The 115,343-nt window shown below is 41.3% G+C and carries 92 protein-coding genes (2 of these 92 cut by a window edge); 63 read left to right on the forward strand and 29 right to left on the reverse strand.

Annotation, left to right across the window (positions count from 1 at the left end; all coding sequences use genetic code 11):
- Window positions 1-1,071 carry the start of a PAS domain-containing sensor histidine kinase gene (locus tag ACFSTG_RS11110; protein WP_380752583.1) on the reverse strand. Its footprint begins 1,308 nt before the window's first position, so the window shows 1,071 of its 2,379 coding nt (coding positions 1-1,071); it begins with the start codon at window positions 1,069-1,071; the stop codon falls past the left edge of the window.
- A 557-nt stretch (window positions 1,072-1,628) separates the two neighbouring features.
- Window positions 1,629-2,978 (reverse strand): DEAD/DEAH box helicase, encoded by a 1,350-nt coding sequence (locus ACFSTG_RS11115; RefSeq protein ID WP_380752586.1) that lies wholly within the window; start codon window positions 2,976-2,978, stop codon window positions 1,629-1,631.
- Between the two features lie 145 nt (window positions 2,979-3,123).
- On the opposite strand from ACFSTG_RS11115, the gene ACFSTG_RS11120 reads away from it, so the two are divergent.
- From ACFSTG_RS11120 to ACFSTG_RS11145, 6 genes are all read left to right on the forward strand, one after another.
- Complete coding sequence (locus tag ACFSTG_RS11120; RefSeq protein WP_380752589.1) at window positions 3,124-3,663, forward strand: NADPH-dependent FMN reductase; 540 nt, start codon at window positions 3,124-3,126, stop codon at window positions 3,661-3,663.
- Window positions 3,664-4,968 carry an aminodeoxychorismate synthase component I gene (gene pabB / locus ACFSTG_RS11125; protein ID WP_380752592.1) on the forward strand — a complete coding sequence of 435 codons (1,305 nt, stop codon included), beginning with the start codon at window positions 3,664-3,666 and terminating at the stop codon, window positions 4,966-4,968. It abuts the gene before it with no gap.
- A 79-nt stretch (window positions 4,969-5,047) separates the two neighbouring features.
- Window positions 5,048-6,358, forward strand: coding sequence for a tRNA lysidine(34) synthetase TilS (tilS, locus tag ACFSTG_RS11130; protein ID WP_380752595.1), 1,311 nt, complete (start codon window positions 5,048-5,050; stop codon window positions 6,356-6,358).
- Window positions 6,355-8,352 (forward strand): protein-disulfide reductase DsbD family protein, encoded by a 1,998-nt coding sequence (locus tag ACFSTG_RS11135; RefSeq protein WP_380752598.1) that lies wholly within the window; start codon window positions 6,355-6,357, stop codon window positions 8,350-8,352. Before tilS ends, ACFSTG_RS11135 begins: the two co-directional genes overlap by 4 nt.
- Before the next feature lie 73 nt (window positions 8,353-8,425).
- Window positions 8,426-10,276 (forward strand): CocE/NonD family hydrolase, encoded by a 1,851-nt coding sequence (locus ACFSTG_RS11140; RefSeq protein WP_380752601.1) that lies wholly within the window; start codon window positions 8,426-8,428, stop codon window positions 10,274-10,276.
- Window positions 10,277-10,412: 136 nt separating this feature from the next.
- Window positions 10,413-12,239, forward strand: a complete 1,827-nt coding sequence (locus ACFSTG_RS11145) for a DUF885 domain-containing protein (RefSeq protein ID WP_380752604.1) — start codon at window positions 10,413-10,415, stop codon at window positions 12,237-12,239.
- Window positions 12,240-12,388: 149 nt separating this feature from the next.
- On the opposite strand, the gene ACFSTG_RS11150 is transcribed toward ACFSTG_RS11145, so the two are convergent.
- Genes ACFSTG_RS11150 through ACFSTG_RS11165 form a run of 4 tightly spaced genes read right to left on the reverse strand, consistent with a single transcriptional unit; the run spans window position 12,389 to window position 19,581 of the window.
- Entirely contained in the window at window positions 12,389-13,828 is a 1,440-nt protein-coding gene (locus ACFSTG_RS11150; RefSeq protein WP_380752607.1) for an alpha-amylase, read from the reverse strand.
- A gap of 57 nt (window positions 13,829-13,885) precedes the next feature.
- Window positions 13,886-15,019, reverse strand: coding sequence for a SusF/SusE family outer membrane protein (locus tag ACFSTG_RS11155; protein ID WP_380752610.1), 1,134 nt, complete (start codon window positions 15,017-15,019; stop codon window positions 13,886-13,888).
- A gap of 15 nt (window positions 15,020-15,034) precedes the next feature.
- A complete protein-coding gene (locus ACFSTG_RS11160) occupies window positions 15,035-16,654 on the reverse strand; it encodes a RagB/SusD family nutrient uptake outer membrane protein (protein ID WP_380753754.1) in 1,620 nt (539 codons plus the stop codon).
- An 11-nt stretch (window positions 16,655-16,665) separates the two neighbouring features.
- A complete protein-coding gene (locus tag ACFSTG_RS11165) occupies window positions 16,666-19,581 on the reverse strand; it encodes a SusC/RagA family TonB-linked outer membrane protein (RefSeq protein WP_380752613.1) in 2,916 nt (971 codons plus the stop codon).
- Between the two features lie 212 nt (window positions 19,582-19,793).
- On the opposite strand from ACFSTG_RS11165, the gene ACFSTG_RS11170 reads away from it, so the two are divergent.
- The 17 genes from ACFSTG_RS11170 to ACFSTG_RS11250 all read left to right on the forward strand — a co-directional run bounded on the left by ACFSTG_RS11170 (window position 19,794) and on the right by ACFSTG_RS11250 (window position 42,354).
- Window positions 19,794-20,819, forward strand: a complete 1,026-nt coding sequence (locus ACFSTG_RS11170; RefSeq protein ID WP_380752616.1) for a LacI family DNA-binding transcriptional regulator — start codon at window positions 19,794-19,796, stop codon at window positions 20,817-20,819.
- 124 nt (window positions 20,820-20,943) lie between these two features.
- Window positions 20,944-22,461, forward strand: a complete 1,518-nt coding sequence (locus ACFSTG_RS11175; protein ID WP_380752619.1) for an MFS transporter — start codon at window positions 20,944-20,946, stop codon at window positions 22,459-22,461.
- On the forward strand, window positions 22,454-23,113 hold the full coding sequence (gene pgmB / locus ACFSTG_RS11180) for a beta-phosphoglucomutase (protein WP_380752622.1): 660 nt from the start codon (window positions 22,454-22,456) through the stop codon (window positions 23,111-23,113). The genes ACFSTG_RS11175 and pgmB overlap by 8 nt, the downstream gene beginning before the upstream one ends.
- A gap of 5 nt (window positions 23,114-23,118) precedes the next feature.
- Window positions 23,119-25,425, forward strand: a complete 2,307-nt coding sequence (locus ACFSTG_RS11185) for a glycoside hydrolase family 65 protein (RefSeq protein ID WP_380752625.1) — start codon at window positions 23,119-23,121, stop codon at window positions 25,423-25,425.
- A 59-nt stretch (window positions 25,426-25,484) separates the two neighbouring features.
- A complete protein-coding gene (locus ACFSTG_RS11190) occupies window positions 25,485-27,347 on the forward strand; it encodes a glycoside hydrolase family 13 protein (protein WP_380752628.1) in 1,863 nt (620 codons plus the stop codon).
- Window positions 27,348-27,351: 4 nt separating this feature from the next.
- The gene (locus tag ACFSTG_RS11195; protein WP_380752631.1) at window positions 27,352-29,739 is read left to right on the forward strand and encodes a glycoside hydrolase family 31 protein; all 2,388 of its coding nucleotides are present in this window, start codon (window positions 27,352-27,354) and stop codon (window positions 29,737-29,739) included.
- A gap of 10 nt (window positions 29,740-29,749) precedes the next feature.
- Window positions 29,750-31,186 (forward strand): alpha-amylase family glycosyl hydrolase, encoded by a 1,437-nt coding sequence (locus ACFSTG_RS11200; RefSeq protein ID WP_380752634.1) that lies wholly within the window; start codon window positions 29,750-29,752, stop codon window positions 31,184-31,186.
- Between the two features lie 124 nt (window positions 31,187-31,310).
- Window positions 31,311-32,297: a 6-phosphofructokinase gene (gene pfkA / locus ACFSTG_RS11205; RefSeq protein ID WP_380752637.1), complete on the forward strand. Its 987-nt coding sequence runs from the start codon at window positions 31,311-31,313 to the stop codon at window positions 32,295-32,297.
- A gap of 18 nt (window positions 32,298-32,315) precedes the next feature.
- Window positions 32,316-33,314 carry a type I glyceraldehyde-3-phosphate dehydrogenase gene (gene gap, locus ACFSTG_RS11210; RefSeq protein WP_380752640.1) on the forward strand — a complete coding sequence of 333 codons (999 nt, stop codon included), beginning with the start codon at window positions 32,316-32,318 and terminating at the stop codon, window positions 33,312-33,314.
- Between the two features lie 99 nt (window positions 33,315-33,413).
- On the forward strand, window positions 33,414-34,277 hold the full coding sequence (locus tag ACFSTG_RS11215) for an N-acetylglucosamine kinase (RefSeq protein ID WP_380752643.1): 864 nt from the start codon (window positions 33,414-33,416) through the stop codon (window positions 34,275-34,277).
- Between the two features lie 45 nt (window positions 34,278-34,322).
- Window positions 34,323-35,861: a YifB family Mg chelatase-like AAA ATPase gene (locus ACFSTG_RS11220; protein WP_380752646.1), complete on the forward strand. Its 1,539-nt coding sequence runs from the start codon at window positions 34,323-34,325 to the stop codon at window positions 35,859-35,861.
- A gap of 19 nt (window positions 35,862-35,880) precedes the next feature.
- A complete protein-coding gene (locus ACFSTG_RS11225) occupies window positions 35,881-37,035 on the forward strand; it encodes a DUF2891 domain-containing protein (RefSeq protein WP_380752649.1) in 1,155 nt (384 codons plus the stop codon).
- Entirely contained in the window at window positions 37,032-38,255 is a 1,224-nt protein-coding gene (locus tag ACFSTG_RS11230) for an Nramp family divalent metal transporter (RefSeq protein WP_380752652.1), read from the forward strand. The genes ACFSTG_RS11225 and ACFSTG_RS11230 overlap by 4 nt, the downstream gene beginning before the upstream one ends.
- Window positions 38,256-38,264: 9 nt before the next feature.
- Window positions 38,265-39,005 carry a 5-oxoprolinase subunit PxpA gene (gene pxpA / locus ACFSTG_RS11235; RefSeq protein WP_380752655.1) on the forward strand — a complete coding sequence of 247 codons (741 nt, stop codon included), beginning with the start codon at window positions 38,265-38,267 and terminating at the stop codon, window positions 39,003-39,005.
- Complete coding sequence (pxpB, locus tag ACFSTG_RS11240) at window positions 39,002-39,733, forward strand: 5-oxoprolinase subunit PxpB (RefSeq protein ID WP_380752658.1); 732 nt, start codon at window positions 39,002-39,004, stop codon at window positions 39,731-39,733. Before pxpA ends, pxpB begins: the two co-directional genes overlap by 4 nt.
- Window positions 39,723-40,580: a 5-oxoprolinase subunit C family protein gene (locus tag ACFSTG_RS11245; RefSeq protein WP_380752661.1), complete on the forward strand. Its 858-nt coding sequence runs from the start codon at window positions 39,723-39,725 to the stop codon at window positions 40,578-40,580. The genes pxpB and ACFSTG_RS11245 overlap by 11 nt, the downstream gene beginning before the upstream one ends.
- Before the next feature lie 238 nt (window positions 40,581-40,818).
- Window positions 40,819-42,354 (forward strand): GNAT family N-acetyltransferase, encoded by a 1,536-nt coding sequence (locus ACFSTG_RS11250; RefSeq protein ID WP_380752664.1) that lies wholly within the window; start codon window positions 40,819-40,821, stop codon window positions 42,352-42,354.
- On the opposite strand, the gene ACFSTG_RS11255 is transcribed toward ACFSTG_RS11250, so the two are convergent.
- The 7 genes from ACFSTG_RS11255 to panB all read right to left on the reverse strand — a co-directional run bounded on the left by ACFSTG_RS11255 (window position 42,341) and on the right by panB (window position 49,066).
- Entirely contained in the window at window positions 42,341-43,741 is a 1,401-nt protein-coding gene (locus ACFSTG_RS11255; protein ID WP_380752667.1) for an aldehyde dehydrogenase, read from the reverse strand. The two genes, ACFSTG_RS11250 and ACFSTG_RS11255, sit on opposite strands and share 14 nt — an antisense overlap.
- A 130-nt stretch (window positions 43,742-43,871) precedes the next feature.
- Window positions 43,872-45,632: a cache domain-containing protein gene (locus ACFSTG_RS11260; protein WP_380752669.1), complete on the reverse strand. Its 1,761-nt coding sequence runs from the start codon at window positions 45,630-45,632 to the stop codon at window positions 43,872-43,874.
- A gap of 255 nt (window positions 45,633-45,887) precedes the next feature.
- Window positions 45,888-46,586 carry an RluA family pseudouridine synthase gene (locus ACFSTG_RS11265; RefSeq protein WP_380752672.1) on the reverse strand — a complete coding sequence of 233 codons (699 nt, stop codon included), beginning with the start codon at window positions 46,584-46,586 and terminating at the stop codon, window positions 45,888-45,890.
- 10 nt (window positions 46,587-46,596) lie between these two features.
- On the reverse strand, window positions 46,597-47,022 hold the full coding sequence (locus tag ACFSTG_RS11270; protein WP_380752675.1) for a hypothetical protein: 426 nt from the start codon (window positions 47,020-47,022) through the stop codon (window positions 46,597-46,599).
- Window positions 47,019-47,804, reverse strand: coding sequence for a CPBP family intramembrane glutamic endopeptidase (locus ACFSTG_RS11275; RefSeq protein WP_380752678.1), 786 nt, complete (start codon window positions 47,802-47,804; stop codon window positions 47,019-47,021). The genes ACFSTG_RS11270 and ACFSTG_RS11275 overlap by 4 nt, the downstream gene beginning before the upstream one ends.
- A 5-nt stretch (window positions 47,805-47,809) precedes the next feature.
- Window positions 47,810-48,232: a hypothetical protein gene (locus ACFSTG_RS11280; protein WP_380752681.1), complete on the reverse strand. Its 423-nt coding sequence runs from the start codon at window positions 48,230-48,232 to the stop codon at window positions 47,810-47,812.
- 15 nt (window positions 48,233-48,247) lie between these two features.
- Complete coding sequence (gene panB / locus ACFSTG_RS11285) at window positions 48,248-49,066, reverse strand: 3-methyl-2-oxobutanoate hydroxymethyltransferase (RefSeq protein ID WP_380752684.1); 819 nt, start codon at window positions 49,064-49,066, stop codon at window positions 48,248-48,250.
- A gap of 65 nt (window positions 49,067-49,131) precedes the next feature.
- On the opposite strand from panB, the gene ACFSTG_RS11290 reads away from it, so the two are divergent.
- The gene (locus ACFSTG_RS11290; protein ID WP_380752686.1) at window positions 49,132-49,608 is read left to right on the forward strand and encodes a nuclear transport factor 2 family protein; all 477 of its coding nucleotides are present in this window, start codon (window positions 49,132-49,134) and stop codon (window positions 49,606-49,608) included.
- Window positions 49,609-49,953: 345 nt separating this feature from the next.
- Here the strand turns inward: ACFSTG_RS11290 and ACFSTG_RS11295 are convergent, their stop codons facing one another.
- Both ACFSTG_RS11295 and ACFSTG_RS11300 read right to left on the reverse strand, forming a co-directional pair.
- Window positions 49,954-50,958, reverse strand: a complete 1,005-nt coding sequence (locus tag ACFSTG_RS11295; protein ID WP_380752688.1) for an alcohol dehydrogenase — start codon at window positions 50,956-50,958, stop codon at window positions 49,954-49,956.
- Window positions 50,959-51,214: 256 nt separating this feature from the next.
- Window positions 51,215-52,639 (reverse strand): L-serine ammonia-lyase, encoded by a 1,425-nt coding sequence (locus tag ACFSTG_RS11300; protein WP_380752691.1) that lies wholly within the window; start codon window positions 52,637-52,639, stop codon window positions 51,215-51,217.
- A 206-nt stretch (window positions 52,640-52,845) separates the two neighbouring features.
- Between ACFSTG_RS11300 and dnaK the strand changes: the two genes are divergently transcribed.
- Entirely contained in the window at window positions 52,846-54,789 is a 1,944-nt protein-coding gene (gene dnaK, locus ACFSTG_RS11305; protein WP_380752694.1) for a molecular chaperone DnaK, read from the forward strand.
- Between the two features lie 1,206 nt (window positions 54,790-55,995).
- Here dnaK and ACFSTG_RS11310 read toward each other — a convergent pair.
- Window positions 55,996-56,637, reverse strand: coding sequence for an alpha/beta hydrolase (locus tag ACFSTG_RS11310; RefSeq protein WP_380752696.1), 642 nt, complete (start codon window positions 56,635-56,637; stop codon window positions 55,996-55,998).
- 45 nt (window positions 56,638-56,682) lie between these two features.
- Between ACFSTG_RS11310 and ACFSTG_RS11315 the strand changes: the two genes are divergently transcribed.
- The 5 genes from ACFSTG_RS11315 (at window position 56,683) to ACFSTG_RS11335 (ending at window position 61,388) form a co-directional block, all read left to right on the forward strand.
- A complete protein-coding gene (locus ACFSTG_RS11315; protein WP_380752699.1) occupies window positions 56,683-57,105 on the forward strand; it encodes a PaaI family thioesterase in 423 nt (140 codons plus the stop codon).
- Window positions 57,105-58,262 carry a chorismate-binding protein gene (locus ACFSTG_RS11320; RefSeq protein ID WP_380752701.1) on the forward strand — a complete coding sequence of 386 codons (1,158 nt, stop codon included), beginning with the start codon at window positions 57,105-57,107 and terminating at the stop codon, window positions 58,260-58,262. Before ACFSTG_RS11315 ends, ACFSTG_RS11320 begins: the two co-directional genes overlap by 1 nt.
- 60 nt (window positions 58,263-58,322) lie before the next feature.
- On the forward strand, window positions 58,323-60,056 hold the full coding sequence (gene menD, locus ACFSTG_RS11325; RefSeq protein ID WP_380752704.1) for a 2-succinyl-5-enolpyruvyl-6-hydroxy-3-cyclohexene-1-carboxylic-acid synthase: 1,734 nt from the start codon (window positions 58,323-58,325) through the stop codon (window positions 60,054-60,056).
- Between the two features lie 64 nt (window positions 60,057-60,120).
- On the forward strand, window positions 60,121-60,462 hold the full coding sequence (locus tag ACFSTG_RS11330; protein ID WP_380752707.1) for a DUF2853 family protein: 342 nt from the start codon (window positions 60,121-60,123) through the stop codon (window positions 60,460-60,462).
- A gap of 86 nt (window positions 60,463-60,548) precedes the next feature.
- The gene (locus ACFSTG_RS11335; RefSeq protein ID WP_380752710.1) at window positions 60,549-61,388 is read left to right on the forward strand and encodes a CvfB family protein; all 840 of its coding nucleotides are present in this window, start codon (window positions 60,549-60,551) and stop codon (window positions 61,386-61,388) included.
- Here the strand turns inward: ACFSTG_RS11335 and ACFSTG_RS11340 are convergent.
- Window positions 61,367-61,846 carry a hypothetical protein gene (locus ACFSTG_RS11340; RefSeq protein WP_380752713.1) on the reverse strand — a complete coding sequence of 160 codons (480 nt, stop codon included), beginning with the start codon at window positions 61,844-61,846 and terminating at the stop codon, window positions 61,367-61,369. The two genes, ACFSTG_RS11335 and ACFSTG_RS11340, sit on opposite strands and share 22 nt — an antisense overlap.
- A 134-nt stretch (window positions 61,847-61,980) precedes the next feature.
- Between ACFSTG_RS11340 and ACFSTG_RS11345 the strand changes: the two genes are divergently transcribed.
- The 4 genes from ACFSTG_RS11345 to ACFSTG_RS11360 all read left to right on the forward strand — a co-directional run bounded on the left by ACFSTG_RS11345 (window position 61,981) and on the right by ACFSTG_RS11360 (window position 65,469).
- A complete protein-coding gene (locus tag ACFSTG_RS11345; protein ID WP_380752716.1) occupies window positions 61,981-62,820 on the forward strand; it encodes a 1,4-dihydroxy-2-naphthoyl-CoA synthase in 840 nt (279 codons plus the stop codon).
- Complete coding sequence (locus tag ACFSTG_RS11350; protein WP_380752719.1) at window positions 62,808-63,338, forward strand: PH domain-containing protein; 531 nt, start codon at window positions 62,808-62,810, stop codon at window positions 63,336-63,338. The genes ACFSTG_RS11345 and ACFSTG_RS11350 overlap by 13 nt, the downstream gene beginning before the upstream one ends.
- Window positions 63,331-64,830: a PH domain-containing protein gene (locus tag ACFSTG_RS11355; protein ID WP_380752722.1), complete on the forward strand. Its 1,500-nt coding sequence runs from the start codon at window positions 63,331-63,333 to the stop codon at window positions 64,828-64,830. Before ACFSTG_RS11350 ends, ACFSTG_RS11355 begins: the two co-directional genes overlap by 8 nt.
- Before the next feature lie 84 nt (window positions 64,831-64,914).
- A complete protein-coding gene (locus tag ACFSTG_RS11360) occupies window positions 64,915-65,469 on the forward strand; it encodes a hypothetical protein (protein ID WP_380752725.1) in 555 nt (184 codons plus the stop codon).
- A 97-nt stretch (window positions 65,470-65,566) separates the two neighbouring features.
- Here ACFSTG_RS11360 and ACFSTG_RS11365 read toward each other — a convergent pair whose 3' ends face one another.
- The 4 genes from ACFSTG_RS11365 to uvrA all read right to left on the reverse strand — a co-directional run bounded on the left by ACFSTG_RS11365 (window position 65,567) and on the right by uvrA (window position 74,730).
- Window positions 65,567-67,981, reverse strand: coding sequence for an alpha-ketoacid dehydrogenase subunit alpha/beta (locus ACFSTG_RS11365; RefSeq protein WP_380752728.1), 2,415 nt, complete (start codon window positions 67,979-67,981; stop codon window positions 65,567-65,569).
- 189 nt (window positions 67,982-68,170) lie between these two features.
- Window positions 68,171-70,984, reverse strand: coding sequence for a metalloprotease (locus ACFSTG_RS11370; RefSeq protein WP_380752731.1), 2,814 nt, complete (start codon window positions 70,982-70,984; stop codon window positions 68,171-68,173).
- A gap of 204 nt (window positions 70,985-71,188) precedes the next feature.
- The gene (locus ACFSTG_RS11375) at window positions 71,189-71,878 is read right to left on the reverse strand and encodes an LOG family protein (RefSeq protein WP_380752734.1); all 690 of its coding nucleotides are present in this window, start codon (window positions 71,876-71,878) and stop codon (window positions 71,189-71,191) included.
- Window positions 71,879-71,898: 20 nt separating this feature from the next.
- A complete protein-coding gene (gene uvrA, locus ACFSTG_RS11380; RefSeq protein WP_380752737.1) occupies window positions 71,899-74,730 on the reverse strand; it encodes an excinuclease ABC subunit UvrA in 2,832 nt (943 codons plus the stop codon).
- A gap of 368 nt (window positions 74,731-75,098) precedes the next feature.
- Between uvrA and ACFSTG_RS11385 the strand changes: the two genes are divergently transcribed.
- From ACFSTG_RS11385 to ACFSTG_RS11395, 3 genes are all read left to right on the forward strand, one after another.
- Window positions 75,099-76,103 carry a response regulator transcription factor gene (locus ACFSTG_RS11385; protein WP_380752740.1) on the forward strand — a complete coding sequence of 335 codons (1,005 nt, stop codon included), beginning with the start codon at window positions 75,099-75,101 and terminating at the stop codon, window positions 76,101-76,103.
- A 190-nt stretch (window positions 76,104-76,293) separates the two neighbouring features.
- Window positions 76,294-77,991: a hypothetical protein gene (locus ACFSTG_RS11390; RefSeq protein WP_380752743.1), complete on the forward strand. Its 1,698-nt coding sequence runs from the start codon at window positions 76,294-76,296 to the stop codon at window positions 77,989-77,991.
- Window positions 77,992-78,776: 785 nt separating this feature from the next.
- Window positions 78,777-79,835 (forward strand): M12 family metallopeptidase, encoded by a 1,059-nt coding sequence (locus ACFSTG_RS11395; protein WP_380752746.1) that lies wholly within the window; start codon window positions 78,777-78,779, stop codon window positions 79,833-79,835.
- 55 nt (window positions 79,836-79,890) lie between these two features.
- On the opposite strand, the gene ggt is transcribed toward ACFSTG_RS11395, so the two are convergent.
- On the reverse strand, window positions 79,891-81,594 hold the full coding sequence (gene ggt / locus ACFSTG_RS11400) for a gamma-glutamyltransferase (protein ID WP_380752749.1): 1,704 nt from the start codon (window positions 81,592-81,594) through the stop codon (window positions 79,891-79,893).
- A gap of 14 nt (window positions 81,595-81,608) precedes the next feature.
- The gene (locus tag ACFSTG_RS11405) at window positions 81,609-82,196 is read right to left on the reverse strand and encodes an acyl carrier protein phosphodiesterase (RefSeq protein WP_380752752.1); all 588 of its coding nucleotides are present in this window, start codon (window positions 82,194-82,196) and stop codon (window positions 81,609-81,611) included.
- 153 nt (window positions 82,197-82,349) lie between these two features.
- On the opposite strand from ACFSTG_RS11405, the gene glmM reads away from it, so the two are divergent.
- Window positions 82,350-83,738 carry a phosphoglucosamine mutase gene (glmM, locus tag ACFSTG_RS11410; RefSeq protein ID WP_380752756.1) on the forward strand — a complete coding sequence of 463 codons (1,389 nt, stop codon included), beginning with the start codon at window positions 82,350-82,352 and terminating at the stop codon, window positions 83,736-83,738.
- On the opposite strand, the gene ACFSTG_RS11415 is transcribed toward glmM, so the two are convergent.
- Window positions 83,728-84,639, reverse strand: coding sequence for a lysophospholipid acyltransferase family protein (locus tag ACFSTG_RS11415; protein ID WP_380752759.1), 912 nt, complete (start codon window positions 84,637-84,639; stop codon window positions 83,728-83,730). The genes glmM and ACFSTG_RS11415 overlap by 11 nt on opposite strands.
- Before the next feature lie 53 nt (window positions 84,640-84,692).
- Between ACFSTG_RS11415 and ACFSTG_RS11420 the strand changes: the two genes are divergently transcribed.
- Entirely contained in the window at window positions 84,693-85,343 is a 651-nt protein-coding gene (locus ACFSTG_RS11420) for a rhomboid family intramembrane serine protease (protein ID WP_380752762.1), read from the forward strand.
- A 46-nt stretch (window positions 85,344-85,389) separates the two neighbouring features.
- Window positions 85,390-86,064, forward strand: a complete 675-nt coding sequence (locus tag ACFSTG_RS11425) for an SIMPL domain-containing protein (protein ID WP_380752765.1) — start codon at window positions 85,390-85,392, stop codon at window positions 86,062-86,064.
- A gap of 67 nt (window positions 86,065-86,131) precedes the next feature.
- Here the strand turns inward: ACFSTG_RS11425 and ACFSTG_RS11430 are convergent, their stop codons facing one another.
- Window positions 86,132-87,253, reverse strand: a complete 1,122-nt coding sequence (locus tag ACFSTG_RS11430) for a redoxin domain-containing protein (RefSeq protein WP_380752768.1) — start codon at window positions 87,251-87,253, stop codon at window positions 86,132-86,134.
- Window positions 87,254-87,373: 120 nt separating this feature from the next.
- Here ACFSTG_RS11430 and ACFSTG_RS11435 point away from each other — a divergent pair, with 120 nt between their 5' ends.
- Window positions 87,374-89,749 (forward strand): GAF domain-containing protein, encoded by a 2,376-nt coding sequence (locus tag ACFSTG_RS11435; protein WP_380752771.1) that lies wholly within the window; start codon window positions 87,374-87,376, stop codon window positions 89,747-89,749.
- Here the strand turns inward: ACFSTG_RS11435 and ACFSTG_RS11440 are convergent.
- Entirely contained in the window at window positions 89,741-90,925 is a 1,185-nt protein-coding gene (locus tag ACFSTG_RS11440) for a Pycsar system effector family protein (RefSeq protein WP_380752774.1), read from the reverse strand. The two genes, ACFSTG_RS11435 and ACFSTG_RS11440, sit on opposite strands and share 9 nt — an antisense overlap.
- 56 nt (window positions 90,926-90,981) lie before the next feature.
- Here ACFSTG_RS11440 and ACFSTG_RS11445 point away from each other — a divergent pair, with 56 nt between their 5' ends.
- A complete protein-coding gene (locus tag ACFSTG_RS11445; protein WP_380752777.1) occupies window positions 90,982-94,698 on the forward strand; it encodes a metallophosphoesterase in 3,717 nt (1,238 codons plus the stop codon).
- A gap of 81 nt (window positions 94,699-94,779) precedes the next feature.
- Here the strand turns inward: ACFSTG_RS11445 and ACFSTG_RS11450 are convergent, their stop codons facing one another.
- From ACFSTG_RS11450 to ACFSTG_RS11460, 3 genes are all read right to left on the reverse strand, one after another.
- Window positions 94,780-95,271, reverse strand: coding sequence for a Dps family protein (locus tag ACFSTG_RS11450; RefSeq protein ID WP_380752779.1), 492 nt, complete (start codon window positions 95,269-95,271; stop codon window positions 94,780-94,782).
- 80 nt (window positions 95,272-95,351) lie between these two features.
- The gene (locus ACFSTG_RS11455) at window positions 95,352-95,675 is read right to left on the reverse strand and encodes a phosphoribosylpyrophosphate synthetase (RefSeq protein WP_380752781.1); all 324 of its coding nucleotides are present in this window, start codon (window positions 95,673-95,675) and stop codon (window positions 95,352-95,354) included.
- Between the two features lie 81 nt (window positions 95,676-95,756).
- A complete protein-coding gene (locus tag ACFSTG_RS11460; protein WP_380752783.1) occupies window positions 95,757-95,906 on the reverse strand; it encodes a hypothetical protein in 150 nt (49 codons plus the stop codon).
- A gap of 124 nt (window positions 95,907-96,030) precedes the next feature.
- On the opposite strand from ACFSTG_RS11460, the gene ACFSTG_RS11465 reads away from it, so the two are divergent.
- The 21 genes from ACFSTG_RS11465 to ACFSTG_RS11565 form a co-directional block, all read left to right on the forward strand.
- Window positions 96,031-97,032 (forward strand): LacI family DNA-binding transcriptional regulator, encoded by a 1,002-nt coding sequence (locus ACFSTG_RS11465; protein ID WP_380752786.1) that lies wholly within the window; start codon window positions 96,031-96,033, stop codon window positions 97,030-97,032.
- Between the two features lie 93 nt (window positions 97,033-97,125).
- The gene (locus tag ACFSTG_RS11470; RefSeq protein ID WP_380752788.1) at window positions 97,126-98,160 is read left to right on the forward strand and encodes an SDR family oxidoreductase; all 1,035 of its coding nucleotides are present in this window, start codon (window positions 97,126-97,128) and stop codon (window positions 98,158-98,160) included.
- Window positions 98,161-98,282: 122 nt separating this feature from the next.
- Window positions 98,283-99,563, forward strand: a complete 1,281-nt coding sequence (locus ACFSTG_RS11475) for a nucleotide sugar dehydrogenase (protein ID WP_380752790.1) — start codon at window positions 98,283-98,285, stop codon at window positions 99,561-99,563.
- A gap of 142 nt (window positions 99,564-99,705) precedes the next feature.
- Window positions 99,706-100,053 carry a four helix bundle protein gene (locus ACFSTG_RS11480; protein WP_380752793.1) on the forward strand — a complete coding sequence of 116 codons (348 nt, stop codon included), beginning with the start codon at window positions 99,706-99,708 and terminating at the stop codon, window positions 100,051-100,053.
- Window positions 100,054-100,177: 124 nt separating this feature from the next.
- Window positions 100,178-101,572: a UDP-glucose 6-dehydrogenase gene (locus ACFSTG_RS11485; protein ID WP_380752796.1), complete on the forward strand. Its 1,395-nt coding sequence runs from the start codon at window positions 100,178-100,180 to the stop codon at window positions 101,570-101,572.
- Between the two features lie 127 nt (window positions 101,573-101,699).
- Complete coding sequence (cysQ, locus tag ACFSTG_RS11490; protein ID WP_380752798.1) at window positions 101,700-102,503, forward strand: 3'(2'),5'-bisphosphate nucleotidase CysQ; 804 nt, start codon at window positions 101,700-101,702, stop codon at window positions 102,501-102,503.
- Window positions 102,493-102,975, forward strand: a complete 483-nt coding sequence (locus ACFSTG_RS11495) for a DUF2061 domain-containing protein (RefSeq protein WP_380752800.1) — start codon at window positions 102,493-102,495, stop codon at window positions 102,973-102,975. The genes cysQ and ACFSTG_RS11495 overlap by 11 nt, the downstream gene beginning before the upstream one ends.
- A gap of 219 nt (window positions 102,976-103,194) precedes the next feature.
- Window positions 103,195-103,791, forward strand: coding sequence for an adenylyl-sulfate kinase (gene cysC / locus ACFSTG_RS11500; RefSeq protein ID WP_380752803.1), 597 nt, complete (start codon window positions 103,195-103,197; stop codon window positions 103,789-103,791).
- Window positions 103,788-104,693 carry a sulfate adenylyltransferase subunit CysD gene (cysD, locus tag ACFSTG_RS11505; RefSeq protein WP_380752806.1) on the forward strand — a complete coding sequence of 302 codons (906 nt, stop codon included), beginning with the start codon at window positions 103,788-103,790 and terminating at the stop codon, window positions 104,691-104,693. Before cysC ends, cysD begins: the two co-directional genes overlap by 4 nt.
- Before the next feature lie 45 nt (window positions 104,694-104,738).
- Window positions 104,739-105,131, forward strand: a complete 393-nt coding sequence (locus tag ACFSTG_RS11510; protein WP_380752808.1) for a GxxExxY protein — start codon at window positions 104,739-104,741, stop codon at window positions 105,129-105,131.
- 32 nt (window positions 105,132-105,163) lie between these two features.
- Window positions 105,164-106,420, forward strand: a complete 1,257-nt coding sequence (locus ACFSTG_RS11515) for a sulfate adenylyltransferase subunit 1 (protein WP_380752811.1) — start codon at window positions 105,164-105,166, stop codon at window positions 106,418-106,420.
- A 105-nt stretch (window positions 106,421-106,525) separates the two neighbouring features.
- Window positions 106,526-107,977: an MBOAT family O-acyltransferase gene (locus tag ACFSTG_RS11520; RefSeq protein ID WP_380752814.1), complete on the forward strand. Its 1,452-nt coding sequence runs from the start codon at window positions 106,526-106,528 to the stop codon at window positions 107,975-107,977.
- A gap of 176 nt (window positions 107,978-108,153) precedes the next feature.
- Window positions 108,154-108,909 (forward strand): hypothetical protein, encoded by a 756-nt coding sequence (locus ACFSTG_RS11525; protein ID WP_380752817.1) that lies wholly within the window; start codon window positions 108,154-108,156, stop codon window positions 108,907-108,909.
- A gap of 327 nt (window positions 108,910-109,236) precedes the next feature.
- Complete coding sequence (rfbA, locus tag ACFSTG_RS11530; RefSeq protein WP_380752819.1) at window positions 109,237-110,103, forward strand: glucose-1-phosphate thymidylyltransferase RfbA; 867 nt, start codon at window positions 109,237-109,239, stop codon at window positions 110,101-110,103.
- The gene (locus ACFSTG_RS11535) at window positions 110,104-111,543 is read left to right on the forward strand and encodes a lipopolysaccharide biosynthesis protein (RefSeq protein ID WP_380752822.1); all 1,440 of its coding nucleotides are present in this window, start codon (window positions 110,104-110,106) and stop codon (window positions 111,541-111,543) included.
- Window positions 111,540-112,616 carry a DegT/DnrJ/EryC1/StrS family aminotransferase gene (locus ACFSTG_RS11540; protein ID WP_380752825.1) on the forward strand — a complete coding sequence of 359 codons (1,077 nt, stop codon included), beginning with the start codon at window positions 111,540-111,542 and terminating at the stop codon, window positions 112,614-112,616. The genes ACFSTG_RS11535 and ACFSTG_RS11540 overlap by 4 nt, the downstream gene beginning before the upstream one ends.
- Window positions 112,613-113,320, forward strand: coding sequence for a WbqC family protein (locus tag ACFSTG_RS11545; protein ID WP_380752826.1), 708 nt, complete (start codon window positions 112,613-112,615; stop codon window positions 113,318-113,320). The genes ACFSTG_RS11540 and ACFSTG_RS11545 overlap by 4 nt, the downstream gene beginning before the upstream one ends.
- Before the next feature lie 21 nt (window positions 113,321-113,341).
- On the forward strand, window positions 113,342-114,016 hold the full coding sequence (locus ACFSTG_RS11550) for a hypothetical protein (protein ID WP_380752829.1): 675 nt from the start codon (window positions 113,342-113,344) through the stop codon (window positions 114,014-114,016).
- Window positions 114,013-114,492 carry a DapH/DapD/GlmU-related protein gene (locus ACFSTG_RS11555; RefSeq protein WP_380752832.1) on the forward strand — a complete coding sequence of 160 codons (480 nt, stop codon included), beginning with the start codon at window positions 114,013-114,015 and terminating at the stop codon, window positions 114,490-114,492. Before ACFSTG_RS11550 ends, ACFSTG_RS11555 begins: the two co-directional genes overlap by 4 nt.
- Window positions 114,493-114,560: 68 nt before the next feature.
- Entirely contained in the window at window positions 114,561-115,022 is a 462-nt protein-coding gene (locus ACFSTG_RS11560) for a GNAT family N-acetyltransferase (RefSeq protein WP_380752834.1), read from the forward strand.
- 27 nt (window positions 115,023-115,049) lie between these two features.
- Window positions 115,050-115,343: the 5' portion of a hypothetical protein gene (locus ACFSTG_RS11565; protein WP_380752837.1), read on the forward strand. It continues 852 nt past the right edge of the window; the window shows 294 of its 1,146 coding nt (coding positions 1-294); the start codon lies at window positions 115,050-115,052; its stop codon lies beyond the right edge, outside the window.

Here is a 115,343-nt window from a genome sequence, read left to right on the forward strand (position 1 = left end):
GCCAACCATCTGCTCCTCCTTGTAATATCTTTTTACCCTTTTATTCACCCGAACATAAGTGAAGTCTACAATATCCAGGTTATCCCCGAAATAAGGTTTTAAAAGAAAAATTCCCTGATTGACGGTGTCAAAGACCATTTGCAGAAGATCGCTATTCTCTTTCAGTTCTTTGGTGCGTTTTCTAACCTTGTACTCCAGGATCTCATTCATTTTTTTGAGATCTTCCTCAGCCTGTTTTCTCTGGGTTATGTCAGTACAAAGTATGGCTACTTTCCTGTTTTTGCTGGTGCCTATTGGGAAAGCGTATACATCAAGCCAGGTTTGAAGGTCATGAGCATATTCCTCAAAGCGTACTGCTTCTCCCGTGGCCAGTATGTTTGCATAGGTCGTAAACCAATGTGTCCCATGATTGGGAGAAAGCTCTTTCATGGTCTTTCCAAGGGGAGCAGGGATTCTCACATGTTTTATAAATGCGGGATTGATCTCCACAAATAACTGGTCGAAAGGGTTCTTTTGAAGATCAAAAATTATTTCAATGATGCAGAAGCCTTCATCAAGAGAATTGACAAGGACCCTGTACCGGTTTAAACTTTCTTCAAGGGATTTTTCAGTTTCGAGGTTTGCACCCGAACTTTTCCTGAAATTCTTCTGATAAGGATCCAGAGCCCTGGCCATGCTTAGGACGAATTTTTCGTCGCCTTTCACCATTCCTGAATAAAGCCGGTTCTTAAAAAGGAATTGTTTCCAGTATCCAAAAGGAGATTTGACCCTAACTGTGGTTTCATTTTCTTCGCCGGGAGAAAGGTCTTCGCAGCTTTTTAAAAAATGGAGGAAAAATGGATAATCTTCAGGATGAATAACATTTTTATAAAACTGTTCCCCGGAAAGGTTCTCGTCCAGTATTTGTTTAAAATACCTGTGCCCTTTATTATTAAGTCCTTTAAGTTCTACATTCTCCAGGGAACTTATAAAAAGTAAAAATTCCTGACTTTCATAGCCATTGCTGCCATTGAAGAGACTATGAGGTACCCCCAATAATTGTTCATCTAAGATGTAGTTACTTTTTTTCATGCCAAATGAGAAAGTAATTGCTCGGACAATTCTGTAAAATACAGAAGCTCAGGCCACAATAAACGAGGGGTCTTTGTTAAGTTAAATTTAATATAAAAATTTAAATTTCCAACCCCTTAACAATCAGTTTTTTACTATTATTTATTATTTTTCAGGGAACACCCTGATTTTACTGTTGGTTTGGCAACAAAATTTTTTTTATTTTTTGTGAAGGAGGTGAAGTTTTGGTGAAAAAAAGAAGATGGCAGTGATAATGGGAGAGGAAGACGGAATTTAAAATACAGGGATGAAAGAAGGAATTGTTTTCGCTTTTATATTGTATCTCCCGTATCCTTTGATATTACTACAAAAAAATGGCAAGTGATGTTCAGAGTTTAATCACTTATACTTCGATTTTCATAAAAGGTAGTTAACAATTTATTTAGTTTAAATAATGTTAAGTTTATTCTGGAGAAACATTCATTCGAAGCATGAAAGAAACTGGCCGCCCCCGGGGAATTTATCCCACCGGGTTATGATCTTAATTATACTTTAAGACGATAGAATATAGTTTTTACCTACTTTTTCTTTTTGCGGTTGTAGTTTTTGTCTCCCCTGGTTTGTGGTTTTTTATACTTTTTCTTGATCTCACGCCGGTATACCCCTCCTAAATTAACCTTTTGATTCTTTTCCTTTTTCTCATGAAAAGCAGGGCCAGGGGCATCTGCATCCCCCATTTTAGTTGGATTATTGATCTCATTGATCTTCGGTTGTTCCTCAGGAATCAATTCTGTAGAGATCTCTACTTCTGAAGGCAGGTCCAATCGTTCGATATTCATATTCATCAAACCCTCGATCTTTTCAAGGTCCTCTTCCTCCTTTGGTGTCGTGAACAGGATTGAATGGCCTTCCTTTTCTGCCCTTCCGGTACGGCCTATTCGATGCATGTAATTTTCGGGATATGCAGGAGTGTCAAAATTGATGACATGGCTTACCTGCTCAATGTCCAGCCCTCTGGCCATAACATCTGTGGCAACCAGGATACGGCAGAAACCTTCTCCAAATTGCCTGATGCTGCGTAAGCGATAATTTTGTGTCTTGTTGGAATGAATAATGGTACATTCTTCCGCAAAAGCAGGACTTAGCTGGTCAAAAAGCCTATCGGCCATTCGTTTATTTCCGGTGAAGATCAAAACCTTGTGAAATTCCTCCTTATTCCGAAGCAATTCTTTCAAAAGATTGACCTTCGTGTAGAAATTCGGAACTTTATAAAGAGTTTGGTGAATGTTTTCCAGGGGGGTACCGCTTGCTGCTACAGAAATGGTCTCCGGATTTCTGAAGTTTTCAAAGATGAGTTCCTCAACATCTGGGGTCATGGTAGCCGAGAACATTATATTCTGCCGGCTGGTAGGCAAGAGTTCCAGGATATTGTTCAGTTGAAACCTGAAACCAAGGTCCAGCATCACATCCACTTCGTCAATAACCAGTTTTTGAACAGATTTTAACTGTAAATCCCGGTTTATAGCCAGATCATAGAGTCTTCCCGGGGTTGCCACCAGAATATCCTGTCCTTGGGCAACCAATTGTTTTTGAGTATTAATGTTCGTACCTCCATAGATGCCCAGTACACGAACGTTCATATATTTGGTCACCTTTTCCAGTTCCTCAGCCACCTGCACAACCAGTTCCCTCGTAGGCACAAGGATCAGGATCCTTGGGTTCTTTTGAACCGAATATTTCAGCATTTTTAGAAGGGGTAAGAGGTAAGCCAGGGTTTTTCCGGTACCTGTCTGGGCAATTCCCACCATATCCCTTCCCGAGAAAATGACCGATGCCGTTTGCTCCTGTACAGGAGTTGGAGTGGTGATGCCTTGATCATCAAGGGCATTCAATAGGGGGGTAGTTAAGCTAAGATCCTTAAAAGTCACGTTTGTAATTTTTTGCAAAGGTAAGACAATGAGAAGCATTGTCTCAATAATGCCGTCATTTTATAAAATCACTCCTCCCGTTACTCGAAACCTGATGTTTTCCTTGAAGTATAATTCGTATTTTTGGCTCCAAACAATCCAATTTATGACCAAGATCCTTGCTTTTGCCGGTTCCAACAGTCCGGTTTCCATTAACCACGAGTTAATTCTCAATGTGGTAGGTAGGATCACTGAACACGAGATAGAAGTTCTAAAACTACGTGAGCTGGAGATCCCTATGTACAGCAATGCCAGAGAAAAAATAGGAATTCCTGAAAATATCAAATTGCTATACGAGAAGATCCTCGACCATCAAGCCCTAATAATTTCGGTGAACGAACATAATCGCAATGTTTCGGCATTTTTCAAAAACATTCTCGACTGGTTATCCAGGATAGACAGAAAGTTCATGGAAGGAAAAAAGATACTCTTAATGAGCACCTCTCCAGGGCAAAGGGGAGGGGCTGCTTCCCTTGAATATTGTAAACTGCAATTCCCCAGGTTTGGAGGAGAGATCGTAGAAAGCTTCAGCCTTCCTCAGTTCTATGAAAATTTTGATGCCGCAAAAGGAACCCTTTCCAATGAAGTTTTTGAGATGGGTGTTGTGGAGGTGGTCACTTCCTTTTCACAGCTAATCAAGGAATAGGTGCGGGGTCTTAAAAAAGTAAAAATTAAAGATGTACCGGGCATCAAAATGGCTTTGCTGGAGTGGTCGCAGCAATATGAGGAGGTTGCATGGCTTGATAGCAATGATCACCAACAGAAGTTTTCTACTTATGATGCCGTGCTTGCGGCAGATGCCTTTACAGCCATTCAGACAGATACCCATCGTGCTTTTGCCAGGTTGCAGGAGTATCAGGAAACCACCCGGGACTGGCTTTTTGGATACCTTTCCTATGACCTTAAAAATGACACCGAGGAGCTCACTTCAAAAAATTTTGACGGCCTCGGTTTTTCAGATCTTTTCTTCTTTCAGCCAAAAAAACTTTTCCTTCTGAAGGGTGACGAACTCGAAGTACGCTATCTAAATCTTGTCGACGACGAACTCCAACAAGACCTGGAGGAAATTTTCAACATGGTTTCTTCCGAAGATAAGTCTGAAAAGACTTCGATTCCGTCAGCAATAAGACTTAAGCCCCGTATAGAAAAGGAGGAATACCTGAAGAAGATTAAAGAAGTCCTTGAATATATTCAGCGTGGGGATATCTACGAAGCAAATTTTTGCCAGGAATTCTATGCAGAAAATGTCGAAATAGATCCCTTAAAAACATATGTGGCCCTGAATGCCATTTCCAATCCGCCATTTGCAGGATTTTTAAAGCACCAGGAGCATTTTCTGCTTTCAGCGTCACCTGAGAGATATCTTCAGAAGAAAGGAAATGAGATCATATCTCAGCCTATTAAAGGCACTGCCCGCAGATCAAAAGATGCCGAAGAAGATCTTGAACTGGCAGCGCAACTTGAAAATGATCCCAAAGAACGTTCAGAAAATGTGATGATCGTAGACCTGGTGAGGAATGATCTTTCCAAAACAGCAAAAAAAGGTACGGTAGAGGTGGAGGAACTTTGCAAGATCTACACCTTTGAACAGGTGCATCAAATGATCTCTACGGTACGGTCACAACTGGATGAGGGTATTTCTGCTGTCGAGGTATTGCGAACCACTTTTCCCATGGGCAGTATGACCGGAGCGCCAAAGATCTCTGCCATGAAAATCATCGAAGATCTTGAGGAAACAAAAAGAGGAGTTTACAGTGGTGCAGTAGGATATTTTACCCCAGATAATGATTTTGATTTCAATGTGGTGATACGAAGTATTCTTTATGCCCGCAACAATAAATATTTGTCCTTTTCTGTAGGAGGAGCCATTACATCGGGCTCTGTGCCAGAGAAGGAATACAATGAGTGTATGGTCAAAGCGAAGGCACTCCTGGAGGTGCTGGAAAAATAATTGAAAATAATTTCCCAGAAGTTCCTTATCCCCTTTCAGATAACCGTGTAAAACGGGCATTTTTGGTATATTTGAGCCTATGTTGCTAAGCTTTAAAAGACATCTTCAGGAGAATTTCCCTAAAATCGGCGAAGCTAAGATATTGGTCGCTGTTAGCGGTGGTGTAGATAGTGTTGTTCTGGCCCATTTGTGTAAGAAGTGTAACCTGAACATAGCTCTTGCTCACTGTAACTTTCATCTGCGCGGAAGTGAGAGTGACGGGGACGAAGCCTTTGTACTTGAACTGGCTGATGCACTGGAATGTGAAGTCTTTATTGAAGGTTTTGAAACTGAAGCCTATGCGGCAGGTAAAAAGATATCTATCCAAATGGCTGCCCGTGAGTTAAGATATCATTGGTTTGAGGAGCTAAGGGAAACACTTTCTTTTGACCACGTATTCACCGCTCACCATGCCAATGATAACCTGGAGACCGTTTTGATCAACTTTATAAGGGGAACCGGAATAGAAGGTTTGACAGGAATACCGGTAAGAAATGAATTCTTACTGAGGCCTTTACTGCCTTTTCCCAGAGAAGATATTGAAGCTTATGCCAGGACTTCACACCTCAAGTGGAGGGAAGACAGTAGTAATGCAAGCGGGAAATATCTGAGGAACAGGATAAGACAGGAGATCATTCCGAAACTGGAGGAGATGAACCCGAAGCTGCTGGATAGTTTTAAAAATACAATTGACCATCTGGAACAGAGCACGGTGCTTATTGAAGATTATATTTCCACCTTGTTTCCCAGGATTGCCAAAGAAGAGGATTTTGGGTACAGTTTTAATATCAAATTGCTAAAGACCATTCCGCATTTAAAAGCGGTGCTGTATGAACTATTCAGGTCCTTTGGCTTTACAGAATGGAATGACCTATATGATTTATTGGATGCCCAGCCGGGAAAGATCGTTTATTCAAAAACACACCGGCTCATAAAAGACCGGGAACAGTTATTACTTACGGTCCTTCCGCAGCCCGATGAGCGTGAGTATGAGATCCTTGCCGAAGAGGAGGTGGTGATGCTTCGAATGGGTACTTTTCATTTTAATGACGTTAATGAAATTTCCGATGAAGGGAAGAACACCATCTTTCTTGACAAACATAAGCTGCAATTTCCCCTCACCGTAAGAAAATGGGAAGTCGGCGATTATTTTTATCCCTTTGGAATGAAAGGAAAAAAGAAACTTAGCAAATATTTTAAGGATGAGAAGTTATCTTTGCCCGAGAAAGAAAATTGCTGGTTACTCTGCTCCCGTGACGAGATTGTTTGGGTGATAGGGCACCGGCCAGACTCGAGGTTTGGAGTGGACGAGGACACTTCTTCCATTTTACGATTAACATATACACCATGAGAATAATAGTATTACTCTTTTTATTTATCACCACCGGTTTTTCGTCTTATGCACAAATTTTCAATGAGGGGGAATCAGATATTGAAAGTCCCGTCACCTGGCATGCTTCCGTAGAGAAACAAAACGATTCGGTCTATCAATTGATCTTCACGGCCGAATTGGAGCCCGGCTGGCACCTTTATTCTCAGGAAGAGGTGGGGGAAGGAGGACCGTTGCCTACAGAATTCAGTTACAATTATGAGGAAGCCGGATATGAATTGATTGGGGAGACCACAGAACCCGATGGTACCGCTCTTTTTGATCCCGTTTTTGAAATGGATATCAAATATTTTGGAGATGAAGTTACCTTTACACAGGATATAAAAGTACAGCCGGGAACAGATCCTGCAGTGGAAGCGGAGGTCTTCTTCATGGTTTGTGATGAGGAAAAATGTCTTGCTCCGGAAATTGTACCTTTTAGTCTTTCCCTTTCTTCGGGAGAAGTAACAGCCGGGAATAAAGATATTTCTGTCTCTGAGGATGATATGGCTAAAACAGCTGCCCTTAATATCAATGCAAAGGGCGCCGGAGGGATGGACCTGCACCAGGAAGAAGAGAGTGGGTATATGACCCTGTTCTTTCTTGGATTCATTGGAGGATTGATCGCTTTGCTCACTCCCTGTGTTTTCCCAATGATCCCTTTAACTGTTTCATTCTTCACCAAAGGAGCAAGGACCAAAAGAAAAGGTCTAGTGAATGCCATTATGTATGGGGTGTTTATTTTCCTTATCTATCTTTTACTTTCCCTGCCGTTTCACTTACTGGATTCGGTGAATCCTGAGGTGTTGAATAATATTTCCACCAATGTCACCCTAAACATCGTTTTCTTTATCATTTTTATATTTTTCGCATTCTCTTTCTTCGGATATTATGAGATCACCCTTCCCAGTTCCTGGAGCAGCAAGATGGATGACAAGGCCTCCAGTTTTGGGGGAGTAATAGGCGTCTTCTTTATGGCACTTACCCTTGCCCTGGTTTCCTTTTCCTGTACCGGCCCTATACTTGGCTCGCTTTTAGGTAGTTCCCTTACTACAGATGGGGGCGCGATGCAGCTTTCTTTCGGGATGGGGGGCTTTGGCCTTGCGCTTGCCCTGCCGTTTGCGTTATTCGCCCTGTTCCCTAACTGGCTGAACTCACTTCCAAAAAGCGGGGGATGGCTTAATTCGGTTAAAGTGGTGCTAGGGTTTATAGAACTCGCCCTCGCGTTTAAATTCCTTTCAAATGCAGATCTGGTGCAGCACTGGGGGATCCTGAAACGGGAGATCTTTATTGGCATCTGGGTATTAATTGGAATTGGGCTAATGTTATATTTATTTGGAATTTTGAGGTTTCCACACGACGGACCAAAAACAAAGCTGGGAAAGACCAGGCTATTTTTTGGATTCGCAACTCTCGCTTTTGTGGTATACCTTATTCCCGGGTTATCAAATACCCGTTCTGCAAACCTGAAACTATTGAGCGGTTTTCCTCCTCCTTTATTCTATAGTATCTATGAAAAGGATACGGAAGGTCCTTTAGGACTGGAAGCCTACAAGGTCTTTGAAGAAGGAGTAGCGGCTGCCAAGGCTGCCAATAAACCAATCCTCCTCGATTTCACCGGTTGGGCCTGCGTTAATTGCCGGAAGATGGAAGAACAGGTATGGAGCGATCCTGAAGTGTTTGATCTTATGAGAAATGAGTTCATTTTGATCTCTCTCTATGTTGATGACCGCAAAGAGTTGCCCGAAGAGGAGAAATTCAATTATATAAGACCAAACGGTGGGGTAAAGGAAATACGTACCATTGGTGATAAATGGGCTACCTTCCAGACCCTTAACTTCCGGAATAACTCCCAACCATTTTATGTCCTGATGGATACAGATATGAATCTGCTTAATAAACCTGTAGGCTATACCCCAAATTCCGAAGAATTTGCTGCCTGGCTTGCAGAAGGTGTAGAGAATTATGGTGAATAGGTCTTAAGGGACTTTTTATTTTGCTTTAGGGGGGAATTCATATCTTTAGGGACTTGAATAAAAAATCCTCTAAATGAAAAGTTTACCTAAATCAATTTTTCTGCTGCTCTTTATTTTCATCAGCACTAATTTACTGGCACAAACCGATGCTGAATTTGATGTCAAAGCCCATTACACCAAACAGGAAGTAAATATTCCCATGCGGGATGGGATTTTACTGCATACCACCATTTATTCACCGAAGGACACTTCAAAAGAATACCCGATTCTTATGTCCCGTACCCCGTACAGCTCCAGACCTTATGGAGAAGATAAATTCCGGTCACAGGTTGGTCCCAATGAATTTCTTATGAAAGAAGGGAACATTATCGTGTACCAGGATGTAAGGGGACGCTGGATGAGTGAAGGCGTGTATGACAACATGCGACCTTATATTCCTGAAAAAACGGGTAACGAGATCGATGAAGCCAGTGATACCTATGATACGGTTGAGTGGCTTGTAAACAATGTAACCAACAACAACGGCCGTGTAGGTATCTGGGGGATTTCCTATCCCGGATTTTACTCCACCTACTCCCTGCTGGATGCTCATCCTGCCGTTAAGGCCGTTTCTCCCCAGGCTTCTATTGGAGATTTCTTTTTTGATGATTTCCACCATAATGGGGCTTACTTTCTAAGTTACTGGAGGGCTACCGCTGTTTTCGGATATGAAAAAGATACTCCTTCAGATACCACCTGGTATTCTTTTCCAGAATTAAAAACGGAAGATCAGTACCAATTCTTCCTGGACGTTGGGCCGCTTAGCAACCTGGATAAATATTATGGGGAAGACAATGTATTCTGGCAGCAGTTGAAGGAGCACCCCAACTACGACGAATTTTGGCAGAAACGTGGTATCGTACAGCATTTAAAAGACATTAAACCTGCCGTAATGATTGTGGGTGGCTTATTTGATGCTGAGGATCTTTATGGCCCCTTCAATATTTACCAGGCAATTGAAAAGACCAGTGATAACTATAATATCCTGGTAATGGGACCGTGGAGTCATGGGGATTGGGCCCGTCAAAAAGAAAGGCAGGCCATAGGGAATGTTTATTTTGGAGATAATATTTCCCTTAATTACCAGAAGAATGTTGAAACAAAGTTCTTTAATCACTTTTTAAAGGGTAGCGGCGATGCGTCTCTTGCCTTACCGGAAGCTTATATGTATGATACCGGGCGACGTGAATGGAAATCTTATGAAGCATGGCCCCCTAAAGAGGCAGTGAAAAGATCGATGTTTTTGGGGAACAATCAGCAGCTTGATGACAAACCGGGAGAAGGGTCTGAAGAATTCATCAGCGATCCTAAAAAACCGGTTCCTTATTCTGAAGATATCAAGATGGTATTTACCCCACGAAAATATATGACTGATGATCAAAGATTTGCGGCGCGCAGGCCTGATGTATTGGTGTATGAGACTTCTGAGTTGACAGAAGACCTTACCCTGACAGGAGATGTGCTCGCAAAGCTGCAGGTGGCTACAACAGGTACTGCGGCAGACTGGATTGTGAAGGTGATCGATGTTTACCCTCACCATGCCGAAGATTATGAGGAAACCCAGGACTATCTGAAAATGGGTAACTACCATATGAAGGTAAGGAGTGAGGTTATTCGGGGCAGGTTCAGGAACAGCTTCTCTAAGCCCGAACCTTTTGAACCGAACAAAAAAACCGAAGTGAGTTTTAAGCTTCAGGATATACACCATACCTTTAAAAAGGGGCATAAATTACAGATCCAGGTGCAGAGTACCTGGTTTCCGTTGATTGATCTTAATCCGCAGACCTATGTAGAAAATATTTTTGAAGCCAAAGAAGAAGATTTTCAGAAGCAAACCCATACCGTGTTCCATGATTCAGAAATAATTTTTACGGTTCTGGAATAACTACGTTTAATTAGATATTCAATAACGCACAATGAGAAGGCTGGTGTTTAGGTCAAACAATATTTCTACTTATTGTGTGTTTTTTTTACATTGTGTGAGGCTGGGAAAACAGCCCGAAGACTTAAAACTGATCCATATGAACTTACGCGCCCCACTTTTTAGTTTGGTAATGCTTATAACCCTTGGCTTTACAAGTTGCAAGAAAAAAGAGGAGACCATCACTCCCGACAAAATAAGAAATGAAACAGCACGGCTAGATAGCTTTTTTGCACGGGAATTCGAAAAGGATCTTGCAGAATCGCCAATGCTGCAAACAAGACTGGGCATTAAAACTAACTATGGGGAATGGGATAATTTTTCACACCTCAAGTATGCCGAAGACCTGGAAAAATCGAAAAGAAGGCTCGCATTTTTAAAAGATTCTATAGACCGGGATGCTCTCAGCGGGGAAGCCCAGTTGAGTTACAGGCTTTACAGGCAAAAAATGGAGGAGGAGATAGAAGATTATCCTTTCAGGCTTTACGATTATCCTGTGAACCAAATGAATGGTGTTCATGCGAATCTACCTGCCTTTTTGATCAACATGCACAAGATAGACTCAGTAGCAGATGCCAAAGCCTATATTTCCCGACTAAAAAAATTCCCAAAAGTATTCGAAGATGTAAAAAAGGGGATGGAATTAAGGGAAATGAACGGTATTATGCCGCCAAGCTTTGTTTATGCCCATACCATAGATGCTTCCAAAAACCTCTTGAAAGGAAAACCTTTTGAAAGCTCAAGTGAAGCAGGGGTATTACTTGCAGATTTTAAGGAAAAGGTAGAGAAATTAGGGCTTCCTGAAAAACAGGAATCAGATCTAATCCTGGAGGCACAGGAAGCTATGACAGATTCTGTGCAGCCGGCTTATGAGAATTTGATCGCTGCTCTTGAAGATCAGCATCAACGGGCGACACAGGAACATGGGGTGTGGAAGTTTCCAAAAGGGAAGGAATTTTACAATACTGCTTTGAAAAGAGCAACTTCTACCGATCTTAAGGCAGATGAAATACATGAAATAGGGCTGCAGGAAGTGGCCAGGATCCACAAAGAGATGGAAGAGATCATGGAGAAGGTGGATTTTGAAGGCAGTCTGCAGGATTTCTTCAGATTCATGAGAGAAGACGAGCAGTTCTACTATGAAAACACAGAAGACGGTAAAAACCGGTATCTCAATGAAGCTACTGCCATAATAAACACTATGAAAGGCCGGCTGGATGATCTTTTCAATACCAAACCGGAAGCAGAAATTGTGGTAAAAGCCGTTGAACCGTTCAGGGAAAAAAGCGCAGGAAAAGCCTTTTATCAGCAGCCTGCCCTTGACGGATCAAGACCGGGAACTTATTACGCCAACCTGTATGATATGAAAGCCATGCCCACCTACCAGATGGAGGCCCTCGCGTATCACGAAGGAATTCCCGGTCACCATATGCAACTGGCCATAGCACAGGAACTTGAAAACCTGCCAATGTTCCGGAAAATAGGGATTGAAGCGGCTTATGTGGAAGGTTGGGGTTTGTATAGCGAAAAGATCCCCAAGGAAATTGGATTTTATGAAGATCCTTACTCAGATTTTGGGAGACTGGCTATGGAACTGTGGAGATCAATAAGGTTGGTGGTTGACACCGGTATACATTCTAAAGAATGGACTCGTGAACAGGGTATAGAATATTATAAGACCAATTCTCCCAATGCTGAAAGTGATGCAATAAAAATGGTGGAAAGACATATAGTAATGCCCGGCCAGGCTACCGCCTATAAAATTGGGATGAACAAGATCCTGGAATTACGTGAACTGGCAAAAGAAGAACTGGGGGAGAATTTTGATATAAAAGAATTCCACGACGTTGTCCTTACTCACGGTGCCGTACCGCTGAATATTTTGGAGGAGATGATACAGGAATGGATAGCATCGAAAAAGGAATGAAAGTAAAGAAGGCTTAGCTTCTACGTTTTATTAGAGGAAAGAGGGCAGAGGACTGACAGATATTAAATGGAGATAACATCGATAGAATATAAAAAGCCGGTCAAAATCAGATTTTTGACCGGCCTTTATATTTTTAATTTCCGATGAGCTTATTCCATGATCGAATAAATGGCATATCCGTTGGCGGGGGCTCTTAAGGAGACCGTTCCGTCTTCACTTGTGGTGATCATGAAATCAATATTGTTGCTGTAATCCATTACCGGGGTTGAATCCCAATTGGTTTGGATGTTACTCCTGGCCTTCATATTGATCGAGGTATTAATGTAAAGGATAAGACCGGGATTGCTTCCGCTGCCATTCCTTTTCATTATGTACTCGTCATTATCTACATAAAGCACTTCCACATCTCCCGTGGCAATGCTGTTATGGATAAGGATCAATTGGTTCAACTCTTCCTGGAAAGCCTCATTTTCATAATCTGAATAAAATATTGTGGGATACCCCGGGTGGGTGAGGATAAAAGCATAGGCTTTCATCTTATTCGCCGGTAAAATGGTATTATCCTCATGATTATTGTGCTCGGTATCGTGATTGGCCGTAAAGGTTACTGCTTTTTCGGGATACGTTTGCCATACCTGGTGTCTGGTGAGATAGGTGAGGTCATCAAATCTATCAAAGGCTTCTTCCATTTTGTAAAAAGCTGCAAAATCGAAAACTGCTACGCCGGTATCTTCAATATAATCTTCAAGTACGTTGGGATCTCCATGCCACAATTCGGCCACTCCAAATCCGCCTACTTCATCCATCCACGCTTTTACAACCCAGTCCTCGAAACCAAGTACGTAATCAAATCTCCAGCCGTCAAAACCTACCTCATTTTTGTAAAAATTTGCTACGGAATAATCTGCCGCCCATAACCAGTTTTGAACATATTCCTGGTTGTGGTCCAGGTTGGTTTCTGCATAAAAGAGGCTTCCGTGGTCATAATCACTTGTGCTGTTGGGATAAAAATTTTCGTAGGTACGGTTGAATTTACTTGAAGCATTTCCATGTTCTTTATCAAATAAGGTCCAGGTTTCATAACCCCTGTAAGGATTTAATTGTTTTCCTCCCCCTGAATTGTGGTTCAGAACAATATCTGCAATTACTTCAATGTCATTTGCATGAGCTGCAGAGATCAAATTATCGAGTTCTTCCCTCGATCCAAACCGTGTTTCTGTGGTTTGTTGATTATAAAATTCTCCCAGGTCAAAATAATCGGATGGGTCGTAACCCATGGAGTAACCGCCTGATGCCCCTTTAGAAGCCGGAGGAAGCCAGATGCGGTCTATACCGGCATCTGCCCAGTCATCCACTTTTTCTGAAAGCAGGTCCCACCAGCCATGTCTGGGCTCTACATCCCAATAGAATGCCTGCATCATCACTCCGCTACCATTATCATAGCTGTTAAGATCAATTGCCTGCACTTCTGCCGGTGGCAGATCTACCTTTTCATCCCCATCTCCCGGCGTAGGTTCATCATCAGCTGAACAGCCTGCCACGAACAGCCATGCGAAGAGAAATGGGAAAAATAAAATCTTGTTTTTCATATCATAGTATTTTAATCAAAAAAGGCTGCCGTGAAGCAGCCTTTTTTGGTGATCAATCTAATTCTTCGTTAATGAGTAACTGTAATGTCTTTGATGACTAAGATCAAGTGTGATAGTATAGTTGCCATCTTCCGGTACTATAATATTGTCACCACCAAATTCCATGGTGCCATCGGCATCGGTATCTCCAAGATTAATTTCCCAGTCATCATTAGCCCTGAATTTAATCTCTTTTCCTCCTATAAGATCCAGATTAACGGTCCAAAGCATCGAATCTGCATCGTAGGTCATATCAGTATCTGCATCCCATAAAGTAGGGGTAGCGTCTCCGATTAGCCCCCAATTTGTTTCAGTCAGCTCATAAGTTAATTTTTCAGTATCAGCTTTCACTAAGAAATAACCTCCGGTTCCATCAGGGGTACCGGCATTTACTTCGTCTTCTTGTTTTAAAGTCTTAGTATAATCACCATTTTCGCTTCCTGCATCTCCAAAATCTCCATCCCAGCCAGTATTTGTCGGTAAAAATTTGAATTCCGGAGCATCTGCGTTAATGTAGACAAAACCTTCATAATCTGTTTTTCCTAAAGCAGAAGCTGCCAATGCTGCTCCATCTTCAGGGGTCCAATCATTACCATATCCTCCGGCTGCCTGGAAGTTACCTACCACAAAAATTTTAGGAAGTTCGACTTCTTCATTGGTGTCTTCTACAAGTTCCAGGGTGATGGAAACAGGATCTGAAAACTGCTCCACATTGGTGGCGCTGGTTTCACCTGCATATGCACGAACCCTGAAAAATACCTCTCCTAAATTGGAGGCTTCAGTTTCAGGATCTGTATCGAGACCAGCATCGTTGGCAAGGGATAGCAACTCTGCAATAGTAACGGGGTAGTTAGTTTCAGCGATATCACTACCCAATATGGTCAGTTCGTCATTTTCAAAAGATTCGTCGATTGAAGCCTGTAATTCATATCTTACAGTAGTTTGAACATCCATGTCTACTTCATTCCATACAAATCTTTCTCCCAGGTTATTTGCGTTCGTGGGCTTAAGGATGTAGGAGGAAAGGAAGGTATTCGTAAACGATATTCCTTCAGGATCTGGCTTTGCTACAAATGTGAAATCATCATCTGTTGAACAGGCATTAAATATAAGAGCCAGAATGGCAATAACTAAAATTGATAATTTTTTCATTTCTATGTTGTTTTATTAGTAACCGGTATTTTGGGTTAGATTAGGATTTATAGAGATAATATTACTTGGTAAAGGGAATAAATCCCTGAATGGTTCTACTGCAGTACCATTTTTGGATCCCCCTTTGAATGGCCATAAGTAACTAGCTGTAGTAAATTCGTCATATCTTATCAGGTCTGTTCTTCTTTGGCCTTCCCAATACAATTCTCTCGATCTTTCGTCTTTCACGAATTCAAAGTTAAAATCAGAGGCAGTAATGTTACCTGATGTATCTCCAAAGGCTCTTTCTCTTAATTCATTAATGTAACCTACAGCTGTTGCAACATCTCCACCTTTCTCTCTGGCAACCACTTCAGCATAATTTAAATATATTTCTGCCAAACGTATTAAAGGAAGATCTGTATCTACAAAATTCCCTCCTTCATCGCTTCCGGGATTCCCCTCATGGTCAACATTTTTAAATTTAGTGACTGCATATCCGTCAGTAAAGGTGTTGGCAATGGTATTGATCTCAAGTTCCTGTCCGTCAGTATAGAACATTGCGCGACCATCGGCCCATTCCACAGGATCTCCATCAGCGTCTGTAGCGGTTACAGCATAATCAAATTTATGAACCAAAGCTTTGGTGGTTCTAAGTCCACCCCAGCCTCCGTTAACTCCAAATTCTGAAGCCGGCATTGATCCTCCTATGGCAGCATGTACCAGGAAGGTAGTCCCACCATAAGTTCTGGACTGGTTACCGTCAAAATTTATTGCAAAGATGAATTCATTTTGTGCCCCGTTACTGTCATTGTCAGCCAGGAACAATTCATCATATGCAGATCCATTTTCATTAGCGTCATTGGTGTTGATAGAATAAGTTGAGTTTATAACCATTTTTGAGTAATCCAAAGATTCTTTGTACATGTCTGTATCAATCCACGATTCTGCATTGAGGTACAACTTTGAAAGCAGGGCCCATGCAGCTACTCTGTCAACTCTTCCATATTCATTGGCTCGGCTTTCCATTAAATCATCCTGAATTTCCAGGAGTTCGGCTTCGACAAAATCAAAGATCTCTTTTCTGGATGCCTGTTCAGGAAGAGAAGTTGAAACTTCTTTGGTAAGAGGCACATTTCCATAAAGATCCAATAAGTTATAATAAGCAAAGGCTCTTAAAAAACGTGCTTCAGCAATATAATTTTCTGCTTCTGTGCCTTCCAGGTTACCGGCTTTATCGATAAACGAGTTAGTAAAGGAAACTTCCTGAGCTAACCTGTAGTACATACCTGTAGTAAAGTCATTACTGGCGCCCCAGTTCATTGCATGAAGGTTTGGAAGACCCGGGTCTCCCCATCCAACCACAGCATGATCTGTAGTCAACTCATTAAGACTGAACAACATTCTTGTATATTGTGAAGTACCCTCATCAATTCCGGAAATATCGGCATCCCCGGCCGGTCCTTCCTGTCCTGTCAAAGAGAAACTCGCATACAGCTTTGCCAGGGCTCCTTTTGCTTCTTCAGGGGTGGAAAATACGTTCGTTTCTGTAAAGCTATCCGGATCGATAGGGTCCTGATCAAGATCTGCGTGACATGCAGTCAATGCAAGGACCGGTAAGATCAAGACTAGCTTTTTTAAAGTTTTTATTTTCATCATATTTTTTTTTAAAAGTTTAGGTTTACGCCAACAGCGAATGATCTTGGTCTTGGGTAAAAATTGTTGTCAATTCCACCATCAATTTCAGGATCTAAACCGTCATAATCTGTAATGGTAGCCACATTTTGTGCAGAACCATAAATTCTTAGAGTAGATTGCCCAACAAACTCAGGTAAGGTATAACCTAAAGTAATGTTATCCAGTTTAAAGAAAGATGCCTCCTGAACGTAGTAATCGCTCTGGAGATTTGTCTCAGTGAGTGATTGGAAACGGGTGTTGTAGTAATCTGAGTGTAAGTTGGTCAAAATACTGTTTTCCGTGGCTCTAAGTTCATAGGTTTTACTGGATGCCATGTTGTTGTAGGCATAGTTTCCAATATTGGCTCTGGTTACTATAGCAAGATCCCAGCTTTTATAATTCAGGTTTGTGTTCAATCCCATCATGATATCTGCATAGGGATCATTGTAAAGGTACCTGTCTTCATCATTGATAAGGTTGTCACCATTTCGGTCTACATATGCTCCTTCTATTGGGTTTCCTGCTTCATTGTAAACCTGCTTGTAAACCCAGTAACTGAATGGGGTATATCCTTCTTTGTGAAGCTGGATATTGTTCCCGGTACCACCATTTATTCCTCCCACCTCTACCTGGTCAGGTAAATTGGTGATCTCGTTTTCATTATAGGATATGTTGTATCCAATACTCCATGTCAAGTCTTTACTTTTGACGGGAACGATATTAATATCAAATTCAATTCCTTTATTTTCCATATCTCCAATATTTTTATCAATTCCGTTAGAGAAATTGGTAAATGGATCTACAGTCACAAAGCTTATCAGGTCTTCAGTTTTCTTGAGGTAGGCGTTCAACGATCCCGATATCCTGTTATTCAAGATACTGTAATCGAGACCAATATTGACAGTTTTTCCTACTTCCCAACGCAAATCTTCATTAAATTCTTCAGGACGATAGGTTTGAAAGTATCCTGATCCAAACTGATAGGTTGCATTGGAACGGCTCCCTGTATACTTGGTAAGGAAGTTATAATCTCCCAGGCCGTTTACGTTTCCAATTTCACCATAACCCACCCTTAACTTTAATTCATCAAATGTTGCCGAATCCTTAAAAAATTCTTCGTTGTGCAGGTTCCAGGCAGCTGCCACAGAAGGGAAATAACCCCACCTGTCATCAGGATTCAATTTTGAAGAAGCATCGGCACGCAGGGTTGCGGTAAATAAATATTTATCATCATGATTAAAATTCACTCTTCCGAAGTATGAAAGAAGTACACTTCTCCATTTGTCAATAAACTCATAGTCATTACCATCTTCTCTTGCTTCGCTATCATAATTGTAGTTCTCATTCTCGAATTTCTGATAAGAATAACCGGCAACAGCATTGATAGAGTTATTACCGAGATCCTTTTCGTAAGTTAAGTAGGCATCAAATAACTCGTTACTGGCATCATTGGTATATCTTGTGTTTGCGCCATTCCAATCAAGATCTGAAGAAGGCATTTCAATAGATGTCCGCGTTCGGCCATGGCTATTGGTTTTGTCAAGTCCTAAATTTACTGTTGCTGTAAGTTCAGGAAGGAAGGGTAGTTCATAATCTACTTTTGCATTACCAATAAAACGTCGAACCTCTGCCGTGTCATCCTTTAAATTTATTAAAGCTACAGGGTTAGTTGGAGAAAGATTGTTCTTTACTCCGTCTGAATTTAACCAGGTAAAATATCCCCCGAAAGGAGAATTTTCATCATAAATAGATTGGGTAGGATCAAAATCTACAGAAGCACCAATTGCATCCCTGTTGGCAAAGGAGTTTTCAGTATACATTCCTCTACCGTTAAGTTCTACCTTAAGTTGACCGTCTAAAAAGCTTGGACGTAAGTTTAGGGAAGCAGTAGTTCTTGTGAAATTATCTCCTTTTAGAATTCCATCCTGATCAGTATAACCAACAGATGCCCGTACCGGCATAAAGGTGCCAATATTTCCGGTAGTACTGAAGTTGTGCTCTGTACCAAAGGCGGTTGCATATATTTCATCCTGCCAATCTGTATTGCTGGTACCTAATCTGTTAACAGCTGCATCATTCCCAATGTTGTTGATTAGGTCCCTGAACTGATCTGCATCGAGCATATCCACAAAATCAGTTGGTTCATAAACCGTTGTGGCAGCAGAATAATTGAATTTGAAAGCAAGACCTTTACCCTTTTTCGTAGTGATCATGATAACACCGTTAGCTGCTCTTGATCCATAAATTGCTGTAGAAGAGGCGTCTTTTAAAACGGTCATGCTCTCAATATCATTTGGGTTTATGAAATCCAGAACATTTCTTGATCCACCAACGTTATTGTTGTCAATAGGTACTCCATCGACAACTATAAGAGGTGAACTATTTAAAGATAAGGAACCTTGTCCTCTTATCACTATATTCTGACCTTCCCCGGGGGCTCCACCACCCGAAGTGACATTTACTCCCGCGATCTTCCCTGTGATCAACTGACTGGCAGTAACCACAGATCCTTTATTGAAATCTTCGGTTGAGACTTGAGTTACCGCACCGGTTGCGTCCTTTTTACGAATAGCCCCATAACCAACTACTACAATTTCGTCTAAAACTGCGGCATCGGGAGCCATTTCAATATTTACTCTATCCTGGCCTGTGTAGTTTACTTCCTGAGTGGCAAAGCCAATATAGGAGAAAACGATCACGTCGTCCATGTTGAGTCCGGTTATAGTATAATTTCCGTCAAAATCTGTTGTAGTACCGTTTGTAGTACCTTTTACTATCACGTTTGCGCCCGGTATGGGCATTCCGGTATCCCTTTCGGTAATAGTTCCGCTAAGGGTAGATTGGGCAAAAAAGCTCATTGGCATCAGGAATAACAGAAGCAATGTGCTTTTAATTAATGTTCTCATAAAATTGCGTTGTTTTGTTTTACAATATTTAACCTTATATTTTCACTCTCCGGGTTTAAAAGTAGGTATTTTCTGAGGGACCAAATCATGATTCCTGTCATATCGCGGGACGAAAACGATTTCGTGTTGAAAACTTTCTTTTAAAAAAATTTTAAGAATTAATTATCATAATTTAGCCGGGGACAAAAAAAATCAAGCTCTCCAAAATTCAAATGAGACCAAAACTTACTTTAAAACAGATTGCAAGAGAATTGGATGTTTCGGTTTCCACCGTTTCCAAGGCCTTGAGAGACAGTGTAGAAATAAGCCAGGAGACCAGGCAAAAGATCAAGGCTTTTGCAAAGCTTTATAATTATAAACCTAATAACATAGCTTTAAGCCTTAAGAACCGGAAGTCAAAGACTATAGGGATAATTCTTCCTGAAATAGTTCATGACTTTTTTGCCACGGTGATTGGTGGTATTGAAGAAGTGGCAAATAAACGGGGTTATAATGCTATTATATGTTTGTCCAATAACTCCTTTGACAGGGAAGTGATGAACATGGAGATGCTGGCCAATGGCAGTACCGATGGTTTTATACTTTCTGTTGCAAAAGAAACCCAACAGAAGGAGGATTACCACCACCTAAAAGAAGTGATCAACCAGGGTATGCCTGTAGTGCTCTTTGACAGGATAGTTGAGGAGATAAATTGTGATAAAGTGATCATTGATGACGCCGCAGGTGCCAAAAAAGCCGTGCAGCATCTTCTGGATACCGGTTGCAGGAAAATCGCATTGCTCACCACCGTAGATTACATTAGTGTAGGGAAATTGCGTACCCAGGGGTATAGGGAGGCGCTGGAACAAAATGGGGTTGCCGTGCAGGAAGAGCTGATACTAAAGATCGAAGATGTTGACCACAGTGAAGAAGAAATTATCGATTTCATCACCTCAAGTGACATAGATGCAGTATTCGCGGTAAACGAACAGTTTGGTGCGAGCGCCGTAAAAGCAATTTTAGGTAAAGGTCTGAAAGTACCCGAAGATGTTTCAGTTATAGGCTTTTCAGATGGAGAACTGTCAAAACGATTTATTCCCGCTTTAACCTCCATCAATCAACATGGGGCTGAAATAGGGGCAAGAGCCGCAGAATTACTTATCGACAGGCTGGAACAGCCTCTTGAAAAGGAAGAAACCTATCAAACCCAGATCGTGGAGACCAGTCTGGTCAAAAGAGATTCTACCAGGAAAAAATAAATTCCTCTGCCATCATTTATATTTTTATATCTTTGGCCCTGATTTATATCAAGACTTATATTTTCACTCCCCTTTTTTAAGTTTTGATAAGTCTTACAGCTTATCGTAATCTAATACTACGATAATGCAAAAACGCACATTGAGTTTTTGGGAGATCTGGAACATGAGTTTTGGATTTCTGGGTATACAATTCGGTTTTGCCCTGCAAAACGCCAATACCTCCCGTATTTTTGAAACCTTAGGGGCTGATGTTGATCAGATCCCAATTCTATGGATTGCCGCACCGGTAACGGGACTCGTCGTGCAACCAATTATTGGTTATTTCAGTGATCGTACCTGGAACAGGCTGGGCAGGCGTCGACCTTATTTTCTGGTAGGGGCCATTCTTTCTTCCATTGCTTTGTTCATCATGCCCAATTCGCCCACCTTATGGATAGCGGCGGGAACCTTATGGATCATGGATGCTTCCATAAATATTTCTATGGAACCCTTCAGAGCGTTTGTGGGAGATAATTTACCGGCAAAACAAAGAACGATGGGGTTTGCCATGCAAAGTTTCTTTATTGGAATTGGCGCTGTGGTAGGCTCACTTCTTCCATATGTTTTCTCCAATTGGTTTAATATAAGTAATACGGCCCCTGAAGGGGTGATCCCAGATTCTGTAAAATGGTCCTTCTATGTTGGTGGAATCGTATTTTTCCTCGCTGTTCTATGGACCGTATTAAAATCGAAAGAGTACTCCCCCGACGAACTTGCGGCATTTGAAAAGAGAGATAAAGAATTAGCCCGACCTGTTAAGGAAACTAGAGAAGACAGGGAAAAAAATATAAGAACACAGCTTAATTCGGGAATTGGGATGTTGGTGGTTGGTACCGTCGCAACCTGGTATATCTTCGAAAATGATCTTACCAAAGAACTATACATTCTTTTTGTAGGTCTCATGATCGCGGGTTTCCTGTTCATCTTCACCTCCGGTCTTCGGAAAAGGAACGTTAAGAACGGGTTCACCATTATCATAACAGATATGCTGAACATGCCAGATACCATGAAACAACTCGCCTGGGTGCAGTTCTTTTCCTGGTTCGCCTTGTTCTCTATGTGGATCTATACTACTGCCGCCGTAACGGGACATGTCTTTGGCTCAAGTGATCCAACCTCAGAAGGATACAATGATGCGGCAGACTGGGTACCTGTAATGTTTACCGTGTATAACGGTGTGGCTGCCGCAGTCGCATTCCTGCTGCCTGTGATGGCGCAAAAGACGAGTAATAAAGTAACCCACTTGCTGGCATTGTGTATAGGAGGGATCAGCCTGATCTCCATTTATTTTCTTTCCAGCAAAGCAGGCCTTCTTTTATCAATGGTAGGAGTAGGGGTGGCATGGGCCAGTATACTTTCGTTGCCTTACGCAATGCTGTCAGGTTCCCTTCCTTCTGCTAAAATGGGATATTACATGGGAGTGTTTAATTTTTTCATCGTGATCCCCCAGATCGTTGCGGCCACGATTTTAGGATTTTTAGTAAAAGATATCTTCTGGAATGAACCGGTATATGCCCTCCTTATTGGTGGGTTTTCAATGATATTTTCCGGACTTCTAACCTTAAGGGTAAAAACAAATAAAAGATTGAATATTGATGAATGAGTATAGAGGGATCATCTTCGACCTTGATGGGGTGATCGTAGATACAGCAAAATTCCATTATCTGGCATGGCGAAAATTAGCTAATGACCTGGGTTTTGATATTAGCCTTGAACAAAATGAACAGTTGAAAGGTGTGAGCAGGGTTCATTCTTTGGAACAGATCCTTGGCTGGGGGGATAAAACGGTTTCAAAACCGGATTTTGAAGCCCTGATGGTTACCAAAAATGAGGATTATCTGGCCCGTATTTCGGGTATGTCTGAAGAAGACCTGCTGCCGGGGGTGAAAAAGGTGCTGGATTTTTTAACCGAAAATGGCATACCCTTCTCCTTAGGTTCGGCCAGTAAGAACGCACGGCCCATCCTGAAAAGTTTGAATATTTATGATCGTTTTGCAGCCATTGTGGATGGAAATGACGTTCAGAAAGCTAAGCCCGATCCTGAGGTTTTCCTGATCGCTTCGGAAAAATTATCGATAAAACCGGAGAAATGTATTGTTTTTGAGGATTCTGTAGCCGGGATCGAAGCTGCGAGGCGGGCAAAAATGTTAAGTGTAGGAATTGGAGAGCAGGAGGTATTGAAGGATGCAGATCATATTTTTGCTGACTTTACACAAATTGAAATAGATTTCATAAAAAAAATTGTTACAAAATAAAGAAAATGAATCAGGATTATATAAAACCAGATAACTGGTCGATCCTCGAAGAAGGATTTGATGTGGAGCGAGTAGAATCGTCTGAAAGCCTGTTTAGCCTGGGTAACGGTGCTATGGGGCAGAGGGCAAATTTTGAGGAACAGTATTCCGGGGCCACTTTCCAGGGAAGTTATATCGCAGGAGTTTACTATCCTGATAAGACCAAAGTGGGCTGGTGGAAGAACGGTTATCCCGAATATTTTGCCAAAGTACTTAATGCTCCCAACTGGATTGGGATCAATATACTTATCAATGGAGAGATGCTGGATCTTTACCGCTGTAAGGAAGTCAGAAATTTCCGCAGGGAGCTTAATATGAAGGAAGGCTGGTATGAACGCAGTTTCACGGCAGTCCTTCAAAATGATCTGGAAGTGGAAGTGAAGATCACCCGTTTTCTTTCTATTCACAGAAATGAATTGGGAGCCATCAATTTTGAGGTGGAAGTTCTCAATTCTGATGCTACGGTTGTATTTGAACCCTATATTGACAGCGGGATCACCAATGAAGATGCCAACTGGGAGGAGAAATTCTGGCAAACACTGGATGTTAAGACCGAAGAGCATAGGGCCTATATTACTTCCAAAACCCTGAAAACCGAATTTCATGCCACTGCTTTTATGCAGTCTCAGCTGCTGAAAAACGGAAAGGTACTTTCCGAAGAAGCTACAGAAGTGATCTTTGAGGAAAAGATATCCTTCAGGTACACTGTTGAGGCCAAAAAAGGTGAAAAGGTAAGTCTTCAGAAGTTTGGTGGTTATGTGACCAATATGAACCACAAAAAGGAAGATCTCGTTCCCGCCGCTAAAGCTGTTTTGGAAAGTGCTCTAAAGGCAGGTTTTGTAACTCTCAAAAAGGAGCAAAAAGAGGCCTGGGAAAAGATCTGGGAAATGGCAGATATTACCATAGAAGGAGATGTAAAGGCCCAGCAGGGAATAAGGTTCAATATTTTTCAGCTTAACCAAACCTATTTAGGGGAAGATGCGAGATTGAATATTGGCCCTAAAGGTTTTACAGGGGAAAAATACGGCGGCAGTACCTATTGGGATACCGAAGCCTATTGTATTCCGTTTTATATGGCGACAAAAGACCATCATGTTGCGCGAAACCTTTTGACCTACCGGTATAACCATCTTGGCAAAGCCATAGAAAACGCCGAAAAATTAGGATTTTCGAATGGGGCCGCGCTATATCCCATGGTGACCATGAACGGGGAGGAAAGCCATAACGAGTGGGAGATCACTTTTGAGGAGATCCACCGGAACGGGGCCATGGTCATTGCTATTAAAAGGTATGTTGAATACACCGGAGATTACAGTTATGTTCCCGAAAAAGGTCTGGAAGTGATGATCGCTATTGCCAGGTTCTGGCAGCAGCGGGCAAACTACAGTAGCCAGAAGGATAAATATGTGATCCTGGGGGTTACCGGTCCTAATGAATATGAGAACAATGTGAACAACAACTGGTATACCAACTATTTGGCAAAATGGTGCCTGGAGTACGCCATTTCAAATATTGAAAAAGTAAAAATTGATTATCCCGGGGACTATGACAGGGTCATGGATAAAACCGGCTTAAAGGTTGATGAGATCGCGAAGTGGCAGGAAGTTGCAGATAAAATGTATTTTCCTTATTCCGAGGAATATAAGGTGTTCCTGCAGCAGGATAATTTCCTGGACAAGGAGATCATTCCGGTTTCCGAATTGCCTAAAGCTCAGAGACCAATTAATCAAAAATGGAGTTGGGACCGCATTTTACGCTCCTGTTATATCAAACAGGCAGACGTTCTACAGGGATTCTACTTCTTTGAAGATCATTTTCCAAAAGAGGAACTGGAGAAACATTACGATTTTTATGAACCGTTAACGGTTCATGAGTCTTCCCTGTCGCCATGTGTCCACAGTATACAGGCAGCTGCATTGGGAAGAATGGACCAGGCATACCAGTTCTACCTGCGCACTTCAAGACTTGATCTTGACGATTACAACCATGAAGTAAAGGAAGGTTGCCATATTACCAGTATGGCCGGTACCTGGATGAGCGTTGTTGAAGGTTTCGGCGGAATGAGGGTCGTTGAAGGAAAACTTTCGTTCAATCCAAAGATTCCTAATGGCTGGAACAGCTTTTCCTTTAAAGTGAACTTTAGAAACCAGATATTAAAGGTAAGTGTAGCTCCCGGAAAAACAGGTTTTGTCCTGGAAGGGAATGATTTTCTTGAGATCCTGGTGAATGAGAAATCCATTGTGGTCGAGCCGAATAATCTCGTAAGTGTATAGAAACAGTGAAAAGCTTCCAGGGTGACCGGGAAGCTTTTTTATTATAATCCATACCTGTTATGAAAAAAACATTGTTACTCTTATTATTGTTTTGTACTGTATCCTCCTATTCCCAGATAGAGCGGGTAGAGCCACCTAACTGGTGGACCGGATTTGAAGATCCCCGGGTGCAGCTACTGGTTTACGGTGAGAACATTGGCAACTCTACTCCCACAATAAAATATGAGGGAATTCGGCTGGTGAAGGTTCATAAGGCTGATAGTCCCAATTATTTGTTCCTGGATCTTTTAATTTCAGAAGTAGCAGGGCCTGGAACCTTTGAGATTGTTTTTGAATATGACCACGGAAAGGCCGAAACATTTAAGTACGAACTTAAGCCCAGGGAAAAATCGGGAGAGGAATTCGAAGGATTCGACAATACTGATGTGATCTACCTGATAACCCCCGACCGTTTTGCGAACGGAGATCCTTCAAATGATATCGATAACTCCCTTAATGAGACCACCATTGACCGGCAGGATGATTACGCAAGGCATGGAGGCGATATCCGGGGGATCATTAAACATCTTGATTACATAGAAGATATGGGTTTCACGGCGATCTGGTCTTCCCCATTATTGATCAATGATATGAAATCTGGCTCCTATCATGGCTATGCGATGACCGACTTTTATAAAGTAGATCCCCGCTTCGGAACACTTCAAGAATACAGGGAACTGGCAGATAAAGCGGAGGAGAAAGGTATTAAGATCATAATGGACCAGGTAGCAAATCATTCCGGCATAGAGCATTGGTGGATGGATGACCTGCCATTTAGTGACTGGATCAATTTCCAGGAGCGGTTTGAAAAAGGGAAAGAATTGATCTTTTCGAACCACCGTAGAACTGCCAATCAGGATCTTTATGCTTCCGAAGCTGACAAAAAGGGACTGGCCGATGGATGGTTCGTAGATTCCATGCCCGATCTTAACCAGAGAAATCCATTTATGGCGAGGTACCTCATCCAAAATAGTATTTGGTGGATAGAAACACTGGAGTTAGGTGGGATACGCCAGGACACCTACCCTTATCCCAATAAAGAATTTATGAGTGATTGGGCCGGGTCTATCATGACCGAATATCCAAACTTCAACATCGTAGGCGAGGAGTGGAGCTATAACCCTTTGTTGATACGATACTGGCAGGAAGGCGTCGAGAACAGGGATGGATACGATTCTAACCTGAGGTCTACCATGGATTTTGCAATGCAGGGAAAAATTGTGGAAGCCCTTAAGGAAGAAGAAAAATGGGATACCGGCCTGGTGAAGATCTATGAAGGCCTCGCCAATGATTTTGCGTATGCGACGCCTGAAGATCTTATGATATTCCCCGACAACCACGATATGAGCAGGATCTTCACCCAACTGGGAGAGGATGTGACCAAAACCAAAATGGCTCTAGCCTATTTATTAATGCTTCCGCGAACCCCACAGATCTATTACGGAACAGAGATCCTCATGAACGACACTGCCAGGCCAGGCGATCACGGCCTCATTAGAACCGATTTTCCAGGGGGTTGGAAAAATGATAAGATCAATGCTTTTACCGGAAATGGTCTTTCAAAAGAGCAGAAAAACATGCAGGATTATTTGAAGAAGATCCTTAATTACCGGAAAACCAGCGAAGCTGTTCACAATGGTCAAACCGTTCATTTTGCTCCTGAAGAGGGAATTTATCTACTTGCCAGGACATTTGGAAATGAAAAAGTGGTGGTCATCCTGAACAAGAATGAAGAACCTATGAAGCTGGACCTTGAAAGATTCAGGGAATTGGAAATTACGGGAGCTAATTTACAAGAAGTGACCACCGGGGAAAAGGTCATGTGGAACGAAGAATTGGAACTGCCTCAAGAGGGAGCATATATATTCACTACTAAATTCTAAAGTCTTGAAAAAGGGAATTTCCGGGTATTTCTTAGTAGTTTTCCTTTGTCTGTCCTTTTCGGTTTTCCCGCAGAATCCCGACAGGCTCTTTGTCGCTTCGGAAAGTAAGCCGGGCTCGGTTGAGATAAGGGTGAACGACGGGAAATATGTTTTAAAGTATTATACCCCAGAGATCATAGAAACTTCCTTTATTCCGGAAGGGGAAGAATATGATGAAACTTCTCATGCTGTAGTCCTTGATCCTCAGGAGGTGCCGTTCGAATATCAAGAGAATCCCGAAGCAATAACCCTGGACTCTGATGGCATAGATGTGGTGGTTTCAAAGACCCCTTTTCAGGTCACCTATTATTATAAGGGAGAAAAGATCATTTCTGAGAACAGAGGCTATTCCGAAGAAAATGACCTTCAAAAAATTGATTTCAACCTTAACGAAACCGAAGTCCTTTATGGCGGCGGTGCCCGCGCCCTGGGCATGAACCGCAGGGGGAACAGGCTTCAACTATATAACCGGGCCCATTACGGCTATGGTTCCAAAAGTGAACTCCTTAATTACACCTTGCCGGTAGTGCTTTCTTCAGAGAAATATGCTTTGCATTTTGACAATGCCCCAATAGGTTTTCTGGATCTTGACAGCAATTTCGAGAATACGCTTACCTATGAAACCATCAGCGGGAGGAAGACATACCAGCTCGTGGTGGGGAAGACCTGGGAAAATCTGGTGTTCAATTATACCCTTTTGACCGGCAGGCAACCCATGCCTCCAAGATGGGCGCTGGGAAATTTCTCCAGCCGGTTTGGTTATCATTCACAGGAAGAGGTTTTGAACACTGTTCAAAAATTTCAGGAGGAAGAAATTCCGGTAGACGCGGTGATCCTGGATCTTTTCTGGTTTGGAAAGGAGATCATGGGGACTATGGGCAACCTTGCTTTTGACAGGGATTCTTTTCCGGAGCCTGATAAAATGATTTACGATCTTAGAAAAAAAGGGGTGAAGACCGTTTTGGTCACAGAACCCTTTATCCTAACCACTTCAAACCGATGGGAGGAGGCGGTTGCTGAAGATATTCTTGCAAAAGACAGCCTTCAGAAACCTTTTACCTACGATTTTTACTTCGGAAATACCGGCTTGATCGATATTTTTGATCCTAAGGCAAGGGAATGGTTCTGGAATATCTATGAGGAGCTTTCAGAAATGGGTGTAGCAGGATGGTGGGGAGACCTCGGAGAACCCGAAGTGCATCCCGAAGAACTTCTGCATTTCACAGGAACTGCAAATGAAGTTCATAATATCTACGGTCATTATTGGGCCAAAACCATCTTTGAGGGTTACAAAGAAAAATTTCCGGAACAGCGTCCTTTTATTCTAATGCGTGCCGGGGCGGCCGGTTCCCAACGTTATGGACTTATTCCCTGGTCAGGGGATGTGAGCAGAAGCTGGGGCGGATTAAAGGCTCAGCCGGAGATCTCTTTACAAATGGGTTTACAGGGGCTGGCTTACATGCATTCAGACCTGGGAGGTTTCGCTGGTGATAATTTGAATGATGATCTGTATGTTCGCTGGCTTCAATACGGGGTTTTCCAACCCATCTATCGTCCACATGCCCAGGAAGCTGTACCTTCTGAACCGGTTTTTAGAGCGGCTCACGTAAAAGAACTGGCGAAAAAAGCCATCGAATTGCGATACAGGCTTTTGCCGTACAATTATACAATGGCATTCAGGAATTCTGTAGAAGGACAGCCTTTAATGAGGCCATTGTTCTTTGAAGAGCCCGAAAATTTTAAATTGTATTCTGTTTCCAACGAATATCTCTGGGGTGATTCCTTCCTGGTCTCCCCTGTTGTAAAACCGAATACTTCTGAAAAAGAGATCTATTTTCCGGGCAGCTCAAATTGGTTTGATTTCTATGACGGGAAGAAATACACGGGAGGGAGCACAGCTGTAGTTCAGTTAAAAGATGGATCGATCCCCACTTTTGTAAGGGGAGGGGCTTTCGTGCCTATGTCAAAACCCCTTCAGACTACTGAAGAATTTTCTGCGGAAAATGTAGAGATCCATTATTTTTATGATGAGGAAGCAGGGGAAACAAAAGGACTTTTGTATCATGATGACGGTAAAACCCCCGAAGCCTATGAAAAAGGTGATTACGAGCTGCTAAATTTCCGCGGAAAAAATGAAAACGGGGCACTGACCATAATAATTACCAAAGAATTAGGCTCAATGAGAAAAGTTTCAGATTTCTCTGCGATAGATCTTTTCATACATAATCCCGGTTCCAAACCTGCAAGTATAGAAATAAACGGGAGGGTCATGAAGACAGGCTCAACTCAAACCGAATTGATAATTAAGGTGCCGTTGCATCAAAAAACAACTACTATATCAATTAATAATTAATACAAAACTCATGAAGAAAATATCGATTTTATTACTGGGAATTATAAGCCTTGCTTCCTGTAAGAATGAACCTAAACCCGATTTGCAGGAGCAAACTGCAGTTGAAGAAAACCTGGAGGTTTCCAATGAAGCGCTGGAATCGGCTGTTATCTACGAAGCCAACATCAGGCAGTACTCACCAGAAGGTACTTTTGATGCTTTTACGGAAGATATTCCAAAGCTAAAGGAGTTGGGGGTTAAAGTGATTTGGCTGATGCCTGTTTACCCAATTTCAGAGACCAAAAGAAAAGCAACAGGAGATCTTAGCGTGGAAGATATTGAAGATCCCGAAGAGAGAAAGAAATATCTTGGAAGTTATTACGCGATCTCAGATTATACCGGAATCAATCCAAACTTCGGCACCCGGGAAGATTTTGATGAACTTATAAAAACCGCCCACGAGAATGGGATGTATGTGCTCCTTGACTGGGTGGCGAACCATACAGGATGGGATCATAAATGGCTAACAGAAAAACCGGAATTCTACACCCAGAACGAACATGGAGAACCGGTAGATCCTTTGAATCCCGATACCGGGGAATCCTGGGGCTGGACAGATGTAGCTGATCTTAATTATGATAATAAGGAGCTTTGGGATGAGATGACCAATGCAATGAAATACTGGATCGAGGAGCATGATGTAGATGGGTTCAGGGCAGATGTAGCAGGAGAGGTGCCAACAGAATTTTGGGAACAGGCCCTCCCAAAACTTGAAGAAAACAAAGAGATCTTTATGTTGGCAGAATCTGAAAAGAAAGATCTTTTCCATGAAGCTTTTGATATGGGTTACAACTGGGAGGGACACCACCTTAAAAATGAACTTGCTAAAGGGAATATCACGGTTGAAGAGTGGGACGCCTATATGCAAAAGATCGATACCACCTATCAACAGGATGATTACCTGATGAATTTTGTGACTAACCATGATGAAAATTCATGGAACGGAACGATTCGGGAAAGAATGGGCGAGGCAGCAGAAGCTATGACGGCACTCACCTATACCCTTCCCGGGATGCCATTGATCTACAGCGGACAGGAATATGATATGGATAAAAGATTATTGTTCTTTGAAAAAGACACCATTCCAAAAGAAAAAGGAAAAATGTGGCCTGTCCTTAAGAAACTGGGTAAGTTAAAAAATACCAATAAAGCCCTTCACGGTGGTAAGGAAGCCGGGGATTACCTACGGCTAAAAACCTCTGCCGATAAGCAGGTACTGGCTTTTGAGCGTTCAAAAAATAGCAGTAAAGTAGTTTACATCGCAAATATGAGTAAGGAACCGGTGGAGTTCACTTTGGAACTTGATACAGCTCTGAAAAATTATCTTGGCAAAGAAGGTTTTGAAGTGCAGGAGAATAACACATATAGCTTTCAACCGTGGGAATATGTAATTTTAATAAATAACTAAAATTTCTCAAAAATAATTGCAAAAATGCTCCTAAAAAGGAGCATTTTTATTTTTTATTAACCGAAAACGTTTGAGTTTAATTGCAAATTAGGTTATATTCTTTAATTAAAATAGCTTTACATTAATGTTAGAAAAGATCAAAAAAATAGGGGTATTAACTTCGGGAGGAGATGCCCCGGGAATGAATGCAGCGATTAGGGCTGTAGCCAGGAGTTGTGCCTATTTCAACCTGGATTGTATAGGAATTTACAGAGGTTATCAAGGCCTAATCGAAAATGATTTCGAATTACTTTCGGCCAGGTCGGTTAGAAATGTCATCAATAGGGGAGGTACCTTCCTGAAATCTGCCCGCTCTGCAGAATTCCGCACTAAAGAAGGAAGGGAGAAAGCCCATAAGAATCTCGTTAACGCAGGTATAGATGCATTGGTAGTAATTGGCGGTGATGGTACATTTACCGGTGCCATGCTGCTCCGGGATGAACATAACTTTCCTGTTGTGGGGATCCCGGCGACCATTGACAACGATATTAACGGTACAGATTATACCATTGGGTATGACACCGCTCTTAATACGGTGGTCGATGCCATTGATAAGATAAGGGATACGGCCAGTTCCCATAACCGTCTTTTCCTGGTGGAAGTCATGGGCCGTGATGCCGGTGATATTGCTCTTAACAGTGGAGTAGGTGCCGGTGCAGAAGAGATCCTTATTCCGGAAGAAGACAAAGGGGTCGAGCAAATGCTATATTCCCTTGAAAAAAGTCGGAAATCGGGAAAAACCTCAAGTATAATAGTGGTAGCAGAAGGTGAGAAAAGTGGTAAGAACATTTTTGAACTTGCTGAATTCATAGGTGAGAACCTTGAAGGCTATGATATACGGGTATCTGTGTTGGGGCACATTCAACGAGGAGGCGCCCCAAGCTGTTATGACAGGGTACTTGCCAGCCGTCTTGGGGTTGGTGCAATAGAGGCATTGTTACGTGGTGAAAGTAACGTAATGATAGGTATAACGAATAAAATAGTGACTTCAGTAGAATTTGAAGTGGCTATAAAAGGTCAAAAACCCCTTGATAAAGAATTGAGAAGGGTTTTAAATATTACCACAGTATAATTTGAAAAACAATAGATTATGAGTACTAAAATAGGAATAAATGGATTTGGACGCATTGGAAGGATTGCTTTACGTATTGCGTTAGAGAGAAATGATGTTGAAGTTGTAGCGGTTAATGACCTGCTGGAAGTAGAACACCTGGCTTACCTTTTCAAATATGATTCTGTTCACGGAAAATTTAACGGAGAAGTAGAAGTGAAAGATGGCCACCTGGTTATAAATGGAAAGACTATTCGCGTAACTGCAGAAAGAAATCCGGCAGATCTAAAGTGGAATGATGTAGGTGCAGAGATGATTTTGGAATGTACCGGTTTCTTTACAGCTAAAGACAAGGCTGCAGACCATATTAAAGCCGGGGCTAAAAAAGTGCTTATTTCTGCACCATCCAAGGATGCTCCAATGTTTGTAATGGGGGTAAACCATAAAGATATTAAAGCAGAAGATAAGATCATTTCGAATGCATCCTGTACTACCAACTGTCTTGCTCCACTGGCGAAAGTGGTAAATGACGAATTTGGGATCGTAGAAGGATTAATGACCACTATCCACGCAACAACAGCTACTCAATTGACTGTAGACGGACCTTCAAAAAAGGATTTTAGAGGAGGAAGAAGTGCTTTACTAAACATTATACCTGCCTCTACAGGAGCTGCTAAAGCTGTGGGGAAAGTAATTCCCGAATTAGATGGAAAGCTTACAGGAATGGCTTTTAGAGTTCCTACTGCCGATGTTTCTGTGGTTGACCTTACTGTGAGAACCGAAAAATCTGTTTCTTATGATCAAATCAAGGCAGCCTTTAAAAAAGCTTCCGAAGGGGATTACAAAGGTATTATCTCTTATACTGAAGATGATGTGGTTTCCCAGGATTATGTATCAACTACCCATATTTGTAATTTTGACGCAGGTGCCGGGATTGCTCTGAATGATAATTTCTTTAAGTTAGTAGCCTGGTATGATAATGAATATGGTTTTTCTTCCAAACTAATAGAGTTGGCGGCATACACGGCAAAACTATAATTTTATAGATAAATAATTGATTGAAAAGGCTGTTTTATGAACATATTTTAAAAAGTATGGCATTTAAAACAGCCTTTTTTACTTAAAAGAAATTAAAAGATGATATTAATTGCCGATGGTGGCTCTACCAAATGCGACTGGATCTTATTGGATTCTAAAGGTGAGCAATTACTAAAAACGCGTACCAAAGGATTGAATCCAGCAGTTTTTAAGACTGAAGTCCTCCTTGAACGTCTTGATGAAAACGAAGATCTTCAAAAGGTGCGTTCACAGGTGGAAAGGGTGCATTTTTATGGTGCAGGTTGTGGTACCCCTAAACCTACAGCCATGTTACAGAAACTTCTGTCAGGCTGGTTTTCAAATGCCACAGAAGTACTGGTTCAGGAAGACATGGTTGCCGCCGTATATGCGGTGACAGATAAACCGGGGATAGTTTGTATTCTCGGCACCGGTTCAAATTCCTGCTATTATGACGGGAAAACCATTAGAACTGCAGTTGATTCCCTTGGATATATCCTCATGGATGAAGCCAGTGGTAATTACTTCGGAAAAAGACTTATCAGGGATTATTACTATAAGAAAATGCCTAAATCCCTGGCCGATAAATTTGAAAAGGAGTATGATCTTTCTTCAGATACTATTAAAGAGAACATATACAAGAAGGATAGTCCAAATACTTACCTTGCCCAGTTCGCAGAGTTTATTTTTAAAAATGAGCGTAACGGGTATTTCTACCAGTTGATAGCTGAAGGAATGCAAAACTTTATTGAACACCGGGTTTTGTGCTTTAAGGAAGCTCAAAATGTGCCAATACACTTCGTGGGGTCTATTGCTTATTTTTCTCAGGACATCATAAAAGATGCATTACAACCCTATCGTCTTGAGGCCGGAAATTTTGTGCAACGTCCTATAGATGGTATACTTGATTACTACCGCAAAAATGTGTTAAAGACACAGCAGTAAAATTCTTTATCCAAAATTTTACTACATTTAAAAAAACATTTTTAAATGCTGGTAAAGGTCTTCGGAAGTGCTGTATTTGGCGTAGAAGCCACTACTATTACGGTAGAGGTGAATGTTGATTCAGGTATTGGCTACCACCTGGTTGGCCTTCCGGATATCGCGGTAAAAGAAAGCAGTTTCCGGATTGCGGCCGCTTTGAAAAATGTTGGCCGCAGCTTTCCGGGGAAAAAGATTACCGTGAATATGGCACCTGCCGATCTTCGCAAAGAAGGTTCGGCTTATGATCTTACCTTCGCTATGGGAATTCTTATAGCTTCGGGACAGATCCAGGCAGAAAATATCGGGGATTATATAATCATGGGGGAACTCTCCCTTGACGGGAGCTTACAGCCCATAAAAGGAGCCCTTCCTATTGCCATTAAAGCAAAACAGGAAGGTTTCAAAGGATTTATACTCCCAAAACAAAATGTCAAAGAAGCGGCTATAGTTAGCGGTCTTGATGTCTACGGAATTGAGAACATTGAAGAGATAATCGGGTTTTTTGATGAAGGGGAGGAGCTGGAGAAAACAGTCATAGATACCCGGCAGGAGTTCTATTCTGAACTTGAAAATCCTGAACATGATTTTGCAGATGTCAAGGGCCAGGAATCTATTAAACGCTGCATGGAGATCGCTGCAGCCGGAGGACATAATATAATTCTTATAGGCCCTCCGGGAGCGGGAAAGACCATGTTGGCTAAACGATTGCCCAGTATCCTTCCGCCCATGACCTTGCATGAAGCGCTTGAAACCACCAAGATCCATTCGGTGGTGGGAAGGGTGAAAGAAAATGTTGGCCTTATGGCGCACCGGCCCTTTAGAAGTCCGCACCATACTATTTCAGACGTCGCCCTGGTTGGCGGCGGGGCTTATCCGCAACCCGGGGAAATATCACTGTCACATAACGGGGTACTGTTTCTGGATGAACTTCCTGAATTCAAAAGAAGCGTACTTGAGGTGATGCGTCAGCCCCTGGAAGACCGGGAGGTCACCATTTCACGAGCAAAATTTACCGTTACCTATCCCTCCAGCTTTATGTTGGTGGCAAGCATGAACCCAAGTCCCAGCGGATTTTTCAATGATCCTTCGTCTCCATCTACCTCCTCGCAGTTTGAAATGCAACGGTACATGAGCAAAATTAGCGGACCGTTACTGGACAGGATCGATATACATATAGAAGTTACTCCAGTGCCTTTTGAGAAACTCAGCGAAGAACGAAAGGGAGAGAGCAGTGTGGAAATAAGAAAAAGAGTGACAGCCGCAAGGGAGAGACAGACCCGGAGATTCAATGATAATGATAATGTTCATTATAATGCCCAGATGAGTGTACGTCAAATTCGTGAACATTGTGCTCTTGATGAAAGTTCCAAACAGCTATTAAAGACCGCTATGGAAAAACTTAATTTGTCTGCCCGGGCCTATGACCGCATTTTAAAAGTTTCACGTACTATTGCAGATCTTGAGGAATCAGAGAATATTAATGGAGCCCACATCAGTGAAGCCATTCAATACAGAAGCCTGGACCGGGAAGGATGGCTGGGCTAGAATATAAAAACCTACTTAAATGAAAAAAATAGTGATCGTTCTTGCCGCGATGGCATTGGTCAATTGTAAAGGGAATGATGAAGACTCTAATGACCTAAGGGAAGTACAACAGGATACTACCCTTGGTGATAAGGCTTCTGCTCTCCTGGAGGAGAATAAGCCTGTACAGTTAACGTTGGATCAGGCAAATACCCTGGCTCAACTTCCTTTGGATTGTATCAACGTGGAATATCCCAATAAACTAAATCAAACTTTGGCTAATGCCGATGAAATTGGTGAACCTAAAGAATTGCATCCGGCCTTTTACGGCTGCTTTGACTGGCATTCTTCTGTGCACGGCCACTGGGCTCTTGTAAGTTTGCTTAAACAATTCCCCGATCTTAAAAAGGCTGAGGAGATAAGGAATAAGCTTAAGGCATCTCTTTCCCCGGAAAATATACAGGGTGAAGTGTCCTATTTCAGCAATGAACAGGAGGATTCCTATGAACGCACCTACGGATGGGCCTGGCTCCTCAAACTGGCAGAGGAGCTCCATACCTGGGATGATCCTCTGGCAAGGGAGCTGGAAGGTAATTTGCAGCCTCTTACTGCTTTGATCACAGTTAAGTTCAAAGAGTTTCTTCCCAAACTGGTCTATCCTATCAGGGTTGGGGAGCATAACAACACTGCTTTTGCTCTTGCTTTAGCCCATGATTATGCAGAAGCTACCGAAAGTGAAGAGTTGAAATTATTGATAGAGAAAAGAGCCAGGGATTATTATATAAACGATGATGATTGTCCTTTAAGCTGGGAACCAGGCGGATTTGATTTTCTCTCGCCTTGTTTTTCGGAAATTGATATCATGAGACGAATACTGCCTGAAAATGCCTTCCGTCTCTGGATGGAGGATTTTATGCCACAGTTGAAAAACAAAGATTTCACAATGGAAGTTGCCGAAGTCTCAGACAGGACAGATGGTAAGCTGGTGCACCTGGATGGTCTCAACTTCAGCAGGGCATGGGTCCTGCACGGTCTGGCCCGGCAATATCCCAAACGATACGGGCATTTAAAAGCCGTTGCGGACAGTCATCTTTCCTATTCCTTTCCCAACCTGGTGGGAGATACCTATGAAGGTGGCCACTGGTTGGGAACCTTTGCTTTGTATGCTTTACAGGCAGGATTCGGGAAGAAGTGAGAAACTGGCTAAAGAATACCGGTCCGGGGATCCTGGTTTCGGCAGCTTTCATAGGACCAGGTACTGTCACTGTTTGCACCCTGGCGGGAGTTAATTTTGGGTTCACCCTTCTTTGGGCTCTTTTGCTTTCTATTGTAGCTTGCATTGTACTGCAGGAAATGGCTGCCCGGCTGGGTATCATTACCCAAAAAGGTCTTAGTGAAGCCATACGGGACGAAATAAAGAATCCTCTCTTCAAATATCTTGCGATTGTCCTTATTTTTGCTGCCATAGTTATTGGGAATGCCGCCTACGAAGCCGGGAATATAACCGGGGCGGTCCTGGGAATTTCAGCAATTATCCCGCCCTATGTAATAGAGGGTGGTTTCTTTTCTCTCGATCTTTGGAGTTTGTTTATTGGGCTGGTAGCGTTTGGGTTACTCGCAACAGGGAATTATAAAGTGCTGGAAAGGGTTTTTATCGGCCTTGTTCTTATAATGAGTATTTCTTTTGTGGTCACTGCGATTCTTACCCGTCCCGATATTTCTCAACTTTTAAAAGGACTTTTCCTCCCTCAAAGTGGATCTGCCGGTATATTGACGATCATGGCTCTTATAGGTACCACAGTGGTACCATATAACCTGTTCCTGCATGCATCCCTGGTAGGGGAAAAGTGGAAAGGAAAGGAATATTTGGGAGTAGCCAGAAAAGAGCTGGTCTGGGCCATTCTTTTAGGAGGCGTGGTGTCAATGAGTATCATTATTACTGCTGCTGCCTCTGGAGTGACCAATGTTACTACCGCGGCAGATCTTGCGGTTGGACTTAAACCTTTATTCGGGGAGTTTGCTACCTGGTTTATAGCCATTGGTCTTTTTGCAGCCGGGATTACCTCTTCCATTACCGCCCCTCTGGCTGCGGCTTATGTTGTCAAGGGTTGTTTAGGTTGGAAAAAAGGCTTAAATTCAATAAAGTTCAAAATGGTTTGGGCTACGATCCTGTTCCTGGGAATGTTCTTTTCCTCCCTCGGGTTTCGGCCTGTACAGCTCATCCAGTTCGCGCAGGTTGCGAATGGCATATTGTTGCCGGTGGTGGCGATCTTTTTATTCTGGATCGTGAACCGGGTCACGGTGATGGGGGAATACAAGAATTCAGGCCTTCAGAATATCATTGGGATCCTGATAATTGGGATCACCATATTTCTGGGAGCCAAATCTATTTTCAGCGTTCTGGGAGGTTTATAAAAAATTATTATGAGAAAGATCCATATCAACTGTGACCTTGGAGAAGGCGGGGAATTTGACCGTCAGTTAATGCCGCTTATCTCTGCCTGTAATATCGCCTGTGGGGGCCATGCAGGCACCCTGGAGAGCATGCATATGACTGCAGTCCTTGCTATGGAACACGGAGTGCAGATTGGAGCACATCCCTCTTATCCCGATAAAGAGAACTTCGGAAGGGAAACTCTTGAAATCGAACCCGATAAACTACAGCGTTCCCTGGTAGCGCAAATCCTTAGCCTGAAGCAGATCACTGAAGCTGAAGGAGCAAAGCTTGTCCACGTCAAACCTCACGGGGCTTTGTACAACGATGCCCAAAAGAATGAAACCATTGCAGAGGCAATAGTAAATTCAATTCTTGAATTTGAAGAACCATTTGCTCTATATGCTCCCGAAAATTCAATACTAACCGGGATTGCAAAAGGAAGAATCAAGGTGGTTTATGAAGCCTTTGCGGACCGGAATTATAACCCTGACGGGAGTCTTGTTGAAAGGAAAAATCCGCATGCTTTGATCACCAAAAAAGAACAGGTGCTTGAGCATCTTTTATCCATGGTTTCTGAGCAAAAGATCACCTGTTTGAACGGGAAGAAAATTGATTGTAATGCGACTACTTTTTGCCTCCACAGCGACACTCCAAATGCAGTTGAAATTCTCACTTATCTTCACCGGGAATTGCCTAAACATGGTATAGAGATTAACCAAAATTTATGAAGGATTTTCCAGAGATAAAATTAATGGGGGAGAAGGCGATCCTTATAGAATTCGAGGAGGTGATCAATGAAGATTTACTGGAAAAGATCCTTGGTTACAAAAAATTCCTGCAGGAAAAATTATTTAAAGAAAAGGTTGAGGTAATCAACACATATAATTCATTAGCAGTTGTTTACAATTCACCTATAGAAGATGTCTATGGAGAGGTTTCAAGGGTGAAAAAGCTTTTGGAAGTGGCTAATATAGCTAATAATATTGAAAAGAGTTTATTCCATATTCCCGTGTGTTATGAATCTGATTTTGCACCAGATTTCCAATATGTTTCCGCTCAAAAAAACCTTTCCGGAAAACAGATTATTGAACTTCATTCTGCTCCCGTTTATACTGTTTTTTTTATAGGGTTCTTACCCGGATTCCTGTACCTTGGGGGACTTGATAAAAACCTCCATATTTCCCGAAAAGAGCAACCTCGTTTAGAGGTTCAAAAAGGCTCTGTGGGAATAGGTGAAAATCAGACCGGGATCTATCCGCAATCAAGCCCTGGAGGATGGCAAATAATAGGAAATTCCCCGGTGCCTCTTTTTGATAAAAACCGGTTACCGCCCTGTGAGATTTCAGCAGGAGATAAGATCAAGTTCTATCCGGTTTCCGGGCAGGAACATATGCAGATCACTGAAGAAGTAGCTGCAGAAACTTTCCGTTTCAAAAAAGAGATCTATGAAGGCTGAAGCAGTAATATTGCAACCCGGATTGTTTTCGACAATCCAGGATTCGGGAAGGAGAGGGTTAATGCAGTATGGAGTTCCTTTGAGCGGCCCTATGGATACCTATGCAGCGGGAATGGCAAATCTACTATTACAGAACCCACCCGGGACAGCTATATTGGAGATAACTTTGCTGGGGCCTAAATTAAGATTTACAGGAGCAACAAGTATAGTGATTACCGGAGCACAACTTTCGCCACATTTGAACGGAGAGCCTTTAGAAAACAACAAAGCTTACCATCTCTCGGGAGGTGAGCTCCTTTCTTTCGGGAAAAGATTGACCGGCTGTAGAGCTTATTTGGCTGTAAAAGGCGGCTTCAGAACTGAAAAGGTACTGGACAGTAGAAGTTGGTATTCGGTATGCACCCGGTACGAAAAACTCATTAAAGGAATCGGTCTTGAGTACCGGTCCTCTATGGAAACTCTACCGGAACACCATTCCGGTGTTAGGTTTGACAATTATCTATCGGCTGAAATAGTGGAAACCTTCAAAGGTCCCGAATACGATTGCCTTTCAGAAGCAGAAAAAAAGAACCTTCATGAAAGGGTTTTTTCCGTAGACAGAAACAACAACAGGATGGGAATACAGTTACAGGAATCCATTGAAAATTCCCTCAAACCCATTTTGACGGGCCCGGTTCTTCCGGGGACAGTACAGCTGCCGCCCTCCGGGAAACCTATTGTTCTTATGCGAGACTGTCAAACCACGGGAGGGTACCCGAGAATTCTGCAATTAAGTGAAAAAGGGATCAATAAACTGACACAGAAAATTGCGGGAGATCGTTTTCGGTTTAAAATTCTTGACAGGTAAACAAACAGAAGGTGCCATCTTTCTGAAGACTCAACTTCCCCTACATTATCAAGTCTTAGAAATTTGACACCCGTTAACAAAATTTATCCTCTCTAATTTACGAAATATCAAGAGTTTATAACTGTTAATTTTGATTAATTAATCTTTAAAGTTTATAAAGGTTATGTAGTATTTGTCAGAACAGTTTTATATTTTAAAGAGACCTGATAAAGCGATAACTTTGTAAAAAAAATTGCAAGTGATAGATTCTGCTAAAATTGAGTTGCGCAACCTGAGCGTGGAAGATTATAAGGAGCTCAAGATCTCTATGCTCGAGAGTTATGGAAGTCTTGCTGAAGCATACTGGAGTGAAAAGGAGATCAAGAACCTTATAAAAAAATTCCCCGATGGGCAATTCTGTATCATCATTGATGAGAAGATCGCCGGTTGTGCCCTTTCCATAATTGTTGATTATAATAAGTTTGATGACAATCACACTTATGAACAGATCACGGGAGGGGAGAATTTCTCCACCCATAACAAGAATGGGGATGTTCTGTATGGGATAGATGTTTTTATTCATCCCGAATACAGGGGGATGAGACTTGGAAGGCGACTTTATGAGGCGCGAAAAGAACTTTGTGAGCAATTGAACCTGAAGTCCATCATCTTTGGTGGCAGAATACCCAGTTACGCAAAATTTGCCGCAGAGTTAACTCCAAAACAGTATATTGAAAAGGTCAAGATCAAAGAGATCCATGACCCGGTATTGTCTTTTCAGCTTTCCAACGATTTTCACGTAAAGAAAGTGATCAAAGGATACCTGGCAGGAGATTATGAAAGCAAGGAGTTTGCCACTTTAATGGAATGGAACAACATTTACTATTCCAAGCCCGATAAGCTTATTCATACCCAGAAAACGGTGGTGAGGCTTGGCCTGGTACAGTGGCAAATGCGTCTTTTTAAGGATTTTGAAGCGCTGGTTTCCCAGATCGAATTCTTCGTGGATGCCGTAAGTGATTACCAAAGTGATTTCATCCTGTTCCCTGAGCTGTTCAACGCACCGTTAATGGCCGATTACAACCATCTTAATGAGGCGGAAGCCATTCGTTCCCTGGCCTCCTATACAGATAAGTTGCTGGAAACCTTTGTTGATTTCGCCATCACCTATAATATCAATATCATTACCGGAAGTATGCCCCAGATCATTGGTGAACACATGTACAACGTGGGATACCTTTGTAGAAGGGATGGTAGTTATGAGCGGTATGAGAAATTGCACATAACCCCGGCGGAAGCTTCTGCCTGGGGGATGAAAGGCGGAACCAAACTGCAGACCATGGATACTGACTGCGGAAAGATTGGTGTCCTTATCTGTTATGATGTGGAATTTCCTGAGGCATCGCGAATACTGGCAGATGAAGGAATGAACATTCTTTTTGTGCCTTTCATGACCGATACCCAAAATGGATATTCCAGGGTACGCCTTTGTGCCCAGAGTCGTGCGGTAGAAAACGAGTGTTATGTGGCCATCGCTGGTTCTGTGGGGAATTTGCCAAAGGTGAACAATATGGACATCCAGTATGCTCAAAGTGCTGTTTTTACACCTTCAGATTTCTCGTTTCCGGTTAATGGTATTAAAGCCGAAGCCACGCCAAATACCGAAAGTACGTTGCTGGTAGACGTTGATCTTGATCTTTTAAAGGAATTACATGCCTTTGGAAGTGTTCGTAACCTTACCGATCGGAGAAAAGACCTGTATTCTCTTAAAAAGAAGAATCCTAAAAATACTTAAGCAGCTTTTTTGCCAGCTTCAGTTTATTGCCATAAGGTGCATACCTCAGAGGTACGTCCAACCATGTCGCACGCTTGCTGATACTTTTTTTATGCGAGAAAGTGTCAAAGGAAAATTTTCCGTGGTAGGCACCGTAACCACTGTTGCCCACCCCTCCAAAAGGCAGGTTCTTGTTCGCAATATGCACGAGCACATCATTCACAGCGCCCCCTCCAAAACTGAATTTTTGGATGATGTTTTCTGAAAAATCCTTTTCTTCGGAAAAGACATAGAGGGAAAGGGGTTTTGGATAATTTAGTATGATCTTTTCCACTTCTTCTTCTGAACTAAAAGAGATCACCGGAAGAATAGGTCCAAAGATCTCATCCTGCATTATTTCTGAATTCAATGAGGGTTCATCTATCAAAGTGGGCGAGATATACAGACTGTCAATATCTGTTGCGCCTCCTGCCAAACAGTTTTGGTCATTTAAAAGCTCCTTTAACCGTTCAAAATTCTTTTGATTGATGATCCGGGCAAAATCAGGAGAACTTTTAGGATGATCTCCAAAAGCAGCAATTATTTCCTTTTTTACGGCCTTCAGAAATTTAGCTTTCACTGAGGCATCGATCAGAAGATAATCTGGAGCGATACAGGTTTGTCCGGCATTTACAAATTTGCCCCACACGATCCTCTTTGCTGCCAGTTCCAGTTTGGCAGAACGGTGAATGATACATGGACTTTTACCCCCAAGCTCCAGAGTTGCTGGGGTCAGGTGAGGGGCAATAGATTTTGCGACGATCCTTCCCACAGGTACACTTCCGGTGAAGAAAACATAATCCCATTTCTCTTCCAGTAATTTTTCAGAAGCAGAAGCATCTCCCTGTACCACGCTCACCCATTCCGGAGGAAATATTTCAGCAAAGATCTCTTCAACAATTTGAGAAGTGTAGGGGGAATATTCACTGGGTTTCAAAACCACGGTATTTCCCGCTGCAATAGCACCTATAGCAGGGGAAACTTTTAATTGGAAGGGGTAATTCCATGGCGCGAGTACCAGGCAGGTGCCATAGGGCTCAGAATAAATAAAATCTGATGAAGGGAAATTGAGCAAGCTACTTTTCACCTTTTTTGGCTTCGCCCAGTTCTTCAGGTGCTTAATGATATACTTTAATTCACTGAGGATAAAGGAAGTTTCGGTAACGACGGTTTCAAATTCCGGTTTTTGGAAATCATTGTAAAGAGCTTCAGAAATTTCTTTTTCTCTTTTTTCAATGACTGTTTGCAGCCTCTTTAGTTTTTCAAGTCTTTCATGAATATCCCGGGTGCCTCCGGCTTCAAAAAAGGCTCTTTGTTTTTTGATTACATTGGGGATATTCTCTTCGGAAGGGATAAAAGTATGGGCCATTGATCCTATTTAGACCTTGTCAATTTACGACATTGCCATTACAAATTAAAAAAGCAGTCCATTGAGGAGTAAAAATTATTTTTCCTCTCCCTCCGGAAGGTTTTTTCTTACTGCAGCTTCCAGAACCTGCCTATTCCTGCTCTACTTCGTAGTAACCAGAACCCACGATAAAAGTTTCTCCGTTGGCTTCAGCTTTTTTCACAAAGGTCATTTTTTGCGCAGGAGTATTAGTTCCGGGTAGAAACCAGGACATCTCCAGCCATCCGCTGCCTTTCTCCATGGCAAGATCAATCTCTTTTTTAACGACGGGGTTTCCATCCAGATCTTTCATGTCGATCAGATTTCTGCCTTCAAGGGACGGCAGTGCCGGATTCACTAATTCGGTACCGTCAGGACTAGCGACGAATATATACGTATCCATAAAATAGAAGGGCCCTTTTTTATCTCTTAGTACATCAAAAGCCTCCCGTCCCTGTTTTTCGATCAAGGCAGCTGCCTGCTCTACCATATCCTCGATGAAGAATTCATCCATTTTCATATTATAGATCCCGCTGCCCACCAGGTGATCCTTGCCGGAAGGAAAGGTCACCTTCTTTATATAACTCGATTTCCAGGCAGGAAAAATATCTCCGGGTTCCGGGTACATGTAATGCACCCAGCCTTCACCTGCCGCAGAGGAAGCTGTCTCAAGGAACATCTTACCATATGGCCGGCCCAGGGCATCCAGGGTGCCGTTAACTATATCACCTTCTATGGAGGGATCTGCAGCATGAAAAACCCTTTTTCCGTCAAGATCCCATACGAACAGATATTTGTCTCCGTTAAACCATTGGGAATCTTTTATCCTGAAATCGGAGAAAGCTTCTTCCCCCTCTTCTTCCAGTTTGACCGCAGCATCGGTTACAAAGTTCTTGAGATCAAACGGCGTGATCTCTTCTCTTTTCAATTTTTTCTTTGGTGCATCGGCCAGATAAACACCTGCCCCCACCAGCACCCAGCTGTCCCCTAAATGGGCTTTTTTTACATAAGTAGATTTCTGGGTTGAAAGATTGTCCCCGGGTTTTGGCCACATATACTCTACCCAGCCGGCGGAATCTTTTTCAACGGCTTTGAACATTTCCTGCACCAGAAACTTTCCTTCAGTATCCTTTAGGTCCATAAGATTTCTCCCCTCCAGGTTTCTGAAGGCAGGATTTACCAGTTCTACCCCGGTAGTGTCTAAAACGAAAATATAGGTATCCTTGACCAGGAAGGGGCCTGCAGGATCATAGAATTTTTCGAAAGCCGCTTTTCCTTCAGATTCAATCATTTCTACTGCATTATCCACCATATGGGATACGAATTCCTTTTCCATACGGTCATTGTACATTCCGCTGCCAATGATATATTCTTTCCCTTCAGGAGACTTAACCAACTGCACATAACTGCTTTTCCAGCGGGGAAGAAGTCCATCCGGGACCGGCCATTGATAATGGAACCAGCCTTCCTGTTTTTCGGGTAGGGCCGTAGCGGTTGCCAGGAGACCCCGTATAATGGGTTTTCCGTTGACGTCCTCCAGATCCAGCTGGTTCTTATTTTCCATTTCGGGATCTGCATGCACAAGCATGTTCCCCTCTTTATCTAAAACAAAAATATAGGTTTCTCCCTTGCGCCACCGACTTTGGGGCTTCCGGAATTCTTCAAAAGCTGCTACCCCGTTTTCACGGATCATTTGAGCCGCATCCTTGACAAGCTCAATTAAATATTGGGTTGAATCCTGTCCTGCCATTGCAGTGTCTGTTGCGCGATACATTTCTGAATGGTCATTTAAAACAGGGTTGATTTCGTTTGAAAAACCTCTTTGACATAAAAAGGTCCCAAGCGTAAGAACTAAAATGATACTTGTTCTCATTTTCAAAAGTTTTAGAATGTTGTTGTGGGGGATATCAGTAAGGGGAAATATTAAATACAGTATATGTGATCATGAGAAATATCAGAAACCAGAAAACAGCTCCATACAGTGAAAGCTGAGTTTCTTTGTTTCCCGATCCTTATATGTTGTACTTCAATTAAATATACAAAATATCATGCTGATAATTTATCATTAAGGTCATGATATTTATCAGTCAGAAAAGGAGCTTTGAGGAAAGTGGTATGAGAACAGGAATTAAATGCTGGCATCCCATAACGGATCCTTAGGAGGAGGAGCGGTGATATCCACCTTTTCCTTTTTTACGGGATGTATGAATGAAAGCCTTCTTGAATGCAGGTGAATGCTTCCATCTTTGTTGCTTCGGTCAAATCCATATTTCAGATCTCCCTTAATAGGGCAGCCAATAGCAGATAACTGACTCCTAATCTGGTGATGGCGACCTGTGTGCAGATCGATCTCCAGGAGGTAGTAATTATTGAGTTGTTTTAGTATCTGGTAGTCCAGAATGGCTTTTTTGGAATCGGGTACTTCTTTGATGTGAGCGTAGGATTTATTCTGCTTTTGATTGCGTTTCATATAATGCACCAGGGTGTCCTGCTGCTTTGGTGGTGCATTTTTGACGATCGCCCAGTAGGTTTTCCTTGCGTCTTTCTCTTTGAATAACTTATTAAGGCGGGGAAGGGCCTTGGAGGTCTTTGCAAATACCACGATGCCGCTTGTAGGTCGATCGAGTCTGTGTACCACCCCCAGATATACCTTTCCGGGTTTGTTGTATTTGATCTTTATATATTCCTTTACCACTTCGCTGAGAGGCATATCTCCGGTTTTGTCACCCTGCACGATATCACCGGGCCGCTTATTGACAATTATGAGGTGATTGTCCTCGTGGAGCACCTGTAAATTTTGTGGGGTTGAAATTATCTTATCTTCCAAAAACGGGATTTTAAATAGTCTTTATAATTTCCTTTTTAAAAGGATTTTTTATGGGTTCCAGTTCCAGGGAGGCCAGGGCATCCTTGAGAACCGGTAAATCTTCCCTTGCTATTAAATCAGTCCTGATCACGAGCTTTTCATGAAGTGTCAAAAAAGTGATTTCGTCTGCAATCTTTTTAATCCGTGTGAACTTTGTAAGATCAATTTCCTTCTTGTTGCCGGGGATGTTACAAGTGAGAATTTGATCTTCAAGCTCTAAATATTGAAACTTCACCTTATAAAAATAAAAACCATAATAGAAAACTCCTAAAGCTGTGAAACCATATTTTAAAAAAATACCGGAGTCAAAAATAATTCCTGCAACTCCACATATCAGGTAAACCGATCCCATCAAAAGATCTTTCCTTAAATGCTTTTTTGAATATCTAATCGTCATTTTGCATAAGTGATCAAGCTTCGGGTGTTAGGAATAAACTTTAAAGCAAATAAAGTGATAAAAATTCCGAAGACAAATAAGCTCCAGTATAAAATTCCGAAGTCCAGCCAGTTTAACCATTCCGAATACAATTCAGCCTTATAATAAATGAGTTGATTAGAGACATTGTACAGGAAGTGAAGTAAAATGGAATAGCCAATATTTTTAGTTCTGTAGAAAATCACTGCGCTAATAAGTCCCATGATGAAGGCGGGAATCAGGTTAAGGGGTGTCTCCCAGTGAATGAGTGAAAACAAGACAGATGAGACCAGTAAAGCTGTTAAAAACCCTTTTTTGATCAATAATTTTTGAAACAAGAATTTTCTGAAAAACAATTCTTCTAAAACTGGAGCTATGAGGAAGGCAGTGATGGTTCCGTAAATTTCACTCGTGGAAAAACCTTCATAAATGAATTTAGCCGGAGTGTTATTAAATAATCTGTTAAGGTCAAGAAATGGACGATTGATAAATTCTGTTCCCAGGAGAATAAGCAAGAGAAAAAGAATTATAAACAGATCGGGCTTTTTGACGGTAACATTAAATTTCTTGCTCCGTGATTTCCAGAAGAAATAGAAGATGGTAAGATATGTAGTCACCCGCGCTATTATAAGAGTCCACCCTAAGATATGATCCAGATCTTCCGGGCCGTTCCTTGTATCGAAGATTAAATAAGAAAGGAACTGAAGAACTATCTCGAAAAGCAGCAATAGGAAAGTGAGTAAAACAGCTTTAGCTATTCCCATACCTTTCAGGAATTGGTCTGCGACCAGCCAAGAAATGGATTTTCTTTCTGATGGAGCTTCAGGGAACCTAGAACGGGATAAAGATCTTTGATAGAATCTTCATCAATGATACCGGTGTTAATACTAAGGTTTTCTTCGGAAGTGAAAATTTTGATCTTTCCTGGAAAGGATTTAATCTGAACAACCTCTTCTAGTTTTAACGACTTTTTTCTGAGGGAATGCTTTGTGAGGAATCCGTTTTCAATTTTAAGGTATTGATTATGCCTTTCAAAAAAGAAGTTCCCTACCATAAGGATTCCTAATAGCAGCTGAAAATAACCGAAATAGCTGGCTGATCCTTCAAGCCATTTTACGGTACCCCATAAGGTAAAAAGGCTTCCTAATAAAAGGTTTGAAAAAAGGCGGGTTTTAGAATACCTGATTTTCATGTTCTAAGAAAACTTCTAATACTGTTCCTCGTCTGATGGGAAATTTCTGCTCTTCACATCATCCCGGTATTGTTCAAAGGCTTTGGTCATTTCAGTATGCAGATCGGCATATCTTCTCAAAAACCGCGGATTGAACTCATGGGTCATTCCAATCATATCATGAACTACCAGTACCTGCCCGTCGACCCCGTTTCCGGCACCAATCCCTATAACCGGAATAGTTAGGCTTTCCGCAACCTCTTTAGCGAGTTTCGCAGGGACCTTTTCAAGCACCAAAGCAAAACACCCGGCTTTTTCCAGCATCAGGGCATCAGTCTTCAGTTTTTCTGCTTCGGCTTCTTCCTTGGCTCGAACAGTATATGTTCCGAATTTATAGATGGACTGTGGCGTTAATCCCAGGTGACCCATAACAGGTATTCCTGCGTTTAAAATGCGTTTCACTGAATCTTTGATCTCCTTACCACCTTCCAGTTTCACTGCATGGCCGCCGCTTTCTTTCATGATCCTGATGGCAGAGCGTAAAGCTTCCTTAGGGTCACTCTGATAACTACCGAAGGGAAGATCCACCACCACCAAAGCTCGTTCAACAGCCCTTATCACACTTGCTGCGTGATAGATCATTTGATCAAGGGTAATAGGAAGCGTTGTCTCATGTCCCGCCATAACATTACTGGCAGAGTCACCAACCAGGATCACATCAATACCTGCTCCATCAACAATTTTAGCCATGGAATAATCGTAAGAGGTGAGCATGGAAATTTTTTCTCCCTGGGCTTTCATCTCTACCAGGGATTTGGTAGTGACCCGTTTGTACTGTTTTTTAGCAACTGACATGTAGGTGGATTTTAAATTCCTGTAAAAGTAGTAAATTCGGCTTCTACATCCCAAACTATACAAAAATGATAAAATTTATTCCCACAATGATCCTTTTGTGTTTGACAATATCGGTTTCGGCCCAGGAAATTTCCGAAGATGAAAAAGTGAAGAAAACAATTGAGACTTTCTTCCAGGGTTTTCACGCAAGAGATTCTGTTGTAATGAAATCTGTATTCCATGAAGATCCCATTGTGCAAACCATTGGCAGGACCAAAGAGGGAGAGGTGAAATTGGTTAATGAAGAGCTTGGAAAAGTATTAAAAGGCATAGTGGCTATTCCGCTGGAGACTGAATTCAAAGAAGTTTTACACAATTATGAAATTAAAATTGACGGAGAAATGGCCCATGCCTGGACCCCATATTCATTTTATATGAATGGTAATTTTAGTCATTGTGGGGTGAATAGCTTTCAGTTGCTAAAGGTGAAGGAAGAATGGAAGATCATTTTTCTAATTGATACGAGGAGGAAGGAAGGTTGTGAGGGGAGGAAAATGAAATAAATTTCAGGCACTAAATTCCAAATTCCAATCATTCTATAGAGAAGAGGGTGACGAGAGATCGGCTGCCCGTTGCCAGTTGCCAGTTGGCAGTTGCGGGTTGGGGGATTTTTCTCCAAAGCCGCTGCGCTAGTGTAGCGCTGGATCACCCCCTCAGACTATCGTCTGCCACCCCTGCCTGTTGGCAGGCAGGCCTCCTTGAAAAAAGGAGGGGAGCTGGACCTTTCGCTGCGCAACTCTCCACAAGTGGAGACAGTCTGGTACTTCGTTTCTCTGCTCGTTCACCTGCCTTCGGCAGGGCGGGGAGGTTAAAAACTCACTACTCAATACTCACTACTCAAATCTCTATTACGGCTTGAGCACCACCCTGAACCTGGCTTTGTTGTTGATCATTCGGTCATAGGCCTCGTTGACTTTATCAAGTGGATATTCTTCAATCATAGGAACGGTACCGGTGAGGGCACTGAAATCCAAGGTGTCCTCCGAATCTTTAGCAGTACCACTGGGCCATCCAGCCAGGGATTTTCTCCCCATAAGCAGCTGCATGGGTGAAACTTTCACCTCTTCTCCAGTAGCGGCGACTATAAGGAGCTTTCCGTCTATGCCTAGACCGTCCACCACTGCTGTAATGGCTTTACCCACCGGAGCAGTGGCCAGTATCAATTTTGCGCCTCCCAGCTTTTGAAGAGCTTTTGCAGGGTCTTCTTTTTCAGTATTTATAAAATGTTTGGCTCCGAGTTCTTTTGCCAGCTCCTTTTTGTTATCGCTATGAGAAATGGCAACAGTAAGCATACCCATTTTGGCGGAATATTGTATTGCCAAATGACCCAGACCGCCAATTCCCTGCACGGCCACAATATCGCCTGGCTTTATTCCTGAATTGCGCAGCGCGTTAAAGACGGTAATCCCGGCGCAGAGGAGAGGAGCGGCTTCGGCCGAAGAAAGTTCTTTAGGAACAGAGGCAACAGCCTCCTGTGGTGCTGTCATAAATTCGGCGTAACCTCCGTCATATGAAATACCACTCACTTTTGCATTTTTACAATTTATAAAATCTCCTTTTCTGCAGGGATCACACTCAAAACAATGTCCGCCATGCCAGCCGACACCCACGCGCTGTCCCTTTTTCCAGATGTTTACTCTTTCTCCTACTTCTTCCACAGTACCAACCACTTCATGGCCCGGCACTCTTGGATACTGAATGCCCGGAAAGGTACCGTCCTTTACAAATGCGTCACTATGGCAAATTCCACAGGCTTCTACTTTTATTAGAACTTCCTTTGGTCCGGGCTTAGGCTTGTCTAATTCCACAATCTTAAAATCACCTCCTTTTTCCTGTACTTGTGCTGCTTTCATAACTTCTTCTGATTTTTGAGTTTTGAAGTTATTGAAAATAAGAGGTTTATATCTATAAAATGTAGTTAAAAGGGGGTAGGAAAGGGAGTACCGGACCACCCCTGTCTGCCGGCAGGCAGGCCTCCTTGAAAAAAGGATGGGGAGCTGATTGAGACATTTCGCTTCGCGAAACCCTCCAAGTGTGGAGGAGTTTCGGTAAATTGTTTCGCTTCGAGATTAAAATCTCAATACTCAAATCTAATATCTCAATACTAACCTAGCAGTCACTCAAACTCACCCTCACCGCCAATCCACCTTCAGAAGTTTCCTTGTATTTAGAGTTCATGTCTTTCGCTGTTTCCCACATGGTTTCGATAACCTTATCCAGTGGAACTTTGGCATGAATGGAATCGGCATCCATGGCCATTTCAGCAGCGTTAATGGCTTTTATGGCACCCATTGAATTACGTTCGATGCAAGGAATTTGTACCAAACCTGCAATAGGATCGCAAGTAAGACCTAAGTGATGTTCCATGGCGATTTCAGCGGCCATCATAACCTGTTCAGGACTTCCGCCCATAACCTCCGTCAATGCTCCGGCAGCCATTGAGGAAGATACCCCTATCTCTGCCTGGCATCCTCCCATTGCAGCAGATATAGTAGCACCTTTTTTGAACAAGCTGCCAATTTCTCCTGCTACCAGTAAGAATTGCTTTATTTTTTCGAATCCGGCGTCGTGATTCTCGATCGTAAGATAATACATAAGAACGGCGGGGATCACTCCCGCGCTTCCATTGGTGGGGGCTGTAACAACTCGACCTAAAGAAGCATTAACTTCATTTACTCCAAGCGCGAAGCAGCTCACCCATTTCAAGATCGAACGAAATTTTACCTCGGTCTTACGAATGACCTCTATCCATTCTTCAGGAGTATTGTATTCCAGGTCCCCGATCAGTTTTTTATGGGAGTCGGGAGCTCTGCGACGAACGTTCAAACCTCCGGGTAAGATCCCTTCAGTATGACAGCCTAAATACATGGATTCCAGCATTACATCCCAAATGGCCTTAAGACCGGCGTCAATTTCTTCTTCGGTGCGAAGGGATTTTTCGTTCTCGTAAACGATTTCAGAGATCTTCTTATTCTCCTGTTTACAAAAACCAGCGAGATCTGTTCCTTTTATTATTGGAAAAGGAAATTCCTTGAATTTCTGAAGTTGTTTTTTGGCATTCTTTCGTTCTTCTTTCACTACAAATCCGCCGCCTATGGAGTAAAAGGTTGAAGAAATGGTTTTTCCGTTATGTAAACGGGCCATGAATTTCATTCCGTTGGGATGGAACGGCAGGAATTTTTTATTAAACACGATATCGTTATCGAAATCAAAATCAATGCTGCGCTCCCCATTAAGGTTAAGACGGTTAAAGGTCTTGATGTTATTGATTTCCGGATCAATATTCTCAACCGGTATGGTGACAGGATCATACCCCAGAAGGCCGAGTAATGAGGCGAGATCAGTAGCATGGCCAATCCCGGTGAGGGAAAGAGAACCGTATAAATGTATAGTGACCCCTTCTACCAAATCGAATTTCCCGGCTTCTTTGAGTTCTTTGATCCATCTTTCACCGGCCCGCCAGGGACCAAGAGTGTGGGAACTGGACGGTCCAACCCCTATTTTAAGCATATCAAATACACTGATACTTTCCATCCTGTCAATTTAGCGTGCAAATGTAATAATCCCTTGTCACAATATAGAAATTTAAGATAAGGCAATTTTGTCGGTTGTTTCTTCGGAATGATTCGTTGGAATAGCCAAAAATGACATCCTGTCATATAATTTCCGGTGGCATAATGATTGACTTTAAGTGGATGATTAAAATTTTGAAAACAATAATAAACAACAACCTATAGATTATGAGTAAAATAATTGGAATCGACTTAGGTACTACCAACTCTTGTGTTGCCGTAATGGAAGGTAACGAGCCAACGGTAATTCCTAACGCCGAAGGAAAAAGAACTACTCCTTCTGTTATCGCTTTTGTTGAAGGAGGCGAAATAAAAGTAGGAGATCCTGCAAAACGACAGGCTGTAACCAACCCAACGAAAACTATTTCCTCTATTAAGAGGTTTATGGGAAACAAATATTCCGAAGTTTCCAAAGAAGCGGGAAGAGTTCCTTATAAAGTAGTAAAAGGGGATAATGACACACCACGTGTTGAGATAGACGGACGTAAATATACTCCGCAGGAACTTTCAGCGATGGTGCTTCAAAAAATGAAGAAAACTGCCGAAGATTATCTTGGACAGGATGTAACCGAAGCAGTAATTACCGTACCTGCATATTTTAATGACTCTCAGCGCCAGGCTACAAAAGAAGCCGGAGAGATTGCAGGTCTTAAAGTTAGAAGGATCATTAACGAACCTACTGCAGCAGCACTGGCTTACGGACTTGATAAAAAGTCTCAGGACCAGAAGATCGCTGTTTATGACCTGGGTGGTGGTACTTTCGATATTTCTATCCTTGAATTAGGGGATGGAGTTTTTGAAGTGCTTTCTACAAATGGTGATACTCACCTTGGAGGTGACGATTTTGATGAGGTGATCATCGACTGGCTTGCAGATTCATTTAAAAAAGCTGAAGATATTGACCTTAGAAAAGATCCTATGGCACTTCAGCGTTTGAAGGAAGCTGCAGAGAAAGCCAAGATAGAGCTTTCCTCTTCTACCCAGACTGAAATCAACCTTCCATACGTTACTGCTACTGCAAGCGGACCAAAACACCTTGTAGAGACTTTGACAAGATCTAAATTCGAACAACTTGCCGATACTTTGGTAAAGCGTTCTATGGATCCCGTACAAAAAGCGCTTAGCGATGCAGGTCTTTCAAAAAGTGATATTGATGAGGTAATTCTTGTTGGTGGATCAACCCGTATCCCTAAGATCCAGGAAGAAGTTGAGAAGTTCTTCGGAAAGAAACCGTCCAAAGGGGTGAATCCTGATGAAGTTGTGGCGATTGGTGCTGCGATCCAGGGTGGTGTTTTGACCGGTGACGTAAAAGATGTATTGCTTCTTGACGTAACCCCACTATCTCTTGGTATCGAAACTATGGGAGGTGTAATGACCAAATTGATTGAGTCTAACACAACCATTCCTACCAAGAAATCACAGGTATTCTCTACTGCGGCCGACAATCAGCCATCTGTTGAGATCCACGTGTTACAGGGGGAACGCCCAATGGCAAATGATAACAAAACCATTGGTAGATTCCACCTTGACGGAATTCCACCGGCGCAAAGAGGAACACCTCAAATTGAAGTGACTTTTGACATCGATGCCAACGGTATCATCAAAGTAAGCGCGACAGATAAAGCTACCGGTAAATCCCAGGATATTAGAATCGAGGCTTCTTCAGGTCTTACTGAAGAAGAGATCCAAAAGATGAAGCAGGAAGCTGAAGCGAATGCTGAAACCGATAAAAAAGCCAAAGAAAAAGTAGATAAGCTGAATGAAGCTGATGCTATGATCTTCCAGACTGAAAAGCAGCTGAAAGAATTTGGTGATAAACTTTCTGATGATAAGAAGAAGCCAATCGAAGACGCTTTGGAAGAACTTAAAAAAGCTTACGAGACCAAAGAAGTAGATACCATTCAGCCTGCATTAGATAAGATTAATGAGGCCTGGAAAGTAGCTTCTGAAGAAATGTACAAAGCACAAGCCGATGCAGGCGGACAACCAGGTGGCCCACAGGGCGGACCGGGAGCCGGACCTCAGGGAGGAGCAACCGGTGGTGAACAAGCCGGAGGTGACTCCAAGCAAGGTGACGATGTAGAAGACGTTGACTTCGAAGAGGTGAAATAAACCCTCCTAACCTCCACTTAAGAAGGGGAGGGACTTTGGAACAAATATGAAAGCGCAGCCAATTTGGCTGCGCTTTTTTTATACCCTTGACTTTAAAAACAAACCACAACAAAAACTGAGGCAATTGTCTGGTCGGGCACTTCGACTTTGCTCAGTACGGGCTCTTTCGAGACCTCCTTCTTTACTTCAATTCTGCTTCAAAAAGACCTCTCGACTACCTGCCGGCCGGATAGGCGGGCGCTCGAGGAGACATGGTCGTTTTCTATATAAAGTCGTCAAGCTGAACTTGTTTCAGCTTAACTGATCCTGAAACGAGTTCAGGATGACGGGATTTTCCTCATTAGAAATTAATTGCACTGGCAATCGCTGTTAGTTATATTCAATTGAATAGTCCCCTCCTTCGGAGAAGTGGCCAAAGGACGGGGTGGGGATGGAACTACGGCACGGATTGCAAATCCGCACCGACTTTATCAGATTATTTAAATTGTTGAAAAGGACCCCAAGACTTCGCTCGAGGAGACATGGTCGTTTTCTATATAAAGTCGTCAAGCTGAACTTGTTTCAGCTTCCCAAAGATCCTGAGACGAGTTCAGGATGACGGGATTTTCCTCATTAGAAATTAATTGCACTGGCAATCGCTGTCAGTTATATTCAATTGAATAGTCCCCTCCTTCGGAGAAGTGGCCAAAGGTCGGGGTGGGGATGGACCATCGGCACGGATTGCAAATCCGCGCCAACTTTATCAGATTATTTAAATTGTTGAAAAGGACCTCAAGACTTCGCTCGAGGAGACATGGTCGTTTTCTATATATAGTCGTCAAGCTGAACTTGTTTCAGCTTCTCAAAGATCCTGAAACGAGTTCAGGATGACGGGATTTTCCTCATAGAAATTAATTGCACTGGCAATCGCTGTTAGTTATATTCAATTGAATAGTCCCCTCCTTCGGAGAAGTGGCCAAAGGACGGGGTGGGGATGGAACTACGGCACGGATTGCAAATCCGCACCGACTTTATCAGATTATTTAAATTGTTGAAAAGGACCTCAAGACTTCGCTCGAGAAGACATGGTCGTTTTCTATATAAAGTCGTCAAGCTGAACTTGTTTCAGCTTCTCAAAGATCCTGAAGCGAGTTCAGGATGACGGAGGTTGAAATAGTCATTTTGGCTCCTGGCTCCTGATTCTTGAAGCGTAGCTGTCTAAAAAAGCTATTCCTCCGCAAACTTCAGGATGACCCCCATATTCACCTCGTGCCCACCGTCAAATGGAATAAACTTTAAATTCGTCGGAAATAATTCCCAGATCCTTTTTTCTTCTGACTCAAGAAACTCCTTATTGACAAAAGGATCTTCGGTTCCATAGACGAAGGAGATCTCTGTACCTTGCAAAAAGGTAAAATCTTCAGGCTTCAATTCATTCGGTAAACGACCGGAATTGAGGATGAGCTTTGAACAAGGGATCTTGCGTCTGGCAATCCAGCGGGTGACAATAGAAACACCCTGGGAGTAGCCGAAAAGGATCAGGTTTTTGGCATTTTTGAGCCCCTCTTTTTCATAGATCTCATCGAGATATGCCAGTACATTCTGAATATCCTGTTCAGTATTTTCGCGGGTAGCCCAGGAGGCGCCAACGTGTTCATATTTTCCGTTGAGGTAATATTTTGATGGTGCCTGTGGCGCAATGATATAATTCTTCTCCTGATTGAGGTGCCGGAAGTATTTTAAGAAATACCGGCTCAGATAGCCAATGCCGTGGAAGACCACCCAAACGTTTTCTGTTTTATCTGTACGCTCGTTGAGTGTGCTATAAGAATTGACCGATTTGTAAGAAACCTGCTTTTCGTTCATCATTATCCGGTGGTTTTGTACTTTTACAAAGAAACCAATCTATTTACCATGACCAAAGAGGAAACTCATGCGCTTTTGAAAAAGATATGCAAAAATACCCTAATGGAAACTCTTGATATAGAGATTTCTGAAGTAGGGGATGATTTCCTGATCGCGAGAATGCCGGTCACTTCTAAAGTTCATCAACCTGACGGTGTGCTTCATGGAGGCGCGACCGTCGCCCTGGCGGAGACTGTAGGTAGCATGGCCAGCTTCGTTTTTTTGAACACTGAAGATTATTACGTTCGCGGCATCGAGATCTCGGCCAATCATTTAAAAAGTATTTCTGAAGGTTACGTTTTTGCCAAAGCGACCTACCTTCACAAGGGCAGGACTACGCAACTTTGGAATATTCGTATTACAGATGAAGCTGAAAACCTCATTTCGGTGGTTAAACTCACCACGATCACCCTTCCTAAAAAGAAGAAATAATGACCGAAGACTTATTTTTTGAAAGGCTTCGGAAGCATTACGAACAGAACTTACCTTTTATTGCCTACCGGAAACCTGAAGCAACCGGTGTACAGGCTTTTTTGCAGCAGAATGCGGATCTTTATACTACCGAAGATTTCACGGAAAGCGGATTCATTTTCGCTCCTTTTGATGACCGTAAGAAGACGATCCTTATTCCCGAAAATGCTTCGGAAAAGCTCATTTTTGAGCAGGTATTTTCCGAAGAAGCTTCCACTTCTGTTGACTCTCCAAAAGAGGAAATTTCCGAAGAAAAAAAGTCGGCTCATATTCAACTGGTAAGTAAAGCAGTTTTGGCTTTAAAAACAGGGGAAATGGACAAGGTAGTGCTGTCGCGAAAGGAAGACGTTAAGCTGAAGGAGAAAGCTCCCCTAAAGTTGTTCAGGGAGCTGCTGAAAACTTATCCCACCGCGTTTGTGTATTGCTGGTTTCACCCGAAAGTCGGTTGCTGGTTGGGTGCCACCCCTGAAACCCTTTTTAAAGTAGAAGGCACCCGATTTAAAACCATGGCCCTGGCCGGTACACAGAAATATACCGGAACAATGGAAGTGACCTGGGGGGGAAAAGAGAAACAGGAACAACAATTCGTAACCGATTCCATTGTCGAAAACCTGAAACAATCCGGTGTGGAAAATTTGAAAATCTCTGCTCCTTATACGGTAAGGGCAGGAAATCTTTTGCACCTGCGCACAGATATAACGGGTATAATGCACAGTAAAGCCGTCCGATCGGACGGCTCTACAGAGGGCATATCCGGCATAATCTCTGTCCTCCACCCAACTCCCGCGGTATGCGGCCTTCCGAAGGAAAAGGCCAAAGAATTCATACTTTCTGAAGAAGGCTATGACCGGGAATTCTATACCGGATTTTTAGGGGAACTCAACTTGCAGAAGAATACACAGCGCTCCCGGAACAGAAGAAATGTGGAAAACCTGGCTTACAGAGCCGTAAAAAAGGAAACCGCTCTTTTTGTTAACCTGAGATGCATGAAAATTGAAGCAGAAAAAGCAGAACTTTTTATTGGCGGAGGGATCACCAAAGATTCTGTTCCTGAAGATGAATGGCAGGAGACGGTGAATAAGGCAGAAACCATGAAAAAAGTGCTTCTGAAATTGTAATTTTGATTAATAAAACCTCATAGGTTTCTAAAAGCTGTGAGGTTTCAAAAAACATCATTTTTGAAATACCCAAAAATACCAGTTGCAAGATCTATAGTCGCCCTTTGTGAAGCTAAAGGCATTCATCACGTAGTGATCTCGCCGGGATCCCGGAATGCTCCTCTCACTAACGGATTTGCGTTTAATCCTAATATTCAAACCTACAGCGTAGTTGATGAACGCTGTGCGGCATTTGTGGCACTGGGAATGGCCCAGCAAATCGGGAAACCGGTTGCAGTGGTGTGTACTTCCGGCTCAGCTCTTTTAAACTATTACCCTGCGGTAGCCGAAGCCTTTTACAGCGATATCCCGTTGGTGGTTATATCTGCCGACAGGCCTATTGAACGTATTGACATAGGTGATGGGCAAACCATTCGCCAAAAGAACGTTTTTGAGAACCATATTTTATATTCGGCCAACCTTCATTCTGAGGTTGTGCTTGAAAACGAATCCACCGAGAAAAAACTTCAGCAGAAACAATTCGAATCGCGCAAACATAATGAAAGGGAGATCAACCTGGCGCTGAACAAGGCAATTGAAGGTAAGGGGCCGGTGCATATCAACGTTCCATTTTACGAACCTCTATATGAGGTAGTGGAGGACGTAGAAGTGAATCCTATCCAGATCCTGCCCGAGCTCAGGGAGAAAACCTATTCTGAAGCTCAGTTGCTGGCCTATGCCGATCTGTGGAACAAGGCCAAACGAAAAATGGTGATCGTAGGTGTGGCGCAGCCAAATGCTGTGGAGCAGAGATTCCTGGATGAACTGGCAGATGATGCTTCTGTTATTATTTTTACGGAAACTACCTCAAACGTACACCATCCTAAATTCTTTACACGGATAGACACGATCATAGGGCCTATTGAAAAGGAAGCAGATCCCGAAGAATTGTTCGGTGCCCTACGCCCCGATATTTTACTCACTTTTGGGGGAATGATCGTGTCCAAAAAGATCAAGGCGTTTCTACGCACCCATAATCCAAAACACCACTGGCATGTAGATCCTAAAAAAGCATATAATACCTTCTTTTGCCTGAACAAACATTTTGAAACTTCGGTGAATTCTTTCTTTACGAATTTCCTTCCGCTAACCGGGCAGGTCGAAAGTGACTATGCTTCCTTTTGGCAGGAAGTGAGGAGCAGAAGGCAGGTACGTCATGAAGATTACATGAACAGGATCCCGTATTCAGACCTTAAGGTGATGAAGGCTATTGTACCCAATATGCCCGAAAATCATATTTTGCACCTTGCCAATAGTTCTACCATAAGGTATGCCCAGCTTTTCAAATGGAAAGAGAGCCTGAAGATCTATTGCAACCGGGGCACCAGCGGAATTGATGGCAGTATCTCCACTTCGGTTGGAGCGGCAATGGTTTCAGAAGAACCCGTTTTAATGATCACCGGTGACCTGAGCTTTTTCTACGACAGTAATGCCCTGTGGAATAATTACATTCCGAAGAATTTCAGGATCATTATCCTCAATAATCACGGGGGCGGTATTTTCAGGATACTTCCGGGGGATAAGAATTCGGAAACCTTCGACACTTATTTTGAGACCGTACATAACCTGCAGGCCAAACCCATTTGTGATCTGCATGGATTCGATTATGCTTCGGCAAGCACTTCCGAAGAAATAGAAGGTGGATTAAAACACTTTTTTGAGCCTTCCGAAAGACCAAAGGTGCTGGAGATCTTTACACCGCGAAAAGTGAACGATGAAGTATTGTTGGAATATTTCAGCTTTATCAAATCTTAGGATTTCTTTTAATCTTTCCTGCTACTAATTTTTTATCTTCTGGGAGAACCTAAAATTTAAAGAAATGAGTAAAACAGAAGAGAAAGTAGAGAAGTACGTTCAGGACATCAAAGATAAAATGGGCGAGGATCCAGATGTGGATCTTTTGAGAAAAGTCACCTTGGCCTGTGGTCCCAGCATTTTTCAGAGTGATGCGGAAACGATCTCAAGTTCTTCACCTGAGGAACTCGAAACAGTTAAGCAAAATTTCATGATCAAAAAGCTGGGTCTTAAGGATGATAAAAATCTGGATGCCGGCCTTGAATTGGTTATCGAAAAATATGGGACTTCAAACCGAAATAAATACAGGGCAGTAGTTTACTATCTTCTCACTAAGTTTTATAAAAAGGAAGCGATCTTCAATTAGAGTTCCCAGAAAAGGCAACCTTACCGATTTTATTATGCATAACGAGCTGTTAAAAATAAAGTATCTTTGCCAACTAAATTTAGAGTATGCTTACGATTGGTGAATACCATGTTTTAAAGATCGACAGAGACACAGAACCTGGATTGTTTCTAAAGGATGATGAGGGAAATGAAGTCTTGCTTCCCAACAAATATAAACCCACCTCTTTTGAGATAGGCGATGAGATCGAGGTTTTCGTGTACCTGGATCACGAGGAAAGGCCGGTTGCCACAACGCTTAAACCTTTCATCAAGCTCGATGAATTTGGATATCTTAAATGTGTGGAGGTATCTGATATAGGAGCCTTTTTAGACTGGGGTCTTGAAAAACACCTTTTCGTACCCTTTAAGGAACAGGTTACAAAAATGCGAAAAGGGGACAAATATTTAGTTTTTTGTTACCTCGACGAACTTACCGGCAGACTTGTAGCTTCAAGCAAAACAAATGCTTTTCTTGATAATTCCCAGTTGACGGTTGAACCGTTCGAGGAAGTTAACCTCATTGTAAGTAACCCAACCGAACTGGGCTGGAATGTGATCATTAATGAAATTCACCAGGGGCTGCTTTACAAGGATGATGTATTCCAAAAATTACATACAGGGGACAAATTGACCGGTTTCATTAAAAAGACCAGACCTGACGGAAAAATCGATGTTACCCTGCAAAGACCCGGTTACCGAAGTATTGAACCCAACGCCCAGGAAATTCTGACCCACCTGGAACTTAAAGGAGGCTATATAGGGCTCACAGATAAATCTTCTCCAGATGAGATACAGAACCAGCTGCAAATGAGCAAAAAGAGCTTTAAAAGGGCTATAGGTAATCTTTACAAGCAACGAATGGTAGATATTAAAGATGACGGCATTTACCTCAGGAAAGGGGAGTAGGAATAAGGGGAAATATAGCTCCTCCCGGTATAAGGTGAATAATTGCCAGTAAATAATCCGGCCCGCATCTCTTTGTAGGCCGGAATTTTTGTTTTTCCGGTATAGATGTCGTAGTTGGAGCCTCTGTCATGAACCCTGACCTGGTTGGTGATCTGAATAAAACCTGCTTCGGTCTTACCCAGGTAAGGCATGGGAGATTCGAGTTCAATATAAGAACTTTCCTGCTCATACCTTGTTCGCTCCATCATAGCGACCAGGTTCACTTCCCTTTTTACCTCCTTTTTAAATATAACTTCAGTAAGGGTGAAATTTCCTTCAGGAATCTGAGGTGCGAGGTATGAAAGACTCGGCCTAACCTCAAGAGTTCCAATATAGAAACCTTCCCCTGTAGCGAGTTCCTGGGAAAACCCTGCAAGGGAAAATAAAAGAAAAGTAATAATAAGAAAGGCTCTTTTCATGAAGCTAAATTTACGGACTTTAAAATCAAAAATCGTACAAAAAAATCAGAGCGGAAAAGAATCCCTAAAAAATCAGGTATTTTGAAGGGAATGAAATCTTTTAAAAGGCCTATTTTTACGTAAAATTATGTCACATGAATAAACCTGATTATAAAACTGCTAAAGAATACGAAGATATCACGTATAAAAAATGCAATGGGGTGGCGAGGATCGCTTTCAACCGTCCAGATGTTCGCAATGCCTTCAGGCCAAAAACCACCAAAGAACTTTATGATGCCTTTTATGATGCGCAGGAAGATACCTCTATTGGCGTCGTATTACTTTCTGCGGAAGGACCCTCTTCCAAAGACGGGGTATATTCCTTTTGCAGTGGTGGAGATCAAAAAGCACGTGGCCATCAAGGCTATGTAGGAGATGACGGGATGCACCGTCTAAATATTTTGGAAGTACAGCGCCTGATACGTTTTATGCCAAAAGCGGTCATCGCGGTTGTACCGGGATGGGCAGTAGGAGGAGGGCACAGCCTCCATGTGGTTTGTGATCTTACCTTAGCCAGTAAAGAGCACGCCATCTTCAAACAAACCGATGCCGATGTAACGAGTTTTGACGGTGGGTACGGTTCCGCTTATCTGGCCAAAATGGTGGGCCAGAAAAAGGCACGGGAGATCTTCTTTTTAGGAAGAAATTATTCTGCGCAGGAAGCCTTTGAAATGGGAATGGTCAACGCGGTCATCCCACATGACGAGCTGGAAGATACTGCTTATGAATGGGCACAGGAGATCCTTGCTAAATCGCCTACTTCCATCAAGATGCTGAAATTTGCCATGAACCTGACTGATGACGGAATGGTAGGACAGCAGGTTTTTGCGGGAGAAGCGACAAGACTGGCTTACATGACCGATGAAGCCAAAGAAGGCCGAAATGCCTTTTTGGAGAAAAGAAAACCAAATTTTGAAAAGAAGTGGATCCCGTAAGCCCCGAGAAATTTTCAAATCTTCAGGTAGAAGTAGCTTCCCTTCCCCGGTATGAGGAAGCAGAGCTGTCTTCCCTGGATAGAAAATATTTACTCAAACTTCATATTAGAACTACCATCTCCCTGCTTTTCTTTACGGCAGGACTTGTAGCGGGATATTTTTTTCTTCAGAATAACCTGAATTATTTTGTTGGAGGTTTCGTTCTGCTCCTGGTTCTTTTTGGGTGGTCCTATTATGTCAATTTTCAATTGATGAAAAGGAACGGATATGCTCTCAGGCAGCTGGATATTATCTTCAGGAGCGGGTATTTGTTTGAAAAGACAACCGTAGTGCCTTTTAACAGGGTACAGCACGTTTCGGTGGAAAGATCTTTCACAGATAAATTACTAAAGCTTTCTACGCTTAAGATTTATACAGCGGGAGGTGCCGGCAGTGACATAAGCATTCCGGGCTTATTACCCCAAACAGCGACTTCTTTAAAAGAAGAGATCTCAGTGAGAATTGCCGATCATGTCTGACTTTGATTTCTCTCAACCCCAGCGGCAATCCAAGACAGGCCTGGTGCTGATCTTTGCCGCCACAGTGTACAATTTTTTCAGGGCTGGTTGGGTCGTCATCCTTGCCATACTTGCAGGACGTAATTCTCCTAAGCTCACGTCTCTTTTAATTCTGGGAGGGATCTTGCTGTTGTTGCTGGGCCTTGGATACAGTATAATCTATTACCTGAGGTTCAGGTTTCATATAGATGAAAAGAACAGGGAGTTTGTGGTGGAAAAGGGCGTGTTATCTTCAGATGTGGTGGTTATTCCCTTTAACAAGATTCAGCAGGTCAAGTTTAAACGAAATATACTTCAGAGAATCTTAAACGTGTCCAGTGTGGTTGTGGAAACCGCCGGTAGCCAGGGAAAGGAAGTAGAGATCAAGGCACTTTCACAGGAAGCCGCAGATGTCCTTGCAGACCGCTTAATGAGCTTGTCCCAAAAAGTAAAAAGAACAGAAGAAGACGGTATTGAAACAGAAGAAGCCGGGGAGAGTTTTTTAGGTACTCCCGAGTGGCAGCATAAGGTTAGCCTTTTTACCCTTGTAAAATTGGGACTAACCTCCAATTACCTTCGCGGAGTTGCTCTTATTATTGCTTTTTATTTTACGCTTCGGCAGGAGTTCAGGCTGGAAGATACCTTACCCGCCGGTGTACCGAAGGAACAATTGCTGGGCACAGGTTCCCTGATCTTCATTCTGTTTTTGCTCTTTATAGGTATGGTGATCACTGTAGGAGAGACCGTAATAAAATATTACGATCTTAATTTAAAAAAGTTCAGTGACTCATTACAGGTAGAAATGGGGTTGCGGAACAACGTTAAAGTTAATATTAAAGCTAACCGTATCCAGGTGATGGAGGTTGTGACCAATCCGCTTCAGAAGAAGCTGGATCTGTATAAACTCAAATTGTCATTAGCCAGCAGTGAGAATGAATTGGGAAAAAGCCACATCAGGATCCCGGGGATCCCTCCCGATATTGTAGCGGAAATAAAGAAGTATTTTTTCAAGACCCAGGTTACCGAGAAATTATATTTCCTCCCTAACCAATTGTATCTGGCCCGAAGAATATCCCGTGGTATGATCCCGGCAGTTGTGGGAATTGGCCTGGTTTTTTTCTTCAGGGAATATGTTTCCCTGGCTTATGCAGGAATACTCCTAAGTGTGTATTTGGTATTAATGACCGTGTATAATTACTTTTACTATAAAAGTTTAAGGTTATCTGTTTCTGATGACTTTCTGGTCAAACATTCCGGTTTATGGATAAAGAAGGAACAATACCTGGAAATTTACCGGTTACAATCAGTCTCAGTACGGCAACCTTTATGGTACAAGAACAGGGGAGTAGTAAACCTTACTTTTCATTCTGCGGGCGGAGATCTTAATTTTTACGTGGTTAAGACCGAAGAGGTTCGTCCCTTACTTAATTTTGTCTTGTACAAAATAGAATCCACTACCGACCCATGGATGTAAAAAATTGATTTTCAGAATGTTAATTGGGAATTTGATGATAGTCTGTTTTGTATCTTTGAAGGAAGATACTTAACCTCATTTCCCATGAAATTTTTGCACGATATATTCCTCTTCACAGTTGTTCCGGTCATACTATTTTCCTGTAGTTTGGAAACATTTAATGATAATTTAGAAGAGAAAGGGGAGAATGGATATACTTTTTCAGAAAGCAGGAAACAATGGAAAAAGCTTAAGGGGAAAAATGGAAACTCTTATGAGTATGTTATGCTGGAACAGTCATTTACCGGCTTTGGAAGTGAAACAACCATTACGGTCAAAAAGGGGAAAGTGATCTCCCGCGTCTTTCACACCTTCATCATTTCTGATGAGGATGGGACAAAAACGCTGACTTTTGTTTATTCTGAAGACAGGGAAAGTTTGGGCACTCATGAAGAAGGAGCCTTGCCGGTAACCATTGATGAGTTGTATAAGACCTGTCTTTCCCAATATCTCATTGCAGATCCTGAAACAAATACGGTATATTTTGATACGAATGAGGAGGGCGTGATCTCCCTGTGTGGTTACGTGCCTGTTGGATGCCAGGATGATTGCTTTACGGGAATTACCATAAGTTCCTTTAACTGGATCTCCCGAAAGTAGGTTTCGGGGAAAAACAGATTATATTTGATTACAAAATAAAACGGCTGCACATTTGTGCAACCGTTTAGGTATTTATATTATTTCTGATTATCTGAATTTACCTCAGCTTCGGAAATTTCTTAGGAGCTGATTCATGCATGATCTCATAGACCTTTTCAAAGATATCCTCTATAGAAGGCTTTGAGAAATAATCTCCATCTGTTCCGTAGGCAGGACGATGGTCCCGGGACGCAAGAGTATGGGGTTTACTGTCCAGATATCTCCAGGCATTTTGCTTTTCAAGAACATTTTGAAGTATATAAGCCGAAGCACCTCCCTGCACATCTTCATCGATCACCAGAAGGCGATTGGTCTTTTCCACACTCTTTACAATATCCTGGTTTAGATCTAAGGGGAGTAAGGATTGTACATCTATAACCTCGGCATCTATTCCGACTTCCTGAAGTTCCTTTGCAGCCTGCTCTACCAATCGAAGGGTAGAACCATAAGACACCAGCGTAATATCACTTCCTTCTTTAAGGGTTTCAACTACACCGATAGGGGTTTTGAATTCCCCCAGGTTATTAGGAAGCTTCTCCTTAAGTCGATAGCCGTTAAGTGATTCTATAATGAGGGCCGGTTCATCACTTTCCAACAGCGTATTGTAAAAACCTGCGGCTTTTGTCATATTCCGTGGAACAAGAATATGGATTCCGCGCAACAGGTGAACGATGCCTCCCATTGGCGAACCACTGTGCCATATACCTTCCAGCCTGTGTCCCCGGGTCCTTATGATAAGGGGTGCTTTTTGTTTTCCGGCAGTACGGTATTGCAGGGTGGCAAGATCATCACTCATGATCTGAAGGGCATACAGCAGGTAATCCAGGTACTGTATCTCTGCAATGGGACGCAGGCCTCTCATGGCCATTCCTATACCCTGGCCCAGGATGGTTGCTTCCCTGATCCCGGTATCGGAAACCCGAAGCTCACCATATTTTTTCTGCAGGCCTTCCAGCCCCTGGTTCACATCTCCTATTTCACCGGTATCCTCACCAAAAATAAGGGTTTCGGGATATTTTTCAAAGATCTTGTCAAAGTTTTCCCTTAACACCAATCTGCCGTCAACATCTTCAGCATTATCATCATACTCAGGTTCTATAGCTTCAATATTCAGGGCATTATATTTTGATTCACTATAGAGGTGACTGCTGTATTGGGGTTGGGTTTCTGTAGTAAAGGTGTTGATCCAGTTGATCAATTCATTTTTCGCCTCAGAGTCCTCTCCTATGAGATATCTCAACGCCTTTCTGGCAGTAGTAAGAAGGTCCTTTTTTAAAGGTTCCCTATTTTTTGAGAGCTCCCTGGCAAGTTGGTGAATAAAAGTTTTATTGGCGCTTGAGGCGGCAGCTTTCTCAAGCAGCGGCAAGACCTGTGAGTGTTTTTGCTTTACCGGGGAAACATGGGCTTCCCAGGCTGCCTTTTTACCGTCACGAACCTGCTTTTTAATGTCTTTTTCAATGTCATGTAGTTCCTCTTCTGAAGCAATATTACCCGAGATTAGCCATTCACGCATCTTTACGTTACAATCGTGTTCTCTTTCCCACTGTAGGCGATCTTCATCCTTATACCGCTCGTGGGAGCCGGAGGTTGAATGCCCCTGGGGCTGGGTTAACTGTTGCACGTGGATCAAGACCGGGGTATGATCTTTACGGGCAATTTTACTCGCCTTTTCATAAGTTTCTATGAGGGCAGGGTAATCCCACCCGTTAACTGTGAAGATCTCATACCCGTTATTTTTATCGTCATCTTTCTGAAAGCCTTTCAGGACTTCAGAGATGTTCTCTTTGGTCGTTTGGTGACGTGCATGTACCGAGATCCCGTAATCATCATCCCACACACTCATTACCATGGGTACCTGCAATACTCCCGCCGCATTAATGGTCTCCCAGAACAAACCTTCACTGGTACTTGCATTTCCAATGGTTCCCCATGCTATTTCATTCCCGTTTTTGGAAAATTTCTCACCGTCTATACCTTCAACATTTCTGTAGATCTTCGATGCCTGGGCAAGTCCCAATAACCTGGGCATTTGGCCTGCTGTGGGGGAGATGTCTGCACTTGAATTCTTCTGGGTGGTAAGATTCTTCCAGGTTCCGTTTTCCTGCAAGCTGTGGGTCGCAAAGTGACCACCCATTTGTCTACCTGCAGAACTAGGTTCCTGATCGATATCTGTAGTAGCGTATAAGCCTGCAAAGAATTGTTGGATATTTAAAGCTCCTATGGCCATCATGAAAGTCTGGTCACGGTAGTATCCCGATCTGAAATCCCCGTTTTTGAACACTTTTGCCCATGCCAGCTGCGGCACTTCTTTTCCATCCCCAAAGATCCCGAACTTTGCCTTACCGGTCAAAACTTCCCTTCTTCCCAGAAGGCTGCACTCCCGGCTGGTGACCGCAAGTTTGTAATCTTCAATTACCCGGGCCTTAAAATCTTCAAAAGAAATGGCACTTTTTGAGGAGGTTTCACTTTGCATAAAAACAGTTTTTTTAATCTGCACAAATGTAAAGAAAAGTGAGGTTATTTACAATTCAAAATTTTGCTGATAAATTATATTTTTCGGAAAGAAAGTCACTTTTTTATGAAAATTCTATATTGGAATCTTAAAACCCTGATTTTCTTTAAAAAAGCAGTAAAAATAAACGGAAGGTTCGAAGGGAATTTCTTAAAACCATTCTCTTGAAAAGATTCCCACCAAAGTGCGAATATCCAGGGTAGCTATAAAGCGTATCTTTTGATCATAATTTCCTCCTGAAAATTCCCAGCCTTCACTGGAATAGACGGGTAGGAACAGTTCGAAATAATCATTAATAATACTTAACCTGATCCCGGAATCATACAGGAATTTGGCATCAGCATATTTATTCTTTACAAGCCCGGCATCCCCATAGGCAAAGATCCATTTCCAGATAGTAATACTTCCGTTAACGGTGGAGATCCACTGGTTAGCAAATTCCGGTTGTAACATTGATTTAAAACCACCTTCGGCCATAATTATCTGCTGACTGAAAATTCCGCTGGTTTCACTTCTTCCGTAGTAATTATAGTCGTAGAGGTAATCTGTAGGGCGATCTAAGGCAAAACTGAAATAATCTGAGTCTGGCATATCATTATAAAGGAAAGCTCCGCCAAAGAACCTTATATTGAGTTGGCGGTCATTTTCAAGTAATTTGCGGTACTCCAATGTAAAGGACGATTTACTGAACTGTTCAGAAACCTGAAAGTCAACATTACCTGCCACATGCTCTACTAATCCGGGATTACTGTAAGAATAATTGATGTTAAAAACGCTGTAATCTGGTACTTCTAAAGGATTCAAAGGATTCTGGTCCCTGAAGACGTTCACATTCCTTACACTAATATATTCTTTACGACTGTTGCGCATTATCCCGTTTCTGAAGGACATGATAAGGTAGGGAGTGAACCTTTCATAAAACAGGTTATAGCCATAGGAGAACCTGCTGCCCGTAGCGCCGTAGCGAAGGGAATACAAGTCTTCATCCTGGAAGAATATTTCGTGGGTAAAGCCCGCACCTCCTACTATGGTTTGGCTGTTTAATCCGTAAAGAGGTGCAAATTTGAATTCAAAATTCTTTTTAAGCAAGGTGCCGTTATAGAGTTTTGTTCCAAGGGAGAGTCCGTCATAAAGGTTGTATTGAACTTCGGGCATAAAAAAGAGTTGGGTATATCTTGGGTTCTCCACATCCTTGAATAGTTTGAACTGTAATGGTTTGTTCATTAAGCCGCCCACAGTACGGTAATTGTTTCGTTGATTAAGCTCTGGTACTTCACCTTCAAAATTCACTACTACTGTCTTCACTCTTTCTGCAGGGATCTTTACCGTTGCCGTACGGTTTACATTCTCCACCCAGGTCTTGTAAATGATCTTGTTATCGTTGATTCCATAAACTGGAACCGGCATACCATTTTCTGTTTTATTTCGAAGGGTTACCCTCAGGGAATCCCCATCTTTTTTTACCCTTTTAATTTTGAAATCGATCTTTTCATTGGTCTCTACATAATCCTTGAAAAACCAGGTGATGTCCTTCCCTGCATTTTTTCGTAGAAGGGCTTTAAAATCCTCTCCGGTTACAGATCTTAATTTGTAGGTTTCGTAAAATTGTTTTATAGTAACAGGTATTGTCTCATCTTCCAGGAAATGTTCCAGATACTTAAAACCTACCCCGGCTTTATAAGGATTCGCAAGATTCTTGTTGAATTTAATGAGCGAATCCTGCGGTGTCGAAAGTGCCTGATCAAGGTTCCTGCGGGCCATATACAGGTAGAGCAGTGGGTATTGATCATTAAATTCCAGATCTGCAGCATGGAACCAGCGTATACCTATTTTTTCACTGAGGCTTCCCAACACTTTAAGATCAGGATAATTCTCGTTGATGTATTCCATCATCAGATAAATTTGGATCCCGTCATAGATCCATTTTTCTTCCCGACGGTTCAACATTAGAGTGTTTTCCAGGTAATTCTCTGTGAGGGTCTTGAACTGTTTAAGATCGTAGTTAAAACCTTCGGGAAACGGCCTCAGGAACCTGGGTAACTGGTTTAAGCCATAAATAGGATTGGCAGCATATTCTTCCCGGGTAGAAAGGATCTTTTTATGTGGATAAGAACCCAGATTCTCTTCCAAAAATTTTATAATCCTTTTAACGACCATTGATTTTATCACCGGGCTAAGACCATCGTCATCCATATTGGTAAATACATGAAGACTATCTGTCTCAATGTCTTCAAAAACGAAATTATCTGTAAGATACAGTTCGGTTTCCAGGCGCTCACTACCCTTGAGGAAGACGGTTTTTGTGCCGTTGAGAATTTCGGTATTTTCTACCTCATAAGAGGTAATGGGGGCAAAACGGGTGGGCACTGTAAGTTCTATATCAAGTTCCAGCTTGGGAATGTACTGGTCATTCATATTCTTGTGACTGTAAACCTGCCATCCATTATTATAAACCCCGGGAGTCAAAAACCAGTATCTTAACTGATAACTTCCGCGGTTGGAATAACCGAATCTGGTGAAATCCTCACTGGGTATTTTGACGCTGTAATTTAAGTTAAGAATATATTTTTCCCCCGGGAGCACTGGTATAATTGGAGTGATCTTTATAAGATCTGGATGATTTAAAGGCCTTTCCCATTGCAGCTCCTTAAAATTTTGGTCTGAAATGGAATTTACCTCGGTAGAGCCTCTCTTCTCTTCCCGCGCAAAGTGAAAATCACGGTCATAATCTTCATAAAAGCGACGGGCCAGGGGGGTTCTTTTATCAGAAAAAGCATTCACCCAGTCATTCAAATAGATCTCCTGCAGGGTGTCCTGGCTTAAATTACGGTACTCCAGGGTCTGCTGTATGTAAATGGACTTTACAGAGTCATTCAGCACAGCTTTAAAAGAGGTAGCGTGCTGGCCATAAGAATTCCCGTAAAGGACCATAAAGAATATTCCGAAAAGGAGCTTTTTAGCCAAGGTGTATTGCAGGTAGAGAGGAGTTGGACAATTAATTATTTCACCGGGTGAATATATTATTTTACATATAAATATACGTTTCTTTAGTAATAATTTAGGTTTTTGAATGAAGGTATTTTAAGCTATACCTGGTTTTGCCTGCCTGAAAAAAGAAAAGCGGAACCTACGAAAAGTTCCGCTGTGTTATTTAAACTTATCCAGTTATTAAAAATTAGGGCTAAGGTTGTACTCTTCGTAAAATTTATCGAGTATCTCGATCACTTCTTCTGCAGAATCAACAACCTGCACAATATCCATGTCGCCTGCACTAATGTTCTGGAAATTATCGAGCAGGGTAGCGCGCACCCAGTCAATCAAACCTCCCCAGAAATCCCTTCCTACAAGAATGATTGGGAATTTATCGATCTTATTGGTTTGTATCAGGGTGATTGCTTCAAAGAGTTCATCCAGTGTTCCAAAACCACCCGGCATTACCACGAATCCCTGGGAGTATTTGACGAACATTACCTTCCTGACGAAGAAATAATCGAAGTTTATATTCTTGTCATTGTCTATATATGGATTGTCGTGCTGTTCAAATGGCAGGTGGATATTTAAACCTACAGAAGTACCGCCTGCAAGGTGAGCACCCTTATTTCCTGCTTCCATTACACCGGGGCCACCCCCGGTTATGATCCCATAACCATGATCAACGATCTTTTTGGCAACTTCTTCGGTGAGTTTATAGAATTTATGATCTGGTTTGGTTCGTGCCGATCCAAAAATGGATACACAGGGGCCAATCTGACTTAATTTTTCATATCCGTTGACAAATTCCCCCATGATCTTAAAAATCGCCCAGGAGTCATTTGTTTTTATTTCATTCCAGCTTTTATTCCTTGTTTCGGTTCTCATATATCTATTTCAAATTGCCGCTAAATTAGTTCTTTTTTAAGAAACTGTGCGGTATAGCTTTTCTTGTGTTTCGCTACTTCCTCGGGGGTTCCTGTAGCAACTACCTCCCCTCCGTTCTTTCCTCCTTCATAACCAATGTCAATGATATAATCGGCGAGTTTGACCACGTCAAGATTGTGTTCTATGATCACTACGGTATTCCCTTTATTGGTCAATTTATTGAGTACCTCCATTAAAACCCTTATGTCCTCAAAATGCAGTCCTGTTGTAGGTTCATCCAGGATATAAAATGTATTACCGGTGTCCCTTTTTGAAAGTTCAGTGGCCAGTTTAATGCGTTGGGCTTCCCCTCCCGAGAGAGTAGTGCTTTGCTGACCCAGGGTTATGTACCCGAGACCTACATCCTTAATGGTTTTTAATTTCCGGAATATCTTCGGAATATTCTCAAAGAACAAGGTGGCTTCATTAATGGTCATTTCAAGCACATCTGAAATTGACTTGCCCTTATAGCGTACCTCCAAAGTTTCACGGTTGAAACGTTTCCCCTGGCAGGTCTCACATTCCACGTATACATCGGGCAGGAAATTCATTTCGATCACCCTAAGGCCACCTCCCTTACAGGTCTCACATCTTCCGCCTTTTACGTTAAAGCTGAATCTTCCCGGTTTGTAGCCCCTTATCATGGCCTCGGGGGTTTTTGCAAACAAATTACGTACTTCAGAAAATACCCCGGTATAGGTAGCGGGATTTGAGCGCGGCGTTCTGCCAATTGGGGTCTGGTTGATATCAATTACCTTATCAATATGCTCCAGACCTTTGATCCTGGTGTAGGGCATTGGTTTTTTTACTCCGTTGAAATAATGGGCATTCATGATAGGATAAAGGGTCTCATTAATAAGGGTAGATTTTCCGCTTCCGGAAACTCCTGTTACCGCTATCATTTTTCCTAGCGGAAAGGTAACCGAAACATTTTTGAGATTATTCCCTGTGGCACCCAGGAGTTGAATACTTTTCCCGTTTCCCTTCCGGCGTTTCTTCGGAACTTCAATTTTCATCGTTCCGTTAAGATAATTGGCCGTTATGGTATTGTGTTTTTTGATCTCTTCAGGCGTCCCTTCGCTAATGATCTCCCCACCGTGTCTTCCGGCTTCAGGACCTATGTCAATCACATGGTCTGCACGTTCTATCATTTCCTTGTCATGTTCTACCACAATTACTGAATTCCCCAGATTCCGAAGAGATATAAGGGAATTGATCAATTTTTCGTTATCGCGTTGGTGCAATCCAATACTCGGCTCATCCAGAATATAAAGCACCCCCACCAACTGTGAACCAATTTGCGTTGCAAGTCTTATTCGCTGTGCTTCTCCCCCGGAGAGGGTTTTAGAGCCGCGGTTAAGGGAAAGATAGTTGAGACCCACATCAATAAGGAACTGAAGCCTTACGCTGATCTCCTTGATCACTTCGGAAGCGATCTTCTTCTGTTTTTCTGATAGTTCGGGTTCCAGTTCCCGAAACCATTTGGCAAGGTCAACGATATCTTTTTGAGCAAGATCTGCAATACTCTTTTCATTGATCTTAAAATAGAGGGATTCTTTCTTTAACCGGCTGCCGTTACATTCAGGACAAACGATCTTATCCATATATTCTTTAGCCCACCTGCGCAGGGAGGTAGAATCATTATTGGTATAGGTCTCCTCAATAAAACTGGCAACCCCTTCAAAATCTATTTTAAAGTCCCTGGTGATCCCCAGGGTCCTGGATTCCTTGGTGAACTTCTCCTTACCGCCATAGAGGATCATTTCCAGTGCTTCCTGCGGAATGTCTTTTATGGGGTCATTCAAACTGAAGTCAAAACGTTCTGCGATCAATTCCAGTTGCTTAAAGATCCAGTTCTTCTTTTGGGGGCCGTGAGGGGCAAGAGCGCCCTTTTTGATACTTAAGGAAGTATTGGGGATGATCTTATCGGGGTTCACCTTGTGAAGGGTGCCAATACCATTACAAACCGGGCAGGCCCCTTTTGGGGAATTAAAGGAGAAATTGTTGGGTTCAGGGTTGGGATAAGAGATTCCGGTTGTGGGGCACATCAGGTTTCGGCTGAAGTATTTCATTTCACCGGAATCCTGGTTGAGGATCATTAAGACATCATCCCCATGGTACATTGCAGTCTTTATACTTTCACTTAGCCTGGTACCGGTTTCTTTTTCTGAGCCTATCTTTAAACGATCCACTATGATTTCAATATCATGGGTCTTATAACGGTCCAGCTTCATACCTTTTACGATATCCCGAACCTCTCCGTCTACGCGTACCTTTACAAAGCCCTGCTTTGCGATGTGTTCAAAAAGTTCCCGGTAATGACCTTTGCGGGACCTAACCACAGGAGCAAGAATATTAACCCGCTGATCGCCGAATTTTTCAATGATCAGGGATTTAATCTGATCATCGCCGTAACTAACCATTTTCTCGCCGGTATTGTAGCTGTAGGCATCACTGGCCCGGGCGAAGAGCAGGCGCAGGAAATCGTAGATCTCTGTAATAGTGCCCACGGTACTGCGGGGACTTTTGCTGGTAGTTTTTTGCTCAATGGCGATCACAGGGGAGAGTCCGTCTATTTTATCTACATCTGGCCTCTCCAGGCCTCCAAGGAATTGACGTGCATACGCAGAAAAGGTCTCTATATAGCGGCGCTGTCCTTCTGCATAAATGGTGTCAAACGCCAGGGAAGATTTTCCCGAGCCGGAGAGTCCGGTAATGACCACCAGTTTCTCCCGGGGAATTCTAACATCTATGTTCTTCAGATTATGGACGCGCGCACCTAAAATCTCAATGTAATCTTCAGTAAGTGCCATAAATTTTTTCAAGAGGGCAAAGGTACTGAAACTGCATTAATTAAGAAAGGGACGGGGTGGTGTTAAACTATTGAAAACGTTTCTTACAAATCCAAAAATTATTCCGCCTAATTTTATCTTAATAATACCGTTTAAAGATGAAATTTTTCATAATTAAACATAAAATGATAGATAATATTCAATTTTAACTATTTAATTGTCAGAGTAATACCACACAAAATTAGCTTTCTTTTAGAACTAGAACTAATATCTTTATGCTTGTAATCAAAGGGTTATACTGCGGTTGCGACCTGTACGAATCAATTTGCTGAACAGAAGAGTGTAAGACCTTTTCTTACAACAGAAAAAGTACAAACTTAAGGATGAAAATGGAAAAGAAACAATTACTCCTAATTACTAAAAATGACGACCTCTCTGCAAACACAGAGAATGAAGCCTGTCCTTATTATGAAATTACCCGCGTCAAAAGTATTCATGCCGGTTATCCTTTAGCTTTAAGTTATCTGCCAGATGTCATTCTTATTGATCATTCTTCCCTTGGTGAAGAATGCCTGCGCAACCTCAAAAATTTTAAATCCACTCATTTTTTAAATAAAAGTTTTCTTTTTCTCTATGGAAGGAGAGAAGAGAAACCTGTACTTGATAAGAAATATAAGGACCAGGTGGACGGGATCTTATATGATAACAGATCTTACCATTCCATAATTAAAGAAATAGAGGAGACTATCAATGCAAAGAGATGTCTTACCAATTACTGGAAAGATTCCTTTATGGGCCTGTTTAATCTTCTGGGTAATCCGGTAGTGTTACTTCAGGATGACAAGATCATAGCGATGAATGATGCCTTCAAAAATGACTTCTTCGTATCCAGGAACAACCAGGTAAGATTGACAGACCTGGTTACAGAAGGGAATAAATTAAAGGTGAAAGAAACCCTGAGAAAATTTGTCAAAGGAAAACATATGAAAGCGACCACCAAAACCTCCCTGCTTATGAACGGGAAGTTACGGGAGGCCAGGATCACCTTTTCCAAATTAGACAAAGCATTGAGCGGGCAGATGGTAATGATGATCAATTTCAGCAATAATGAAACTCCTTTGAAAAAGGAAATTGGATCATCTTCTTTAGAAACAGAGAATTATTTCTCCGGCAATGATAAAAATAATATTGAAGATCACGGTTTCACCAAACGCGAAAAAGAAGTGATCACTTTGTTATGTAAGGGGTATAAGACCAGGGAGATCTCAGAAGCTCTTTGCATTTCAGCCAAAACCATTGAAAAACACAGATCAAATATAATACGAAGAACAAATTCAGGAACTATAGTAGAAAGTATAGTTTATGCCTTAAACCATAATATGATTGAAGTGTAAATGATTAAAAATAAGGGTTTTCCCCCATTGTAAGGGGTTCAGATAAATCCTACATTTAAAGGTGATTGTCAGAAATTATGATAAGTAGTAAAGTGGCCAGGGGCTGTTTTTTAAAGAGTATTTATTAACCATTTTATATATAGTATTTATTAACCATTCTAAATTTTTATTAATCAAAACCTTTTCAATTATGAAGAAAATTAATTTGTTACTGGCGTGCTTCGCAATGTTCGCGCTTGTGTTCACATCCTGTACCAAGGATGATGCTACCGGGGATAATTCCGGCGAGAAAGCTACGTTGTCTTTTGGGGCAATCGTAAATGACCTGGCAAATAAGTCTACCAACAAACAATCTGATGTTGACGACCTTCCTGTATGTTCAGATGATACTCCTTTTTATGTAGAGATCGTCCTTCTTCAGGGAGAAGAAGCTATAGTAGGTGAAACCGGTGCTCCTCAACGTATTGATCTTGTTGCAGGACAGGTATTTACTGAAGAAGATCCACTACTTGAACTGGATCCAGGTACTTATACCCTTGATCATTTTGCCGTATATAACGAAGGCGGAACCCTTATTTGGTTAGCTCCAAAAGGAGGTGTTTTAGCCGAGTTTGTTGATAATCCATTACCTCTTAATATCAGCCTTGGGGCCGGAGTTAAGAAGTATGTAGATGTTTCTGTACTATGCTTTGATGACCGTGACGTAAATGAGTATGGTTACCTGTTCTTTGAATTTGATAAGACTGAGGCTTTCAAATTCTGCTTCTTTGCCAACTACTGCCCACCTGAAGATAACGGCAAACACAAGACCGCTAACTATAGTGTGAACATTTGGCTGGGTACAGACAATACAGGTACTCCACTTTATACCAATGAATCTCCTGTAACAAGTGTAAATGCTGACGGAGATTATACAGCAGCCACTACATGTTTTCCTCTTCCTGTAAATGATGATCTTGACGAACCATACCTGTATTATGAAGTTACTCTTCTTGACTGGCCAGGAAACTATGGTACTGTAGCTCCTAATACAGTTAAATCCGGTGTGTTAACCGCTCAGGATGTGATGGATAACTTTGTTGGAGAAGATGATGTGGACTATGAACACCTAAGATTTGGATGTGATGACGATACGACTCCACCTATGGATTCTGATAATGACGGAGTTATTGATGATAATGACGATTGTCCTGACACTCCTGCCGGAACAGAAGTTGACAGTGACGGTTGTCCTGTTAATGGAGGAGACCAGGATTCTGATGAAGATGGAGTTCTAGATTCTATTGACGAGTGTGATAATACTCCAGTTGGAGCAACTGTAAATGAAGTAGGTTGTCCTGATAGCGATGGAGATGGAGTATTTGACAATATAGACAACTGTGATGATACACCATCGGGAGTTGAAGTAGATGCTAATGGATGTCCTGTTGGTGGAAATGGTTGTGTTGACCTACCAGCCCCTTGTGAACTAGACGTTCCTTCTGAACTTGAGGAATATTGTTTTGAAACGTACGTTCAGGAAGCAGACAGTAATGGATGGATCACAATAAACAGTGCAGCTGAATTCGACTTATATTATGATGAAGGGGTAGTTGCTGAAGTCTTATCAGAAGTTTCAATTACGTTAAACGGAAGTGCAGTTAATGTGACCCTGGACTCTCCAATTGCAGACCAGGATAGAATTACTGCCTACGCTATTGAAATTCGTCCAAGTGAGGATGGTACAATGAGTACAACTTGTTGGGAATCACAATGTGCTAATGTAACAGGTGAGGACCAGTTTGGACCTATTGTTAACGTATTTGAGGAATTTGAATATTCATATCCTTTCTATGTTAGGGTAAGCACCATCAGCTGTTTTACACCTGACGTTACTCCAGGTGGATAATTAAACCTGAGATAATTTTCAAGATAAAGCCGTCTAAATAATATTTAGACGGCTTTTTTATTACTTTTTTCTCGTTCGTCTCAAATGGAATATTAAAAATGTTTCTATGAAGCTTTGCAACCTCTTTTTCGAATCCTAAAGATTTCACCCATTTTCTCTAAAGATCAACTTTTTGTGGTCATTCTTCACTTCCATCTCATTCTTCTCAAGTAGGTAGGTATTACTTTTTCTCTGGTGAGACTAATCAAATTTTCCTGAAACTGAATAAAAATTTCTGGTTAGTCCTACAATGATATTTAGATCTTTATAAATTTTTTCCTAGATCAGGTAAACCTCTCAGGTAAGGCCAATTAATATAATTTTAGTTAATTTGTAGGAAAATTCGCCTATAAGTCTTTAGCTCTCAAAGTGTTAAAGTTTCCAAAAGGACTATTAAAATAATATTAATTTATATTTTTACCTCGTCAAAAAGAATTACGGAAAAAACCCATTTTTTTAAATAAAGAAACAATTTAACCTTAAAAAATACATCAAGAAACAGATAGTAGATAGAAAATAAACCTCCGGCCCCAAACAGACATTTGACCTTTGTAGTTAAAATTATACTAAAATAGATTTTGGCACAGTTATTACAAGAGTAACTGCAGAGAAAAGAAATTAAGATTTTCTTTTGTTTTTGAAAGCTTTTATTTAACGAAAAAACTGACGTCATCGAAACATTAAAAAATTCAAATAGCAGTGTAATTCCCAAAATTACAATGTTAGAAAAAGCAGAAAACCTACTTATGAAAAAATTAAAATTTATCTATTTACTACCGGCGATAGCTCTATTTGCTTCATGTAGTAAAGACAATCCCAACGAATTAGAAGAGATCAACGGTACTGAACCTGCCGTAGAAATGGTAGAAACCGAAGCAATGGCCGAAGTAGCCAATGAAAATGCTCCGGGTAATATCAGCGAAGTTTATTTTGGAGGACATAAGATCCCTGTAGAAGATTTTAACGGAGATTATGTATACCAGGGCGATATTCTTCTACCACCAGATATGGTTTCCCAGCAAGAAGTTAAAATGATCTACGAAAAAGGGGAAACTCCACCTGCCAATAAAAGTGTAGGACGTACTTCCGGAAGATGGCCTAATAATACTGTGTATTACGCTATTGACGGGAATCTTGACAACAAAGCAAGAGTTACTGATGCCATCAAACACTGGGAGTCTAAAACGAATATTAAATTCGTTCAAAGAACTTCTCAATCCAACTATGTATATTTTGTTAGCGGTTCCGGTTGTTCTTCCTATATAGGGATGATTGGTGGAAAGCAAAATATAACCCTTTCAAGTAGTTGTTCTACGGGGAACACTATTCACGAGATAGGTCACGCTATTGGCCTTTGGCATGAGCAGAGCCGTGTAGATCGTGAAAATTTTGTTACCATCAACTATAATAATATTCAGAGTGGAAGAGAGCACAATTTCTATACTTATGCCAAGCAGGGTATGGATGGTAACGAGTACACCAGTTCTCTTGATTTCGGATCGATCATGATGTACGGTTCTTATTCCTTCTCAAGTAACGGACAACCTACCATTACTAAAAAAGATGGAAGCACTTTCAATATCCAGCGAAGCGGACTATCTTCAGGGGATGTAACGGGAATTAACAACATGTATCCTTATAGTTCCGGGGGCGGTACGACAACCGAACCATTATATGTGAATGGGAATACCTATGTTGTGTATGGTGTGACTGTTTACCGTTATGCTGACAAATGGTATTGGTATTCGCGTACAAGCGGATGGAGAGAGGTATTTACCAGAGGCGGATACTGGTTCTTTGCCTAACCTCAAAAAGATTTCAAATAAAAAAAGCCCGGCTGCCTGCCGGGTTTTTTTATGCTTAAAACCCAGCTGCAGCGTCGTCTCCTCGGGGATCGGCCCCACCTTCAAGCAGCCCGTTATCCAATCTGAGGATAGCATCTACCTTCCCTAAGATCCGGGAATTCCTTTCATTTACTTCATAATTCTTACTACGCAGACTTTCTAACAATTTTTGATTAAAGGATGCAGGTTCAAAAACGATCTCATCAGGCAGCCATTGGTGATGAAACCTTGGTGCAGTCACTGCTTCCTGCATTCCCATATCAAATTCAACCACGTTCAGGATGGTCTGTAGCACCGAAGTAATGATGGTAGAACCACCCGGAGAGCCAACAGCCATTAGGAATTTCCCGTCTTTCTCTACAATGGTAGGAGTCATGGAGCTAAGCATGCGCTTTCCGGGTTCAATTGCATTTGCCTCGGCGCCAATTAGTCCGAACATATTGGGAACGCCCGGCTTAGCGCTAAAATCATCCATCTCATTGTTCAGGAAGAAACCCAGCTCTGGCACATATAGTTTTGAGCCGTAGGCCCCGTTGAGCGTGGTAGTGACAGATACTGCGTTGCCTTGATTGTCTACGATAGAGTAATGGGTGGTTTCCATATGTTCATACCCGGGAACATACCCGTGGTCGATCTCTGAAGAAGGGGTCGCGCGGTCAAATGAGAAGTCTTTCATCCTGTTGTGTAAATATTCCACACTTGTGAGGAACGGGGTGGGGATTTCCACAAAATCGGGATCTCCCAGAAAATAACTTCTGTCGGCATAGGCTCTTCTTTCTGCTTCGGTCAGGACCTGGATGGTTCGTAATGAATTGTGACCAAATTCTTTTAAGGGAAAAGGTTCGGCCATTTTCATTATTTGAGCCAGTACAATTCCCCCGCTGGAAGGAGGCGACATGGAAATTATGTTGTGGTCCCGGTAATGGAAAACCACGGGTTCCCTCCATACAGCCTCATAGCCCGCCATGTCTTCCGAAGTAATTATTCCACCGTTCTCCTGTATGTGATTTACAATTTTTAAGGCTATTTCTCCTTTATAGAACACTTCCCTTCCCCCGGGTGAAGAAAGATCCCTTAGGGTCGCTGCAAGGGCTTTGTTTCTAATGGTATCCCCCGGCTGATAGGGTAGGGCGAAAAGTATGGTATCTTTATTTACCTCAAGGAACAGGTCACGATAACCTTCGAAATTTTTCCGCTGATTTTCTGTAATGACAAATCCATTATTTGCCAGTTGAATTACCGGCGCCAGGATCTCTTCCATGGGCAGCGACCCAAATTTTTCATGTACGGCAAATATTCCGGCAACAGTTCCGGGGACCCCTACGGCCAATCCTCCAATACGGCTTCGGTCCTGGTCAACTTCTCCTGTTTCCGTCAGATACATGTCACGGGTAGCTTTCATGGGGGCTTTTTCACGATAATCAAGTGCCCCGATTTCCCCGTCAGCCTTCCGGTAGACCATAAATCCTCCGCCGCCAAGGTTTCCCGCAAAGGGATAAACCACCGCCAGTGCCATCTCGGTTGCGATCATAGCATCAAAAGCATTTCCGCCGGACCGGATGATGGAAAGTCCTATTTTCGAAGCTTCTTCCCGAGCAGAGACTACCATGGCGTGCTCGGCCGTTACTCCTATGATGGTTTCATGAGAAGCTTCTGTAGTGGGGGTTGTTTTACAGGAAAGCTGAAGGGCCAGGAATCCCAGAAGTAATATTCTTTTCATAAGTAGATTTTAGATTATTGAAGTTCTTTGATTTTTTGTTGGGAATATTCAAGAAGTTCCGGAAAGAAAGTTTTAAAATCCTGGCCAAACTCCGCGTAAAATTCACGAAGCTCATTCACAGCCTCATCCATTTTTGAGCGCTTTTTAGTTCTCAGGTTCATTTGGTGGAGGATCTTACTTATTCCTGTAATGCTTGAATAGCTAAGTAGCCAGTTCTCCTCGACCATATAAGGCATGAATCGTTGTATGGGAGCCGGAAGGATGGAAAAGTTCTTTTGGAGGAGTCGGTAGAACCCGGCAATATAGTCCTCCAATGCTACATTGGAATATTCCTCCCAGTTTGCCGCAAGAAAATGGTCGTAGAATATATCTATGATCACGGGACTGTAATGCCCGTAGTTCTTGTGTAACCGGGAAGTGCTGTTTCGCACAACAGGGTGAGTATCTGTAAAAGAATCAATCGCCCTATGCAGCAAAATCCCTTTTTGAATGCCGGCCGGATAATTCAGGTATTTTTTGCCCTTAATGGAGTCCGCAATAAAATTCCCAATGATAAGATCTTCATTTGTTCCGGAAAGGTATATATGGGCCAGAAAATTCATTCAGGCTAAGGTAATAATTTGAGTGTTTAATATTTGTTAACTTTTGTAACTGCTTCAGAAGCCTTGTATATTTGTGAGCTTTCCAGAAACAAGGTCCTGTAAAAAGGTTGCCGGAGGGCTTTTTAAAATTTAATTTCTATATAAATAAAATACATGACTTTAATAAAATCCATTTCAGGAATACGGGGGACCATAGGAGGAAGACCTTCAGAAAACCTCACCCCGATAGACGCCGTAAAATTTGCCGCAGCATATGGCAGCTGGCTAAAGAACAATCACACCGGTGAAGCGACCAAGGTAGTGGTGGGACGTGATGCACGTATTTCAGGATCCATGATTCAGCAGCTGGTGATGAATACCCTTATAGGATTGGGAATCGATGTGATAGATCTTGATCTTTCCACCACCCCAACCGTTGAAGTAGCCGTGCCCATGGAAAAAGCACAGGGAGGCATAATTTTGACCGCCAGCCACAATCCTAAACAATGGAACGCTTTAAAACTCCTTAACGAAAAAGGGGAATTCCTGAGCGGTGCCGAAGGTGCCGAAATTCTCGAAATGGCAGAAAAAGCCGATTTTGATTTTGCTGAAGTTGATTCCCTGGGTACAATTAAACCCGCCATTCATTACATAGACACTCATATTGAGGAAGTGGTCATGCTTCCGCTGGTGGATGTTGAAAAGGTTGCCGCGGCCAACTTTACGGTAGCGGTTGACGGGGTAAATTCTACGGGAGGAATTGCCATTCCGAAGTTATTGAAAAGAATGGGGGTGAATGTGATCGAATTGTATTGTGAGCCTACGGGTCATTTTCCGCATAATCCCGAACCTTTAAAGGAGCATTTAACCGAAATTAGTAATCTCGTAATGGAGAAAAAGGCAGATCTTGGTGTAGTAGTAGACCCTGATGTTGACCGGCTCGCTTTTATTAGTGAGGACGGGGAGATGTTTGGGGAAGAGTATACCCTGGTGGCGTGTGCAGATTATGTTTTAGGTAAAACCCCCGGGAATACCGTGAGTAACCTTTCCTCCTCTAGGGCATTGAGGGACATCACCCAAAAACATGGCGGTACTTATCAGGCCAGTGCGGTAGGAGAGGTGAATGTAGTCCAGTTAATGAAAGATACCAATGCGATCATAGGTGGAGAAGGAAACGGCGGGATCATTTATCCTGAACTTCATTATGGCCGGGACAGTCTGGTGGGAGTGGCTCTTTTCCTTACTTTTTTGGCTGAAAAGAAAATGAAGGTTTCGGAATTAAGAAAATCTTATCCTGCTTATTTCATGAGCAAAAATAAGATAGAGCTTACTCCTGAACTTGATGTAGATAAGATCCTGCAGGAAGTGGAGCAGAAATATTCCGGGGAAGAAGTTTCAACCATAGATGGGGTGAAGATAGATTTTCCCAATCACTGGGTACACCTTAGAAAATCGAATACCGAACCCATCATTAGGATCTATACCGAAGCCCGGTCACAACAGGAAGCCGATGATGTAGCTAAAAAAATGATAGGGGAGATCAAAGAGATCGCTAATCTCTAGGAATAATATGTGCAGAAGGAGAGATGGGAACATTACGGTGTTTCCATCTTTTGTGCGTCCATAAATAATACTCGGGAGTTTTTTTGATCTGGGATTCCAGTTCTTCAAAATATCTGCGGGTAATCTCAAATTCGGTTTCCTCCCTTGCAGCGTAGGTTAGGGTCTTAAAAGTGGCTTCATAGAAACCTCTTTTTACTTTTTCCACGTGAAGGTAGACCACTGCCATATCCAGATCCTTGGCGAGTTTTTCGGTTCCGGTGAAAACAGGAACGGTGATTCCCATGAATTCCGTCCAGGCTTTCGCCCTGCTCATTTTTGGAGATTGATCTGCGATCATCGCGTAAACACCGCGGATCCCTTTTTTCTCATTTTCAGTGATGGTTCTGGTAGCCCTGGTGGTCTGGATTAGGATCCCATCGTAACGGCCCCTGATGTCCTTGGCCAATTGGTCAAAATATTTATTCTTTACCTTTTTGTAGATCCCGAAACCCTTATAGTCTAACCCGTACAACTGTAGCGCATTCATCCATTCATAGCTGGCGTAATGCCCGCAGGCAAGCAGGATGCTTTTATCCATACCTCTAATTTTGTGGATCTCCTCAATATTGGTAAAGGTAAACCGCTTTTTAAGTACTTCATCAGGGATTGAAATGCTCTTGATCATTTCCAGGAACATATCCACCATATGCCTGTAGAACTTTTTTCTAATGCCTTTTATTTCTTCGGAAGATTTTTCAGGAAAGACCAGTTGCAGATTTGCGGTCACTGTTTTTCTACGGTACCCTATTATATGGTAAACAAGGAAGTAAACCATATTAGAGACCTGGTAGAAAAGAGGGAAAGGGAGTATGGAAATGAGCCAAAGTAATGGGTAGGCCAGCCAGAAAACCAAACGCTGCATGCAAAGTCATTTCGGCAAATATATGCTATATTTGGCACTAAACAGGAGCATCTATGGGAGATTTAAGCCTGGTGACTATTTTGATAATAGCCGCCAATGTTATTATTTCATTTAAAGGATTTAAAGACCGGGCATTTTTTGAACGATACAAGTTTAATTCTGCAGCTGTAAAAAGAGGGGAGAAGCTCAGGATACTTTCTTCAGGCTTCCTTCACGTAGATACTTCCCACCTTTTCCTGAACATGCTTACTCTTTATTTCTTTGCAGATGTAGTAATGGAATCCATGGGTAGTCTGGCTTTTATCCTTATCTACCTGGCAAGCCTCCTAATTGGCAACCTGCTTTCCTATTACTTTCATAAAGATGATCATCATTACAATGCGGTAGGAGCCAGTGGGGCTGTCTCGGGGATCATTTATGCAGCGATCCTGTTGTATCCCGATATGAGCCTGTATCTCTTCTTTATTCCTATTCCTATTCCGGCCTATGTTTTTGGGATAGGCTATATGTTGTATTCCATTTACGGAATGAAACGCCAGGTAGGAAATATAGGGCATGATGCCCATTTTGGAGGTGCCGTGGGCGGATATATCCTTACCCTTGTCCTTGCTCCGTGGATTTTTTCCCAGCATTTACTAATGGTAATCTTGCTCGCAATACCAATAGTGCTGTTATTTTTCCTACAAAAATCGGGGAAAATATGATTGTGGCATTGAAGTTGTTAAAATCAAAAACTAAACCATAAATATTATGAAAAAATATATCGCTTTTGTGCTCTTCTTATTTGCTGCTGTTGCATTTGCCCAGGATCAAAATCGAAGTGTTGTCAATGTCAATGGAACAGGTACCGTAACTGTGGTACCAGACAAGGTAGTGATTAGGGCGCGGGTTGAGCACACCGCAAAATCTGCTGCTGCAGCTAAAGCTCAAAACGATAAGGTTGTTGATGAAGTGATCACTTTCTTAAAAGCTCAGGGTATTCCCTCTAAGAATTTTCAAACCGAATATATCAACCTGAATAAGGATTATAACTACAATACAAAAGAGGTGTCCTATTCTGCCAACCAGGCTATTTCCATTCTCCTGGAAGACCTTGACCAATATGAAACTTTAATGAGCGGATTATTGAACTCGGGGCTGAACAGGATAGACGGGATACAGTTCCAATCTTCTAAAAAGAAGGAGCTGGAGTCTGAAGCCCGAAAAAAAGCAGTACTTAATGCCCGGAAAAAAGCGGAAGAATTCGCAACTGCCCTGGGACAGAAAATAGGAAAAGCTCACTCCATTTCAGAGCAGGAGGGGGGAATGTTCCCGCCAATGTACCGTACCATGGAAATGGCTTCAGACAGTGCAGAAAAACAGACCATCGCTCCGGGAGAAATGGAGATCACTGTAAAGGTCAACGTTCAATTTTTGTTGCTGTAGATCAAAAAAGTAAAGCATAAAAAAAGTGCCTTTTTCGAGGCACTTTTTTTATGCTTTACTGCTAAAGTTAATCCAGTAATTCAGATACTTTTTCGCCTAAAGCTTTTCCTCTAAGATCCTTTCCAATAATATTGCCATCCTTGTCAAGTAGGAAGGCCGCAGGAATAGCTCTCACTCCATAGTCGCCGGCAATTGGATCCTGCCAGAACTTAAGGTTGGAAACGTGATTCCAGTCACCCAGTTTATCGTCTTCTATGGCTTTAATCCAGGCCTCTTTTTGACCGGGACGGTCCAGGGATACCTGGATAATATTGAAACCTTTATCGTGATACTTCTTATAAACCTCCACAATATTGGGGTTTTCAACCCTACAAGGCTTACACCAGGAAGCCCAGAAATCAACCAGGGTAACTTCTCCAAGAACATCCTTGAGTGCCAGTTCATCTCCTTGGGGGGTTGGGGCACTAAATTCTGGAGCTTTACTGCCTATATCTGTACGGCTTAGTTTTTTCAGATTCTGATCAAGCGTACCTGCCAGGGTAGTTTGTTTGATCTCGGGGGAAAGCTGGTCAAACATCTTTCTAAGTTCCGCAGAAGTATACATCTGTGTGTTGATCATATCCTGTAATACCATAACCGAAACAATGGAACCCGGATTATTCTCTACCAGCTTCATCTTGTTTTCCTTATCGGTATTTGAAATTTCTTCCTGATCTTTTTGCAAAGATTGAAGTTTCTCATGATCTTGAGTCGAAAATGCGTTCTGCATAGCAGATCTGGTTTCGCTCATTTTCCGGTTGGTTTCCTTTATCTGCCCAAGATAATTGTAAAGGATCTCGTTATCTTTTCCTCCGGTTACCGTAGAAGCATGCAAGCTGTCAGGATGCAGGGTGAAAGTAATAGGGGTATTATCGGCTATGTATAAGACACTGCCGCGTTTTCCTTCCATGGTGAGAAAACTTATGGTGGGTTTATCCTTTTCAGGAAGGTCCACTTCAAATTTTCCATCAACAACAGTTACAGTATCCATTGGAATGGTTTGGGTGTTGCTGTCATTAAGTTCAGATATAACGACCTTTTGACCTTCGGTAGCATTTTCTACTGTACCGCTAAGGTAGTACCCTTCTTCTTTGTCCTCTTCACAGGAAGCAAAAACGGCCAGTACACCAAGCATTAAAATTTTACGCATAATTATTCATTTTGTGCAAAAATAAGGAACTTGGAATAGCAGGCGTGCATATTCTTTTAAATTATTGTTAATCTAAGGCCCGGAAAGGTGCCAGGGAGAGAAAATAAGTATTTTTAACACATGAAGAAGCAAAAAGATTTTCCACTTGATATCAGGATAAGTTTTCACAAGATCGTTCAACAGTACAGGAAACAACTGGAAAAAGAAACCAGCACCCTCTCAAAGGAATACATTGAAAAAATGCTGGACTATGTTACTTCATTTCCCGCCCTGACAGAAGGACTGGAAAATACAGAGGATCTTATGAGATTTAAAGACCCTATCCAGATCCTTATGAAAGATCTCTTTCCAGAGATCCTCTCCGATAATCAGATAAAAGCTGTTTCTATACCATTTCACAGCGTGATCTTCAACTCCACCAACAAATTTAGAAGGATACTGGACCAGGCGGGACAGGATTTTACTTTGTCTATGCGCAACCTTAACGAAGACCTGGATTATATTTTTGGTTGCATCATGATCCTGAATACACACTATAAATTCGATATTGATTTCTCCCGGCCTTTATTCTATGATATTCCCGATGAAAGCGGAATTTTAAGACATTACAGAATTGATCTCAATTCAGATTTTGCAGACATTGAAAAAACAGAGCGTAGTATTGAGATCAGGGAAGAGGATGTTGATTTGCTACTTCAGAATATTGAAAACATAGAACTGTGGAAAGAAAAATTCCCTCCCAAGAGCTGGATCTTTAAAGGTTTTACCATCATTTCCCTTACAGATGTTACGGTTGAAGATGCCATCTCAGACCTTAAGACTACCCTTTTGCAGCGTAACGTCTCAGGAAAAGAGGAGATCGAAAAATTTGAGGAGATCTTCAAATCTATTTATAAGATCCCCGATCTGCGGGTGGGGTTCACCATCTTTAATGAACAGGAAACCTGTTTTGAAAAACTTGGTGGGCATGGAGCCCCCAGTTTTATATTAAACTCTGAAGAAGAAAATGACTGCAGGGCTGCCATGGGAGATGTTGCTTTTGAAAATCTTGTGAAAGAACATAATTATTTCACTATTGCCAATGTGGAAAATTATGCCAGGAAAACTTCTCATAATCTTCTTTCTGAAAATCTGGAAGCAAATAAAGTAAAAAGTGCCATTTTAGCGCCCATTGCCAAATATGATAAGTTGCTGGGGATCCTCGAACTGGTTTCTTACCGTAAAAACGAGCTTAACAGCGTCAACGCTACAAAGCTGGAAGATATTCTGCCATATATTATCACAGCCGTGGAGCGCAATAAATCTGAATTTGAGAACAGGATCAAAGCCGTGATCCAGAGCGAATGTACTTCCATTCATCCCAGTGTTTTGTGGATCTTTGAAAAGGAAGCCAAAAAATTCATCAAGGACCTTGATGAGGACGGCCTTGCCTCTTTTAAAGATATCTCCTTCGAGGACGTGTATCCATTATTCGGGCAGATCGATATAATTGCTTCTTCGGAAGCGCGGAATGAAGCCATTCAGCGCGACCTCCTGGACCAGTTAAAGCTTATAAGGGAAATTGTTGTAATTGCCGAAGAAGTCGAACAGCTGAATATTTATGAACAGATAAAGTTCAGGATGACAGAATTTGAAGAAGAGCTTTCTGGATCCCTAAATGCTTCGAGTGAACAAAAGGTTTTCAACCTGCTGCAAAGGGAGATCAACCCTGTGCTTGAGCACATAAAGAAACAAACACCAAAGCTGGAGGAATTGGTGAACGAGTACCGCAAAAAGATAAATACCGAAACTGAGATCATTTATAACCACCGCAAGAACTATGACGAAGCGGTCCAGCAGATCAACAGGACCATGGCGCGTTATATTGACCGGAAACAGGTGGAGGCGCAGAAGATCTATCCGCACTATTTTGAAAGGTACAAAACAGACGGGGTAGAGCATAATATCTATATAGGCGCGGCCCTTTCCAATAAAAAAGTGAAACCTTTTGACGAGGTTTATCTTTATAATCTTAGACTGTGGCAGCTAAGTACCATGTGCGAAATGGAAAACCGTTTTTACCAGATCCAGGTGAATATGCCTCTTAAACTTGAAGCCTCCTCTCTTATCCTGGTCTACAACAGCACACTTTCCATAAGGTACCGTATGGATGAAAAGAAATTCGATGTAGACGGCACCTATAATGCGCGTTACGAGATCATTAAAAAAAGGATAGATAAAGCTTTTATTAAAGATTCTGAAGAACGGATAACGCAAAGAGGGAAAATAGCCATAGTCTATTCCAACAAGGCAGATGAGCGGGAATACCTGCGGTATATAAAATACCTTCAGGCCAAGAATTACCTTGGTTCAAAAGTAGAGCTCCTTGAACTTGAAGATGTGCAGGGGGTTATTGGGCTCAAGGCTATCAGGGTGGAAATACTCTATCACCTGGAGTCTGAAAATTCTGGAGAACAGGTGATTACTTATGAGGATCTCATTGACGAATTAAGCTAGAAAATAGGTGACTATAAAACTTAATACAGAAAGAATGATCCCTATCATAAAAATGGTATAGGTGATACGCAAAAGCCTGTACTTCCTGTCCAGTACTATTCCCAGCATGTACAGGTCTTTGGAAAGGGAATTATAGATGACTTCATGATCGTGAATGATCTCGTTCATTGCCCATTCAAATTGGTCATAGGGCATACGGTGAAAATTTCCGAAGAAAAGCACATTCACATCCCCGTTCTTAACCTGTTCTCTTGTAAACTCACCCGAGGTAACATTGGGTCTTGTTGACATAATGGCTCCTATGATCGAAGCTACACTAAAGACCATTAAAACCAGGGTTGGGATCATAACGCTCTTGTTTTCGGGGGCATCAAGATCAGGGATAAGGTTGGCGATCGCCAAAGAAATAATGATCGCGTTTACCGAGAGCAGAATGTTTGCTTTCGTATCTGCGATATCGCTTAATTTTAAATGGTTGCGCATGGTAACCCTGAAAAGGGTCTGAATTCCGCGGTCAGGGCTTTCATCCTTATACTTTATCTTCAGTCGCGCCTTGGTTTCTTCTTTGGCAAGTTTTGATTTTGCTTTTTTGTCTTTTTTCAGCAGGGAGAGCAGGTTATCCTCTTTTCCAGACTCCCAGTTTTTGCGGGCATAGCTGGTGTAGAACCTATGTTTGGCCGTAAAGAGTTCAATATTTTGCTCTACCCATTCTTGTGCATCATAATTTTTGATGTGCTGGAGGCGTAGTTCCTGTCTCAGGAATTCGCTTACCTCATCAAAATAATCTTTAGCCAAATGGGAGGTATCTGCATCTTTCAGGATCTCTTCGGAAAGATCTTCGGGTTCAACCCCCATTTTGGTCGCCAGGATACACTTACTCACTTTACTGATGAGCTCCTCGTCTGCACCGTTCTTCCGAAGCCATTTTTCAGCGATCTTTACACTTTCCTCCTCATGCCCAACATAGGTCTTTGTGTAGCCGGTATCATGCAGCCACGCGGCCAGCCGTACCGCCTCCTCTTGTTTAACATGAATTTCAGAATTTTCAATAATTTCGTTAGTACTTTTAGCCACCCGTTGAGTATGCCTAAAATTGTGATAGATGAAAGTATTGGGTAATTTATCGCGAAATAATTTCAGTACGAATTCTTCTGCTTTCTCTATAAGAGGTGTCATTCAGTTTCGGTTAGGTTGTATGCCAAATTACAAAAAAATCCCCCCAATAAAATTGTATGAGAAAAAATAACATATTTCTAACACTGGCAGTATTTATAGTCGTTTCTGCGTGTTCAACTTATAATATCCCTCAATATAAGGACGGAGAACCTACGGAGGATTTTGGGTATCCCGTGGATAAAAAAATCGAGAAATCATTTTACCTCCTGGGTGACGGTGGGTATGCTGAACCTGGAGGAAGTTCGCAGGGACTCCTTGCCTTTAAGACCTATTTAGATTCAGTCAAACAGTATGGAAATTATACGCTCTTCCTTGGTGACAATATCTATCCCGACGGATTGGTACAGGAAAACCATCCGCAGCGGGAGATAGGGGAATACCGCCTGGATGCACAGCTGGATGCTGTAGAGAATTATGACGGGAAGATCATTTTTATACCCGGTAACCATGACTGGTACAACGAAGGGATCCCGGGTCTCAAAAGGGAAAAAGATTACATCACCACTACGTTGGAAGATGAAGACACCTTTCATCCTGAACCGGGATGTGCCCTTAAAAGTATTGATGTTTCAGATAATATTCAGTTACTTATAGTGGATTCCCAGTGGTACCTCACCAATTGGGACAATCATCCTACCGTTAATGATGATTGTGAAATAAAGACCAGGGAAGCCCTTTTCATTGAGATCGAGAACGAACTGAAGAATCACCAGAACAAAACAGTTGTTTTTGCCCTTCATCATCCTCTCTACACCAACGGGGTCCATGGGGGCCATTACAGTTTTAATCAACATTTGTACCCTTCACAGAAAAAGATCCCGGTTCCAATCCTGGGGTCCCTGGTCATGATGGTAAGGACGAGTGGCGGGGTATCAATTCAGGATACCCAGAACCTTAGGTATAAGAATATGGTGAAGCGACTGGAAACCATTGCCAAACGCTGGGGAAATATTGTATTTGTTTCGGGGCATGAGCACAGTCTGCAGTATAACGAAAAAGATGGTATCAAGCAGATCGTTTCAGGATCAGGGTCCAAGGCCTCTAATGTGGCCCTGAGAAATACCGGATTATTTGCTATTGAGGGACAGGGCTTTGCCGTACTGGATGTTTTTGAAGACGGCTCCAGCTGGGCAAGTTTCTACGGAAGTTTTGATAACCAGCCCAGATTGCTCTATCAAAAAGAGATTTTTGAGGCACCCCAACCACCGGTTTATGATACACTGCCATCCTCTTTTCCAAATTATGTGGAAACCTCGGTGTATGAATCTGAAGAAACAGATAAGGACGTAGTCTATGAAAGTGTTTGGGGCGACAAGTACAGGGAAGTATATGGCACCAGGATCAAAGCAGAAGTTGCCGATCTTGATACCCTTTTTGGTGGTTTGAAAGTCATTCGTTCCGGTGGAGGTCACCAAACCCGTTCCCTGAGATTGAAGGATAGCCTTGGAAGGGATTATAATCTTAGGGCGGTTAAAAAAAGTGCGGTACAGTTCCTACAAACGGTGGCCTTCAAAGATGCCTCTATCGAGACCGAATTTGAGAATACCCTGGCAGAGGAAGTAATCGAAGATTTTTATACTTCGGCTCACCCTTATGGTTTTCTCACTATTCCCACATTGTCTAAGGCGGCGGGAATTTACCACACGAATCCCAAACTTTATTATGTGCCTAAACAGAAGGCTCTGGGACCTTATAATGACAATTACGGGGATGAACTTTACATGATCGTGGAACGACCGGAAGAGGGTTGGACAGATTATGAATCCTTCGGTTCGCCAGATCATGATATTGAAAGTACGGCGGGGGTTTTCGAACGCCTTAGGCGGGATGAGAAATATAAGTTGGACGAAGAAGCCTATATAAGGGCAAGGGTTTTTGATATGCTGGTGGGAGACTGGGACCGGCACCAGGACCAGTGGCGATGGGCAGAGTTCGAAGATGAAGAAGGGAAACATCATTTTAAGCCCATTCCGCGGGATAGAGACCAGGTGTATTCAAATTTTGACGGAGCATTTTTTGCCACCCTTCGGGGATTGACCGGAATTGCCAATCAATTTTCCAAGTTCAATGAAGACATAAAAGATGTAGCCTGGTTTAATTCAGCCGGGCTGGGCCTTGACAGAAGTCTTTTGCAGAATTCAGGCAGGGAAGAATGGATAGAGCAGGCAAAGTTTCTCCAGGAACATATTACAGACGAAGTGATCGAGGAGGCTTTTTCCAAACTACCTCCCGAAACACAGGGAGGATCTTCAGAAGAGATCAAGAATTTTCTCAAAGCCCGTAGAGGGAACCTGGTGGATATTACTGAAAGATATTATAAGGTTTTTGCGCGGACCTCCATTGTGAGTGCTACAGATAAGGATGATCATGTAGAGGTGGAGCGTATGCCCGAAGGTAAGACCCGGGTAACGATCTACAGGATCAAGGGCGGGGAAAAAGCAGATATCGTGAGCTCCAGGATTTACGACCCAAAGTACACAAAAGAACTCTGGGTATATGGTTTGGATGACGATGACATTTTCGAAGTTTTTGGAGAAGGGGATAATCCTATCCTTACCCGAATTATCGGCGGGCAGAATAATGATATATACAGGATAAGGAACGGGAAAGGAATAAAGATTTACGATTATGAATCCATGCCTAATACAGTGGAAACAAACAATGGGGCAGACTTGAATTTTACAGATAATTATGAGGTAAATGTATTTGATAAAGACAGGAAGATCTATTCAAATACGAGAATTGTACCCGCTATAGGTTATAATCCCGATGATGGCTTCAAAATAGGTATAAGAGGATCTTATTTCACCTATGGGTTTAGACGAAATCCTTTCACGGCTCGCCACACTCTTGGTGCCGGATACTATTTTGCTACAGATGGCTTCGATGTGAACTATTCGGGGGAATTTGCCAATGTAACGGGAAGGTATAACCTTTTGATAGGCGCACATTTTACCAGTCCCACCTTTACCAGGAATTTCTTTGGGTATGGTAATGAAACCTATAATCCTGAAGATGAGCTCGGGTTAGATTACAATAGGGTGCGGTTAAGCCGTATTGGGGGAGAGGTTGGCCTGGTGCGCGACAGTCCCTTCGGAAGTTTCTTTAAATACATGGCCACTTTTGAAGGCGTAAAGGTTGAAGATACCGAAAATCGTTTTGTGACCGAAGATTTTGTACAACCCGTAGAATTCTTTGAAAGAAAATACTTTTTTGGACTTGAGGGAACTTATCGTTATGAAAGTTATGATGATGTTCTTAATCCTACCAACGGGATGAAGTTCGAATTAGTGGTTGGGGGTAAAATGAATACCAATGATGCCAATAAGATCTATGGATATTTGAATCCATACCTCGGATTCTACAGATCCATAGTGAAGAACAGGAAACTGGTTTTGAATCCCCGGCTGCAGGCTGAAGTAAACTTCGGGGATGACTTCCAGTTTTACCAGGCAGCTACATTAGGAGGAAACAACGGACTAAGAGGCTTCAGGCAGCAAAGATTTGCAGGTGAAAGTTCTTTGGCAACCGGGGCAGACCTCAGGTATAGCTTTGACCAGTTCAGGACTTCGTTTCTTCCGTTCCAGATAGGAATATTTACGGGTTACGATGTAGGCCGGGTTTGGCTTGATGGAGAAGAAAGTGGACGTTGGCATGACAGTTATGGCGGTGGCTTCTGGATAACCGGTGCCCAGGCCCTTAGCGGAAGGTTCAATTTCTTTAGTGGCGGGGAAGGCTTACGTTTCAGCTTCAGCTTCGGATTAAATTTTTAAAGGATTTATAATTTCAGACAAATAAAAAAAGCTCCTGAACCAATGTTCAGGAGCTTTTAATTTTAAAGGATCTTTAAAGGCCTATACGGGTTTATGCTGTTCAGAAGTTTTCATCTTCCAAGCGTCAAGCATCCAGCTGGTCTTCTCAAGTTCTCGTATGTAAGCGCCAATCAGGTCAATAGTACCCTCATCATCCCCTTTTTCGGCCACATCTACCACCTTGCGCATTTGCTTTAAAATGGTTCCGTGGTCAGCCAACAGGTTCTTGATCATCTGAGAGTCAGTAATGTCAGATTTCGACTCTTTTAAGTTGGATTTTTCCAGGTATTCACTCATGTTACTGGTGGGCTGGAAACGAAGGGTAAGGATACGCTCGGCTATTTCATCAACTTTGATCTTCGCATCATCATAGAGCTCTTCGAACTTCTCATGTAGATCGAAGAAATTCTTCCCGATCACATTCCAGTGATAGTTGCGTAGTTTTTGGTAATAAAGGTGATAATCTGCAAGCAGGATATTTAGCTCCTGTACTGTATTTGACGTCTTCTTTTCGTCTAATCCTAGATAACTCATAGTTTTTATTTATTGGTTGTTTAAATTCTATATTAAAATACAATAGTTATGATTGAATTCCAAATAATATAGCCTAAGATTTATTCTGAAGTAGGGCGGTTTCTCTTCGCATTCAGTTTCTTCATCATTTCATCGGAAATTTGACCGCTCGAATATCCATAACCGTCAACCAGTACTCCTTTATGTCCACTGGAAGTCGTGATGGCATATAAGATGGAGTTGTCATCTGGATTAGACATTCCTTCAAAGCGATACACGGCATCTACGGTAAATTCGTCATGCCCAAACCGCTCATTCTGAGATTTTAATTCGAGCTGTTCATCCAGGAGATTAAAGTCTTCTCCATAGCCCTCCTCGATCCTTAACATATTAATGGTCTCTGATAATGTTCCTTTTTGTTTCATGGTAATTTATTTCAGGATTTCTGTTTTAAATTACGGCTGAAGCACCCGCTTTCCAAATGCTGCGGACGAATTAGTATAACTTTAACTGTCCTCCTCCCGGTCCTTTTTACTGAAATTAAAAAGCCCGAAGGGAATGACCAGGAAGATGAAAAAATACCAGCCCGTAACGAGTCCTATAATGGTGATTATAGCAGCAATGATCCAAAACCAGTAAGAGCTTAAAAATTTCATTTTTGTAGCAGTTTTTCTATAAAGAACATAATTTATTGAAAAACATGAAATTTTAGGGTGCTTTCTTCGGAAAAATTTTATCAGGCTTTGCTACATTTGTGGCTGACCCGGAATTCCCCATTACATGAAAAACAGGATTACCTTAAAAGAATTAGCCCGGCTGTTGAATGTTTCAGTCTCAACAGTATCAAAAGCATTAAATGATAGTCCGGAGATCAGTCCCAAGACCGTTGAGCGGGTAAAAGAACTGGCTGCTTTGCACAAGTACCGACCCAATCCCACGGCTGTGAACCTGAAGAGCAGTAAGAGTGGCACCATTGGCGTGATCATTCCCAACATTTCCAATTCATTTTTTGCCAATGTACTTTCAGGTATAGAAGCCGAAGCTCAAAAAAAAGGGATCCAGGTGATGACCTATATTTCCAATGAATCCCTGGAACGGGAGAAACAGATTGTGGAGCACCTCACTTCGGGCTTTGTGGATGGTGTACTAATTGCCGTTGCTGAGGAAACCCAACGTCAAAAGAATTATGACCATTTAAAAAGTATTATCGACTACAATATTCCGGTGGTATTGTATGACAGGATAGATCTTGAATTCACGGCAGATAAGGTGGGAATAGATGACAGAAAAGTTTTTTTTGACGCCGCCCAACTTCTGCAGGAAAGGGGAAGGAAGAAGATAGGGATCGCAACTTCTATTCATCATATGGGAGTGGGCAAGGAAAGGATCGCAGGTTACCGGGATGCTTTGGGCAGGGAAAACCCATATTACATCGCCAACTCAGCCAAAATGGATAGTCTCAGGGAGAAGGTCACCAATCTGCTGGTCAATGAAAAAGTTGATGCGATGCTGTGCAGTGATTATTCCAGCACTTTGATGACCTATCGCCTGGCTTACGAACATGGGATAAAGATTCCCTCTCAGTTGCAGGTTATTGGTTTCATCAACGGAAGCCTCGCCGGTTATCTTACCCCTTCGATAAGTTACATAGATCAGGTTCCCGAGGTTATTGGGGCGGGAGCAATGGAAGTCTTATTAAACCGCATCAACGGTAAAATGGAAAAACCAAAGATCAAAAAGATCATAGAAACGGAGTTGATAGAAATGGAGTCAACGAAATAAGGTCCAGAGGCACCTTTAAGAAGATATTAGGAAATAGCATTAAGGTAAATTTTATCTTTGGCACGCTATTAAAAATGACCCAAATTTTAATTAATGACCCACAAACAATCTGAAGTGACAGGTTCTTATAATAACAACGAGTTCCAAGGTAAATTAAGTAATAAAACAGTATTAGTAACCGGTGGAGCCGGATTCATTGGCTCCAATCTTTGTGAAACCTTATTAAGCCTGCAAGTGAAGGTGGTATGTCTTGACAACTTTGCCACCGGGAAACGGGAAAATCTTTCCGCCATAAAAGACCATCCAAATTTTACTTTAATAGAAGGTGATATTCGAAATCTGGAAGATTGCCATAAAGCAGTTGCGGGGGCAGATTTTGTGTTGCACCAGGCAGCCCTTGGCTCTGTTCCCAGGTCAATTAACGATCCTATTACCAGTAATGATGTAAATATTTCCGGATTCCTTAATATGTTGGTGGCTACCCGGGATGCCGGCGTTAAACGCTTTGTATATGCGGCCAGTTCCTCGACCTACGGAGATTCTGAAGCCTTGCCTAAAGTGGAGGATAAAATAGGAAAACCTTTGTCTCCCTATGCGATCACCAAATATGTGAATGAATTGTATGCCGATATCTTCCATACCACTTATGGTGTAGATACTATAGGTCTTCGATATTTCAATGTCTTCGGAAGGAAACAGGATCCGCACGGGGCTTACGCCGCCGTAATTCCCAAGTTCGTCATTCAGTTCATGAATCATGAGAGTCCGGTGATCAACGGGGACGGTACTTACTCCCGGGACTTCACTTACATAGATAACGTGATCCAGATGAACCTGTTGGCTTTGACCACAGAGAATAAAGATGCACTTAATCAGGTTTATAATACTGCAGTAGGAGACAGGACCAATCTTAAGGAGCTAACACAACTCCTTAAAAAATATCTGTCTGAATATGATCCAAAGATCGCTGATGTAGAAGTTAAACACGGACCAAACCGGGCGGGGGATATTCCTCATTCTTTGGCTTCCGTAGATAAAGCAAAGAGATTAATGGGTTATGACCCTCAGTACAAGATCGAAGCAGGATTAAAAGAGGCTGTGGAGTGGTACTGGGATAATTTGAGGTGAAGTTGTGATGAAGTGACGTTGTAAAGAAGAGAAAACTGAAAGAAAATTTTAGGAATAACTGCATCACAAGGTCACTAGGTTACACGGTAACTATAATAAATAGAAGAATTAAAAAATAGATAATGAGTAATACAAAAATAGCCGTAGTAGGCCTTGGTTACGTAGGTCTTCCTTTAGCAAGATTATTTGCGACAAAATATCCGGTGGTAGGATTTGATATCAATAAACGCCGTGTTGAAGAGCTTAGACAAGGTAAAGACACCACTCTCGAAGTGGAGAATGAGGTATTGCAGGAGGTACTTGTAGATGCTCCCTCAAATGGAAATGGTTTGTTCTGCACAGCTGAGTTGGAAGATATTAAAGACTGTAACTACTACGTGATCACGGTACCTACACCCGTTGACAAGAACAACCGCCCTGATCTTACCCCGCTTTACAAGAGTAGTGAATCTGTAGGAAAGGTGTTGAAAAAAGGGGATATCGTGATCTATGAATCCACCGTTTTCCCGGGTGCAACAGAAGATGAATGTGTTCCCGTTCTGGAAAAGACCAGTGGAATGAAATTCAATGAAGATTTCTTTGTGGGCTATTCTCCTGAAAGAATTAATCCGGGAGATAAGGAGCATACGGTAGAAAAGATATTAAAAGTCACTGCAGGATCTACTCCAGAGGTAGGTAAGAAAGTGGATGAACTATATGCTTCCGTAATTACCGCGGGAACTCACCTGGCACCCACTATTAAGGTTGCCGAAGCCGCAAAAGTGATCGAAAATTCTCAGCGTGATATCAATATTGCCTTCGTGAACGAACTGGCCAAGATCTTTAATATGATGGATATCGACACCCAGGATGTGCTGGAAGCTGCGGGCACTAAATGGAATTTCCTTCCATTCAAACCCGGACTGGTGGGTGGACACTGTATTGGGGTAGACCCTTACTACCTGGCTCAAAAAGCCCAGGAAATTGGTTACCATCCCGAGATCATACTTGCCGGGAGGAGGATGAATGACTCTATGGGACAATATGTGGCTGCTGAAGTGGTAAAACTAATGCTGCAAAATGACCAGAAGGTAAAAGGAGCCAATATTCTTGTCCTGGGGATCACCTTTAAAGAGAACTGTCCGGATGTCCGGAACACGAAAGTTGTTGATGTGATCAAAAATCTGAAAGAATACGGAACTAATGTCACCATATATGATCCGCTTGCAGATCCCGATGAAGTTCAACACGAATATGGGCTCACCACTACAAAAGATCTTCCGAAGGAAAAATTCGAAGCTGTAGTTTTAGCGGTAGCTCATAAAGAATTTTTAGACCTGGATCTCGATCAGCTCAAAAATGGGCAGACCGTTGTTTATGATGTGAAGGGTGTACTGGGGGATAGGTGTGATAAAAAGTTGTGAAGCTGTGACGTTGTAATGGAGTGACGATGTGACGTTGTGAGGAAGTTTAACGGAAATCTAGAAACGTTGTGATGTGTTGTTTTACAGTTAAGTTTTGAGGGATGGGTATATTTGAACTATATAACCTTAAAAATTAAACATTATGAAGTCACACAAAGATTTAACCGTTTACAAGACAAGTATTGATTTAGTTATTGATGTTTATCAATCAAGTGGGAGTTTTCCGGATGTTGAAAAATTTGGATTGACGAGTCAGATTAGAAGAGCTGCAGTTTCAATTCCATCTAATATTTCGGAGGGAGCGGCTAGGAACAGTAAAAAGGATTTTATTAGATTTCTTTATATAGCATTGGGCTCCCTGGCGGAAATGGAAACTCAGCTGGAAATAGCTCAGAGGCTGGAATTTATTAAGAGAAATACTGAATTAGAAGAGAAAAAAATATATATCAGAAGGATGATTCTGAAATTAATTAAAAGTTTAAAGGATTAAATTATAAATAGAGTGAGGTAGTAACGTAGTATCGTAAATTCTTTGAAAATTATTAATATTAATAGAATTACGTAAAAGGTTTAACAAGATCACCACGTCACTGGATCACATGATCACGAAAAAAATGACAATAAAAAACATCTGCTGCATCGGCGCCGGTTACGTAGGAGGTCCTACCATGGCGGTAATAGCCCAAAAATGTCCGAATATAAAAGTTACGGTTGTAGATATTAATGAATCCAGGATCAATCAATGGAATGATCCAAACGTGGAGAAGATCCCCATCTATGAACCCGGGTTGTCTGACATCGTAAAGGAAGCCAGGGGACGGAACCTGTTCTTTTCCACAGATGTAGATAAAGCCATTGACGATGCCGACATGATCTTTATTTCGGTCAATACCCCTACCAAAACCTACGGAATAGGAAAAGGCATGGCAGCAGACCTTAAATTTATCGAGCTCTGTGCCCGCCAAATTGCACGGGTCGCGAAGGACGACAAAATTGTAGTTGAGAAATCTACCCTTCCGGTACGTACGGCAGAAGCGTTAAAGAATATTCTGGATAATACAGGAAATGGAGTGAATTATCAAATACTCTCAAATCCGGAATTTTTAGCCGAAGGAACTGCTGTAGACGATCTGATGAACCCTGACAGAGTTTTGATTGGTGGCGATATTGATAGTCCTGAAGGAAAGGAAGCTGTCGAAGCCCTGACAGATGTTTACGCACAATGGGTTCCCAGGGAACGCTTGTTAACTACTAATGTATGGTCCTCAGAATTATCCAAATTAACTGCAAATGCCTTTTTGGCGCAAAGGGTTTCCAGTATTAATGCGATGAGTGAATTATGCGAAAAAACCGGCGCCGATGTCAATGAAGTGGCTAAAGCTGTAGGGATGGATTCCCGGATTGGTCCGAAATTCTTAAAAGCTTCTGTTGGTTTTGGAGGTTCCTGTTTTCAGAAAGATATTCTGAATCTTGTTTATATAGCCAAAAGTTTTGGATTAAATGAAGTAGCCGATTACTGGGAGCAGGTGATCCTGATGAATGATCATCAGAAAAAGCGTTTTGCGGCCAACATGGTGAAAGCAATGTACAATACAGTATCGGGTAAAAAGATAGCACTTCTAGGCTGGGCATTTAAGAAAGACACCAACGACACCAGGGAATCAGCCGCCATTTATGTTGCCGATTACCTGTTGAATGAACAAGCTGAGATCGTTGTTTATGACCCAAAAGTAACCGAAGAACAGATCTATTCAGACCTCGATTATCTTGGTAGCAGGAGTGGTGACGCTAACAGGCAGGCTGTCACTGTAGTGAATGATCCCCTGGAAGCGTGTGACGGTGCTCATGCCGTCGCCATACTAACTGAATGGGATGAGTTCACCACCCTTGACTGGCAGAAAATTTATGACCAAATGCTAAAACCAGCTTTCCTGTTTGATGGCAGAAGGCTTCTGGAGCCAGAGACGAAGAAAAAGATCGGGTTTGAGTTTTATGCGATAGGGAATTAAAGGAGGATTACACGGATTATTGTGGATTTCACTGGTTACCCAGAAACTTAAAAAAAAGACCATATGGTCTTTTTTTTGTTTTGATCTCACCAAATTTTTCCGAAACTTTCAATATATTTAGCCCCCTATGAAAGAACACCTGGGAACAGCTATAGAGGCTTGTGTTGCAGCCGGAAAGGAGATCATGAAAATTTATCTTGAAGAAGATTTTCAGGTTGAAACGAAGAGTGATGACTCTCCTTTGACCATTGCAGACAGAAGAGCAAATATGATCATAAATACTTTTCTGGATCCTTCAGGCATACCGGTGATCAGCGAAGAAAATATTCAGTTGGCATATGAAGAAAGAAAGGAGTGGGGAGAATGCTGGATCGTGGATCCTCTGGATGGAACAAAAGAGTTCATCAAAAGGAATGGTGAATTTACCGTAAACATAGCGCTCATCTCCAACGGGCAACCTCAATTAGGGGTGGTCTATGCTCCGGCACTAAAACTGTTATATTTTGCCATCGTAACGGAGGGTAAAGCATATAGGCATCGTATATCTTCCGAAGAGACAGATCTGACGGAAATCTTGTCATATGCTGAAGAAATTCAGCCTTCACAAAAGGAGAATTGTATTAAAGTTATAGGTAGCCGCTCCCACATGAATGAGGAAACTTTACGTTATATTGAAGATTTGAAGAAGACCTACGGAAAGGAAATTGAAGTGGTTTCAAAAGGGAGTTCTTTAAAATTCTGCTTACTTGCTGAAGGCACAGCTCATATCTATCCCAGGTTTGCTCCAACAATGGAATGGGATACAGCGGCAGGACATGCCATTTGTGAAGCTGTCGGTCTTTCCTGTAAATTCAAAGAAACGGGAGAAAGTATAACCTATAACCGGGAAAATTTAAAAAACGGGCACTTTTACGTTTCTTATGAAGAATAGTTCTCACAAAAGACATATTGCCAAAACAATTACATGGAGAGTAATTGGAACTCTGGATACCATCCTTTTAGCCTGGCTGATATCCGGAGACCCATTAACAGGACTAAAAATAGGATTTGCAGAGGTTATAACCAAGATGGTCCTTTATTATATTCATGAAAGATTATGGTTTAAAGGAGAATTTTCTGTACCCTCAGGAAAATGGACCAGTAGAAAACGTCATATTGCCAAAACCATTTCCTGGCGAATTGTAGGCACCATGGATACAATACTTCTTGCATGGGTCATCACCGGTAATCCACTGACGGGCGTCAAGATCGGACTTGCTGAAGTGGTCACAAAAATGATCCTGTATTACTTACATGAAAGGACCTGGTACAGGATCGACTTTGGACTACCAGGTCGCAGGAGTAAGCACAAAGAAGTAGAGAAAGTATCGAAAGGCAAGGAAGCGTGGGGACAGGGAGACTAGGAGACTGTGAGTCGGGGAGACTTGGGGAACAGGAGACCAAGGGATATGGCGACGAGGGGATTTGGAGACGGGGAGAAAAATGTGTAGTGACCCGAGGTAAATCAAAGCACCAAATTCCAAATTCCAAAATAAGACATGAGATAATGAAAATACCAATAATTTAAACTCAATTCCTAATTAACCAATCCCCAATTAACCAATTAACGCATTAACATAACAATGCCTACCAACATCATCAAACATAAATATCACATTTCCCGGGAGGATCGTAACAGGCAGAACAAGCATGGTTCCTTTGTGATTTGGTTCACCGGGTTGTCAGGGTCGGGAAAATCGACTATCGCCAGCAAATTGGAACAACGTCTTTTTAAAGAAAGAGTAAAAACCTATGCTCTGGACGGTGACAATATCCGTAGTGGATTAAATAAAGGTCTGAAATTTACAAGGGAAGATCGTTTAGAGAACAACCGTAGAATTGCCGAAGTTGCCAAATTATTCATGGATGCAGGAATGATAACTATCACGGCATTTATTTCCCCTTTAAAAGAAGACCGGGTGCAGGCAAAGGAAATAATCGGGAAGGACAATTTTCTCGAAATCTATGTGAATACCCCTCTTGAGATCTGTGAAGAAAGAGATGTGAAAGGATTTTACCAAAAGGCCAGATCAGGAGAAATTAAAAATTTCACAGGCATAAGTTCGCCATATGAGGCTCCTGAAGCTCCCGATTTTGAAATCAAGACCGAAGAAGAATCTGTAGAGGAGGCTGTGGAGAGGCTTTACATGTTCTTACAGAAAAAATTTAAGTTATTATGAGCAAGTATTATTTGAATTACCTGGATGAGCTGGAGTCTGAGGCCATTTATATCCTACGGGAAGTTTGGGCGCAATTTGAAAACCCGGTAATCCTATTCTCCGGCGGAAAAGATTCTATTCTTGTAACTCATCTGGCTAAAAAAGCTTTTTATCCGGCCAAAATTCCTTTTGCCTTATTGCATGTGGATACCGGACATAATTTTCCGGAAACCATTCAGTTCAGGGATGATCTGGTTAATGAACTTGGGGTAAAATTGTTAGTAGGCTCTGTACAGGAATCCATTAATAACGGCAGGGTGGCTGAAGAAAAAGGAAAGAACGCCACCCGGAATGCCTTACAGATAACTACACTTTTGGATACTATTGAAGAACACAGGATTGACTGTGCCATAGGAGGAGGTAGGAGAGATGAAGAGAAGGCACGCGCAAAGGAAAGGTTCTTTTCTCATCGTAATGATTTTGGGGAATGGGATCCAAAGAACCAGCGCCCGGAACTCTGGAATTTGCTCAACGGAAAACATTTTGAAGGGGAACATTTTCGTGCATTTCCAATAAGTAACTGGACCGAGATGGATGTCTGGAATTATATCAGTCGGGAAAATATAAGGATACCATCCCTTTATATCGCACATGAGAGGGAAGTGGTATGGAGAAGTAATTCCTGGATCCCGGTTTCAGAATTCTTAAGATTGGAAGACGGAGAAAAAACTCAAAAGAAAAAAATCCGCTTCCGAACCCTCGGAGACATCACCATCACCGGTGGAATAGAATCTGAAGCCGATACCCTGGAGAAAATTGTACAGGAAGTCTCGGCTATGCGTAAGACAGAAAGAGGGGATCGGAGTGATGATAAGCGTTCTGAAACGGCTATGGAGGATCGAAAGAAACAAGGCTATTTTTAAGGCGAATTATCACGAATTAAAGCAAATTAGCACGAATTTTCCAGTATGGAGGAGAAAATCTTGTTTAAGGAGGAGAGTTATAAAATCATAGGTGCATGTATGAAGGTGCACCGTGGACTTGGACCAGGTTTCCTTGAGTCGGTTTATGAAGAAGCTCTGGAACAAGAATTTATAAGTGCCGGAATTCCTTTTGAACGACAGGTAAAGCTGAATATCTTTTATGCGGAAAAAAGGTTAAAGAAATATTATATAGCAGATTTTGTTTGTTATAACAAAATTGTTCTGGAAATAAAATCAGTTAAACATGTCCCTGTCGCTTTCCTTTCACAGTTAAATAACTATTTAGCAGCTACCCGAAAAGAGCTTGGTGTTCTTGTGAATTTCGGTACTACCTCCTTAACCTATAAAAGAATTATTAATACAACCCATTCGCGATAATTCGTTATAAATTCGCGATAATTAGTGACACAATGCATATAGACAACAACCAACTACTCCGCTTCACCACCGCCGGCTCAGTCGACGACGGCAAATCAACCCTTATCGGTCGCCTCTTATATGACTCCAAATCCATTTTTGAAGATCAACTTGAAGCTGTGAGTGCTACGAGTGCGAAAAAGGGCCATAAGGGCGTGGATCTCGCTTTATTTACTGATGGTTTAAGAGATGAAAGGGAGCAGGGGATCACTATAGATGTAGCCTACAGGTATTTTACTACCCCCAAGAGAAAATTTATAATAGCAGACACACCCGGACATATCCAGTACACCAGAAACATGGTTACCGGGGCGTCTACGGCAAATGCAGCTGTTATATTAATAGATGGCCGGCACGGAGTGATCGAACAGACAAAGAGACATTCTTTTATTGCCTCTCTGCTGAATATCCCACATCTTATTGTATGTATCAATAAAATGGATCTTGTAAATTATTCTGAAGAAAGGTTTAACGAAATTGTTGGACAATTCGAGGAATTTTCTTCGAAACTTCTCATGAAGGATGTACGCTTCATCCCGATCAGCGCTTTAGATGGAGATAACGTAGTTAATAGATCTGAGAATATGGATTGGTACCAGGGAGGAACTTTACTCAACATCCTGGAAACTCTTCATATAAGTAGTGATATTAATAAAATCGATGCACGGTTCCCGGTTCAGACGGTGCTGAGACCTCAGAATGAAGATCATCGTGATTACAGGGGATATGCAGGTAGAGTAGCCAGCGGAATCTACAGAGTAGGAGATGAAGTGGCAGTATTACCCTCTGGTTTTACTTCAAAAATAAGATCCATCAATTCAGGTGAAACAGAAGTTGAAGAAGCTTACGCACCCATGTCGGTTGCTCTTACTCTTGAAGATGATATTGATGTGAGCAGGGGAGACATGATCGTCAGAAAAAACAATCAACCCGAACCCACTCAGGAGTTTGATGTTATGCTTTGCTGGCTGAATGATGCTGCAGCCAGACCAAGGTCAAAATATACTATCATGCATTCGTCCAATGAACAGCGGGCTATAATCAAAGAAGTGATCTACAAAATAGACATCAATACTTATGACAGGATCACTGAGGATAAGGAATTGAACATGAATGATATTGCCAGAGTAAAAATAAGGTGTACCAGGCCGTTAATGCTCGACTCCTACAGGGAGAACCGTAATACCGGGAGTATTATTTTAATCGATGAATCAACTAACGAAACGCTAGCAGCTGGGATGGTGATGTAGAAACAATACACGAGATATTTTATAATTCAAATGATCTGTTTTATTAAAAACATTTAAAATTATTAATAAGCTATTATATTTGGTCCGAGCTAATCAAAACTTCGAATGTTATTTAATTCAATAGACTTTGCGGTTTTTTTACCCATTGTTTTCTTTATTTACTGGTTTGTTTTTAATCGGAGTATAAAATGGCAAAATTTATTTCTAGTAGTTGCCAGTTATATCTTTTATGGATGGTGGGATGTAGAATTTTTAATTTTAATATTTGTCAGCACCCTCACAGATTATTATGCCGGTTTAAAAATGGGCTCATATGCTGAAGATAAGATTCGGAAATATTTCCTATATCTCAGTATAATAACCAATCTCGGAATTTTGGGATATTTTAAATATTCTAATTTTTTTATTGAAAATTTCAATTCAGCGTTTACACTTTTCGGAACATCTTTTAATTTATCCTCTTTAAATATTATACTTCCGGTGGGAATAAGTTTCTACACCTTTCAGACTCTGAGTTATAGTATAGATGTTTATAAGAAAAAAATAGAACCCTCAAAAGATTTTATTGCTTTTGCCGCATATGTTAGCTTTTTCCCCCAGTTGGTTGCCGGACCCATTGAAAGAGCCAAGAATTTTCTTCCACAATTCTTAAATGAAAGGAAATTCGATTATGAATCCGCTGTAGACGGAATGAGACAAATATTATGGGGGTTTTTTAAAAAGCTGGTAATCGCAGATAATTGTGCTGTTTATGTAAATTATATATTTGAAAACCATTCTGATCTTTCCGGGAGTACCTTATTTTTAGGAGGTGTATTCTTTATATTTCAAATCTATGGGGATTTTTCCGGATACTCCGACATTGCTATAGGAACAAGTAGGCTGTTTGGGTTCAAACTCTTACAGAACTTTAATTTCCCATTATTTTCGAGAGATATTCCGGAATTCTGGAGAAGATGGCACATCTCCCTTACCACCTGGTTGAGGGATTATGTTTATATTCCTTTAGTTAAAAGAGGTGGCGGAAAATTATCCAGAGCCAGAAATGTTATTATTTTATTTTTATTAACCGGCTTTTGGCATGGCGCTAACTGGACTTTTATTGTTTGGGGGTTATTAAACGCCTTATATTTTTTACCTTTTGTACTTTCGAAAAAAATAAAGTCTCATACCGGTACAGTGGCAGAATTTTCAAAATTTCCCTCCATAAAGGAAGTATTAAATATAATGTTAACATTTTTCCTCGCTTTAATTGGAATTATTTTTTTTAGAGCAGAGAATATAGACATCGCATTTGATTACATTCTTGGAATGTGGGATTACACCCTTTTTGAAATTCCATATTATAGAGGAATTGGATATGCGAGACCATTAATTATTTTAATAATAATATTTCTAATAATAGAATGGATTGGTAGAAAGTATAATTTTGCACTGGAGATATTGAAAAATATTGAAAAGGGTTGGATCAGAAAGTTTATATATTCCCTTATTATCTTAGTTATTGGCATTTATATGTATACCGGCACAAATAATTTTATTTACTTTCAGTTTTGATGAAGTTGTTTTTAAAAAAAATTTTGATTTTTTCAATTCTATTGTCATTTTTTTATGTGTTAGGTCTTAATATACTATATCAAATTTTACCTCCTATATATCGGCCTAATATCTTTTATCACACAAGTTTTAGTTTATTAGATAGGAAAATTGAGGAGAGTAAAACTCTTACTGAATTGGATGTTTTGTTCATAGGTTCTTCACATGCTTATAATAGTTTTGATCCAGGAATTTTTGAGAATTATGGTCTTAAAAGTTATAATTGGGGTACGAATCAACAAACCCACATTCAAACTGAAATGGTTTTAAGAGAATATTTAAAAATATTTTCCCCTAAATTAGTAGTCTACGAAGTTTTCCCGGAGATGTTTGCTTTGGAGGGTAGGGAATCGATGACAGATTTCCTTAATTCAGGGGAACCCTTTCAATTAGGTTTAAAGGAGATATTCGAGTATGATAATAGTATCATATTTTTTAATACTTATCTCATTAAATATTCAAGAGAGCTTATTGGGTTACGGCCCAAACCCAAAAGAAAGGTCGAGATTAAAGATTATTACAAAGGGTATGTTTCCAAAGAGGGTGAAAATAAATATTATAAGGATTCAATCGATATAAAGTGGATACCTCGACAGCAACAGATCGAGGCCTTTGAGAGAAATATAGCTTTTTTGAAAAGAAATAATATTAATTATGTATTAGTAATTTCTCCCTTTCCTTTTCAGTACAATAATTCGCAGGACTACATTAATTACCTGAACTCCAGGGGAGAGTTGTTAGATTATAACAAAATTCTTGAGTTTGATGCAGAAAAAGAGTTTAGCGATTATCATCACATAAATATAAAAGGAGCTAAAAAAATAAACACCCATTTAGCTCCCGTTTTAAGAAAAAAGATTGATGAATTACCCATTGATGAGTTGGCAAAATAAAGGGTTTTTTAATATAGTTTTAAGCTTTCTACAATAAGGATGAATTTTTTAAAATTTATCTTTGCCCGGTTTTAAAATGGTAGATCATAGCTTTTCATGAACGGCTATTAAATGATAAAATTCTAATGCATATTCTATTTTCATGGAAGGATCTTTATCTCGCTTGATAAAGGGGAGGGTTAAAATTAGGAATAACCTCTTTTTGTTCCCTCATAATCAATAACAGTTAATGATAAAGAACCTAATGAGATAAGATAATGCCCGCATATATGAATGGTAAGGATTTTATCAAAATCAACATTTTTAAATTTTAAAAAAGCAAATTAGATGAAAGGAATTATATTGGCAGGAGGAAGCGGAACCAGATTATTTCCTATAACCATTGCAGTTAGTAAACAATTACTGCCGGTATATGATAAACCAATGATCTATTATCCTTTATCGGTTTTAATGCTTGCCGGGATTAAGGAAATTCTATTTATTACCACACCTCATGATCAGGACTCATTTAGAAAACTATTGGGAGATGGTTCCCAAATTGGCTGTAATTTTGAGTATGCTGTGCAGGAGGAACCTAATGGTCTAGCCGAAGCTTTTATTATTGGTGAAAAGTTTATTGGAAAGGATAAAGTTGCACTCGCGCTTGGTGATAATATATTCTATGGAAATGGCCTTGGAAGCCTTCTAAGAAGTAAAGTAAATATTAATGGTGCCTCAATTTTTGCTTATCCTGTTAAAGATCCCCAGCGTTATGGAGTGGTAGAATTTGATGAAAATAATAAGGCTATTAGTATTGAAGAAAAACCTGAGATTCCTAAATCTAAATATGCAGTTCCCGGGCTCTATTTTTATGACAACCGGGTTGTTGAATATGCCAAAAACGTAAAGCCTTCGGCCAGAGGTGAAAAGGAGATCTCAACTATTAACCAAATGTACCTGGATGAAGGAACATTGGAAGTAGGAGTAATGACGCGTGGGATGAGCTGGTTTGATACCGGCACGGTAGAATCTTTAGACGATGCCACTGAATTCATTAGGGTTTTACAAACCAGGCAAAGCACCTTAATCGGGTGTGTTGAAGAGGTAGCGTACCAAAGAAGGTTTATAGAAAAATCAGAACTGGATGTCCTTTCCGATAAATATGGAAAATCTAAATACGGGGAGTATCTTCGAGACATTGCAAAATCACTTTAAATGTCCTTAAGGAAACAAGCTACGGCCGGGCTGGTTTGGACTTTCGCTCAGCAGTTTAGCAATCAAATAATTGCTTTTGTTGTATCTATTATTCTTGCCAGGTTATTATTACCGGAGCAATTTGGTCTGGTCGGGATGGTTGCGGTATTCGTTGCTATTGGGCGTTCCCTTATGGATGCAGGTTTAACCCAATCATTAATCAGGGATAAAGATGCCGATCAGGAGGATCTGTCAACCGTATTTTTTTTCAATCTTGTTGCTAGTTCTGTAATATATTTATTAATCTTTTTTAGTGCTCCATTAATCGCGAAATTTTATGAGGAACCCAGCTTAACTAAAATAGTTCGTGTGCTATGCTTAACTTTTGTTGTTTCTGCTTTTGGGGCTATACAAAGTACACGCTTAACTAAGGTAATGAACTTTAAAACTCAGACCCTTATTTCTGTTCCGTCTACCGTGGTTAGCGGTATAGTAGGGGTGAGTATGGCTTATTCAGGCTTTGGAGTATGGAGTCTGGTTTGGAGTAGGGTTTCGGCTTCTTTAATGCGTACTGTACAATTATGGATTTACTCCAAATGGGCTCCCAGTTTTCAATTCAGCATTCCCAAATTTAAAGATCATTTTAATTTTGGATATAAATTAACCCTTTCTGGACTATTAGATACTATTTTTAGTAATATTTATATAATAATAATCGGTAAATATTTTGCAACCAGCCAGGTGGGTTTTTATGTCAAATCCCAGTCTTTAAAAAATTTGCCGGTTAGTAATATTTCAAACGCTTTAAATAAGGTTACTTATCCTTTGTTTGCACAAATACAAGATGATAATATCAGACTAAAAAGAGTTTATCAACAAATTATGCAAATGGTGGTTTTTATAATCGCCCCGGTTTTAATATTTGCCGCTGTACTGGCAGAACCTACCTTTCGATTTCTACTAACTGAAAAATGGTTACCTGCAGTGCCTTATTTTCAAATACTTTGTGTGAGTGGTATTTTGTACCCGCTTAATTCCTATAATTTAAATGTATTAAAAGTAAAAGGCAGAAGTGATCTTTTTTTAAAATTAGAAATAATTAAAAAAGTTCTTATTGTAATAGGGATTGTTATAGCCATTCAGTTTGGCATTATGGCTTTGTTATATACCCAGGCTATTCTTTCTATAGTGGCATTTTATATTAATTCTTATAATACCGATAAATTTATTAATTACAGTTCCTGGGAACAAACTAAAGATATTTTTCCAATTATTTTTATAGGTTTAGTTTCGGGAGCTGTAATTTATATTGCAGATGGTTTTATGGAACAAGTAGGTTGGCTCGATATAATAAGGATCTTGCTGGGCAGTATTTTGGGCTTGGTAACCTATATGACTTTTAGCTTTATTTTTAAAAAAGACGTTGTAATATTCTTTAAAAAAATTATCTTAAAAAAATGATACCAGTTACTAAAACCTTTTTTCCTCCCTTAGAAGAATACCAGCAACGATTGCAGCGCGTATGGAATAACCAATGGCTAACCAATAGAGGTGAACTGGTAAAAGAATTAGAACAAAAACTTAAGAAGCAGTTAGAGGTAACTAATATAACACTAACTACTAATGGAACTTTGCCCATTCAAATCGCCTTAAATGTTCTGGCAAAAAAAGGGGAGGTTATTACTACCCCTTTTAGTTATGTAGCTACCACCTCTGCCATAGTTTGGGAACATTGCACACCTGTTTTTGTAGATATCCATCCGGAATATTTAACTATAGATGAAACTAAGATTGAAGCTGCCATAACCGATAAAACAACGGCAATTCTAGCTACTCACGTTTTTGGAAACCCTTGTGAGGTAGAAGCTATAAAAAAAATTGCCAAAAGACACAATTTAAAGGTCATTTATGATGCCGCGCATTGTTTTGGTGTACGCTATAAAGGCAAGAGTTTGTTTGAATACGGTGATGTTAGTACCTGTAGTTTCCATGCTACCAAAATATTTCATACGGGAGAAGGCGGTGCCATGTTTTCTAAAGATAATGAACTTAACCATAAATTATTTTATAGTCATAATTTTGGACATAATGGCCCTGAATCCTTTTATGGAGTAGGGATCAATGCGAAAATGAGTGAACTACAAGCGGCAATGGGCTTAACTGTTTTACCAAAAATGAATAAAATTTTTGATGATCGTAAAAGAGTAGTAGATTATTATAATGAAAATCTCGATTTCTCACATTTTCAAAAATTAAAAATTAGGGAAGAGACAACTTGGAACTATAGTTATTACCCGGTGATCTTTAAAAATGAAGAAGAACTTTTAAAAGCTCAAAAACTTTTGAATGAAGAAAACATTTTTCCACGCCGATATTTTTATCCTTCATTGAATAAACTAGAATATGTGGAAAAGTCGGTGATGAAAAATAGCGAGCAAATCGCTAATACTATTTTATGCTTACCTCTTTATTATAAGTTACAAGATTCAGCTATCGAAAGAATTACTAATTTAATTAATAATTTTAAGGAATGAGATTAGCAGTAATGCAGCCTTACATATTCCCATATATTGGTTATTTTCAATTGATTTATGCTTCAGATAAATTTGTTTTTTATGATGATGTTGATTTTATTAAGGGAGGATGGATAAATCGCAATAAGTTATTAGTAAATGGTAAGGAGAATTTATTTACAATTCCATTAGAAAAACCAAGTTCATTTAAATTAATAAATGAAATAGACCTCCATCCTCAACTATACACTAAATGGAAAAAAAAAATTAAAAGGACTTTAGAGCAATCATATTCAAAAGCTCCCTATTATGAAGATGTTATACCATTAGTCTATAATGTTTTAGATCACGAAAATGACAAGATATCAGATTTGGCAATGAAAAGTATTTTGTCAATTTGCGAATATCTTAATATTGATAGAAATTTTTATATCTCCTCTGAAAAATTTTCAAATTTCAAGGAAATAAATCGGTCAGATAGATTAATTGAGATGGCAAAAAAATTAAACACTGATGAGTATATAAACATGGAAGGGGGTAAACATCTATACGATAAAAATTATTTCTCCGAAAATTTTATTCAGCTAAAGTTTTTAAAACCAAAATTCAAAAAATATGATCAGGGTAGGGAAGAATTCTTTTCTGGTCTTTCAATAATTGATATATTAATGTTTAATAATAAGGAATCAGCTCGAGAAATAATAAAGGAATTTGAATTGGTCTAATTTTATTTATTTTTAAGAATTTTGAACAAGAATAAAAAAGTTATAATATTAGGGGGTAAGGGAACAGCTATCAATTTTGCCGAACTGATTTACGATGCTAGTTCGAGGTATGCTGCTGATATTGAATTTTTAGGGTTCGCGTTTGATGATGAATCTTTTGGAGATTCAATAAACGGTTTTCCTATTCTATGTAAAACTTATGAGGCATATGAAACTCATAAGAAATTTGATGATGTATATTATATTTTTCAAATGCATAGACAGGATTTAATGGAAGAAAGGGCTAATTTAATAGAATCATATAATATTCCTTTAGAAAAATGGTTTACGTTTATCCATCCGACATCTTATGTGGCACGAAGCGCAAAAATAGGTAATGGAACTTGTATTGCAGCTCATTGTGCAATACATTCGAATACTGTTATAGGAAATCATTGTACCTTTAGTTCAAATACCACTGTAGGTCATGATTCTTTAATTGAAAATAACGTATTTACAGGTACACACGCTTGTATTGGAAGTTCTGTAAAAATTAGAAAATTTAATTTTTTAGGTCAAAATGCAGGAATATCTACGAACGTTGAAATTGAGAAAAATAATTTGATTGGATTAGGAGCCTCTGTAGTTCATAATATTACTGAATCTAATCAAATTTATATAGGTAGTCCAGCAAAATCTTTAAAACCAATTAAATGATCTCAAATAAAGCTAAAATCGGAAGTAACGTCGAAATTGGAAATTATGTAGTAATTGAGGATGGTGTTGAAATTGGTGACGGTACAGTAATAAAAAATTATGTAGAACTTAGGAAGAATACTAAAATCGGCAAAAATTGTTATATAGATTCCAGAGTTTCTACATCAGGTTATTGTACAATTGGCAACAACGTTACTTTGAGATATGACTCTATTATAGCCAGAGGATGTGAAATTGGAGATAACACCTACGTATGCCCAAGAGTCATGACCAATAATCTTGATACCGGAAAGCATCAAATTGGGGGAGCGAAAATTGGTTCTAACTGTTTTATAGGAACAAATACAGTTTTTCAACATGGTATCGTAGTTGGGGAAAATTGTATTACGGGAGCAATGTCTTTTATTAACAAAAGTATTCCTGACAATGAAATTTGGATAGGTAGTCCTGCGAAATTTTTTAAGAAAAATAATTAACATCACTATTCTAGTAGATGATGAAGCTAGAGCAAAATGAAGGGGTGCCTAAACATTAACTATATTTTATGAAACTCACCTATTTTATTGATCATAATAAGCCAAAGGTTGATGATTTATATTATTACTTTATAAACAACGATAAAGATTTTTCCCCAAAATTAAGTTCTAGGGTAATTTTATCTGATTATGCCCTTAAATTGGTTAATAATGCAAATTTTATTTTAATAAGAGATAACTCATCTAATGCTATTTTAGGGGTTGTAGCTTTTTATATAAATGAAAATGATAAAATTGCATTTTTATCCAGTTTTCATATTGTAAAAGAATATCGGAGAAGGGGAATAGCAACATTTTTACTGGAATACTTGATTAATTTTTTAAAAAAAGAAGAATTTAAAAAATTATCCTTGGAAGTTGATAAAACTAATACAAAGGCGCAGGACTTATATTTAAAATTGGGCTTTAACGTTGCAGAGATAATTACCCAGAAATATTCTTTTCTCATGACTAAAACTTTATATAAATAGAACTTTTATATTTTTCAATCAACGAATATGCTTAATATACATCTCTGTGATAATGAAAAGTTTATAGATGTTGCATTCCAAAAGTTTGAAACATTTTATCCGAATAGCAATTATTTTTTTATTCATGGAAAAAAATCTTTTGATTCTGAATTAAGTAAAAAGGAAAGATATTCAGTAATTGACTTAAGAGATAAGTCTAATAGTAGATACATTCAAAAATTTATATTTTCCAAGTTATCGGGAAAAAAGGTAAATATTAACATTTTCATACATTATTTAGATCCTAAAAAAGCAAACTTAGTCAATAGCTTAACAAAGGAA

The organism is Salinimicrobium flavum (genome assembly GCF_042684505.1).
In the GTDB taxonomy this organism is placed as follows: domain Bacteria; phylum Bacteroidota; class Bacteroidia; order Flavobacteriales; family Flavobacteriaceae; genus Salinimicrobium; species Salinimicrobium flavum.

What these genes read in the sequence shown, in the direction of transcription:
- ACFSTG_RS11360 (WP_380752725.1), top strand. Translation starts at nt 64,915, where the DNA reads ATGAAATTTTTGCACGATATATTCCTCTTCACAGTTGTTCCGGTCATA.
- cysC (WP_380752803.1), top strand. Translation starts at nt 103,195, where the DNA reads ATGCCTACCAACATCATCAAACATAAATATCACATTTCCCGGGAGGAT.
- pgmB (WP_380752622.1), top strand. Translation starts at nt 22,454, where the DNA reads ATGAATGAGTATAGAGGGATCATCTTCGACCTTGATGGGGTGATCGTA.
- pxpB (WP_380752658.1), top strand. Translation starts at nt 39,002, where the DNA reads ATGAAGGATTTTCCAGAGATAAAATTAATGGGGGAGAAGGCGATCCTT.
- ACFSTG_RS11315 (WP_380752699.1), top strand. Translation starts at nt 56,683, where the DNA reads ATGACCAAAGAGGAAACTCATGCGCTTTTGAAAAAGATATGCAAAAAT.
- ACFSTG_RS11225 (WP_380752649.1), top strand. Translation starts at nt 35,881, where the DNA reads ATGAAAAAAATAGTGATCGTTCTTGCCGCGATGGCATTGGTCAATTGT.
- ACFSTG_RS11310 (WP_380752696.1), bottom strand. Translation starts at nt 56,637, where the DNA reads ATGATGAACGAAAAGCAGGTTTCTTACAAATCGGTCAATTCTTATAGC.
- ACFSTG_RS11345 (WP_380752716.1), top strand. Translation starts at nt 61,981, where the DNA reads ATGAATAAACCTGATTATAAAACTGCTAAAGAATACGAAGATATCACG.
- ACFSTG_RS11545 (WP_380752826.1), top strand. Translation starts at nt 112,613, where the DNA reads ATGAGATTAGCAGTAATGCAGCCTTACATATTCCCATATATTGGTTAT.
- ACFSTG_RS11190 (WP_380752628.1), top strand. Translation starts at nt 25,485, where the DNA reads ATGAAAAAAACATTGTTACTCTTATTATTGTTTTGTACTGTATCCTCC.
- ACFSTG_RS11560 (WP_380752834.1), top strand. Translation starts at nt 114,561, where the DNA reads ATGAAACTCACCTATTTTATTGATCATAATAAGCCAAAGGTTGATGAT.
- ACFSTG_RS11495 (WP_380752800.1), top strand. Translation starts at nt 102,493, where the DNA reads ATGAAGAATAGTTCTCACAAAAGACATATTGCCAAAACAATTACATGG.
- ACFSTG_RS11445 (WP_380752777.1), top strand. Translation starts at nt 90,982, where the DNA reads ATGAGAAAAAATAACATATTTCTAACACTGGCAGTATTTATAGTCGTT.
- ACFSTG_RS11455 (WP_380752781.1), bottom strand. Translation starts at nt 95,675, where the DNA reads ATGAAACAAAAAGGAACATTATCAGAGACCATTAATATGTTAAGGATC.
- panB (WP_380752684.1), bottom strand. Translation starts at nt 49,066, where the DNA reads ATGTCAGTTGCTAAAAAACAGTACAAACGGGTCACTACCAAATCCCTG.
- ACFSTG_RS11355 (WP_380752722.1), top strand. Translation starts at nt 63,331, where the DNA reads ATGTCTGACTTTGATTTCTCTCAACCCCAGCGGCAATCCAAGACAGGC.
- ACFSTG_RS11295 (WP_380752688.1), bottom strand. Translation starts at nt 50,958, where the DNA reads ATGAAAGCAGCACAAGTACAGGAAAAAGGAGGTGATTTTAAGATTGTG.
- ACFSTG_RS11160 (WP_380753754.1), bottom strand. Translation starts at nt 16,654, where the DNA reads ATGAAAATAAAAACTTTAAAAAAGCTAGTCTTGATCTTACCGGTCCTT.
- ACFSTG_RS11515 (WP_380752811.1), top strand. Translation starts at nt 105,164, where the DNA reads ATGCATATAGACAACAACCAACTACTCCGCTTCACCACCGCCGGCTCA.
- ACFSTG_RS11390 (WP_380752743.1), top strand. Translation starts at nt 76,294, where the DNA reads ATGAAGAAAATTAATTTGTTACTGGCGTGCTTCGCAATGTTCGCGCTT.
- gap (WP_380752640.1), top strand. Translation starts at nt 32,316, where the DNA reads ATGAGTACTAAAATAGGAATAAATGGATTTGGACGCATTGGAAGGATT.
- cysD (WP_380752806.1), top strand. Translation starts at nt 103,788, where the DNA reads ATGAGCAAGTATTATTTGAATTACCTGGATGAGCTGGAGTCTGAGGCC.
- ACFSTG_RS11150 (WP_380752607.1), bottom strand. Translation starts at nt 13,828, where the DNA reads ATGAAAAACAAGATTTTATTTTTCCCATTTCTCTTCGCATGGCTGTTC.
- ACFSTG_RS11140 (WP_380752601.1), top strand. Translation starts at nt 8,426, where the DNA reads ATGAAAAGTTTACCTAAATCAATTTTTCTGCTGCTCTTTATTTTCATC.
- ACFSTG_RS11480 (WP_380752793.1), top strand. Translation starts at nt 99,706, where the DNA reads ATGAAGTCACACAAAGATTTAACCGTTTACAAGACAAGTATTGATTTA.
- ACFSTG_RS11220 (WP_380752646.1), top strand. Translation starts at nt 34,323, where the DNA reads ATGCTGGTAAAGGTCTTCGGAAGTGCTGTATTTGGCGTAGAAGCCACT.
- ACFSTG_RS11540 (WP_380752825.1), top strand. Translation starts at nt 111,540, where the DNA reads ATGATACCAGTTACTAAAACCTTTTTTCCTCCCTTAGAAGAATACCAG.
- ACFSTG_RS11485 (WP_380752796.1), top strand. Translation starts at nt 100,178, where the DNA reads ATGACAATAAAAAACATCTGCTGCATCGGCGCCGGTTACGTAGGAGGT.
- ACFSTG_RS11520 (WP_380752814.1), top strand. Translation starts at nt 106,526, where the DNA reads ATGTTATTTAATTCAATAGACTTTGCGGTTTTTTTACCCATTGTTTTC.
- ACFSTG_RS11440 (WP_380752774.1), bottom strand. Translation starts at nt 90,925, where the DNA reads ATGACACCTCTTATAGAGAAAGCAGAAGAATTCGTACTGAAATTATTT.
- ACFSTG_RS11170 (WP_380752616.1), top strand. Translation starts at nt 19,794, where the DNA reads ATGAGACCAAAACTTACTTTAAAACAGATTGCAAGAGAATTGGATGTT.
- ACFSTG_RS11450 (WP_380752779.1), bottom strand. Translation starts at nt 95,271, where the DNA reads ATGAGTTATCTAGGATTAGACGAAAAGAAGACGTCAAATACAGTACAG.
- ACFSTG_RS11465 (WP_380752786.1), top strand. Translation starts at nt 96,031, where the DNA reads ATGAAAAACAGGATTACCTTAAAAGAATTAGCCCGGCTGTTGAATGTT.
- ACFSTG_RS11405 (WP_380752752.1), bottom strand. Translation starts at nt 82,196, where the DNA reads ATGAATTTTCTGGCCCATATATACCTTTCCGGAACAAATGAAGATCTT.
- ACFSTG_RS11165 (WP_380752613.1), bottom strand. Translation starts at nt 19,581, where the DNA reads ATGAGAACATTAATTAAAAGCACATTGCTTCTGTTATTCCTGATGCCA.
- ACFSTG_RS11260 (WP_380752669.1), bottom strand. Translation starts at nt 45,632, where the DNA reads ATGAGAACAAGTATCATTTTAGTTCTTACGCTTGGGACCTTTTTATGT.
- pfkA (WP_380752637.1), top strand. Translation starts at nt 31,311, where the DNA reads ATGTTAGAAAAGATCAAAAAAATAGGGGTATTAACTTCGGGAGGAGAT.
- ACFSTG_RS11200 (WP_380752634.1), top strand. Translation starts at nt 29,750, where the DNA reads ATGAAGAAAATATCGATTTTATTACTGGGAATTATAAGCCTTGCTTCC.
- ACFSTG_RS11340 (WP_380752713.1), bottom strand. Translation starts at nt 61,846, where the DNA reads ATGAAAAGAGCCTTTCTTATTATTACTTTTCTTTTATTTTCCCTTGCA.
- dnaK (WP_380752694.1), top strand. Translation starts at nt 52,846, where the DNA reads ATGAGTAAAATAATTGGAATCGACTTAGGTACTACCAACTCTTGTGTT.
- cysQ (WP_380752798.1), top strand. Translation starts at nt 101,700, where the DNA reads ATGAAAGAACACCTGGGAACAGCTATAGAGGCTTGTGTTGCAGCCGGA.
- ACFSTG_RS11300 (WP_380752691.1), bottom strand. Translation starts at nt 52,639, where the DNA reads ATGGAAAGTATCAGTGTATTTGATATGCTTAAAATAGGGGTTGGACCG.
- ACFSTG_RS11425 (WP_380752765.1), top strand. Translation starts at nt 85,390, where the DNA reads ATGAAAAAATATATCGCTTTTGTGCTCTTCTTATTTGCTGCTGTTGCA.
- ACFSTG_RS11215 (WP_380752643.1), top strand. Translation starts at nt 33,414, where the DNA reads ATGATATTAATTGCCGATGGTGGCTCTACCAAATGCGACTGGATCTTA.
- pxpA (WP_380752655.1), top strand. Translation starts at nt 38,265, where the DNA reads ATGAGAAAGATCCATATCAACTGTGACCTTGGAGAAGGCGGGGAATTT.
- ACFSTG_RS11290 (WP_380752686.1), top strand. Translation starts at nt 49,132, where the DNA reads ATGATAAAATTTATTCCCACAATGATCCTTTTGTGTTTGACAATATCG.
- ACFSTG_RS11275 (WP_380752678.1), bottom strand. Translation starts at nt 47,804, where the DNA reads ATGGGAATAGCTAAAGCTGTTTTACTCACTTTCCTATTGCTGCTTTTC.
- ACFSTG_RS11135 (WP_380752598.1), top strand. Translation starts at nt 6,355, where the DNA reads ATGAGAATAATAGTATTACTCTTTTTATTTATCACCACCGGTTTTTCG.
- ACFSTG_RS11155 (WP_380752610.1), bottom strand. Translation starts at nt 15,019, where the DNA reads ATGAAAAAATTATCAATTTTAGTTATTGCCATTCTGGCTCTTATATTT.
- ACFSTG_RS11185 (WP_380752625.1), top strand. Translation starts at nt 23,119, where the DNA reads ATGAATCAGGATTATATAAAACCAGATAACTGGTCGATCCTCGAAGAA.
- ACFSTG_RS11145 (WP_380752604.1), top strand. Translation starts at nt 10,413, where the DNA reads ATGAACTTACGCGCCCCACTTTTTAGTTTGGTAATGCTTATAACCCTT.
- ACFSTG_RS11420 (WP_380752762.1), top strand. Translation starts at nt 84,693, where the DNA reads ATGGGAGATTTAAGCCTGGTGACTATTTTGATAATAGCCGCCAATGTT.
- ggt (WP_380752749.1), bottom strand. Translation starts at nt 81,594, where the DNA reads ATGAAAAGAATATTACTTCTGGGATTCCTGGCCCTTCAGCTTTCCTGT.
- ACFSTG_RS11395 (WP_380752746.1), top strand. Translation starts at nt 78,777, where the DNA reads ATGAAAAAATTAAAATTTATCTATTTACTACCGGCGATAGCTCTATTT.
- ACFSTG_RS11435 (WP_380752771.1), top strand. Translation starts at nt 87,374, where the DNA reads ATGAAGAAGCAAAAAGATTTTCCACTTGATATCAGGATAAGTTTTCAC.
- ACFSTG_RS11320 (WP_380752701.1), top strand. Translation starts at nt 57,105, where the DNA reads ATGACCGAAGACTTATTTTTTGAAAGGCTTCGGAAGCATTACGAACAG.
- ACFSTG_RS11375 (WP_380752734.1), bottom strand. Translation starts at nt 71,878, where the DNA reads ATGAGAACCGAAACAAGGAATAAAAGCTGGAATGAAATAAAAACAAAT.
- ACFSTG_RS11415 (WP_380752759.1), bottom strand. Translation starts at nt 84,639, where the DNA reads ATGCAGCGTTTGGTTTTCTGGCTGGCCTACCCATTACTTTGGCTCATT.
- ACFSTG_RS11335 (WP_380752710.1), top strand. Translation starts at nt 60,549, where the DNA reads ATGCTTACGATTGGTGAATACCATGTTTTAAAGATCGACAGAGACACA.
- ACFSTG_RS11175 (WP_380752619.1), top strand. Translation starts at nt 20,944, where the DNA reads ATGCAAAAACGCACATTGAGTTTTTGGGAGATCTGGAACATGAGTTTT.
- ACFSTG_RS11510 (WP_380752808.1), top strand. Translation starts at nt 104,739, where the DNA reads ATGGAGGAGAAAATCTTGTTTAAGGAGGAGAGTTATAAAATCATAGGT.
- ACFSTG_RS11255 (WP_380752667.1), bottom strand. Translation starts at nt 43,741, where the DNA reads ATGGCCCATACTTTTATCCCTTCCGAAGAGAATATCCCCAATGTAATC.
- rfbA (WP_380752819.1), top strand. Translation starts at nt 109,237, where the DNA reads ATGAAAGGAATTATATTGGCAGGAGGAAGCGGAACCAGATTATTTCCT.
- ACFSTG_RS11430 (WP_380752768.1), bottom strand. Translation starts at nt 87,253, where the DNA reads ATGCGTAAAATTTTAATGCTTGGTGTACTGGCCGTTTTTGCTTCCTGT.
- ACFSTG_RS11460 (WP_380752783.1), bottom strand. Translation starts at nt 95,906, where the DNA reads ATGAAATTTTTAAGCTCTTACTGGTTTTGGATCATTGCTGCTATAATC.
- ACFSTG_RS11535 (WP_380752822.1), top strand. Translation starts at nt 110,104, where the DNA reads ATGTCCTTAAGGAAACAAGCTACGGCCGGGCTGGTTTGGACTTTCGCT.
- ACFSTG_RS11270 (WP_380752675.1), bottom strand. Translation starts at nt 47,022, where the DNA reads ATGACGATTAGATATTCAAAAAAGCATTTAAGGAAAGATCTTTTGATG.
- ACFSTG_RS11120 (WP_380752589.1), top strand. Translation starts at nt 3,124, where the DNA reads ATGACCAAGATCCTTGCTTTTGCCGGTTCCAACAGTCCGGTTTCCATT.
- ACFSTG_RS11385 (WP_380752740.1), top strand. Translation starts at nt 75,099, where the DNA reads ATGGAAAAGAAACAATTACTCCTAATTACTAAAAATGACGACCTCTCT.
- ACFSTG_RS11555 (WP_380752832.1), top strand. Translation starts at nt 114,013, where the DNA reads ATGATCTCAAATAAAGCTAAAATCGGAAGTAACGTCGAAATTGGAAAT.
- ACFSTG_RS11245 (WP_380752661.1), top strand. Translation starts at nt 39,723, where the DNA reads ATGAAGGCTGAAGCAGTAATATTGCAACCCGGATTGTTTTCGACAATC.
- ACFSTG_RS11475 (WP_380752790.1), top strand. Translation starts at nt 98,283, where the DNA reads ATGAGTAATACAAAAATAGCCGTAGTAGGCCTTGGTTACGTAGGTCTT.
- uvrA (WP_380752737.1), bottom strand. Translation starts at nt 74,730, where the DNA reads ATGGCACTTACTGAAGATTACATTGAGATTTTAGGTGCGCGCGTCCAT.
- glmM (WP_380752756.1), top strand. Translation starts at nt 82,350, where the DNA reads ATGACTTTAATAAAATCCATTTCAGGAATACGGGGGACCATAGGAGGA.
- ACFSTG_RS11330 (WP_380752707.1), top strand. Translation starts at nt 60,121, where the DNA reads ATGAGTAAAACAGAAGAGAAAGTAGAGAAGTACGTTCAGGACATCAAA.
- tilS (WP_380752595.1), top strand. Translation starts at nt 5,048, where the DNA reads ATGTTGCTAAGCTTTAAAAGACATCTTCAGGAGAATTTCCCTAAAATC.
- ACFSTG_RS11280 (WP_380752681.1), bottom strand. Translation starts at nt 48,232, where the DNA reads ATGAAAATCAGGTATTCTAAAACCCGCCTTTTTTCAAACCTTTTATTA.
- ACFSTG_RS11365 (WP_380752728.1), bottom strand. Translation starts at nt 67,981, where the DNA reads ATGCAAAGTGAAACCTCCTCAAAAAGTGCCATTTCTTTTGAAGATTTT.
- ACFSTG_RS11470 (WP_380752788.1), top strand. Translation starts at nt 97,126, where the DNA reads ATGACCCACAAACAATCTGAAGTGACAGGTTCTTATAATAACAACGAG.